The organism is Stenotrophomonas sp. CFBP 13725, from assembly GCF_014841935.1.
Taxonomy (GTDB): domain Bacteria; phylum Pseudomonadota; class Gammaproteobacteria; order Xanthomonadales; family Xanthomonadaceae; genus Stenotrophomonas.
The window spans coordinates 287,537-402,879 of sequence record NZ_JACYUV010000004.1 but is presented as its reverse complement, the minus strand read 5'-3'; the positions used below and the strand labels follow the sequence as shown (position 1 = coordinate 402,879).

Here is a 115,343-nt window from a genome sequence, read left to right as displayed (position 1 = left end):
GCCTTCGCTGGCCAGGATATCGGCAAGTTCCGGGTCGGTTACATGAAGACGCCGGTCGGCCTGGATGCGGTGACCAGCTCGCGTGCCGGCAGCTTCATGGAGTACGCGATGCCGGTGCAGGCGTTCTACGCCGGCCGTCGTACCGGTCTCGACTGGGTGCTGGAACGTCCCGCCTACCTGCTGCAGGCAGGCGTGTACGGTGGCAAGGATCTGCAGGGCGACAACCCCGGCACGATGCAGGCCGTGCGTGCGGTGTGGACGCCGGTGAAGGCCGAAGCCAACGTGTTGCACCTCGGCTTGGCGCTGTCGCAGGAAAACCCGCGCGGCTGGCGTGATGGCCGTGATGTGCACCATGAGGCCACCGCCCGTTTCCGCGCGCGTCCCGAGGCGGGCCTGACCGATCTGCGCCTGGTGGATTCCGGTGCGCTGGTCACGGCGGACAAGGTCAATCGTGCAGGCCTGGAAGGCATCTGGATCCGCGGACCGTTCTCGGTGCAGGCCGAGGCGCTGCAGGCCACGATCACCCGCGAGGGCAAGCCGGATTACACCGGCAACGGCCAGTACGTGATGGGCAGCTGGGTGCTGACCGGCGAGTCGCGCCCGTACAGTGCCGGCAGCGTGTCCAACATCAAGCCGGCGCGCGAATACGGCGCGGTTGAACTGCTGGCGCGTTACAGCCGACTGGACCTGGACGATGCCGACGTGCTGGGTGGCCGTGAACACAACTGGACCATCGGTGCGAACTGGTACCTCACCAGCCACTTCAAGTTCCAGGCCAACTACGTGAAGGCCGATGCCAGCCGCCGTGGCGTGCACACCACCCCGGAGATCTTCGAAGTCCGCGCGCAGATGCATTTCTGATCCGATGCCGACGGGCAGGTCGGGTCAACGACCTGTCCTGCCCGTAGACTCGGCACATGTACCGGCTCACCCGCTACCGCAAGCTGGCCATGACCCTGCTGGTGCTGATCGGTGGGACTGTGCTGTGTGCGGTCTCCGCCGGCCATTTCGCAGGCCAGCGCGCGCTGGCGGGCGAAAGCGCGCAGGTACAGCGCCAGCTGCAGTTGTACGCCCAGGGCCTGCAGCAGCGGATCGATCGCTTCGGCACCCTGCCGCAGGTGATGGCGCTGGACCCGGATCTGCTGGACGCGCTGCGCCACGCGCCCGACGATGCAGACCGCCAACGGCTGAACCTCAAGCTCTCGCAGGCCAACCAGGTCACCCGCGCGTCGACGCTGACCCTGGTCGGCCGTGACGGCGTGGCGGTTGCAGCGAGCAACTGGGACCAGCCGTCCAGCAATGTCGGCGAAGACTACAGCTACCGGCCGTATTACCGGCAGGCCATGGCCACCGGACACGGCCGGTTCTACGGCATCGGCATGACCACCGGGGTGCCGGGCTACTTCCTGTCCCACGCCATCGACGATGCAGACGGCATCCGGCTGGGCGTGGTGGTGATCAAGATCGAACTGTCCGCGCTGGAACAGGAGTGGCTGACTACCTCCGATATCGTGCTCGCCAGCGACAACCATGATGTGGTGTTCCTCGCCAACCAGGACGCTTGGCGGTATCGCCTGCTGCGTGAGCTGGGGCGCGGTGAGCGCAGCGAAATGCTGGCCAGCCGACAATATGCCGACCGTGCGCTGCAGCCGTTGCGCGCGCGTACCGAGCGCGTGCTGGACGACGGCGGCCGCATCGTGCGCATGGCCGACCCGGCCATGCCGCGCTCGCTGCTGTGGCAGACCGTCGACCTGCCGGAAGAAGAGTGGCACCTGCACCTGCTGCATGACGCCAGTGCGGCCAGCGCCGTGGCCCGCAGTGCCGCGATAGGCGGCGGCGCGGCCTGGATGGCGCTGGGCTTCCTGGCGCTGTTCATCCAGCAGCGACGACGCCTGTCCGCGCACCGCCAACGCAGCCGCCGCGAACTGGAGACCCTGCTCAAGCAGCATGCGCAGGAGCTGCGCAGCGCGCAGGACGGGCTGCTGCAGGCGGCGCAGGATGCCGACCGCGGCTTGAGCCGCAGCCTCGAGCACTTGCCGCAGGGTGTGGTGATCATCGACCGTGAGCAGCGTCTGGTCGCCTGGAACTCGCGCTATCTGGAGCTGTTCCGCTTTCCCTCCGGGCTGATCCAGGTGGGTCGCCCCATTGAAGAAATATTCCGCTTCAACGCGCGTCGCGGCCTGCTGGGACCAGGCCCGATCGACGAAGCCATCGAACGCCGGCTCAACCACCTGCGCAGTGGGCGGCCGCATATGCGCGAGAGTGAAAAGGATGACGGCACCGTGCTGGAAATCCGCGGCAACCCGCTGCCCGACGGCGGCTTCGTCACCAGTTACGCCGACATCACCAGCTACAAGAACGCCGCACGCGAGCTGCGATCGCTGGCCGACGCCCTGGAGCATCGCATCGTCGAGCGCACGCACGACCTGGACGAGGCGCGCCGCGAGGCGGAACAGGCCAACCGCTACAAGACCCGCTTCGTGGCCTCCGCCGTGCATGACCTGCTGCAACCGCTGAACGCCGCGCGCATGTTCGTGTCGGTGCTGCGCGGGAAGCTGGCGGACGCCGAGCAACACCAGACCGTTGATCACATTGAAGCCGCGTTGTCGGCACAGGATGCGATCCTGGTCAGCCTGCTGGACATCTCCCGGCTGGAATCGGGAAGCCTGCAGACGCGGGTACGCTCCTTTGCGCTCAATCCCCTGCTGGAAACCATGGCACGCGAGTTCGGCATCGCCGCCGAAGGCCGCGGGCTGCAGCTGCACTGGGTGCCCACCCGCGCCGTAGTGGTCAGTGATGAAGACCTGCTGCGGCGCATCCTGCAGAATTTCCTGTCCAACGCCCTGCGCTATACACCGCGCGGCCGCGTGCTGCTGGGATGCCGCCGCGACGGCGCGCGGCTGTGGATCCAGGTGCATGACCAGGGCCCGGGCATTCCGGAGAGCCTGCACAAGGAGATCTTCGAGGAGTTTCGACGGCTGCATGACGGACAGGAGCGCGGCACCGGGCTGGGCCTGGCCATCGTGGAGCGCATCGGCCGCCTGCTGGGGCATCCGATCCGGCTGCGCTCGGCACTTGGCAGCGGCACGATGTTCGAAGTCGCGGTGCCGTTGGGCCACTCAGGCGATGCCGTGGAATCGGCGGTGACCCGCGCGCCGGTGGTGCTGGAAACCACCGCAGACAGTCCTCTGCGCGCACGTCGTGTGTGGGCCATCGATGACGATGCGCATGTCAGCGCCGCTACCCGCGCGCTGCTGGAGAAGTGGGGCTGTGAGGTGGAGCAGTCCGACGGACCGCAGGCGGCGCTGGAGGCTGCACGCGCGGGGCACGCGCCGGAACTGCTGCTGCTGGACGTGCGGATGGGCGAGTTTCATGGGCCGCACCTGTACGAAGCGCTGTGTGAGCGGTGGGGCAGCCGCCCCCCCGTGGTACTGGTCACCGCCGAGCGCGATGATGCGCTGAAGGCGCTGGCGTCGGCGAATGGCTGGGGGTTCCTGTCCAAGCCGGTGCGCCCCCCTGCGCTGCGCGCCCTGATGACCCAACTGCTGCTGCGGCACCAACGGTAGCGCCGCACCATCGTCGTCCCATTTCTGGCGCGGGAACGGACGGTTTCCGCCGAGCATGGCTCGGCGCTACCACGGCATCAGGCATCAGCTTCCCCGGTAGCGCCGAGCCATGCTCGGCGAGCGCGCAGCGCGGCGTCAGGCATCAGGCATCAGCTCGCCCGGTAGCGCCGAGCCACGCTCGGCGAGCGCGCAGCGCGGCGTGTGCCTGCACCCTGCACGCCCCTACACCAGGCTGGCGTCGCCTTCCGGCTCCAGCGCCTTCACCAGCACGGCAGCCTGCGTGCGGCTGTGGCACTCCAGCTTTCTCAGGATCGCGGTGACGTGTACCTTCACGGTGTTCTCGGCCAGACCCAGGGTGTAGGCGATCTGCTTGTTCAACAGGCCATCGGCCAGGCACAGCAGCACCCTGAACTGCTGCGGCGTCAGCTGGGCCAATCGGCTGGCCAGCAGTGCATCGGCATCGGAGCGCTCAGCGGCCATTGCCGGAAACCATAAGCCGCCATCCAGGACGGCCACTACCGCTTCGCTGATCGTTTCCGGCGGCACCGACTTGGGAATGAAGCCCGCTGCACCGAACTGCTGCGCCCGCCGGATCACCCGCGGATGATCGTTGGACGACAGGATGACCACCGGGATGTCGGGGTGCGAACCGCGTACATGCAGCAGCGCCGAGAAACCGTGCGCGCCCGGCATGGTCAGGTCCAGCAGCACCAGGTCAACGTCCGGCTGCTGATCCAGCGCCTGTTCCAGCGCCTCGGCACTGGCCACCTCGCGCACGTTGACGTGCGGCATCCCCTGCCGCAGCGAATGCACCACAGCGGCACGCAGCAGGGGGTGGTCATCGGCCACCAGCAGGTTCAGTTCGCTCATGCCGCCATTGTAGAGCCGACTTCAGTCGGCTGCCTCCACAGGCTGCCTGCAAAGGCTCCCTCCAAAGGCTGCAGTCAAGGACTGCCCCCAGCGCATCGTCTACCGCGCCGGACGCACGCTGCTGTTCCATGCATCCAGGAACTGCCGGCGCTTGAGCGCGTCCAGGTACACCAGCAGCCCGGGGCCGAGCTGGATCGGCCGCAGGCTGCGCTCCGGGCTTCCATTGCCGATGCCGCCGCCGCGCACGATGGGCATCAGCCGCGCCTCGCGGGACAGCACCTGCTGGCCGCGCGGCGACAGCAGATAGTCCAAAAAGCGGCCGGCCTCGGCGCTGTTGCGTGCGGTGCGCGGGATCAGCGCGGTGCGCAACATCACCAGGGTGTAGTCCTCCGGCTCGACAATGCCGAGCGGCTGGCCATCGTCGATGCGCGCCTGCGCGTAGGACCCCAGCACGTTGTAGACCAGCGACAGTTCGCCGCTGCTCACCTTGTCCAGCAACACACCGGTGCGTTCTTCCAGCACGACGCGGTTGTCACCCAGCGCACCCAGCAGCGCACCGGCGATGCTGCCGCGCTGGGCATCCTGCGTGGCCAGCAGATAGCCCACGCTGCTGCGGTTGATGTCATAGGTGCCTACCCGCCCGCGCAGTGGCGCATCCGGCGCGCGCAGCAGGTCCAGCAATTGCCGCCGCGTGCGCGGCACGCGCGATGCAGGCAGCGTGCGGGTGTTGTAGACGATCGCCACCGGCTCGTAGCTGATGCCGAAGGCTTCGTTGCGCCATTTCGACCACGCGGGAAGTGTGTCGGCCTGCGCCGAACGATGAACCAGCGCGTGGCCGTCGTTCACCAGCTTGGCCTGCAGGTCCATGCCACTGGAAATCAGCAGATCGGCGGACGGCGCGCGCGTGCGCTCACCCAGGTAACGCGCGTGCAGGTCCTGGGTGATGATGTCTTCGTAGATCACCTCCGTGCCCGGATGCAGGCGCTGGTAATCAGCGATCACCACGGCGAACACCTCGATGTCCGTGCTGCCATGGATGCGCAGGGCCGCCGTGGCAGGCCCGGTCGCCGGGAAGCGCTGCACGTCCCCCGGCTCGGCGTGCGCGGCAAGGGGGCTGAGCAGCAGCAACAGGGCAGCCAACAGACGGCTCATGCATGACTCCGGGGCAGGGTGATGGTGGCGACCAGCCCGCCTTCGCGGCGGTTGGCCAGGTCGATGTGGCCGCCATGGGCATCGACTACCCGCTTGACGATGGCCAGGCCCAGCCCGGCACCACCCGCGGCAGCGCCTTCCCCGCGGGCGAAGCGCTCGAAGACCCGCTTTGCATCGGCAGCGGCGATGCCGGGGCCATGGTCGGCGATCGTCAGCACAGCACTGTTGCCTTCGGTCGTCAGCGCCACCTGCAATGGCGCGGCCGCACTGTACTTGATGGCGTTGTCGATCAGGTTCTTGATCGCCTCGCGCAGCAGCAACGCATCGCCCTGCACCCACACCGGTCCAGCGGTGACCAGCAACTGCACCCGCGGAATCGGATCCACCTGTGGCACTGCCTCATGCAAAGCCTGGTGCACGGTCTCGGCGAGATCAACCGGCGCGTAACGCTGCAGGTTCGACCGGTGGATGACGCTGGCGTCACTCAGCAGCTGGTTGAGCAGGCGGCTCATGTGGCTGGCGTTGCGCTCGATGGCCTGCAGACTCCGACGCATGTCTTCCGGGTCGTCATCGTCCAGCGCCAACTGCGCCTGCGCGCGCAAGGCGGCCAGCGGCGTGCGCATCTGGTGGGCGGCCTCGGCCATGAAGGAGCGCAGCGTTTCGTTGCTGCTGGACAGGCGTTCCATGAAGCGATTCAGCGCCGCGACCATCTGGTCCATCTCGCGCGGCACGTGCGCATCCAACGGTCTCAGGTCGGAGGGCTCCCGGCGCGACAGTTCGCGCTCCACGCGCACCAGCGGACGGAATGCACGGTGTACGCCTACGCCGACCAGGGCCAGGGACAGCAGCGACAGCACACTGATGGCCAGCAAGGCACGGTTGACCATTTCCTGTGCCAGCGCTTCGCGCGCACGCCGCGTCTGCCCTACCTGCACGCGTACTTCTCCCTGCGCGGACGGCGAAGACAGGGTGCGTGCCACCACGGCGAAGCGCACGGTTTCGCCGCTATAGGGGGCATCGAACAGCTGCGGCGCCGGGCCTTCCCGCGTGGCACCGCGTGGCGCCGGTGGCAGGTCGCCGTAGCCGGTGATAAGGCTGCCGCGGCTGTCGGCCACCCGATAGAACACCCGGTCTTCCGGTGCCATGGCCAGCAGGTCCAGGGCGGCATAGGGCAGGTCGACCTGCCACTGGCCATCCACCAGCGCCACCGAATCGGCGATGGACAGCGCCGAGGACACCAGCAGGTGATCGTAGGATCGATTCGCTGCGCGTTGGCCGTAGTCACGTGCAGCAAACAACAGGGCCACGGCGAACACCCCCAGCAACACGCCCAGGTACAGCGTCAGCGTACGGCGCAGCGAAGGCGGCGCCGTACGCTCACGGCGCTTCATCGATGTCCCCGGTGGCGGACTGGGCTGCCTCGAGCATGTAGCCCACGCCGCGCACGGTGACGATCCGCAGCGGCGCGGCCGCCAGTTTGCGGCGCAGTCGTCCGATGTACAGTTCGATGGCGTTGGGTCCGGCTTCGTCGTCGAAACCGAACAACCCGTTGCCGATTTCGTCCTTGCCCACCACTTGGCCCCTGCGCCCGACCAGGATCTCCAGCAGGCGGAACTCACGGTTGGGCAGTTCGATGAGCTCGCCGTCCAGGCTTACCCGGTGCGCGGCGTTGTCGAACTGGAAGCCGCCGATCTGCACCAGTTCGCTGGCCTGGCCGCGGCCCCGTCGCAGCAGGACGCGGCAGCGGGCCTCGAACTCGCGGAAATCGAACGGTTTGCCGAGGTAGTCATCGGCGCCCACATCCAGTGCCTGCACGCGGTCTTCGATGCCATCGCGTGCGGTCAGCATCAGCACGGGCGTGCTGTCGCCGCGTTCTCGCATGCCCGCCAGCACGCGCAGTCCGTCCAGCTTGGGCAGGCCGATATCCAGCACCACCAGGTCGAAGGCCTGGTAGCGCAGGACGCTGGCCGCGGCCAGGCCGTCAGCCTGCCAATCCACGGCGTGCCCGTTGCGGCGCATGCGGCGGATGATGGCATCGGCGAGGTCCGGGTTGTCTTCGACCAGCAGCAGGCGCATGCGGTTGTCGGGTGCGGGGGAGTTGAGATGCTAACGCACGGGGAGTGGGTCGAACGGGTGAGACCCCCTCGCGGCTGCCCTGAAGCTGGACTACGGGTTGGCGACGGGCGGGGTGGCTATGCGGGGCACGCGCAAGTACGTCCATGTAGCTCTTCGCGGCTCCTGCCGCTCAAGGCCCCGCATACCCACCCCGCCCGTCGCCCTGACGGTTTCCCGGTTGCTGCCGGCCGCGTATGAAGAAATGAAGAAAAGCGGTAGCGCCGAGCCGTGCTCGGCGGCGCGAATGCGGGGAGTTCGCTGCACTGCACAAACCGCTGACAGGCGCATGACAGCTTGCGGGGAAGAGACTGCGGCCTTGCACCTGTTTCGGGTGCCCACGTTGGCCGCGCGCCGGGCGCGCACCTGGGAGGGTTTGTGGAAGAGTTTTCTGTTCGTTGGGCGGGCTTCGGTTGTCGTGCGCTGGTCGGGGCGGCGTGCTTGTCCGCTGCTGCACCGGTGTTTGCTGCGGATGATGAGCGCCCGGTCACCGCTGGGATCGGTGGCCGTCTGCACCTGGATTTCGCCACGTTCGACAACGATGGGCGCGGCACGCCGAACAAGGACGACACCGAAGTGCGGCGCGCGTGGATTGACGTGTCCGGCAAGTTCTTCGTCGTCGATTACAAGATGGAAGCCGACTTCTCCGGCGACCGTGTCGAAGCCAAGGATGTCTACGTGAGCCGCGGCTTCGGCGATGCCGGCCGGCTCACCGTCGGTCAGTTCAAGCAGTACTTCTCGCTCGATGACCGCACCGGCTCCAACTACGGCAGCTTCCTGGAGCGCGGCAACGCGGGCACCTCGCTGGCGCCGTTGTATCGCCTGGGCGCGTCTTGGCAGGCCAATCCGGGTGACTTCACCTGGGCGGCCAGCCTGTACAGCCTGGAGAGCATCGACGCGTGGCAGGTCAAGGGTCGCGCCGCCGGCGGCCGTGCCACGTGGGCGCCGAGTCCTGCGGCCGGCGACGTCCTGCACCTGGGTATTTCGCTGGCGCGTGAGCTGTACGACAACCCCGGTGCCAGCGGCGCCCCGGGGCTGCGCATCCGCCCACGCCCGGCAGGCCACCTGTCCGATGAAAGCCGGTTGACCCTGGTCGACTTCTCCGCCGGACGCGATACCGATGTGGACAAGTGGTCGCTGGAGTATGCGCAGGTGCGCGGTCCGTGGTCGTGGCAGGGCGAGTTCAGCGGGGCCACGTTCGACGACGGCCTGCAGCACGGCAAGGTGCTGGCCGGCTACGGGATGGTGAGCTGGTTCGTCACCGGTGAGTCGCGCGGCTACGACCGCAAGACCGGGCGCTTCGCGCGCATCCAGGATATCCGGCACAAGGCCGGCGCGTTCGAGCTGGCACTGCGCTATGACCAGATGCGGGGTGACCAGCATCTCATCGGCTTGCCCGACCTGCGCGATGGCAGCACCGAGGCATGGACGCTGGGCGGCAACTGGTACCTGCGCGACAACCTGCGCTTCATGCTCAACCTGATCGAGAGCCGCAACCGCGATCACCTGGCCGACGTCACCGTCGACCGTACGCGCGCGGTTACCGGGCGCCTGCAGTTCGACTTCTGACCCCTCCCCTTCCCTTCCCCTCCCGCCCTTTTCCGCAAGGAGTCCGCAGATGATGCTCAGCATCCTCGGCTTTGGCATGGTCATTACGTTCATGTACTTGATCATGAGCAAACGACTGTCGCCGCTGGTCGCCCTGATCACCGTCCCGATCATCTTCGCGTTGCTCGGTGGCTTCGGTGCCGGCATCGATGAAATGATGCTCGACGGCATCAAGAAAATCGCGCCCACCGGCGTCATGCTGATGTTCGCCATCCTGTACTTCGGGGTGATGATCGACGCCGGCCTGTTCGATCCGCTGGTCCGCATCATCCTCAACGTGGTGAAGGGTGATCCGCTGAAGATCGTCATGGGCACGGCCGTCCTGGCGATGCTGATCTCGCTCGATGGTGATGGCTCGACCACCTACATGATCACCGTCTCGGCGATGCTGCCGCTGTATCGGCGGTTGGGCATGAACGCATTGAACATGACCTGCGTGACCATCCTGGCGGGCGGCGTGATGAACCTCACCCCGTGGGGCGGCCCGACCGCACGCGCCGCCACCGCGCTGCATGTCGACCCGGCCGATGTGTTCGTCCCGCTGATCCCTTCGATGGTCATCGCCTGCGCCGGCATCCTGGTGCTGGCCTGGTACCTGGGCATGAAGGAGCGCCGCCGCCTTGGCGTGGTGTCGCTGCCGCAGGGCGGCTCATGGATGGATTCCAGCGTGTCCGATGATGGCGATGCGCTGCCCACTGTTGAAGACGCCGAAGACATCAAGCGGCCGAAGCTGTTGTGGGTGAACTTCGGTCTGACCGCCGCGCTGATGGCCGCCCTGATCATGGGCCTGCTGCCGATGCCGATCCTGTTCATGGTGGGCTTCGCCATCGCCCTGGTGATCAACTACCCGAACCTGGCCGAGCAGCGCCGCCGGGTGGTCAACCACGCAGGCAACGTGCTGTCGGTGGTGTCGCTGATCTTCGCGGCCGGCATCTTCACCGGCATCCTCAACAACACCGGCATGGTGGAAGCGATGTCACACAGCTTCCTGGCGATCATTCCGGAGAGCTGGGGGCCGTACCTGGCGGTGATCACCGCGCTGGCCTCGATGCCGTTCACATTCTTCATGTCCAACGATGCCTTCTACTTCGGCGTGCTGCCGATCCTGTCCGAGGCCGCCGGCAACTACGGCATCACGCCGGTCGAAATGGCCCGCGCTTCGCTGGCCGGCCAACCCGTACATCTGCTCAGCCCGCTGGTGCCCTCGACGTACCTGCTGGTGGGCCTGGCCAAGGTGGAGTTCGCCGACCATCAGAAGTTCACCCTGAAATGGGCGGTGTTGATTTCCCTGCTGCTGATGGCGGGTGGCCTGTTGTTCTCGCTGTATCCGCTGTCCGCCTGAGGCGGCCCGTATTCCGCAACCTGGAGAAACCAATGACGCTTCGCATCGCATACGTCACCAGCGGCATGGGCAGTGTCGGCACCGCGATCTGCCAGACCTTGGCACGCTCGGGCCACACGGTGGTCGCAGGCTGCGCGCCGAACTCGCCGCGCAAGGCCGGTTGGTTGCGTGAACAGCGCGACCTCGGCTTCGATTTCATCGCATCGGAAGGCAATGCCACCGACTGGGCCTCCACCGCTACTGCGTTCGACAAGGTGCGAGCCGATGTTGGCGCGGTGGACGTGCTGGTCAACAACTCGGGCGGCAGCCGCGATGTGCTGTTCCGGCAGATGAGTGCCGATGACTGGAACGCGGTCATCGCGTCCAACCTCAACTCGCTGTTCAACATCACCAAGCAGGTCGTCGACGGCATGACCACGCGCGGGTGGGGGCGCATCATCAACATCGGCTCGGTCAGCGCGCACAAGGGGCAGATCGGCCAGGTCAACTTCGCCACCGCCAAGGCCGCCATGCACGGCTTCAGCCGTGCACTCGCCGCAGAGACCGCAGCGCGCGGGGTCACGGTCAACACCATCTCGCCCGGCTATATCGCCAGCCAGGCGATCAGCAGCTTCCCGCCCGATGTGCTGGACCGGCTGGCGGCCTCGGTGCCGATCCGCCGCCTGGGCAAGCCGGAGGAAGTGGCGGCGTTGTGCGGCTGGCTGGCCTCGGACGACGCCGCGTACGTGACCGGGGCGGACTATCCGGTCAACGGCGGTCTGTACATGGGGTGATGCGTTTTGGGTAACAAGCAGGTGGGTGACGACGGGTGGTCGTCACGCCCTTGCCGCTGCGCTCACCGAGCATGGCGCGGCGCTACCCTTGGTGCCAGCGTGCGTTCCCGTTGCATAAAGCGAACAGCGTCGCAGTTACCACGAACGTTCGCTTTACCGTCAAAAAGCCGTCATTTCCGCTTTGCATAGTGGTCGGTGACCTGCAGCACGCAGGCCTTCCCCCATGCAACGGACCGACATGCAGACCCGACACCTGACGATTGCCGTGGCGATCGCGCTTTGCGCCGCCAACGCCCACGCCGCCGGCGAAACCCTCGCCGATACCGCCGTCACGGCGCAGACCCTGGACGCCGTTTCGGTGATCGGTCAAGGCGAAACCCGCCAGGTGCAGCGCATCACGGCCGTGGACAAGCAGGTACTGCCGCCCGGCACCAGCGGACAGAAGATCCTGGATCGCCTGCCCGGCGTGTCGGTGCAATCCAACGATGCGTTCGGGGCCAATGAGGAATCACAGACCATCAGCCTGCGCGGGTTCGACAAGAGCCGCCTCGGTTACACGCTGGACGGCATCCCGCTGGGCGACAACAGCTACGGCAACTACAACGGCCTGAGCATCGCCCGCGCACTGATCGCCGAGAATCTTGCCGGCGCCGAGCTCTCGCAGGGCATCGGCTCGCTGGGGGTCGCGTCCACCAGCAACCTGGGCGGCGCCATCCAGTATTTCTCGATGGACCCCTCCACCGAGTTCGGTGGTCGCGCCAGCATCACCGCCGGCGATGACAACCAGCGTCGCGGCTATCTGCGCGTGGACACCGGCGACCTCAACGGTTTTTCCGCCTATGTGTCCGGTGTGCACCAGGACGCCGACATGTGGGCCGCACCGTATCAGAACCAGACCACGCGCCAGTTCAACGCGAAAGCCGTATGGCAGGTCGGTGACAACCGTTTCGGTGCCTTCGCGGCGACCTCGCGCGCCAGCCAGGCGAACTATGCGTACCTGTCCAAGAGCATGCTGGAACGTGGCTTGGGCTATGACTGGAACATCTACGCACCGGACTGGGACCGCGCGGTTGCCGCCGCCTACTGCGCACCGGCCACGCGCGATCCGGCACGCTGCGCCTTCAGCGGCGGCGTCAACAGCATCGACGATGCGTACTACCAGAGCCGTGCGCTGCGCGACGACAACCTGTACGCGCTGGATGCCGACGTCAAACTGGGCGACGCGGCCGGGTTGAAGCTGCTGGCCTACCACCACGAGAACCGCGGCCAAGGCCATTGGTGGGCACCGGGCCAGCCCTCCCACCCCGGCACCGATCGCGCGCTGCCGATCTCGATCCGCAGTACCAATTACACCATCAACCGCCAAGGTCTCACTGCGGCGCTGACATGGCGCGTGGGTCTGCATGAGCTGGAGGCCGGCCTGTGGTACGAGAAGAACGACCACAACGTTGAACGCAACTTCTACTACATCGATGGCCCGTTCCTGGACGACACGTACCTCAACCATCCGGATCGCCGCCTGTTCGACCAGGACTTCGACATCCGCACGCGGCAGTTCTACGTGCAGGACCGCATGCGCTTCATGGACGATCGCATGACCGTCGATGTCGGCATCAAGAGTCCGAACACCCGGATGACTGCACGCGCCAAGCCGGGCACCGAATCGCTCTATGCCTCCGGCACGTTGACCGCAAAGGAATCGGTGCTGCCGCAGGCCGGCATCAGCTTCAAGCTGAGTCCCCAGCAGGAAGTGTTCGCCTCGTATGCAGAGAACATCGCAGCCTTCGTCGGCGGCGGCAGTGGCGGTCCCCTGCAGGTATCCCCGGAGTCCTTCGCTGCCAGCGTGGATGACCTGGAGCCGGAGAAGTCACGCACGTTCGAGGCAGGGTTCCGTCGCTTCGGCGAGAAGTACCAAGCGTCCCTGGCGGCCTACCACGTGATGTTCGACAACCGCCTGCTGTCGCTCAACCCGTGCACCAGCATCGAAGTCGGCACGCGGCCGGAATGCATCACGCGCTTCATCAACGTCGGCTCGGTCAAGAGCCAGGGCGCCGAGTTGACCTTGATCTTCAAGCCGATCGACGGCCTGCAGTGGTACAACGCGCTGTCCTGGAACAAGACCACTTACGAAGACGACTACACGTCCGGCGGCGCCATCGTGCCGGTGGCCGGCAAGATCACCGTCGACACCCCGCAGCGCATGGCCTCCAGCGAACTGAGCTGGAACCGCGACGGCTTCTTCGCCAGCGTACGTGCCAAGTACACCGGCAAGCGCTACTACACCTACACCAACGACCAGTCGGTGCCGGGCGTGACCACCTTCGATGCCGGACTGGGCTATTCCTTCGGACCGGGCATGGGCCTGCGCGACATCAAGGTATCGCTCAACGCGACCAACCTGACCAACAAGCGCTATGCCGGGCAGTTGAGCTCGTTCGCCCCGACCGATCCGAACGGCACCCGCTACGCGATCCACGCCAGCGCACCGCGCCAGGTGTTCATGACAGTGGGTGTGGATTTTTAACCTTCGGCGGGTGTTTGGTTTCGTGGGTTGAGGCGGGGCGAGGGAACCATGCAGGACACGCCGCAAGTACGTCCATGTAGGCTCCTTTCGCCCCGTCCGGGGGCTCAAGGGTCCTGCATGGCTCCCTCGCCCCGCCTCCGGACAGTGGGCCGCCCCCGCCGGGTTGGGGGAGAGAAGAGCAAAAGCAAAAGCCGCCGAGCATGGCTCGGCGCTACCGCTTTTCTTTCTTTTATTACGTGGGTGGCGGCCACCGGAACCTGTCAGAGGGCCGGGCGGGGAGGCTGTGCGGGGCCTTGAGCGGCAGGAGCCGCGAAGAGCTACATGGACGTACTTGCGCGTGCCCCGCATAGCCTCCCCGCCCGGCCCCACGGCTGCAGCTCTGAACCAGCCACCCGCGAGGGGGTCTCACCCGTTCGCCGCACTCACTCCGGCAACAGCTGATCCATCCGTATCCGATTGGCGAACAGGGAAAACGCCAGCATCCCCGCCAGCCCATTGGCCCGGCTCACCCACTGCGGCAACCAGCGCGGTGGCTGCAGGATGCCCGCCTCGAACAACGGTGCGAAGGTGATCGCATCGGTCAGCGTCATCTTGCCAGCGAACAACCACCGGCAGACCTGCAGGCGATCCTCAGCCAGCATGTGGCGGAAGAACGTGTGCACCGACACCAGCCCGCGCAGGTACACCGTGTCCTTGGTGAAGGCCATGCCACCGCTGGGCGGTACACCGCGGAACACCCGCTGCGCAGAGGCAAAGCTCTCTTCCGCGTTCTGCCCCGCCGCGCAGAAGTAACGGTAGACCTCGATGAAGTCCGCGCCCTCCCGTGCCATCGCAATGGCCTCCGTGCGCAGGCTGATGCGCTTCAGGCGCTGGATGTCGATGCTGCCGGTGATCTGCTCGGCAAAGGTCGCCAGGCCTTCCTGGGTGGCGGTGACGCGCGGCGAGGACAACGCCAGGCTGGGCAGCACAGATTGCTCACGCCCGTTGAGCGCGGTCAGTGAATGCACCAGCGCTTCATGGTGGAACAACTGCGCACGGTCGTAGGCACTGAAGCGCGCACTGGTACGCAGGCGGAGGCGGGTAGCACCGGCAGCGGCCTTGGAAACCAGCTGCGGATCCAGTTGCACCTGGATGATGCGCGACTCGAAGAAGGCATCCAGATCGCCCTGCAGCTGCAACTGCAGCGCCGTCGCCGAGACCGGCACCTGCTCTTCCGGCGCCAGCAGTTCGTGATCCAGTTCAGTGGCGATCTGGATGAAATGTCGGGCCGCGTCGCGGGTGCTCGGTCCGTTTCCCGGCAGCGGCTGCTCGGGCGATCCGAACAGCTGCACCGAGCAGGCATCGACCGCGGCCGTGCCCAACCCTTCCAGCAGCTGCGCGGCAACATCCCAGCTCTGCGCCGACTCGGCGACATAGCGACCCAGCGGATGATCGGCATCGCACTCGGCGGTCAGCGCGGCCAGCGTACGTCGCGCATCGCTGAAATCCAGCGTGGGATACTCCACGTGCGGCAACCGCGGCTGGCCACTGGCCATGCTCGCCAGGAACGGGGATTGCAGGGCGGCGGGCCAGCTGGTGAGGCTCAGCAGCCGGATGCCACCGACGGCCTCGACCAGCCGCGCATCAAGCGCAGCGTGGTGGGCCACTTCGCGATCCAGCGTCGTGCTCTGGTCCATGAGCAGACTATACGGCAGTGATGGCCGCTGGCCATCAACAGGAGGGGCTGACGGCCAGCGGCCGTCACCATCCCAACGGGCGTCAGCGCCGGCGTGGTTTGCCGGCGCCGCGGCGTGCGGCCGTACGTCGTTCCTGCGCCGTCTCCGCTTGGCGTACCGCCAGCTTGGCGGCGGCGGCAGCCACTTCGTCCTTCAGCTTGAAGTAGTTCAACACGCGGGTTTCTTCGATCGTGCCGTCCTCGATCGCCGCGCGTACCGCGCACCCGGGCTCCTGCTGGTGCAGGCAGTTGCGGAACCGGCACTGCTCGGCCAGGGCCTCGATATCGGCAAAGCCCCCTTCGGCCAGCGTCTCTTCGCCGGTCGGCTTGAGCTCGCGCATGCCAGGCGTATCGATCAGGCAGGCGCCCATCGGCAGCGGCATCAACGCGCGGTGCGTGGTGGTATGGCGGCCGCGCGAGTCATTGGAACGCACGCTGTTCGTCTTCATCCGCTGCTCGCCCAGAAGCGTGTTGGTCAACGTCGACTTGCCGGCCCCGGAGGACCCGACCAGCACCACCGTGTGGCCCGCGCCCAACCACGGATGCAGCGTGGCGACACTGTCCGCATCCAGTCCGTTCACCGCACGCAGGGCGATGCCCTGCGCTTTAAGTTCATCCAGTACCGCCAGCGCATCTTCGCTGTACTCGGTCTGGTCGGCCTTCGTCAGCACCACCACCGGCACGGCCCCGCCGCCACCGACCAGCAGCAGATACCGTTCGATACGGCGTGGATTGAAATCCGAATCCAGTCCGCAGACGATGAACACCGTATCGACGTTGGCGGCGATGACCTGCTGGTGATAATGCTCGCCTGCCGCGCCGCGCTTGATCGCGGTGCGACGCGGCAGCAGCGCGACGATGCGCACCCCCTCCAGCAGGACCCAGTCCCCAACGGCAGGCCGCTCATGGCTGGGGAAGCGCGGGCGCTGCCATTCGGGAAGCGATTCGGCCTTGATTGACGCATCGGGACCGTCTGCCACCACATAGTGCGTCCGGTGCTGCTCGATCACACGCGCCGGCCGCGCCTGCGGATGCGCCTCCATCGCGGTGTACCAGTCGGCCTGGTCGTCCGCCGTGGGTGCTCCCGGCCAGGGCCAGCCAATGGTCTGCAGGGCGTTGTAGTCAGGGGTCTCGGTCATCCTGCGCATTCTACCGGCAGCGGGGCATGCGGGCGCGGCGTCAGGCCCCACGCCCCCTTGCCATGCGCTGCAGCAATTCAGCTAGTATGGGCTTTCCATGCCCATTGACGGCCCGTCTGCCATGTCCACCCCCACGCCCAAGCCCCTGGCCATCCGTGAACGCCTTTCCGAAGTGCGCTACGAGATCCGAGGAGAGCTGGCGCGACGAGCGCGGGAACTGGAAGCGCAGGGCCGCACGCTGATCAAGTTGAACATCGGCAACCCGGGCAATTTCGGTTTCCGTGCACCGCAGCACCTGCAGCGCGCGATTGCCGATGACATGGGCCGCACCGACCCGTATACCCACCAGCAGGGGCTGCCTGTGGCCCGTGAGGCGATCGCCGCGGCCTACGCCCGCCGTGGTGCACCCGATGCCCACCCGGACCGCGTATTCGTCGGCAACGGCGTCAGCGAACTGATCGACCTGTCCCTGCGCGCCCTGCTCAACCCGGGCGATGAAGTGCTGGTGCCCTCGCCGGACTATCCGCTGTGGTCGGCCGCCACCATCCTCAACGACGGTCGCCCGGTGTATTACCGCTGCGCGCCGGAAAACGGCTTCCAGCCCGATCCGGACGAGATCGAAGCCCTGGTGTCTTCGCGCACCCGCGCCATCGTGCTGATCAACCCGAACAACCCCAGCGGCGCGAGCTATCCGCGTGAGCTGCTGGAGCGCATCGTCGCCATCGCGCGCAAGCACAACCTGCTGCTGATGGTCGATGAAATCTACGACCAGATCCTGTACGACGACGCGGTCTTCCAGCCGGTGGCCCCGCTCGCCGGCGACCTGCCCTGCCTCACCTTCAGCGGCCTGAGCAAGGTGCATCGCGCCTGCGGCTGGCGGGTGGGCTGGGCGATGCTGTCCGGCGAGGCGGAACGGCTGGGCGACTTCCGTGCGGCGATGGACCTGCTGAGCGCGTTGCGCCTGTGCGCGAACGTGCCGGGCCAGTATGCGATCGACGCGGCCGTGAACGGGCCCGATACGATCAGCCCGCTGTGCACGCCGGGCGGCCGCCTGTACGAAACCCGTCGCGCGGTGATCGACGCCTGTGCCGCCAGCGAGCATCTTTCGCTGGTCGCTCCCGCCGGCGCGCTGTATGCCTTCCCCGCCATCGTCGGTGATGCTGCGAAGGGTGTGGATGACCATGAATTCGCGCTCGACCTGATGAACAATGAAGGGGTGCTGGTGGTACCAGGCTCCAGCTTCAACGTGCCGTACCGCCATCATTTCCGGGTCACCCTGCTGCCGGAAGCGGCCGTGATGCGCGATGTATTCGCGCGAATTGATCGCGCCCTGGCGCGCCGTGCAGAGGCCAACCGCAAGGTCGTGCCGCTGAAGCCGCGTCGTTCGGCGGTCGCCTGACCGTCATGACGATGCGCTGGCTGGCCTTGGGTGATTCCTACACCATCGGTGAAGGCATACCGGTGGCCGGTCGGTGGCCGCAGCAACTGGCGGCGCTGCTGCGTGCCCGCGGGATTGCGCTGACCGATCCGCATACCATCGCCACCACCGGCTGGACGACCGACGAACTGGATGCCGGCATCGATGACGCTGCGCCCCGTGGTCCCTTCGACTTCGTCAGCCTGCTGATCGGCGTCAACAACCAGTACCGCGCGCGCGCCGTGGATGCGTACGCGGTGGAGTTCACCGCGCTGCTGCAGCGCGCGCTTGCCTTCGCCGGCGGCAACGCCGGGCGGGTGCTGGTGCTGTCGATCCCGGACTGGGGCGTCACCCCGTTTGCCGAGGGCCGCGACCGCGCGGCGATCGCACGGGCGCTGGATGACTACAATCGTGCGGCCGAGGAGATCTGCAACGCGCACGGCGTGGTTTTCGTGGATATCACCGACCTGTCCCGCCAGCACGGGGCCGAACCGGCCATGCTGGTCGACGATGGGCTGCATCCTTCCGCCGAGCTGTATGCGCTGTGGGCGCAGCGCGCCCTGCCGCTGGCCGAGCGCCTGCTCGCCCGCGACGCCTGATCGGGTGACCGGCGCGCCGTCCTCCGCAGCGCACCTGCCCTCGCCGTTGCCGCCGTCGCAGGCACGCATGATCGCCACCGCCTTTTTGCCCGACAGCCGCTGGGGCAACCGCAGCCGCTATTACTACGTGCAGGCCAAGCTGCGCAGCGACCCGCTGTATCACGGCGTACTGCAGGCCTTGCCGACCGATGCGTTGCCCGTACTCGACCTGGGCTGCGGTCTGGGCCTGCTGGGCCACGTGATGCGCCTGCAGGGTCATGCGCAGGGCTATGTCGGGCTGGATGTCGATGCGGGCAAGATCCACCACGCCCACCAGGCGCTGCAGCGTGCCGGACTGGTCGACGCCCGTGTCGATCCGCTGGACCTGCGACGCCCCCTGCCAGCGCACTGCGGGCACGTCGCCGTGCTGGATGTGCTGCACTACCTGGACGCGCCGTCGCAGACCCTCCTGCTGCGTGCGGCCGCCGCGCGGGTGGCCGCAGGCGGACGCCTGCTGCTGCGCACGCCGTTGGACACAGGCGATGGCCGTGACCGCACCACCCGGCTCACCGACCGGATTGGATGGCTGTCAGGCTGGATGCGCACCCGGCCGCGCCACTACCCCCGACCGGAGGTGTTGACCGAGGTACTGGTCGAGGCGGGTCTTGAGGTCGAGCGTCCGCGCTCCCTGCATGGGCGAACACCGTTCAACAGCTGGCTGCTGGTGGCCCAGCGCCCCGCCGGCTGACGGCCGGAAGGCGCTGTGGCGGGCGGGCCCATCATTCCGCAGGCAGACGGGCCTTCAGTCCACGCGCGTCCAGCGCCTGCAGCACGCCTTCGATGATCGTCAGGTTGTGCCCATGCGCACTGCCCTCGTGCAGCAGCACGATCGCCCCTGCCCGCAGATCAGGCGCCAGCCGCGCCAGCACCTGCGCCGGCGTGCAGGACACGCCGTCGAAACCGCGCGCGCTCCAGCCGACGCGGGTCAGGCCATGCTGCCGCAGCAACGGGGCGACGAACGGATTGGTCATGCCGACCACCGAGCGGTACCAGCGCGGCGGCTGCCCGGTCAGCGCCTGCAGGGCGTACTGGCACCGTCCCAGCTCGGCTGCCATGGCCGTCGCGCCCAGACGCCAGAAGCGCCGCTCCGGGTGCGTGTGGCTGTGGTTGCCCAGGTCGTGCCCGCGCGCCACGATCTCGCGTACCAGCTCCGGCTGGGCCAGTGCGCGCTCACCGACCAGGAAGAAGGTCGCCCGTGCCTGGTGCCGGTCCAGCAGGTCCAGCACGCGGCGCGTATCCGGTCCCGGTCCATCGTCGATGGTCAGCCAGACCGCGTCGACCGCAGCCGGCAGCCGGCTGACGACCGGGGCGTAGAAGCGGCTGTTCGGCAGGAATACCGGCAGCAGGAACAGCGCATGGCTGGCCAGCAGCAGGCATAGGCCCCAGGCCCAGCCAGCCCACAGCCACACCCCCAGCGCCAGCACCTGGGACACGGCGAACGCGGCCAGGGCATGCCATGGCCAGCGCGGGGGGCAATGCAGCGTTTCCACAGCGGTCATGCCCCATGATGCCACGGGGGGTAGAATCAGCGGTTCGATATCACCGGATTTCAACCGCCATGTCCCTCGATCCCGCCCTGCGCTCGCGCATCGACACCATTCTCGCCAACGACCGCGTCGTGCTGTTCATGAAGGGACAGCCGGCCATGCCGCAGTGTGGCTTCTCGGCCAAGGCCGTGGGCGCGCTGCAGGATCTGGGCGTGGAGTTCGGCCACGTCAACGTGCTCGCCGACCAGGACATCCGCGAAGGCATCAAGCAGTACGGCGACTGGCCGACCATCCCGCAGCTGTACATCGATGGCGAACTGGTCGGCGGCAGCGACATCATCCTGCAGATGGCCTCCAGCGGCGAGTTGAGCAGCGTGCTCGGCCTGGCCGCGCCGGATCGCACCCCGCCGTCGATCACCGTCACCCCGGCTGCCGTGGAGATGTTGAAGGGCGCACTGGCCGATTCGCCCGGCGCGTCGCTGCAGCTGGGCATCGATGCCCGCTTCCAGCCGAACTTCCAGCTGGCCCCGTTCGATGCCAATGCCATCGCTGCCGAATCCAACGGCCTGCGCGTGCAGTTCGACCTGGCCAGCGCGCGCCGCGCCGACGGCGTCACCATCGACTGGGTGGACGACATCCGCGGCAAGGGCCTTGCGATCGACAACCCGAACGCCCCGAAGGCGATCACCGAGCTGTCGGTGCGCGATGCCGATGACCTGGTGCGTGCCGGTACGGTCGTGCTGGTCGACGTGCGCCCGGCCGAAGAGCGTGCGATCGCTGCCGTCGGCGTGCCGTTCAAGGTGTTCGATGGCAACGGTCGTGCCGAGCTGGAAGCGTTGCCGAAGGACACCGCGCTGGCCTTCCTGTGCCACCACGGTGGACGCAGCGCGCAGGCCGCCGAACAGTTCCGCGCATTGGGTTTCAGCAAGGTGCACAACGTGACCGGCGGCATCGATGCGTGGTCCGACGACGTGGACAACGGCGTGCCGAAGTACTGAGCCCTCCCCGGCTGGCGGGTCGTTGTGCCCGCCTTTTCAAGGTAGCGCCGAGCCATGCTCGGCGAACCGGGCCACGGCATCGCGGTCGACGCGCCCCTCCTACCCGCTGAAACCGCCCTCTGCCAGATAGTCCAGCTCGTCCAGCGTCGGCATCCGGCCCAGCACCGCATTGCGGTGCGGGAAGCGCCCGAAGCGCTGGATCAGCTCACGATGCAGTTCGGCGAACTGCAGGTACTCCTTGTCACCCAGCACGTCGAACATCGACACCGACCGTTCCTGGTCCTGCGGGTCTTCGGAGTGCTCGAACGGCAAATAGATGAAAGCGCGCAGTTTCGGCACCAGCTGCAGGTCCAGTCCTTCCTCCACGGCCCGCATGGCGTAATGCCTTGCCAGTCCATCGGTGGCATACGAGTGGGCGGTGCCGCGGAAGCAGTTGCGCGGGAACTGGTCCAGCAGGAGCATCAGCGCCAGCGCGCCCTCCGCCGTGGACAGCCAGTACTCGCGCGCCCGTGATGCGGCAGCATGATGCTCCTCAAGGAAAAGACTACGGAAGTGGGCATCGAACGCATCATCGCGCGCGAACCACTTCGCCGGACCGGCTTCGGTCCAGAACGTCACGACCTGTGCTGCCATGTCCATGTCCTGCTCCACCGGTTGGAGGGGGAACTGCGTGCTCTTCATGGGGCGATTCTACGAGACACAACGGGCTGTGCGTGACCCTGCCCGCAGCACCGCGCTGGCGGCGCCAGGCCGAAGGTCACTTGGCAAGCGGCGGTCCACTCCGCTAGCGTCAGCGACCTGCACCACCATGCTTACGGGGACATCATGCACAACCTGCTGCGCGCCGGCATCGGCCTGGCGCTGCTGTCGCTGGCCGCTGCGCCGGCCACCGGCGCTTCGCGCTTCATCCAGGATCCGTATCCGAGCACGTACCAGCCGCGCAGCAGCGAAGCCGTGCTGATCCACAACGCCACCGTCCTTACCGGTACCGGGCAGCGCCTGGACGATGCGGACGTGCTGCTGCGTGATGGAAAAGTGGCGGAGGTCGGCCGCGGCCTGCAGGCCGGCACCGACGTCCGCCGCATCGACGCGCGCGGCCGCTGGGTGACGCCGGGCCTGATCGACGTGCATTCGCACCTGGGCGTCTACCCCAGCCCCGGCGTCAGCGCGCACAGCGATGGCAACGAGATGACCGCCCCCGTCACCGCCAATGTGTGGGCCGAACATTCCGTGTGGCCGCAGGACCCCGGTTTCGCCGAGGCACTCGCCGGCGGCGTGACCAGCATGCAGGTCCTGCCCGGTTCGGCCAATCTGGTGGGCGGGCGTGGCGTGGTGCTGAAGAACGTACCGACCACGACCTACCAGGCCATGAAATTCCCCGGCGCCCCCTGGGGACTGAAGATGGCCTGCGGCGAAAACCCCAAGCGCGTCTACGGCGGCAAGGGCACCGCGCCCGGTACGCGCATGGGCAATGTGGCGGGATACCGCGCCGCGTTCATCGATGCCAGCGAGTACATCGCCAAGAACACCAGCAAGCCGGCCAAGCCCAAGCGCTGGTTCGGTGGTGACAAGGAAGACAGCAGCGGCGACAGCGGCGGCAAGCGCGACCTCAAGCTGGATACGCTGGCGGGCGCCATCCAGGGCGACATCCGCGTGCACATCCACTGCTACCGCGCCGATGAAATGGCGACGATGCTGGATCTGGCCGACGAGTTCGGCTTCAAGATCGCTGCCTTCCACCATGGCGTGGAAGCCTACAAGCTGGCAGACCGGCTCGCCGCAGAGGGCGTCTGCGGCGCGCTGTGGGCGGACTGGTGGGGCTTCAAGATGGAGGCCTTCGACGGTATCCAGGAGAACATCGCGCTGGTGGATCGGCCCGCCAACAGCTGCGCCATCGTGCACTCGGATTCGCCCGAAGGCATCCAGCGCCTGAACCAGGAAGCGGCGAAGGTGATCGCGTCGGCCCGCCGGGCCAACATGCCGGTCATCGCGCCGGAACGGGCCATCACCTGGATGACCTACAACGCGGCCAAGGCGCTGGGTATCGAGCAGCACACCGGCACGCTGGAGGCCGGCAAGAACGCCGACGTGGTGGTGTGGAACGGCAATCCTTTCAGTTCGTATGCATTGGCCGACGAGGTGTTCATCGACGGCCACCGCTACTTCGACCGCGCCGATCCGGGCAGCAAGCCGGTGTCTGATTTCCGTCTTGGCCAGGAGGTGCGGTGATGGGTAGTCGTTCGACCATGGAGATCAAGCGCCAGCGGGCGTGGCTTGCCCCGGCGATGGCGTTCCTCGCCGCGGCCTCCGTGCTGCCGATGACGGTCACAGCGCAGGATCTGCTGATCCGCAATGCAACCGTGCATACGGTGGGTGCGCGCGGCAGCTTGGACAACGCCGATGTGCTGGTCCGTGCCGGGCTGATCCAGTCCATTGGTACGGGCCTGGCCGCACCGGCCGGGGTACCGGTGGTGGAAGCCAACGGCCGCCCCCTGACGCCGGCCCTGTTCGGTGGCATCACCGAGATCGGCATCGAAGAGGTGTCGGGCGAGGAGAGCACCGTGGACAGCACGCTGACTCTCGATTCGCAGCCGCTGCGGCCTGAGTTCGACGTCACCCTGGCCTACAACCCCGCCTCGATCCTGGTGCCGGTCGCCCGCGTGGAGGGCATCGGTTTCACTGCACTGGGTGCCCATACCGGTGGCGGCTTCGTGGCCGGCCAGGGCGGCGTGGTGCGACTGGACGGCAGCGCCGATCCGATCGGCCCCCGTGCGCTGTACCTGCGCCTGGGGTCGGCTGCCGCGGAGCTGACCGGCAAGTCGCGCGCCGCGCAGTGGATGCTGCTGCAGCAGATGATCGACGAAGCGCGTGGCCGGGTCGGCACCGATTCACCGCATGCCCTGCTCACCGCCGCGGGACGCCGCACGCTGGCCGATTACCTGGCGGGCAAGGGCCGCATCATCATCGAGGTGGACCGCGCATCGGACATCCGCCAGTTGCTGCGCTGGTCCGCACGCGAGAAGGTCAAGATCGCGATCGTGGGAGGCGCCGAAGCCTGGCAACTGGCCGCAGAACTCGCGCAGGCACGCGTGCCCGTGTTCGTCGACGGCCTGGGCAACCTGCCCACGACCTTCGACCAGATCGGCGCCACGCTTGAAAATGCCGCCCGCCTGCGCAAGGCCGGCGTGGAGGTCAGCTTCGCGCAGAGTGGCGATGCCTCGCACAACGCGCGCAAGATCCGCCAGTTGGCCGGCAACGCCGTAGCGCATGGCCTGCCGTGGGCGGACGGGCTGGCCGGTCTGACCCGCGTACCGGCCCAGGCACTCGGTGTCGGCGATCGCATCGGCAGCATCGAAGTGGGCAAGCTGGCGGACCTGGTGTTGTGGGAAGGCGATCCGCTGGATGTGGCCCACTATGCCGAACAGGTGTGGCTGGGCGGGCGAGCGATGCCCATGCGTTCGCGCCAGACCGAGCTGCGCGACCGCTACCTGCAGCGCACCGCACAGCCCTGACCCCGACGGAGACGATGCAATGGCGCTGCGCTGGTACTTCGATTTCGTCTCCCCGTACGCCTATCTGCACTGGCAGAAGCTGAAGACCCTGCCGCAGTTCCCGCGCATCCAGCCGGTCCCTATCGCCCTGGGGGCCGTGCTGCATCACCTGGGCAACCTGGGGCCGGCCGAGATCCCGGCAAAGCGGCGCTTCGCCTATCGGCAACTGCTGTGGACGGCGCAACAGGAAGGGGTGGCCCTGCGCTTTCCACCGGCCCATCCGTTCAATCCGCTGCCCGCCCTGCGCCTGTGCATCGCTGCCGGCTGCACCACGGCAGCCGTTGATGCGCTGTTCGACTGGATCTGGGCACAGGGCCGCGCTGCCGATGAGGCGGCTGCGCTTGCCCAGCTGGCGGAGGTGCTGGACGTGGAGGATGTCGCCAGCGCCATCGCCGCGGTAGAGGTGAAGGAGGCCTTGCGCCGGAATACCGATGCCGCGATCGCGGCCGGGGTGTTCGGCGTGCCGACGCTGTCGGTCGATGGCGAACTGTTCTGGGGCAACGATGCGCATCGGTTGATGGCAGCCGTGCTGGACGATCCGGGCCTGCTGATGCAGCCGGACTGGCAGGCCGTGCTGGACCTGCCCACCGCCGTGCACCGGAATCGCTGAACGTCCGGCACGCGCGCGGCCCTCCATTTTGCGATAGCGTTCACGCTTTCAAGCCAGCAAACGCGCCTGGAGGGGGCCTGCGAATGCGTATAGGAATCGTCGTCGACTCGGCCTGCGACCTGCCGCAGGATTTCATCACCCAGCACAGGATCGTCCTGCTGCCCATCACCGTGCGGATCGGTGAAGCCATCCTGGCCGACCACCGTGACGAGCAGGCTACCCTGAGTTTCCTGCATGCCCACGTTGCCGAGCATGGCGCCGAAGCGGAGACCATCCCCTTCAGCGTGCAGCAGATCCGTGACCTGTTCCTGCAGCGCCTGGTCATCGATTACGACCACGTGTTCTGCATGACCATCACCAAGACGCGCAGTCCGATCCACGACAACGCGATGCAGGCCAGCTTCGCCATCCTCAACGATTACAAACCCGTCCGGCAGGCGGCGGGCTTCAACTCGCCCTTCGCCCTGCGGGTGATCGACACGCAGAACCTGTTTGCCGCCCAGGCGGTGACCGCGATCGAGGCCGTGCGCCTGCGTGAAAGCGGCGCCAGCGTGCAGCAGATCCGCGAGCGGCTGGAAGAACTGGCCGGCAACGTGCACGGCTACATGATCACCCGCGACCTGTATTACATGCGCGCGCGGGCCCGGCACAAGGGCGATCGCAGCGTCGGATTGCTCAGTGCGGCGCTGGGTAGCGCGCTGGACATCAAGCCGGTACTGCACGGGTATCGGGGCGAAACCGGCCCGGTGGCCAAGATCAAGGGCTTCGACAACGCCGTGACCAAGCTGTTCGATGTGGTCGGCCAGCGCGTACGTGCCGGGCTGATGACCCCGACCGTGTGCCTGAGCTATGGCGGCGAACTGGACGAACTGCGTGCCCTGCCTGGCTACGCGTCGCTGCGCCAGGTCTGTGGGGACCATGGCGTGGAGGTGTATGAAACGGTGATGAGCCTGACCGGCATGGTCAACGTCGGCAAAGGGGCGCTGACCGTCGGCTTCGCGGATGGTCCGCATCGTTTCGAATGATGAGGCCAGAGCACTCTGCACACGGTTTGCACTTCGCCCCTGCAACGCTTGGCACATTGAACGGAGATCCCGATGACCACGTACTACATCAGCCTGCCTGACCCGGCCAAAGCCCGCGGCAACGACACCGCCCTGTCCTTTCATTCGCAGGGCGCGCAGGGATTTGCTGAAGAACTGCAGGCCGCGTTGACTTCCACGGCACTGTTCGACAAATGGAAGGCAAAGCAGAACGACCCCGATGCCGTCCCCGCGCAGTGGGGCGTGACCGATCCGGGCGCCACCGTGAGCGGCACCCAGGATGACCTGCGGATCAACCTGCAGGTGACCACCAGCATCAACGGCGACGTCTTCCGCCAGCGCATGGGCCTGCTCGCCGGCCACCACTGGGAACTGCGCGAAGTCCGCTGAAACAAAAGGGGACGGAGGGGATTAAGTCGTTTTCGGCCATGCCGCCTGCGCCTTGATCCCCTCCGTCCCCTTTTTGCGGCGGGTGGCCGCAGCGGCGGGAAGGTGCGAAAATCCCCCTCTTTCTGGCCAGCCATTGGCGTCGGCCGCCCCACCGAGGTTCCGTGAAGACCCCCCCAGGCTTGCAGTCGCTGATCGACGACGGCGTTATCGATGAAGTGCTGCGTCCGCTGAAAAGTGGCAAGGAAGCGGCTGTGTACGTGGTACGCAGCGGCGACGACGTGCGCTGCGCCAAGGTCTACAAAGACATGGCCCAGCGCAGTTTCCAGCAGCGCGTGCAGTACCAGGAAGGCCGCAAGGTCCGTGGCAGCCGCGAATCCCGCGCGGTGGGCAAGGCTAGCAAATACGGCCGCAAGCAGCAGGAAACCGCGTGGAAGAACACCGAAGTGGACGCGCTGTACCAGTTGCGCGACGCCGGCGTACGTGTGCCCGAGCCCCACGGTTACTTCCATGGCGTGCTGGTGATGGAGCTGGTGACCGATGCGGACGGCTTCTCGGCGCCCCGGTTGGGCGAAGTCGAACTGGAACCGGACCAGGCCCGTGAGTTCCATCAGGTACTGGTCCGCCAGGTCGTGCGCATGCTCTGCTGCGGCCTGATCCACGGCGATCTGTCGCCCTACAACGTACTGGTCGGCCCCGATGGACCGGTGGTGATCGACTTTCCGCAGGTGGTCAGCGCGGGCGGCAACAATGCAGCCCGGACGATGCTGCTGCGCGATGTGAACAATCTCACCGCCTACCTCGGCCGCTTCGCCCCGGAGCTGCTGGACAGCTGGTATGGCGAAGAGATGTGGGCCCTGTTCGAGGCCGGCGATCTGCTGCCGGACAGCCCGCTGACCGGCATCTTCGTCCATGACGAATCCACCATCGACCTGGACAGCGTGCGCCACGCCATCAACGATGCCCGCGAAGAAGCCCTGATCCGCCAGCAGGGCCGCGAAGCCGCCGAAGAAGACGACGACTGAAGAATGCAAAAAAGGGGACGGAGGGGATTAAGTCGTTTCTGGCCGTCAGGCCGGAAACGACTTAATCCCCTCCGTCCCCTTTTTTTCAGCGGGCGTGGTGGGCGATGTGCTCGCCGATGAAGGTGGCGATGAAATAGTAGCTGTGGTCGTAGCCGGGCTGCATGCGCAGCTGCAGCGGGTGGCCCGCGGCTTCGCAGGCGGCCTGCAGGCGCTGGGGTTGCAGTTGTGCACCCAGGAACTCGTCTGCGTCGCCTTGGTCGATCAGCAACGGCAGCCGCTCGCTGGCGGTCGCGACCAGTTCACTGGCATCCCACTGTGCCCAGCTGCTGCGGTCTTCGCCGAGGTAGGCAGTGAACGCTTTCTCGCCCCACGGCACCTGGCTGGGCGCGACGATGGGAGAAAACGCAGACACGCTGCGGTAGCGGCCCGGGTTGCGCAGTGCCAGCACCAGCGCGCCATGTCCGCCCATCGAATGGCCGCTGATGCCCCGTTGGTCGGTTGCCGGGAAATGGGCTTCGATCAGCGCCGGCAGTTCCTCCACGATGTAGTCGTGCATCCGGTAGTGCGCCGCCCACGGATCCTGGGTGGCATTGAGGTAGAAACCCGCGCCCTTGCCAAGGTCGTAGCTTTCCGCATCGGCCACGTCATCGCCACGTGGACTGGTGTCCGGCGCGACCAGGATGATGCCGTGCTCGGCCGCGTAGCGCTGCGCGCCGGCCTTGGTGATGAAGTTCTGCTCGTTGCAGGTCAGTCCGCTCAGCCAATACAGCACCGGCAGCTTGCGCGTCACCGCCTGCGGGGGCAGGTACACCGCGAACTTCATGTCGCAGCCCAGCACCTCGGATCGATGCTGGTATACGTCCTGCCAACCGCCCGCGCAGGCGCGGTGTTCAATGCGTTCCATCAGGGTGTCTCCAATTGTCCAGGAGGCGCCGGCGCCAGGCCGGCGCGCGCTTCAGAAATGCACGACCGAGCGGATCGATTTGCCTTCATGCATCAGCTCGAAGGCGTCGTTGATCTGCTCAAGATCCATGGTGTGGGTAACGAACGGTGCCAGCTCGATGTCACCCTTCATCGCATCCTCGACCATGCCCGGCAGCTGGCTGCGGCCCTTGACGCCACCGAAGGCACTGCCCTTCCAGCTGCGTCCCGTCACCAGCTGGAACGGACGCGTGGAGATTTCCTTGCCGGCACCGGCGACGCCGATCACCACCGACTGTCCCCAGCCGCGGTGTGCGCATTCCAGCGCCGCGCGCATCACGTTGACGTTGCCGATGCACTCGAAGCTGTGATCAACGCCCCAACCGGTCATTTCCACCACGACCTGTTGGATCGGCGCTTCATGATCATTCGGGTTCACACAATCGGTGGCACCGAACTCGCGTGCCAACTCGAACTTGGACGGGTTGGTGTCGATGGCGATGATGCGGCCGGCCTTGGCCTGGCGCGCGCCCTGGATCACGGCCAGCCCGATGCCGCCCAGGCCGAACACCGCCACGCTGTCGCCTTCCTGCACCTTCGCGGTGTTGTGGACGGCACCGATGCCGGTGGTGACGCCGCAGCCCAGCAGGCAGACCTGCTCCGGGTTGGCGTCCGGGTTGATCTTGGCCAGCGATACCTCGGCCACCACGGTGTACTCGCTGAAGGTCGAGCAGCCCATGTAGTGGTAGATCGGTTCACCGTTGTAGCTGAAGCGGGTGGTGCCATCGGGCATCACGCCCTTGCCCTGGGTGGCACGCACGGCGACGCAGAGATTGGTCTTGCCGCTTTTGCAGAACAGGCACTCGCCGCACTCGGCGGTGTACAGCGGAATCACGTGATCGCCCGGCTGCACGCTGGTCACGCCCTCGCCGACCTCCACCACGATGCCGGCGCCTTCGTGGCCCAGCACGGCGGGGAACAGGCCTTCCGGATCATCCCCGGACAGCGTGAAAGCATCGGTATGGCAGACGCCGGTATGGGTGATCTTGACCAGCACCTCGCCCTTCTTCGGCGGGGCGACGTCGATCTCGACGATCTTCAGCGGCTGGCCGGGGCCAAATGCAACAGCGGCGCGGGACTTCATGGTGGATTCTCCAGAGGACAGGCAAGGACAAGGGTAGGCAGGTGCGCGTTTCGCGCTTGTTTACGAGGGCCCGCGCGGCGGGCCAGGTTCATTTCAGATAGGAACGGATCAGCGCGCTCATGTCGCGCACGCGCTCGGCGCGCTGTGCATCGGACGCTGCCGGCTGACCGAACTCTTCGCGCAGATGCGCTTCCATCACTTCGGACATCAGCCCGTTGACCGCGCCACGGATGGCGGCGATCTGCTGCAGCACGGGCGCACACTCGGCGCCGGCCTCCAGTGCGCGATCCAGGGCATCGCACTGGCCGCGGATCCGGCGCACGCGAGCCAGCACTTTCTTCTTCTCTTCGAGGGAATGCGGCATCGGGGATCCAGACTGATGAACTATACTGGGGGATAGTATACACAGCGACGTGGATTCGGCGCAAAGGCACTCCCGGCGCGCCGAGTCGTCACACCCTTGTCCCCCTGCGTATGCAACAAGTGAAGACATTCCGCGGTCATCGTTGCCGCTATCAGGATCTTCCATGCTTCAGGTCCTGCGCGTTCTCGCTCGCTGGTCACGCCAGCGCCGACGTCTCTGGCGCCGCTTGCGCCAAGCCACCGTCAGAACGCCGATTCAAGTAGAAGAGCCCCTCCGCGCGTCGTTGTTCAACGTTGAGCAGATGGAACGCCACGGCCATGCCCTGGCCCGCTCGCACGCCGTGCACTCGCGCCCCAGCCAGGAACGCCTGCTGGGCCGACTTGCAGAGAACGAAAGCCTGCTGTCCGATGCCTTCAACCTGCTCACTGCCATGGTGCAGGAGGAGATGCGCATCACGCCTGCGGGCGAGTGGTTGCTGGACAACTACTATCTGGTTGAAGAGCAGATCCACACGGCGCGCCGACACCTTCCCACCGGCTACAGCCGCCAGCTGCCTTCGCTCACCCAAGGCCCGTCGGCCGGGTTGCCGCGCGTGTACGCGCTGTCCCTGGAAGCCATCGCGCACGGTGATGGGCGTATCGATGGTGAAACGCTCAGCCGCTTCATCGCGGCGTACCAGACGATCGCGCCGTTGAAGCTGGGCGAGCTGTGGGCGATCCCGATCATGCTGCGCCTGGCCCTGATCGACAACCTGCGCCGGATGGCCGTGCGCGTGGTGCACGACGGTGCCGACCGCAGGCTGGCCAATTCCTGGGCCGCACGGCTGAATCAGGTCGCCGCGACCAGCCCGAAGGACGTGGTGCTGGTGATTGCCGATCTGGCGCGCTCGCGTCCGCCGCTCTCTGGCGCGTTCGTGTCCGAGCTTTCACGGGGGCTGCAGGGCCGCGGCGGCGTGTTCGCGATGCCCATCACCTGGCTGGAGCAATGGGCCGCCGCCGAGGGCCATCGTACTGAAGAGCTGGTCCACCTGGAGAGCCAGCAGCAGGCGGCGGACCAGGTGTCCATCAGCAACAGCATCGGCAGCCTTCGCTTTCTGGCCACGATGGACTGGCGCGACTTCGTGGAAAGCATGAGCGTGGTCGAACGCGGGCTGCGCCAGGATCCCGCAGGCACCTACCCGCTGATGGACTTCAGCACGCGCGACAGCTATCGCCACGTTGTCGAACGGATCGCGCGGCGGGGGCGCATCGACGAGCGCCTCGTCGCCGATTGCGCGGTGGAACTGGCCCGTGCCGCGGCGCAGACGACGCCAGGCGACTTCCGTTCCCATGTCGGCTTCTATCTCGTTGACGATGGAATGCCGCAACTCAAAGCGCGGCTCTCGCAGACCCGGTCGGGGTCCACGCGTCTTCGCATGCGACCGCAGCGGATCCCGCTGGCCGTCTACCTGCTGCCGATCTCCACCATCGTCGGCCTGCTGACCTGGGGCCTGCTGGCCACCGCACTGCCGTTGCACGGCGCGTTGCTGGCCTTGGTGGCCACGCTCGCCGTGCTCGCCTTCAGTGAGCTCGGCATCGTGCTGGTCAACTGGGCCGCCACCGTACTGGCGTCTCCACAGCGGCTGCCCCGCATGGACTACTCGACGGGAATATCGCCGCAGGCGCGCACGCTCGTCGTGGTGCCGAGCATGCTGGGGAGCCTCCAGGAGGTGGACAGCCTCGTCGAAGCACTGGAAGTCCGCTTCCTCGCCAACCGCGATCGCTACCTGCATTTCGCACTGTTGACCGACTTCCTCGACGCCGACCAGGCCAGCCTGCCGTCGGACGCGGCGCTGCTTGAGCGCGCCGCGCACCAGATAGATCAACTCAACCAGCGCTACGTGGCAACCCAAGCCCATGGCGATGAAGACGACCTGTTTTTCCTGCTGCACCGCCCCCGCCAGTGGAATGCCAGCGAACAGCGCTGGATGGGCTACGAACGCAAGCGCGGCAAACTGGCCGCACTGAACCGGCTGCTCCGCGAGGGCGCCACGGAGGACTTCCTGCAGGTCACCGGCAGGATCGCGGTGCTGGCCGACGTGCGCTATGTGATCACGCTGGATACCGACACCCGCCTGCCACGCGATGCCGCGCGGGAACTGATCGCCACCCTGGCGCATCCGCTCAACCAGGCCCAGTTCGACCCGACCCGGCGCCGCGTGGTGCGGGGCTACGGCATCCTGCAACCAAGCGTGGGCACCAGCCTGGGCGGGCGGCGCAGCTCGCGCTATGCCCGCATGTTCGGCAGCGAGGGCGGCATCGATCCGTACACGCGCACCGTGTCGGACGTCTACCAGGATCTCTTCGGCGAGGGCTCGTTCGTCGGCAAGGGCATCTACGATGTCGATGCGTTCGAGCTCGCTCTGGCAAACCGGTTCCCGGACAATCGCATCCTCAGCCACGATCTGCTGGAAGGCTGCTACGCACGGGCAGGGTTGATCAGCGACGTGCGCTTGTACGAGGACTACCCGACCCGTTACGCCGCCGACGTCAAGCGTCGGCACCGCTGGATCCGCGGTGATTGGCAGCTGTTGCCGTGGTTGCTGCCGTGGGTACCGCGCAAGGACGGCAGCTACGAACGCAATCCCCTGTCGTGGTTGTCACGGGGAAAGCTGCTGGACAACCTGCGCCGCAGCCTTGTGCCGATCGCCATGACGGTCCTGCTGGTACTGGGCTGGTTCATCGCACCGGCGCCGCTGGCATGGACGGCATGGCTGATCAGCCTGTGGCTGCTGCCAGTGCTGATTCCTGCACTGCGTGACCTGTTCCTGATGCCCGTGGACATGCCCATGGAGGCCCATCTGGTCCGCCTCGGCCAGGCCACGTCGCAGCAACTGCTGCGCGCGGCGGTCAACCTGGCCTGCCTGCCTTACGAAGCGCTCTTCAGCCTGACGGCCATCGGCCGCACACTGTGGCGAAGCCTGGTCAGCCGTCGCCATCTGCTGCAGTGGAATCCCTCAAGCGAGGTGGAGCGAAGCCTGGGCAATGGCATGCAGGCCGAGCTGCGCAGCATGGGACCGGTTGCCTTGGCATCGCTGGGCCTGGCCGCGGTCATCGCCGCACGGCAGCCTGCCGCGCTGTGGGTCGCCCTGCCCTTCCTTATCCTGTGGGCCGGTGCGCCGCTGATCATGGCGCGTCTCGGTCGACCGGCGTTGCACCGCGACGCGAACCTGTCCACGCTGCAGGTCGCGTTCCTGGGCAGGCTCGCACGGCGTACGTGGGCATTCTTCGAAACCTACGTCCGTGCAGAAGACAACTGGCTACCACCTGACAATGTGCGTGAGCACCCCACCCACGTGGTGGCCCGACGTACGTCACCGACCAACATCGGCCTCTCGTTGCTGGCCAACCTGTCGGCGCACGACTTCGGCTATGTGCAGGCCAGGACGGTGCTGGAGCGGACCCAGCGGGTGTTCTCCACGCTGGACGCGTTGCCACGCCATCGCGGGCATTTCTACAACTGGTACACCACCGACACCCTGCAGCCGCTTCCTCCCGCGTACATCTCCACCGTCGACAGCGGCAACCTTGCCGGCCACCTGCTGACCCTGCGCCAGGGCCTGCTGGCGCTGGCGGATGCGCCGGTGCTCGCGCCTGCGACCTTCGCGGGGCTGGCCGATACGCTCGGCGTGCTGGAGGAAGACCGGCTTTCCGGCCACGCGGACAATGCCGCCCTGTCCACTGCGGTCGGCACGTTCCGTGCGCTGCTCACGCAGGTCCAGCAGCAGCCTCCCGGCACACTGGGCACGGCAGCCGACAGCCTGGCGTCGTTGGCGCGGCACGCCGAGGCGATTGCGGAGGCGTGGCCTGCTGCGGCTCCCGCCGACGTCCCGGTTCCGCATTGGCCCACGGCGCTGGCCAACGCCTGCACCGACGCGTTGGCCGAACTCCAGTACTTTGTCGGCACGGCGATGCCCGCAGACGCGGCACTGCCCAGCCTGCGCGACCTTGCCGCGCAGGTGCTCGACCCGGCCGCCGCCACACGTGCGCGCGAGACCATCCGCGAGATGGAACGACTGGCGCATGTCGCGGGTCAGTTCTCCCTGATGGAACAGGCCTTCCTGTACGACCGGTCACGGCATCTGCTGTCGATCGGCTACAACGTCGACGAACGCCGCCTGGACAGTGGCTGCTACGACCTGCTCGCCTCTGAAGCACGCCTGTGCAGTTTCGTGGCCATCTCGCAGGGGCAGGTCCCCCAGGAAAACTGGTTCGCGCTCGGCCGCCTGCTGACCGAGGTCAATGGCAACGCCACGCTGCTGTCGTGGAGCGGCTCGATGTTCGAGTACCTGATGCCGCAACTGGTGATGCCGAGCTATCCGGATACGCTGCTGGACCAGACGGCACTGCATGCCGTCCAGGCGCAGATCGCCTACGGCGCACAGCACAACGTGCCCTGGGGTATTTCCGAGTCCGGCTACAACACCGTCGATACACGGATGAACTACCAGTACCGTGCCTTCGGCGTACCCGGCCTGGGACTGAAGCGTGGGCTCGGCAAGGACCTGGTGATCGCCCCGTACGCAAGCATGATGGCCCTGATGGTCGCCCCGGAGGCTGCCTGCCTCAACCTGCAGCAGATGGCCGCGCTGGGCTTCAGCAGCGATTTCGGTTTCTACGAGGCCATTGATTACACCCCGGCACGCGTACCGCACGGGCAGGACCATGCCGTGATCCGCGCGTTCATGGCACACCACCAGGGCATGGGGCTGCTGTCGCTGGTGTATCTGCTGAGACAGCAACCCATGCAGCAGCGCTTCGTTGCCGACGCGGAGTTCCAGGCCTCGCTGCTGCTGCTGCAGGAGCGCGTACCACGCAGCGGCATCTTCCACCCGCACCAGGCGGAGGGTGTCGGCGAGCCAGCCATGAACGCGGAAACCGAAACGCACCTTCGCATCTTCCACAACCCCGGCACGTCCAGGCCGGCCGTGCAATTGCTGTCCAATGGCCGTTTCCACAGCCTGGTAACCAGTGCCGGTGGCGGCTACAGCCGGCAGCGCGACCTGTCCATCACCCGCTGGCGCGAAGATGGCACCCGCGATCATTGGGGCACCTTCTGCTATCTGCGCGATGTACAGAGCGGTGATTTCTGGTCGACCTCGCTGCAACCCACCTGCGCGCCGGTAGACCAGTACGAAGCCATCTTCTCCGATGCGAAGGTGGAGTTCCGTGGACGCCGGCAGCGCTACGAAAGCCATCTCGAGATCGCCATTTCGGCAGAGGACGACATCGAGCTGCGCCGACTGCGCCTGAGCAACCGCAGCCGGAACACCCGCACCATCGAGATCACCACCTATGCCGAAGTCGTGCTGGCACCGGCGGCGGCGGATGAGCAGCATCCTGCCTTCAGCAATCTGTTCGTGCAGACCGAGATCGTGCGCGACAAGCAGGCGCTGCTGTGCACGCGGCGGCCGCGCTCGCATGATGAAGTCCCACCGTGGATGTTCCACCTCGTGGCAGTGCACGATGCCGACATCGGCGCGATCTCGTACGAGACCGACCGTGCGCGCTTCCTGGGACGGGGCAACACGCCGCGTGCTCCGCACGCGCTGCTGGCCGTTGACGCGCTGTCGGACAGCGAAGGCTCGGTGCTGGATCCCATCGTGGCGATCCGCTGCCGGATCGAGCTGGCCCCTGGGCAGACGGTGATGGTCGACATGGTGCAGGGCGTTGGCTCCGATCGTGATGCGTGCATGGCGCTGGTCGACAAGTACCGGGATCGGCGCTTGGCTGACCGCGTCTTCGATCTCGCCTGGACCCACAGCCAAGTGGTCCGCCGCCAGATCAATGCCTCGCAGACGGATGCCCAGTTGTACGAGCGGCTGGCGGGGCTGATCGTGCATGCCAACCCGTTGCTGCGTGCCGACCCCGCCGTCCTGCTACAGAACCAGCGTGGTCAGTCGGGGCTGTGGGGGCACGGGATATCCGGCGACCTGCCGATCGCCCTGCTGCAGATCGCGGACGCCGACAACATCGAACTGGTGCGGCAGATGGTGCAGGCGCATGCGTATTGGCGCCTGAAAGGACTGCGTGCGGATCTGGTGATCTGGAACGAGAGCCAGCCGGGCTATCGCCAGCTGCTGCAGGACCAGATCCTGGGCATGATTTCGGCGGATCCAGAAGCCAATGTGCTGGATCGTCCCGGCGGCATCTTCGTGCGGCCGGGTCACCAGATGTCGGCGGAGGATCGCGTGCTGCTGCAATCGGTGGCGCGGGTCATCATCAGTGACCAGCGTGGCACGCTGGCCACCCAGGTCGGCCGTCACGAGCCCGCTGACCGACTGCCGCCTGATCTCGTCATCGACGCGCCGACAAAGACGGCCGACGAGGTGACCGGATGGGTGGATCCGGGCAACACCGCGTCTTACCCTGAGACGGTCATCGGCACGGCGCCGAGCCCCTTCCGCGACGTCGCTGAGGGGCGGCTGCAGGACAACGGCATCGGTGCCTTCTCGGCCGACGGCCGCGAATACATCATCACCCTTCGCGAAGGAGCGCCGACGCCGGCCCCCTGGTCCAATGTCCTGGCCAACGAGAAGCTGGGCACCGTGGTCAGCGAAAGCGCGCCGGGGTACACCTGGTACGAGAACGCGCACGAGTTCCGCCTGACGCCATGGCACAACGATCCGGTGTCGGACAGCGGCGGTGAGGCGTTCTACCTGCGCGACGAAGAAACGGGACATGTCTGGTCGCCCATGCCGCTGCCCTGCCGTGGTCGCGGTGACTACCGTGTGCGCCACGGGTTCGGCTACAGCGTGTACGAGCACACCGAAGACGGCATCGCCTCGGCCCTGTGGATCTATGTCGCCGTGAACGACGCGGTCAAGTATTCGGTGCTGAAGCTGCGCAACGTGTCCGGTCGTGCACGCCGCCTGTCCGCAACGGGGTACGTGGAGTGGGTGCTGGCAGACCTCCGCGGGAAATCACAGATGCACATCGTGTGCGAGCAGGACGCCGAGACCGGCGCACTGACTGCACGCAATCCCTACAACACCGACTTCAGCGGTCGGGTCGCGTTCTTCGACACCGATGCCCGCGACGGCAGCCACACGGCCAGCCGCACCGAGTTCCTCGGCCGCAATGGCAGCGTGGCCTACCCTGCCGCGTTGCGGCGCGAGCGCCTGTCCGATCGCCTTGGCGTTGGACTGGATCCGTGCGCGGCGCTGCAGGCACCGGTGGTGCTGGACGATGGCCAGGAACAGGAAATCATCTTCCGCCTGGGCATGGGCAAGGACCGCGAGGAAGCGCTGCAGCTTGCACGCGCGGTGCAGGGCAGCCGCAGCGCCCACGATGCACTGGACGCGCTGCACACCCACTGGGAGGGATTGCTGGGTGCGGTGCAGGTTGAAACGCCCGACCCCAGCGTGGACGTGCTGGTGAATGGCTGGCTGATGTACCAGACGCTGGGCTGCCGCTATGTCGCACGCAGCGGCTACTACCAGTCCGGTGGTGCATTCGGCTTCCGAGACCAGCTGCAGGACACCATGGCCACCGTGCATGCCGATCCTGCATTGAGCCGCGCCCATCTGCTGCTGTGCGCTGCCCAGCAGTTCCCGCAGGGCGACGTGCTGCACTGGTGGCATCCACCGCAGAACCGCGGTGTGCGCACGCGCTGCTCGGACGACTACCTCTGGCTGCCGTTTGCCGCCTGCCGCTACGTGCAGGTCACCGGCGATCAGAGTGTGCTTGATGAGGTCGTCGGCTTCATCGAAGGGCGTCCGGTCAATGCAGACGAAGAGTCTTATTACGATACGCCGCTGATTTCGCCGCTTCGGCAGCCGTTCTACCAGCACTGTGTGCTCGCCCTGCGCCGCGGTTGCGAGCTCGTTGGCGAACGCGGACTGCCGCTGATGGGAACGGGCGACTGGAACGATGGCATGAACCGCGTAGGCGATGCAGGGCGCGGCGAAAGCGTGTGGCTGGGCTTCTTCCTGTTCGACACGCTGCAGCGCTTCGTCGGCCTCGCCCATGCCCGCGGTGATCAAGCCTTCGCGGACTACTGCAGCACGCAGGCACAGCGCCTGCACGATGCCCTGCAGGCCCATGCATGGGATGGCCAGTGGTACCGCCGTGCGTGGTTTGACGATGGCACGCCACTGGGTTCTACACAGAGCGATGAATGTCGGATCGATTCCATTTCGCAGAGCTGGTCAGTGCTGTCCGGTGCGGCGGATCCGCAGCGTGCCGACACCGCGATGGCCTCCTTGGCGGAACATCTGGTGGATCGCGATGCCGCCCTGGTGAAGCTGCTGGATCCCCCCTTCGACAGGACATCCACCGATCCGGGCTACATCCGCGGCTACGTGCCCGGCGTGCGCGAAAATGGCGGCCAGTACACCCATGCCGCGGTGTGGGCGGCCATGGCCTTCGCGCAGCAGGGCAACGCACGGATGGCCTGGTCGTTGGCCGACATGATCAATCCCATCCACCATGCCGTGGATGCCGAGGCGCTGGCGATCTACAAAGTGGAGCCCTACGTCCTGGCGGCCGATGTCTACGCGGTTGCCCCGCATACGGGCCGCGGCGGCTGGACCTGGTACACCGGCTCGGCCGGCTGGATGTACCGGCTGCTGACCGAGTCACTGCTCGGCATGCAGCGCGAAGGAAATCAGTTGCTGCTGGCGCCCTGCCTGCCTGCGGCATGGACGCACTACACCCTGCGCTATCGCTTTGGCGGCAGCCTGTATGTGATTCGGATTGAACAAAGCGAAGATGCGACCACGCAGCTCCTGCTTGACGGCATCATGCAGTCCGACCTGCGCATCGAGCTGCTTGATGATGGCGCTGTGCATGACGCCACGCTGCATTGGTGGCGCCCCGCTGCGGATGTTGGGTGAGCCCGCAACTGCAGCGGAGCGGATTGCATATCACCACGGCTGGCCCATCGTGATGATCTGACAGGGACCGGCACTGTAGTGGGTGACGTTGCCCGTGACGCTGCCGGTGATGGTGGTGCTGCCGTTGGCGGATGTGCTTGTGATCACGGTCCTTTCACCGGACGTGTTACCCATCACGACGGTGTTTCTGGACGTGTTGCTGACGCGTACCTGCACACGCTGCGCAAGGGCCTGCAGAGTCATCTCCAGCGGGGATGCTGGAGGTGGCTGTGGGCCAGGTTGCAGCGCCGCGTGCGGTGGATGCGGCGTGCTGTAAACGATCCGGCTGGCACCGCGGATCGGCCCGGTATGAGCGGTGGTGTGCACGAACAGGTCTACCGGCGCGTCAAACACCAGGCCCCCTTCGACGCGCGCATGCGGCCCGATGACAATACGCGGCAGGCGGCACGACGCGCTCGTCGTCCGGTGCAGGTGAATGCCGCCGTTCACTTGTGAGTCCGCCGCCACCGTCAGGTCAGACGACACCGCATGGATATCTCCCTCCACCTTCGTGGCATGCAGCACGATATCGCCACTGACGGATTTCACATCGCCTTTTATGCGGCAGCCGTGATCTGTCTTGATCGTGCCACTGGTGGACTTGACCCCGTCTTCCACCTCGACATCGAGGCCGAGCGTGATATTGCCACTCACGGTTTCCGCACCACGCACCCAGGCCCTGTTGCCCACCACCAGATCACCACTGATGCTGCCGACCGGCCCCACCGCTGCCTCTTCGTGTACATGGATATCGCCGCTGGTCGTGGTGGCGCCGCCCACTATGGCCCGGGCCGCAATCCTGACGTCGCCACTTACCGATACCAGCTGGCCGTAGCGTCGCCCGGGCTGGGTGCGAAGGTCATCGCTGACGCTGCGCATGGAGTGTGCTGGCGCGTCTAGCGGGGCCAATCCGCGGGTGCGCCCGGCGGTCGCTGCAACAGAATGGGATGCATACATGCGCGTGCTCCTGAAGCGGATGACAGGGTGCCGCTGCGGCGAGCGCGGCAGCAACTAAACTCCACCTTAGCGGCGCCCACGCAGTCTGCCTGCCAGGAATGTGGCATCACCGGCACGTCGTCTGCCGTCCGCTAGCCGCGCACGATATCCACGAACGCGCGCAGCGCCGATGTCATCTGCCGCTGCCGTGGGTAATACAGCACGAACCCCGGAAAGGGCGGACTCCAGTCTTCGAGCATGCTCACCAGCTGTCCCGAGTCCAGCCACGGCCGCGCAGCGTCTTCCAACACGTAGGCGATGCCCAACCCATCCAGCACCGCGCGCACGATGGTGGTCTGCTCACTCAAGGTCAGTCGGCCCTGCACGTCGATCTCGAACGTCTCTGCGCCCTGCTCGAACTGCCACTTGTAGAGGTGCCCACTGGCGAAGCGGAATCGCACGCACTGGTGCTGCAGCAGATCGCGCGGGTGCAGGGGCGCGCCGTGCAGAGCCAGATAGGCGGGCGACGCGACGATCATGCCGCGCAGCGGCGGCCCCAGGGGCACGGCCACCATGTCTTCCGGCACGAACTCGTGCAGGCGGACGCCCGCATCGAAGCCCTGCGCCACGATATCCACCAGACCGTCGTTTTCGGTCACCTCGATGCGCACATCCGGGTGCGCCTGCAGGAAACGGCTGAGGCGTGGACTGAGCTGTGTCGGCACGGCGGCACGTGCGGCATTGATGCGCAGCAGGCCGGCCGGGGTGGCGCGGAACTGGTTCATTTCCTCCAGCGCGTCACTCACCTGCCCCAAGGCGGGCTGCAGGCGCTCCATCAACCGCTGCCCGGCTTCGGTGAGCGATACGCTGCGGGTGGTGCGGTGGAACAGGCCTACGCCCAGCCGCTCTTCCAGCGCGCGGATGGCATAGCTGACCGCCGACGTAGACAGCGCCAGTTCGGCCCCGGCACGGCGGAAGCTGCAGTGCCGGGCCACGGCGGCGAAGGCCGCGAGGTGGGTCAGGTTATCGGTTGCCATTGTGCAGTGCGCCTTGATGAATCATCCCGATCAACGGCCTATGTCGCCCGCCCGAGCCGGCGTATTGTAAAGCGCCTTTCCATAAACCCTGCCAAGGATCCCCCATGTCCCTCGCCAAGTCCTACGCCGTGCATTCCAACACCGCGCCGCTGGTGCCGTTCTCCTTCGAGCGCCGCGCCGTCGCCGCCGGTGATGTGCGCATCGAGATCCTGTACAGCGGCATCTGCCATTCCGACCTCCACCAGGCCCGCGATGACTGGGGTGGCGCAAAGTACCCGATGGTCCCCGGCCACGAGATCATCGGCAAGGTGGTGGAAGTCGGTGCCGACGTCACCACGCTGAAGGTCGGCGACTTCGCCGGCGTCGGCTGCATGGTCGATTCCTGCCGCCACTGCGACGCCTGCAACCACGATCTGGAGCAGTACTGCGCCGAGGGAGCGACCTTCACCTACAACGGTACCGACCGTAAGACCGGCGAAGCCACCCAGGGCGGCTACTCCGACCACATCGTGGTCGAACAGCGCTTCGTGGTGAAGGTATCGGAGAAGCTGGACCTGAAGGCCGCTGCCCCCCTGCTGTGCGCCGGTATCACCACCTATTCGCCGCTGCGCCATTTCAAAGTGGGCCCGGGCCAGAAGGTTGGCGTGATCGGTCTGGGTGGCCTCGGCCACATGGGCGTGAAGTTCGCCAAGGCACTGGGCGCACGCGTGGTGATGATCACCACCACCCCGGAAAAGGGCGCCGATGCCACGCGCCTGGGCGCTGATGAGGTACTGGTGTCGCGCGATCCGGAGCAGATGAAGGCGCATGCCGGCAGCTTCGATTTCCTGCTCAACACCATTCCGGTCGGCCATGACACCAACCCGTACATGGGCCTGCTCAAGCGCGATGCCACCATGTGCCTGGTTGGCGTGCTGACCGAACTGGACCCGCCGCTGACCGGCGTGAGCGTGATCTTCGGTCGCAAACACCTGACCGGTTCGGCGATCGGCGGCATGGCCGAAACGCAGGAGATGATGGATTTCTGCGCCGAGCACGGCATCGTCAGCGACGTCGAAGTGATCAACATCCAGGACGTCAACGAAGCATGGGAGCGGATGGCGAAGAACGATGTGCGCTACCGCTTCGTGATCGACATGGCCTCGATCAAGGGCTGATCGTTGCAGCGAACGGCTGAGCCCCTCGTGGTGGGAGGTGTAGTTGTACGGGTATTGGGCCGGGCGATGAGCTTGGTCGGGGGACGGCAACAGCCGCATCCTGCGGGCCTCGTTTCGCGCCATCCTTGGCGCTCAACGCCCCCGCCCAACCCCACCGCCCGGCCCCCGACAGGTTCCGTGGCCGCCCGCCACGTATGAAAAAAGAAGGAAAGCGGTAGCGCCGACCCATGGTCGGCGAGCGCAGCGGGCCGTTGGCGCAACCATTCCGCCGACCATGGGTCGGCGCTACCGCAGGCACCGTTGACCCGTCGGGTGGAGGGAGCCCCTGAGTCAGGGGCGGACGCGAAGCGGCGGGGTGTGGATGCTGGTGAGACGGGGCCCGCGGTTTGCGAAGCAAAGCGTGGGCGCGGCAGCGCGAATGCGATGACGTTGCCCGTTCGCAGCAATCAGTACGCGAACTCGCGGAACACGTGGTCCACATCCCCGTTCCAGCGGCCATGGAACAGCGCCAGCTTGCGTTCGGCCGGCGTCAAGCCGGACTCGACGATTTCCTGCAGCACATCCAGGTAATGGCTTTCGTCCATGCCGTCGGCGTTCAACGCCGCACGACGCTTCAGGCCACCCACCGCAATCTTGACCGCTTCGCGCGACAGGTCGCGCACGGTGCCGTTGCGGAACGGCAGGTTCATCGCATGCCGGGGCACACCGTCGCGCAGTGCATGGCGCTCCACCAGCGTGAAGTCACGCACCAGATCCCATGCGGCATCCAGTGCTTCATCGTCATACAGCAGGCCTACCCAGAACGCAGGCAGCGCACACAGGCGGCTCCAAGGACCACCGTCCGCGCCGCGCATCTCCAGATACTTCTTCAACCGCACTTCCGGGAACGCGGTGGTCATGTGGTCCGCCCAGTCGGTCAGCGTCGGCAGCTGGCCCGGCAGCACCGGCAGCTTGCCGGCCATGAAGTCACGGAAGCTCTGGCCGCTGGCATCGTGGTACACGCCATCGCGGTAAGAGAAGTACATCGGCACATCGAGCAGGTAATCGACGTAGCGCTCGTAACCGAACCCGTCGTCGAACACGAAATCCAGCATGCCGGTGCGGTCCGCATCGGTATCGGTCCAGATCTGCGAGCGGTAGCTGAGGAAGCCGTTGGGCTTGCCCTCGGTGAACGGCGAATCGGCAAACAGCGCAGTGGCGATCGGCTGTAGGGCCAGCGACACACGGAACTTTTTCACCATGTCCGCTTCAGTGGCGTAATCCAGGTTGACCTGCACCGTGCAGGTGCGCGTCATCATGTCCAGGCCGAGCGAACCGACCTTGGGCATGTAGTTCTTCATGATCTGGTAGCGGCCTTTGGGCATCCACGGCATTTCGTCGCGTGCCCACTTCGGCTGGAATCCCATGCCGAGGAAACCCAGCTGCAGTTCACCGGCGACCTGGGCCACCTCGTTCAGATGGGTGCCGGTTTCCACGCAGGTGTGGTGGATGGTTTCCACCGCGGCGCCGGACAGTTCCAGCTGGCCAGCGGGCTCCAGCGTCACCGATGCGCCATCGCGCAGCAGGGCGATGGTGCGGCCCTGTTCCTGCACGGCTTCCCAGCCGAATCGCTGCAGACCCTGCAGCAGCGCCTCGATGCCGCGCTCGCCATCGAAGGTCGGTGCACGCAGGTCGTCCAGGCGGAAGCCGAACTTTTCATGCTCGGTGCCGATGCGCCAGGCGCTGCGCGGCTTTTCTCCCGAGGCAATCACTTCCACCAGCTGCGAACGATCGGTAATGGGCGTCTGCGCGACGTGGCTGGGGCTCGACAAGGGACAGGACTCGCTGGTGGGGTGGCCGATGGAATGGGGCTGCCGCCCCTTCATCACAAGGGCGCACTATAGCGTGCGGCCTGCCCGCGTCACGCCTCCGTGACGGACTTCAGCATCCCACCCGCGGGGGCTTGACCCTCGTACACTGGGCCAATGACACCCGCGCTTGCCGACCTTGTCGACCTTGCCGATTGCGACAGCAGCGACGTGCTGGCCGACATGGCCAGCCTGGCCGACTGCGCCCGCGCGGAGGGCTACGCCTGCATCACCGCCCTGCGCGAACACGGTGCACGGTCGGTGGAGATCCCCGCGCCGCAGTTCGCGATCCTGCTGGAGGGCGAAAAGCGCGTCCGCACCGCCAGCCAGTCACTGCGCTTCGTGCCGGGCGACATCTTCCTGATCACCCGTCGTTGCCGGATCGATGTGGTCAACGTGCCCGATGCCCGCAGCGGCCGCTATGTCAGTGCGATCGTGCCGTTCTGCGATGAGGCCCTGACGGCTGCACGCACGTTGTGGAATGAGCCGCTGCCTGCCGCAGGCGAGGTACTGGTCCGCTTGCCGTTGCAGGAACACCGCACGCTGCTGCGACGCTGGCGTCAGTCGCTGCAGGATGGCCACTACAGCGATGCGCGGCTGGCCTTGGCGACGTTCGCGATGGCGCTCACGCGGCAGGGCCACGGCAGCCTGCTGCTGCCCCCGCAGCCGTCGCTGGCCGAACAGGTGCGCGACCGCATCGCCGCCGAGCCCGCGCGTGACTGGCCATCGCATGAGGTGGAAGCAGCCCTCGGCCTGAGCGGCGCCACCCTGCGCCGACGGTTGGCGGCCGATGGCACCAGCCTGCGCCAGCTGCTGATCGAGGCCCGCCTGGCCCACGCCATGGGGCTGCTGTACACCACCCGCTTGCCGTTGAAGTCGGTGGCAGCGCGCGTCGGCTACCGCTCGCTGCCCAGCTTCAGCAGACGCTTCGTCGAGCGTTACGGCCTGCAGCCGGCGGACATCGGCCGCGCTTGACGTTGCCGCGAGCGTTGCACGCACCAGCTTGAGCGCATCGCGCACACGACGCACGCCACGATGACGGCATGCGGCCATCGCCGCGCCATCGAGAACGCCCCATGCCCGTCTTCCCTTTATCCCGTGCCGTCCTGCTCGCACTGGCCTCGCTGCCGTTCAGCGCGCTGGCCGCCCCCCACTCCCCTGCCCCGAACGAACAGGTCGCCGGCGTCTACCACCAACGCATCGGCCAGTTGCAGGTCACGGCCCTGTTCGACGGTGTGGTGGCCCTGGGCCGCCAGGAACTCACCGGCATTGATCCCGCCACGGTGACCCGGGCACTGGAGGGGCGCTTCGTACCCGAAAGCACGAAGGGCCTGCAGACCGCGGTCAACGCCTTCCTGATCCGCGACGGTGGCCGCCTGACGCTGGTGGATGCGGGTACCGCCGACTGCTTCGGGCCCGGCCTGGGGCAGGTGCTCGGCAACCTCCGCGCGGCCGGTGTGGATCCGTCCGATGTGGACGATGTACTGCTCACCCACGCCCATCCTGACCACCTGTGCGGGATTCTCGATGCACAGGGCAAGGTCGCCTATCCGAACGCAACGGTGTGGCTGTCACAGGCTGATGCGGATTACTGGTTGGACCCCGCCAGCGAAGCCACCGCACCCCAAGGCGTGCGCTTCGCCTTCGCGCTGGCACGCAAGGCAGCGGCACCCTACCAGGCCAGCAAGCACCTGCGCACGTTCGTGCCGGGACAGCCGCTGCCGGGGCACGCCGTCGCGCTGGATACGCACGGCCATACGCCGGGCCACGTGTCCTACCGGTTCGACAGCGAGGGCGAGTCCCTGCTGGTGTGGGGCGATGTGCTGCATTACCACGCCGTCCAGTTCGCCTATCCACAGGCGTCTTTCGAAGCAGACAACGACCGCCAGGCGGCCGTCGACAGCAGGCGCGCCATGCTGCAACAGGCCGCGGATGGAAAATGGTGGGTCGCGGGCGCCCACCTGCCCTTCCCGGGCCTGGGTCACGTTCGCAGCGAGCGCGGGGCATACGCGTGGGTGCCCGCGGAGTTCTCGCCGCTCTGACCGGGGCGAGGGCCGCGGGCCCGGTGGGCATCGCGCGGTAGTGCCGACTTCAGTCGGCACCGGGTTTCCACAGCCGACTGAAGTCGGCTCTACCCCGTCATTGCCGTCGGCTTACAGGCCCAGCCAGCCGCCGATGATGCCGCGCGCTTCATCCACGCCCAGGCGGCTTTCGCCGGAGAACACCTGCACGCCGACGGTATCGCCGAAGGCCTCGTGCAGCTCTTTCTTGACCTTGTTCAGCGAGATCATCTGCTGGCTGCGGCTGAGCTTGTCCGCCTTGGTCAGCAGCGCGTGCGCCGGCAGGCCTCGCTGTACGGCATAGGTCAGCATCTGCCGGTCGTATTCCTTCAGCGGGTGACGGATGTCCATCACCACCACCAGCCCGCGCAGCGCCTGGCGGGTGCGGAAGTACTGGTCGATGAAGGCCTGCCAGTGCGCCTGCAGGTCCAGCGGCACCTTGGCATAGCCATAACCGGGAAGATCGACCAGATGGGCGGCAGGGGTGACCTGGAAGAACACCAGCTGCTGGGTCCGGCCGGGGGTTTTGGACACCCGGGCCAGCGCGTTCTGGCGGGTAAGGGCGTTCAGGGCGCTGGATTTACCGGCGTTTGAGCGGCCGGCAAAGGCCACTTCGGCCCCCTCGTCAGGCGGCAATTGCCGCATGTTGTGGGCCGAAACGAAGTAATGCGCGCGTTCGATGAGAAGAGACATGCCCATAGGATCGCATGTTGCGACGCCGCGCGCCCGGGGAGCGATTGACCGTAGCGTGAAGCGGCGCTGATAATCAGGTGTATCCGGGCGGAGGGCCTGGCCGGACCAAAACGGAGCTTTAGCATGCGCCACGCTCGCGTTCTTGCCGTTTCCGTACTTGCTGTCTCCGTTCTGGCCGCCGCCGCTTGGGCGCAGACCAGCATCACACCGCTGCCCGACAACGGGCCGATTCAGACCGCGTCGCTGGAAATCGACTTCAGCAAGACCACGTGGGGCGACGCCAAAGCGGGACAGGGAAAGGCGGCTGCCTGCGCGGCCTGCCATGGCGTTGACGGCAACGCCAGCATCGAGATGTATCCCAGCATCGCGGGCCAGAGCGAGCGCTACAGCGCCCAGCAGATGGCCCTGATCGCCACCGGCCAGCGCACCTCCGGTGCCTCGGTGGCGATGGTGCCCTTCGTCAAGGACCTGACCGCGCAGGACATGCGCGATATCGGCGCCTACTTCGCTACGCAGAAGGCGGGTGCCGGCATCGCCGACGACGGCGCGGTCGCCGAGGGCCCCTACAAGGGGCTGAAGTTCTATGAGATCGGCCAGCCACTGTATCGCGGCGGCGATGTCGCGCGCGGACTGCCGGCGTGCATGGCCTGCCACGGCCCGACCGGCGCGGGCAATCCCGGCCCGGCCTATCCGCATATCGGCGGCCAGCACGCCAGCTATGTCGCGCGGCGCCTGCAGGAATACCAGGCTGGGCGCACCGGCGAGACCGACAAGGCCCACTTCCAGATCATGGCAACCATCGCTGCCAAGCTGACCGAGCAGGAGATCCAGGCCTTGGGCAGCTACCTGCAGGGCCTGCATGACCGGGCCGACGATGTGGCCGCGCAGGGTGCACCGCTCGCCGCTCCCTGATGACCGCCTGGCCGCTGCGGTATCCCCCGCGGCGGCCGCCTGAGGTATGTTCATCTCCGCGCCGGCACACCGCTGGCGATCGTTCCTTTGGAGATGTGTGTCGATGAGGTTGATTCCCCGTCTGTTGCTGTCCCTGCTGGCGCTGGCGCCGCTGGCCCTGTCCGCCGCGCCCGCCGCCACCGCTGCGACCGACCTGCAGGAAGGTCGCGATTACGAGCTCATCGCCCAGCCCGGCCCCTTCCAGCCGCTGGCCGGCAAGATCGAAGTGGCCGAAGTGTTCGGCTATACCTGTTCGCATTGCGCGCATTTCGAACCGCAGCTGGTCGCCTGGGTCGCCAAACTGCCCAAGGACGTCCGGTTCACCCCGGTCCCGGCTGCGTTCGGTGGCCCGTGGGACACCTGGGCGGCTGCGTACTACGCCGCTGACCAGCTGGGCGTCGCCAAGCGCAGCCACAGCGCCGTGTTCAAGGCGCTGCACGAAGACCGCAGCCTGCCGATGCAGAACGTATCGCCGGAAGAGCTGGCCACCTTCTACGCGCAGTACGGCGTGAAAGAACCCGCCTACGTGGCGGCGCTGAAGAGCGATGCGGTGCAGGCGAAGGTCAAGGCCGCGCGCGAGTTCGCCCTGCGCACCAAGACCCCCGGTACGCCGACGCTGATCATCAACGGCCAATACCTGGTCAAGGGCACCAGCGCCGCCGACCAGCTGCGCATCGCCTCGGCACTGATCGCCCGGGCACGCAACGGCAAGGCCCGCTGAACCACACACCACCCACACGCGGAGGCAATGCCCCTGCGTGTCATCATTCGTTCCTGGCCGACGCACGCCGTCGGCTTCAACCATGGCTGGAGAAGCTTTGATGAAGACCCGTTTCGCCCTGACCCTGCTGGCCCTGCTGCCCCTCCTTGCCGCCTGCAAGGCGGACGATGGCTCGGCCAACGTGACCGCGCCGACCGAGACCGCCGCCACCGCCACACCGGCTGCCGATACCGCCGCAGCAGCCAACAGCGAACAGGCTGCAGGCACCGAGCAGGCCGCTGGCAGCGAGGCAGCCCCTGTGGCGGCCGATGCGCCCATGCGCCTGACCGGACCGGAGCCGGTCGCAGGCACCGATTACATCGTGATCGAGAATGGCCAGCCCTTCCAGCCGGTCGCAGGGAAGGTTGAAGTGGTGGAGATCTTCGGCTTCGTCTGCCCCGCCTGCGCTGCGTTCCAGCCGCTGGTCGGGCCGTGGAAAGCCGGTCTGCCGGGTGATGTGAACTTCGTCTACGTGCCGGCGATGTTCGGTGGCACCTGGGACGACTACGCGCGTGCGTTCTATGCAGCGCAGACGCTGGGCGTGGAAGAGAAGACCCATGACGCACTGTATTCCGCCATCCACGCCGAGCAGACCCTGAAGGGTGAGCGCGGCCGTGATTCGGTCGAGGACATTGCCGGTTTCTACGCCAAGCACGGCGTTGATGCCAAGCAGTTCACCGCCGCCATGAGCAGCTTCGCGGTCAATGCCAAGACCAATGCCGCCAAGCAGTTCGCCCAGCGCAGCAAGATCTCTGGCACCCCGTCGCTCATCATCAACGGCAAGTATCTGGTGAAGGGCAACTCCTTCCAGGATTACCTGCGCATCGCCGACCATCTGATCGCGCGCGAGCGTGCGGCCAAGGCCGGCAACTGATCCCGGCACAGCGCATCCCGACGTGAACTCCCCCCACGCACGTACCCTGCGTCTGTTGACGGCCAACATCCAGGCCGGCTCCAGCACCCGCCGCTACAGTGACTATGTGACCCGCAGCTGGTCGCATGCACTGCCGGCCGGGCGCAAGCGGAGCAGCCTGGATGCCATCGCCACGCTGGCGCGTGGGCACGACATCGTCGGCCTGCAGGAAGCGGACCCGGGCAGCCTGCGCTCGGGCTTCACCAACCAGACGCATTACCTCGCCCAGCAGGCCGGCTTCAATTACTGGAGCCACCAGCCGAACCGGCGCATGGGCGGGGTGGCGTCGTCGGCCAACGGGCTGCTCAGCAGGCTGGAGCCGGTAGAAGTGCAGGACCACGCCCTGCCCGGCCGGATAGGCGGGCGCGGCGTGCTGCTGGCGAAGTTCGGCGACGGGGCCGAGGGGCTGGCCGTGGCAGTGGCACACCTGTCGCTGGGTGCCGGCTCGCGTCTGGCGCAACTCTCGTTCATCGCCGACATGCTGTCCGACCACCCCAACGCCGTGCTGATGGGCGACTTCAACTGCCTGGCCGAGCGGCCGGAAATGCAGGTGCTGTACCAGAAGACCACCCTGCAGCCCCCTGGCTGCGTGGTGCCGACCTTCCCCAGCTGGCGCCCCGACCGCGCCATCGACCACATCCTGGTCAGCAGCAACCTGCAGCAGCGCAGTGTCGAAGCGGTACCCGCCGCGTTCTCCGATCACCTGGCCCTGGCCATGGAGATCGAAGTCCCCGCCAGCGCCCTCCGCTGAAAAAAGGGGACGGAGGGGATTAAGTCGTTTTTGGCATGCGGGCAGGCCAAAAACGACTTAATCCCCTCCGTCCCCTTTTTTATCTATTGATGATGCGAATCACTCCCATTATCATGGCGCATCGTGACCGCGCAGGACCGTGCGGGACTGCGACAGCTCGCCCCCCCACTCTCCGCTCCGCCCGGCCACCAGGGATTCCCGGCCAGGCGCTTGTAGCGACCTGCCTGGTTGAAGCCGATGACCCGTTCTGCCCCCCTCACCCTGCATCGCCTGCCGCAGGCGCTGCTGGCCGCCCTGTGCACCCTCGCTGCCGCACCTGCGTTTGCCCAGCAGGGTGTCGCACCCGACGGCGCCAGCCCCTCGGCGACCACCCTCGACGGCGTGGTGGTCAAGGGCGAGCGGGCCGAAGGTTATTCGGTGCGCCGCACGTCGGCCGGCACCCGCTTCTCGCTGGCGCCGCGCGAGATTCCGCAGTCGATCAGCATCATCAGCCACCAGCGCATCGAAGATCAGAACCTGGATGACATCCTCGACGTGCTGGCCAACACCACCGGCGTCAGCAGCACCCAGTCCGATACCGAGCGCACCGAGTTCTACGCGCGCGGCTTCTACATCGACAGCTACCAGTTCGACGGCCTGCCCACGCAGATGGTGCAGAACTGGAGCTATGGCGATTCCGGCCTGGACCTGGCCCTGTACGACCGTGTCGAAGTGGTGCGCGGCGCGACCGGCCTGCTGACCGGCGCCGGCAATCCGTCGGCCTCGGTGAACCTGATCCGCAAGCATGCCGACAGCGCCGAGCTGGCCGGCAGCGTGTCGGTCAACGTCGGCAGCTGGGGCCGCACCCGCACCACGGTGGACGTGGGCAGTGCGTTGAATGCCAGCGGCACGGTGCGCGGTCGTGTGATCGGCAGCTACCTGGATACCGAATCGCAGATGGACCGCTACAACCAGCACAAGACGCTGGGCTACGCCGTCATCGATGCCGACCTGACCCCGGACACCCTGCTCAGCGTGGGCTACGACTACCAGCAGAAGCGTGCCAACGGCGCGACCTGGGGTGGCTTCCCGATGCTGTTCTCCGACGGCAGCCCGACGCCGTTCGACGAATCGTTCAGCGCCAACCCGGGCTGGACCTATTGGGACACCACCAGCAAGCGTCTGTTCGCGACCCTGGAACATGCGTTCGCCAACGACTGGAAGGTCAAGCTCGGCGCTACGCATGACACCACCAAGGCCGACGACAAGCTGTTCTACCCCGCCTACAACGACTGGACCACGGGCGCCTCGCTGCTGGACAAGAATACCGGTGCCGGCGTCACGCCCTCGGCCGGTTTCTACAACACCGAGCGCAAGGTCAACGCGGTGGACGGCTTCGTGGAAGGTCCGTTCCAGCTGTTCGGTCGCGAGCACCAGTTCATGGCCGGCCTGAGCTACAACAAGCGCGAGTTCGCCAACTACGGCGACTACCAGGTCGGCTGGGCGCCGCTGGACAACTACCTGGCCGGCGTGGGCAATTTCCCGGAACCCAACTGGGCTGCCACCCTGCCGTTGCAGAGCGAAGGCACCATTACCCAGAAAGCCGGCTACGCGGCTACCCGCCTGTCGCTTGCTGATCCGCTGAAGCTGATCCTCGGCGCGCGCTACACCGACTGGGAGAGCACGGGCGAAGGGGCCGACCGCTCGCACAAGGTCACCACCCCGTACGCGGGCCTGGTGTTCGACATCAACGATACCTACTCCACGTACGCCAGCTACACCGAAATCTTCCAGCCGCAGACCGCACGCGACCGCAGCGGCAGCTACCTGGATCCGGTGGACGGCAAGAGCTATGAGATCGGCGTCAAGGGCGCGTGGTTCGACAACCGCCTGAACGCCTCGGTCGCGACCTTCCGTATCGAGCAGGACAACGTGGCACAGGTCACCAGCGAGCTGATCCCGAGCCGCCCAGGCGAGTTTGCCTACATCGCTGCACGCGGTACGGTCAGCCGTGGCTTCGAGCTGGAGCTCAACGGCGAACTGACTCCGGGCTGGAATGCCACCTTCGGTGCGTCGCGCTACGTGGCCAAGGACATCAACGACGCCGACATCAACACCAACCTGCCGCAGACCACGATCAAGCTGTTCACCAGCTACACCCCGCAGTCGCTGAGCGCGCTGACGGTCGGCGGCGGTGCCAACTGGCAGAACCGCATCTACTATCCGGTGCCCGCCTACGGTCGTATCGAGCAGGAGGGCTATGCGCTGGTCAGCGCGTTCGTACGCTACCGCATCTCGCCGGAGTTCAGCGTGCAGGCCAACCTCAACAACCTGCTGGACAAGAAGTACCTGTCGCAGATCAACGGCTACGGTGCGTTCGGTGACGGTCGCAATGGCTCGCTGACGTTTACCTACAACTTCTGAGTTTCGTTGACTGAAATCGGGGTCAGAGTGCTTTCGCAAAGCGAACGGACTCTGACCCCTTTCTGCATCAGAACCGCAGATCCGCCCTCGCATACCAGAAGCGGCCACGCGGGATGTCATACGTGGACGCGTCATAACCGTTCAACGAGCACGACAGGCAGATCGGTGGATCCTTGTCGAACACGTTGTTCAACCCCAGGCTCAGCTGCAGCCCCTTCATCCAGTCGACCTTGTAGCCCACCTGCATGTCATGGAAGGTGGTCGCCGACAGCTCATTCGTGCCCTCGGCCTGGTTGCCGCAGATGGGGAACGCCACGGCATCGCCACACTGTTCGGTCAGCTTGCTGATATGGCGCACCGTCCATGAAGCGTTCCAGTTGTCCAGCGCCCACGACACGCTGGCGTTGCTGGTCCATTCCGGAATCGAACTATCGGCGACTTCCACGCCCGGTTCCTGCGGCTGCCGCTGCCCGGCTGCACCCAGTGCCTCGTAGCGTCCGACGAAGGTGTTCTGCCAACCCAGCTTGAACTGCCCCATGTCGGTCTGCGGCAGGGTGTAGAACAGGTCCACATCCCAGCCATCGGTCTTGATCGAACCGAGGTTGGTCAGCCGGTTGTTGAAGCTGCTGATCGCACCGGTATTGGCACGCGTGATGCCACTGCAGTACAGCGGGTCCAGCGAATCCACGCACAGGTCCAGCTGGGTCTGCGCGTTGATGGCTTGAATCGCGCCTTCGATCGTGTGGCGATAGAACGTCACCTCCACATCGAAGCGCTCCGACCATTCAGTGTTGTTGGCGAACCAGGGGCTCCACACGAAGCCGGCGCTGAAGCTGCGCGAATGCTCCGGGTCCAGCTCGATGTTGCCGCCGGTGGTGACCGAAATCTGCGAGTTCGCTGACTGGAAGCCGGTCGGCACGCCCAACGCCGCGCAGTTGGCAGCACTACCGCGCGGTGCATCGCCGCCCAGCCCGATGGAGCACGGATCGAAGATTTCCAGATCGCCGCGTGCCGCCGAACCGTACAGCTCGCCGATGGACGGTGCACGGAAGCCTTCGGCATAACTGGTGCGCAGCACGAAGTCATCGGTCACCTGCCAGCGCAGGCCGTATTTCGGCGTGAACTCGCCGCCGAAGGTGGAGTAGTCCGAGTAACGTCCGGCCAGGCTCAGATCCAGCTTCTCGCCCAGCGCGCTCTTGGCGAAGATCGGGATGCTCAGCTCCAGGTAGGCTTCGTTGACGTCGTAGGAACCGGATGTCGGCAGAGACGGAACACCGTTGTAATGGCCGATCACGGTCAGCGGATCAGGTTGGTAGGAGCCCTCGTACTTGCGGTACTCGTAGCCTGTCGCGAAGGCCACCGGACCGGCAGGCAAGGTGAAGAGCTCGCTGGACAGGTTGGCGGTGAACAGGCTCAGCTCATTCTGGCTGCGGTCACGCACCACCGGCTGGATCCACTGCAGCATGGCCGGGGTAATGCTTCCTTCACCACTGAAAATATCCAGTGGTACGCAACCCGGAGTCGCCGCGCAGATTGCCGGATCGCCGAGCGCGAGATTAACGTTGTAGATGTTGTAGCTGCCGTAGTTGGTCTGCTCGGCCTTGTTCTTGCTGTACATGCCGTTCACGTCCCAGAACCAGCTCCGATCAGCCGCCTCGAAGTCGCCAACCAATCCCGTTGCTACGTAGCGGGTGTTGACCTCCTGTTCGAACACACGCGCGCCACCTTCCACCGGACGACGGCCGATGAACTGCATGTTTCCCGAGGAAATCAGATCGAAGCCGAACGGGTTGAAGGGATTCAGCGCCGACACGGTGATGTTGTCCGCCAGTGGATTTCCCGTGCCTGCGTTCGGTCCCAGACCCAGAGGTTCGGGCGCCGCCTGGTTCGTGGACTCGCGGCGATTTCCCAGTGCCTTGACGTACCACTGTACGTTGTCACTGATGTCAAACCGGAACTGCCCGAACACGCCCTTTCGCTCTGAGGGGGTCAACAGCAGGTTGTACTCGGCATAGTTGAAACGGTCCGAACTGCTGAAGCAATGGTAGTCGTCTGCACGGCTGCACCCTGCGCTGCCGTCATAGCGGGGTGCACCGGCGCCGACGTTGGGGACCAGATCCTGCACGGCGCCCGTGTTGGGATCGACGAACTGAAATCGCCCTTGGGGAATGCTCCCACTCCCGAACGAGAGTCCGGTGCCCGGCTTGGGCAAGCGCGACTGCTCCCGCGTATTGGCATACACCGGATCCTGCTTCGTATAACTCGCCCCCAGGAACAGGCTGTAGCGGTCCCCCTGCGTACCCCAGGCCAGGTCCACGCCCTTCTGCGCGCCATCGCCTTTGCTGTACTCACCGTAGTTCATCGTCACCTGCGCGCCATCGAAATTGCGGCGGGTGATGATGTTGACCACGCCGGCAATGGCGTCGGATCCGTACAACGACGAGGCACCGTCTTCCAGCACCTCGATGCGTTCCACAATGGCCAGCGGAATGGTGTTCAGGTCGGTTGCAGAGCCCACGCCGGAGGCCGACGATTCGTTGACCCAGCGGATGCCATCGACCAGCACCAGCACGCGCTTGGCGCCCAGATGACGCAGATCCACCTGCGCCGAGCCCGCCCCCACCCCGCTGCCATCCGGCGGGAAACCGAAATTGCCGGACGAATTGAACTTCGCGTTGAGCGCCGACCCGGAACCGGTCAGCTGCTGCAGCACCTCGCCGATGGAGGTCAGGCCGGTGCGTTCGATTTCAGTGCGCGTGAGGGTCTGGATAGGCAGGTGGCCCTCCACTTCGGCCCGCTTGATGCGCGAGCCGGTGACCTCGACACGATCCAGGTCGGTGGCGACCCGCGGCGTCTCCTGTGCCATGACCATGGCCGATGACATCAATCCTACGCACAGCGATACAGCGGCCGCCAAGGGGCGGCAATGCAGATTGTTCATTCGCTTCTCTCTCTCCAGATGGGCGGGCAAATCAACTGCTGGGATCACACAGCGTCCTAGTTGTAAACAAGTTGTAAAACGGGTGAAGTGATCCACGCCTCGCTTTCACTTGGATTGCACAAAGCCGAATGCGCATGAGCGGTCGCTGCAAACGCCCGTTGAAGTGCCTGCATGCAGCGTGTGCGAAACTGAATTCAGCCTTCCACCGCTATGCTGGGACCATGACTCGACATCCTTGCCCTGCCCTGTCCCTGCTCGCCGTGGCCACCTTGCTGTGTGCCGTTGTACCGAGCGCTTCCGCCCAATCCAGCGACGCCCAGCGCGCCCAACTGAAGGCGGCCATCGCCGATGCCGAGCGCGGCCAGTTCAACGCGGCCCAAGCCGGCACGCTCAGCCGCAACCCGGCGTATGGGTGGCTGGAGTACGCGAACCTGCGGCGCAACATCGAAACGGTCAGCAACGACCAGGCGCAGTCGTTCCTCAAACGCTATGACGGCCAAGCCGTGGCCACGACCTTCCGCGGCGTATGGCTGCCCGCTGTAGCGCGCCGCCAGGACTGGGCGACCCTGCTCGCCAACTGGGCGCCCACCGAGAACACCGGGCTGCGCTGTGCGCAGCTGAGCGCCCGCCAAGCCACCGGCAAGATCGACGCACAGTGGACCAGTGAAGCGCAGGAACTGTGGCGCAAGAACGGCAAGGCGCTGCCCGATGGCTGCGATGCCGTGTTCACCGCGCTGCAGGCACAGGGCGGGCTGAGCGATGCACTGCGCTGGGAACGGATCGATGCGGCGGCCGATGCCCAGCAGCCGGCGGTAATGCGCAGTGCGGCCCGTGGCCTGCCCGCGGCCGATCTGGCGCTGGCTACCGACTACGCCGCGTTCGTCGATTCCCCCAATGCGAAGGCACTGAACTGGCCACGCAACGAGCGCAGCAAACGCATCGCCACCGATGGCCTGGAAAAGCTGGCGAAAGCCAACCCGGACGCCACCGAGCAACAGTTGCCGCAGTATGCACAGGCGCTGGGGCTGAGTGCGGAGCAGCAGGCGCAGGTGCGGTACCAGATCGCCCTGTGGACGGTGGCGTCGTACCTGCCCGATTCGGCGCGTCGCCTCAATGCGGTGCCCGATTCGGCCTATGACGAACGGCTGCACGAATGGCGCGTACGTGAAGCGATGTCACGCGGTGACTGGCCGGCGACGTTGGCCGCCATCCGCAAGATGGGCCCGACCCAGCGTGCGGACTCGCGCTGGACCTACTTCGAAGCACGCATGCTGGAGAAAACGGGACAGGCCGCGCAGGCCAAGGCCGTGTTCGCGCGTGCCGCCAGCTCGCCGACCTTCCATGGCTTCCTGGCCGCCGACAAGCTGCAGCAGCCCTACATGCTGTGCCCCTGGAAGCCCAACGACAGTGCCTCGGCGCGTGCCGCCGTGTCGCGCGACCCGGCCATCGTGCGGGCCATGGAGCTGTACCGCATCGACCGCGCCAGTTGGGCAACGGCCGAATGGAACAGTGCGCTGGCCAAATTCGATGACACCCAGCGCCGACTGGCGGTGGAAGTGGCACAGGAAAACGGATGGTTCGACCGGGCCGTGTTCTCGCTGGGCAAGCAGCCCGACGAGCAGCGCCTGTATCACCTGCGCTTCCCGCTGCACCACGATGGCAGCATCCGCCGCGAGGCATCGCGCAACGCAATCGATCCCGCCTGGGTGGCGGCCGAGATCCGCGCCGAGAGCATCTTCAGCCCGAACGCACGCTCTCCCGCCAATGCGATGGGCCTGATGCAGGTGCTGCCCGCCACCGGCGCAGCGGTCGCCAAGAGCATCGGCCTGACCAATTACGGCGGCGCGTCGAGCCTGTACGACCCGGACACCAACATCGCCATCGGCACTGCGTACCTGCGCCAGCTGATGAACAAGTACGACGGCCTGCCCTACGTCACGATCGCCGCCTACAACGCAGGCCCCACGCCCACCGCGCGTTGGCAGGGCCAGCGGCCCGGCTTCGATCCTGACCTGTGGATCGAGACCATCAGCTACAAGGAAACCCGCGAGTACGTCGCCCGCGTGCTGGCCTTCAGCGTGATCTACGACTGGCGTCTCAATGGCGATGCGCTGCCGCTCAGTGATCGATTGATGGGCAAGCTGGTGGACACCCGCAAGAAGTTCACCTGCACCGCTGCAGCGGGTTCCAAGGCGGATTGATCGCGCCGCACGCCGCGATGACCGGTAGCGCCGAGCCCTGCTCGGCGAGCGCAGCGGGAGCACCCACAGCGGAAGCGTAACGGCCAGCAGCGGTTACTACCTTCGCCGAACCCGCCGTATCATGGGGTCATGAAGATCTATCTCGTCGGCGGCGCGGTGCGCGACCGCCTGCTGCAACGTCCCGCCGGTGACCGGGACTGGGTGGTCGTCGGTGCCACGCCGGCCGACATGCAGGCCCAGGGCTACCGTGCCGTGGGCCGCGACTTCCCCGTATTCCTGCACCCTGACAGTGCGGAGGAGTACGCGCTCGCCCGCACCGAGCGCAAATCCGGGCGCGGCTACCGCGGCTTCGTGGTCGATGCCGATCCATCGGTGACGCTGGAAGAAGACCTGCTACGCCGCGATTTCACCATCAACGCGATCGCCAGCGATGAAGACAGCGGCACGCTGGTCGACCCCTATGGCGGTGTGCGTGACATCGAGCAGCGCGTGCTCCGCCACGTTGGCCCGGCCTTCGTCGAAGATCCGCTGCGCGTGCTGCGTGCCGCGCGCTTCATGGCGCGCTTCGCCCCCCTGGGCTTCAGCGTGGCGGAAGAGACCATGGCGCTGATGCGCGAGGTCGCAGCCAGTGGGGAACTGGATGCCCTCGTGCCGGAACGCGTATGGCAGGAACTACGTCGTGCGCTGGCGTGCGAGCGCCCTTCCGCGTTCCTGCGCACCCTGCACGATGCCCATGCGCTGGGCCCGATCCTGCCCGAGCTGGAGGCCCTGTACGGTGTCCCGCAGCGCGCGGAATACCATCCTGAAGTAGACACCGGAGTGCATCAGGAAATGGTCAGCGACATGGCCGCCCGGTTGGCACCCGGCGATGACCTGGTCGGTTTCGCGGCGCTGACCCATGACCTGGGAAAAGGCCTGACGCCACCGGAAGAATGGCCGCGCCACATCATGCACGAACAGCGCGGCGTCAAGCCGCTGAAGGCCCTGTGTGCACGCCTGAAGATCCCCGCCGAGCACCAGCAACTGGCCGAAGCGGTGTGCCGCGAGCACCTCAATGTGCACCGCATCGACGAGCTGCGCGATGCCACGGTACTGGAGCTGCTGGGTCGCTGCGATACGCTGCGGCGGCCCGAACGCATCGCCCGCATCGCGCTGTGCTGCGAAGCGGACAAACGCGGGCGACTGGGCTTCGAGGACAGCGATTACCCCCAAGGGGAGACGCTGAAGCGGCTTCACCGTGCCGCGCTGTCGGTGCAGGCCCGCGACCTCGACACCACCGACCTGCAGGGCCCCGCCATCGGCCAGGCCCTTGCCAGGGCGCGCATCACCGCGATCGCGGCGGCGCGCCGGCGCTGACTCAGCGCGCCTCGCCGCGGGTGAACGCGTCGGCGCGCTGCTTCAACTGGGTGACCGCATCGGGGATCATCTCCATGCCGATGTCGTAGCCCGGGTTCAGCACGATGCCCACGCCATCGGAGATAGCGCTCAGCAACCAGCGCATTTCCACCTGCAGCGCATTCTCGAACTGCGGCAACTGCTCACTCCAGGCGCTGGCACGTTCGACGGCGGAGAAGATCGCGAACATCGGCTCATCGCCTTCACTGGTCAGCACCAGCGGGTTGATCGACTCATCCCAGTCGGCGTCCGGGCCGACCGGCTTGTCCAGCAGCACGAAGACCTGGTCCGCCAGCAGGCTGTCCAGGAATTCCGGGGCCTGCAGCGTTCCGTCCTGGGCCTGCAGCAGTCGCACTTCCAGCTCGTTCAGTGGTTCAAAGGGGGCTTCGGCTTCCACGGTTACTCCTGCTTGCGTGCGGTCACGCGTGATCGTTGCCGCAACTTTAGCAGGCCGTGACGTTGTCATCCTGTGGAACAGCGCAGCCACCACCCCGGGCGTGGGGATCTGGCCGTGGGGATCTGGCCGTGTGGACTTGGTCGCGGGGATCTGGCCGTGGGGTTCTGGTAGAGCCGACTTCAGTCGGCTGCTGTTGCGATGCGTGCAGGCCCAGCCGACTGAAGTCGGCTCTACCGGATAGGCGCGGGGATCGGGCCGTGGGGATCTGGTCGCGGGGATCGGGCCGTGGGGATCTGGTCGCGGGGATCTGGCCGTGGGGTTCTGGTAGAGCCGACTTCAGTCGGCTGCTGTTGCGATGCGCGCAGGCGCAGCCGACTGAAGTCGGCTCTACCGGATATTCCGTGGGCAGGAATCCGCCCTACCAGTCAAACCGCAGGCCGATGTTGCCCTCCACGCTCTTCCTTTCGCGGTTGCGGTCTTCCAGGTCGCGGGTGTAATCCGCGACCGCATACGCGCTCACGTTGCGGTTGAAGCGCCCGACCACACCCACACCGACGTCCCATGCGCTGGTCTGCTGCCCGGACACGATGCGGTTGCTGCCGAAGTCGACGCGGTCATCGCCGTCCAGGGTCTTCCAGTAATTGAGCTTGAAATACGGCTGCCAGCCGTTGTCCGCCAGTCCGTAATCGCCGGCAATACGCAGGCCGATGCGGCCGGTCCATGCGGTGTCCGCACCGAAACCAATCGCCGCCACCGCATCCGCTGCGTCGTCCAGCGATTGCCGCTGCCAGATCACCTGCAGTTGCGGCTCCAGCCACCAGGCTGATTGACCGAACCGCAGCAGCGGCTTGCCGGCCTCAAGCGAGGCACTGGTACCGTCGCCGCGTACGTCGATGCCCAGCCCGCGCGTGGACCACGCCTCACCGCGGTAGCGGCTCTGCATGACCACCGCGTCCAGATAGCCGCCGGCAGATCCCACACCGGTCCAGCTCAGCCCAACGTGCTTGTCGTCCAACCGCGTCTGGCCAACCTGGACGTTCTCCCACCCGAGCGCGAGTCCGGTGATGCGGCCCGTGGCGCGGGTGCGCCCGACGAACACGCCCCACTGGCCGCGGAAGGTTTCGTCGCCACTGGCATACAGATCGATACCCGCCTGCAGGCCCTGCAGGTCACCGTCAAAGCCGGTCAGCGCGTCGCCGTTCCAGTGCTGCTCTTCGCTGCTGCCGATCAACCGGCCCCATGCGCCACGCGCCGCACCCTGACCCACCAGCAACCGCTGCTCACCCTGCCGCTCGTGGAAGGTACCCAGCGAGGCCTGGGAGACCGTGCGCAGCAGCGACGGCACCACCGCGTAGGCCGGCGTCTCAAGCCTGTAGATGGGCGTGACGGCAGCCTGCGAAGGGCGCGCGCCTGGCGTAGGCGGCAAGGCCAGCGGACCGGGAACCACGGCCACCTCATCCGGCACCACCGGCGGCGTCTCCAGAACCGGAGGCGGTACCGGCGCGGGCTCTGCGGGTGCCGGTGGCGGCGCAGGTTCCGGCGCGACCGGATCCGGATCCGGCGTGACCGGATCCACCGGGACATCCGGCGGCGGTGGCGGTGCGGGCGGCAACACCGGTGGCGGTGTACCGATCGGTTCCGGCGGCGGCGGCTCGGGCAGCGGGGGCGTCACCGGCGGCGGCGCAGGTGCGGGATCTGCACTCGCCACGATGGTGGATCGCAGGTACCAGTTCTCACCTGTCCCGGCATTCACCCCGCCCTTGAACAGGAAGTACTCATACGCGCCGACAGACAACGGGCTGAACAGCGCGAAGGCATCGGCCGTGGTCGTTGCGCCATTGCTTGCCTGCACCAGCAGGATGCCATCGGACACGGTCGCCGCGCCACCACCACCGGCATTGAATACGCCGATGCCGGTCGTGCCGCTGGCGGTGCCACCGGACACCACCAGGCGGTCGCTGGCCGAACTGTCATCGCCCAGCACCGTATTGAGATACAGGCCGCCGCCGTTCCCGGTGTAATTGCCGTTGACGGTGAACACATCACCGGCGACGTCATTGCTGCTCATGTCGAGGCGTCCGGCGTTGATCACAGTCGCCAGTGCTCCCGCCGTGAAGGCAGAAATGCCGTTCGCACCGCTACCGAACAACGCACTGGTCGGATCGATATCCAGCGTACCGGTTGTCGTGCCGATGTCCCCCAGCACCAGCGTGCCATCGAAGGTCAGCTGGCTGTCGTTGCGCAGCGCGATGCTCTCCCAACCGGCGTAGCGCGCCACGGCGGTGCTCTTGACGTTGTCCATCACCAGCGCATCCACGCCGACGCCGCCCTCAAGACGCGGGACCGCACCGAGGTGGGATTCGTTGAGGTTCGCCAAGCGCGCGGTGTCATTGCCCTCGCCCATGTCGATCAGGTCATGCACCACCCCGCCACCGCTCCAGTCCAGCGTATCGTTGCCCACGCTCATGCGGATCTCGCCGCGCACGGTGCCACCGGTGAGGGTCACGCTGTCATCGCCACCACTGACGCTGATGTTGCCGCCGATATAGCCGTCGGACAGGATGATCGTGTCGCGTCCAAAGCCGGTCACCAGGTTGCCGTCGATGGTGCCGCCGGACATGTCGAAGACGTTGTTGTCGAGCTTCATGTTGACCCGTCCGATGCGCCCACCGGTCATCTCGGCGTAGTCGCCGTCCTCGAACGCACCGATGCGTAGTCGCCGTCCTCGAACGCACCGATGATGCGGCCGCCGGTCATGCGGAAGGAGTCGTAGTTGTCACCCTGCAGCAAGGCGCCGAGGGTGCCGTCGGTCATCAGGAAGTTGTCGGTGCCGTTGCCCTGCTGCACCGTCCCGGTGACGCTGCCACCGCTGATCTGCAGGCTGTCCACACCGTCGCCCTGGTCCAGCGAGGCCAGCGTGCCCGCGCTCAGCACTGCGGTGTCTTCGCCCGCGCCCTGCGTAGTAGCACCATTGACCACGCCACCTTGCACCTCCAGCCGATCGTTGCCGGCGCCCTGTGCAAGGGCCCCGGTGAGGGTCCCGCCGGCACGCAGAATCGCCGTATCGTTGCCCGCACCCTGGTCCACGCTGCCGTCGATGCGCCCGGACAGATCCAGCAGGTCATCGCCGGCACCGAGCACGACATTGCCGGTTACCAGGCCTGCATTGATGAAGTCCAGCGCGCCCCCGCCGGTAGCCGCTATCGCGGTGCCGTCGGCCTGGATGACACCGGTGCCGGTGTTGACTACACGGTTGCGTCCGGTGCTGTTGTTGAACCCGATCGCCGCCGCGTTGGTGGCGGTGAGGGAGCCGCTGTTGCTCAGCACATTACCCACGCCGGCGAAGCTGACCGCGCTGGCATTGCCGACCACGACGCCTGCCCCCGATTGCACCTCCACCGTGCGGCCGTCGTCGGGCCCGCCATCGCCGCTGCCCACCGTCGAGGTCCATGGATTCGGCACAGTGGCATCGCAGACCGTGGTGGTACCCGTCGTCACGCAGTTGGCACCTGCAGGAAGCGCTGCCACCAGCAACGCCGTACCGGCGAACGCGCGCCGTGTCAGCAGAGAAGCTATGCACGGGAAGAGGGGCGATCGCGCGGAACGTTGCATAGGACGTCTCCAACGGGGGAATGAACGAGCTACGAGGAACGTGGCAGTGCCGATGAATCTGAGTTCACATACGTGGACCCTACGTGTCAGGGCCCTGCGGCCGTCGATGACCGCTCGGTACCTTTACGGACCTTAAACTGGGACCTGTTATGCATGGACACTGTGAAAACCGTCAACGCTCACGCGCCGCGCACACGCGTGAATCACTTCATATCTTGACGTAGATGTGTCGACGATCCAGCCACCACGCCACGACCCACCACGCCCCCACGAAACCACACGCGACGAGCAGCGAGGCCAACGCGGGCTGCGTGGGCAACGCATCACGCATCAGTTGCCATGCACGTGCCCAAGCACCCGTAGCGCCCAATACGACCGACAGCACGGATGCCCCCAGATACACCGTGATCGCGTTCACGCCGAACCGCCGTCCCACGGCCGGCCAGCCTCGCCGGTCCACCAGCATGTGGGCGATCAGCAACAGCAGCGTCGCGAGCCCACCGCTCCACAGAACGTAGGTCGGCGTCCACAACGCTTTGTTGAAGGGCAGTGCGCCCGCTCCGGCGACGCCCAGCGCCGCGCTGGCCAACCCCACTGCCAGCAAGGCACCGTGGCGACCCGATCGCAACAGGCCACCGGCGATCACGCCCAGCAAGGTAGTCGCCAACGCACCCATGCTGCTCAGCAGCCCCTCCGGATCGTGGCCCCGCCCGCTGTCGGGATGCCACTGGTACACCCATGGTGCGAACAGCGCAGTATCGAGTCGGCTGGCCGGATCCAGCAGGGGCTGCAGCGTATCCGCGGCAAGCAGCAGCGCCGCATACACCGCCAGCAGCAGCACCAGCGCGATCCACTGCACGGTCGGCCGCGCGAACACCACCAGCACCCCCACCAGCGCGGAGCACAGGGCGATCCGCTGCAGCACGCCCCACAGGCGGTAATGCGGCAGGTCCAGCAGCCACCACGCCAGCGCATGCAGCAAGGCACCGGCGAGCAGGATGCGCGCTGCACGTTGCAGCACGCCACGCACCAACGCGGGACGCGCCGCCGGCAGCGCCGCACGTGGCACCACGCTGAAGGCCATCGACACGCCGACGAGGAAAAGGAAGAACGGGAAGATCAGATCGGTGGGCGTGCACCCGTCCCACTGCGCATGCAGCAGCGGCGCATAGACGTGGTCCCAGCTGCCCGGATTGTTGACCACCAGCATCGCCGCCACGGTGAGGCCCCGCAGCGCGTCGATGGACGCAAGGCGCAGGCCCGCGCCGGTGCTCATGCGGCCTCGTACTGCCCGGCGATCCAGGTCCCACGCACCTGCAGCGCATCATCCAGCACCACCAGGTCGGCCTGGAATCCTTCCGCGATATGCCCCATCCGATCATCCACGTTGAGGAACTGCGCCGGATAGGTGGATGCCATGCGGGCCGCTTCGGCCAATGGCTGGCCCAGCAGTTGCACCGTATTGCGCACGGCCGTCGCCATGTCCAGCGCAGACCCCGCAAGCGAGCCCGCCGCATTGCGGACGACACCCTCGATGGCGGTGATGGTTTCGCCGTACAGAACGTAACTGGGGTCGGCCGCGCCCACCGGCGGCATGGCATCGGTGACCAGCAGCAGGCGCCCACGTGGCTTCGCAGCCAGCGCCACACGCAGGCTGCCCGGGTGCACGTGCACCCCGTCGACGATGATGCCGACCCAACTGTCGCGGTCTTCCAGTGCCGCCCCGACCGCACCGGGTTCGCGCCCCTGCAGCGGTGACATCGCGTTGTACAGATGGGTGAAGCCGCGGATGCCGGCATCCAGCCCGGCACGCACTTCTTCGTAGCTGGCGGCGGTATGCCCGGCGGCGACGATCACCCCGCGCTCCACCAGCGCGCGGATGGTCTCCAGCGGCACCCTCTCCGGGGCGAGCGTCAGCAGGGTCACGCCATTGTCCAGCGAGGCGGCCAAGGCGATTTCATCGGCATCGGGCACGCGGAACTTGCTGGCGTCATGGGTGCCCTTGCGCGCCGGTGCGATGTACGGGCCTTCCAGGTGGATGCCGAGTACGCCTGGCACCGCCTGCGCAATGGCGTCATGCGTGGCCGCGATCGCTGCACGCATCACCTCCAGGTCATCGCTGATCAGCGTGGGCAGCATCGCGGTGGTGCCGAAACGCCGGTGGGCTGCGGCAATCGTGCGCAGTGTCGCCACGTCCGGCGTGTTGTTGAACAACGCGCCGCCACCGCCGTTGACCTGCACGTCGATGAAACCGGGCAGCAGCCAGCCCCCTTGCAGGTCCACCTGCTCGCCGGCATGGCCAAGCGACGGTGCCGCGTCGGGCAACACGGCGGTGATGCGGCCCGCTTCCAGCACGAGGGCAAGGTCATCGCGGAACTCATCGCCCACCAGCATGCGGGCATTGCGCAGCACCTGTTTCATCAGACGGTCTCCGTGACCTTGTTCAGATGCGGCGGCAGGTCCGGGTTGTGCCCGCGGCGCAGCGCCAGTGCGTTGATCGCGCGGTAGAAACTCTGCACCGTGAGCAGCGGGGCGCACAGGGGATGCGGTGCTGCCGCGACTGGCAACTCGCCGCCGGCACCGGCCAACCAGACCTGCGCGCCACGCGCGGCGAACTCATCGGCCACCGCACGCGTACCGGCGCCGGTCTCGTCAGGCTGGGCAAAGGCCAACACCGGGAAGCCAGGGCCGACCAACGCCATCGGGCCATGCTTGACCTCGGCCGAGCTGTAGGCCTCTGCATGCAGCCCGCAGGTCTCCTTGAACTTCAACGCCGCTTCCTGCGCCGCGCCCAGGCCCAGGCCGCGCCCCAACACGAACAGATTGCTGGCTTCCACCAGGCCATCGGTCACCGCACTCCAGTCCGCCTGCCAGGCGCTGCGCAGTGCATCCGGCAATGCCTGCAGCGCTGCCCGCAGCGCGCTGTCCTGCTTCCAGTACGCCGCCAGCTGCAGCAGTGCGGCCAGCGAGGCCAGATAGCTCTTGGTGGCCGCAACACTGCGCTCGGCGCCGGCATGCAGCGGAATCACCGTATCGGCCAGCTGCGCCAGCGGTGAATCCTCCACGTTGACCAGCGCCACCACCCGCGCGCCTGCGGCCTTGGCCGCTTCCGCGTTGCGCAGCAGGTCCGGACTCTTGCCGGACTGCGAGATCACGATGAACAGTGCGCCACGCAGCTGCAACGGCGCAGCGTACACCGACCCGACCGACGGCGAGGCAGAGGCCACCACCACCCCCAGCTGGGTTTCCAGCAGGTACTTGCCGTAGGTAGCCGCATGATCCGAGCTTCCGCGCGCGCAGGTCACCACGAATGGCGGAGGCGACTGGCGCAGGCTGGCAGCCAGCGACTCCATCACGCCATGGTTGCGCGCGAACTGGGCGGCGATGACTTCCGCCGCTTCAGCGGCTTCACGGTACATCAGGGTGTCGGCAGGTGCGGGCAGCGTCATGACGGTACTCAGGGAGGATCGGAAGGAAGGGTGCGTGTTGCCGACGGACGCATCGGCGCAGTGGATCCGCGCACCACCAGCTGCGGCACGAAGCCCTGGTTGTGCAGCGGTGACGGCGTGTCGTCGTAGGCGTCGCTGCGCAGTTGCGCGATCAACAGGCGCGCGGCGTGGCGGGCGATGTCCTCGGTTGCCTGTTTGGCCGTGGTCAGCGGCGGCCACGACTGCCGCGAGAACGGACTGTCTTCGAATCCGGCGATCGACAGGTCGTAAGGCACGTTCATGCCAGCCGACTTTGCAGCGGCAAGCACGCCGGCCGCGATTTCGTCGTTGGAGCCGAAGATCGCCGTCGGCGGTTCACGCAGCGCCAGCAGCCGCCGTGCACCGCGGAATCCGTCGTCGAAGGTGTAATCGCCCTGCACCACCAGATGCTTGTCCACGGTCATGCCGTAGTCCTTCAGTGCGGCTTCGTAGCCGGCGTGCCGCTCCACCGAGGACCGGTGCGAACTGCCACCCCAAAGGAAGCCGATGCGCTGGTGGCCCAGCTGGATCAGGTGCTCGGTCACCTCATAGGCCGCTTCGCGGTCGTCGACGAACACGCATGCACCATCGGCCGGGTCTTCGGTGGCCGCGATGATGCGCACCAGCTTGATGCCACGCGCGGTCAGTGCCTGCACCAGGTCGCGGCGCTCGGACATCGGGGCAGTCAGCACCAGTCCGGCCAGCCGCGAACGCGCCACCCAGTCCGCCAGCTCCTCGGCAAGCATCGGCGAGCTGGAGTCGCAGGGATGGATCTGCAGGCCGAAGCCGGTTTCCCGGCACGCCGCCAGCACGCCGTTCTGTACGCCGATGATGTGGTACGGATTGGGGTTGTCGTAGACCAGCCCGACCACGAAGGTCGTGCCGCTGCGCAGGTTGCGTGCCGACGGATCGGGCTCGTAGTCCAGTTCCGCCACGGCGCGCAGCACGCGCGCACGGGTGGCCTGCATCACCGATGGTTCGTTGTTGATGACACGCGATACGGTCTTCAGCGAAACCTTCGCCTTTTCGGCGACGTCCTTGATGGTCGCTCTGCGCATTGCCGTTCCCCGCGGTTGGTCTGGTGCGTCCATGATCGCCGATCAGGCCGCATCGCGCGGCAGGCCGGCGCGATGGCCGATCACCGAGTAGAACAGGATGTACAGGTAGCACGGCACCATCAGCAGCAGGAACACCAGCTGGAAGTCCGCATGCTGCTTCAGCACCGCGAATGCCTGCGGGATGATCGCGCCGCCGGCGATACCCATCACCAGCAGCGCCGATCCGGTTTCCGTGAAGCGTCCCAGCCCACGGATGGCGAGCGGGAAGATGGCCGGCCACATCATGGCGTTGGCGAACCCGAGCAGGGCCACGAAGGCCACCGAGGCATAGCCGTGGGTGAAGTAGGCCCCCAGGCAGAACAGCACGCCCAGGCAGGCGGAGATGCTCAGGTAACGCGACTGCGAGACCACCTTGGGAATCAGCAGCAGGCCAACCACATAGCCCACCAGCATCGCGCCCAGGGTGAGCGAGGTGAACATCTTGGTCTGGTCCAGCGGCAGGTCGAAGCTGTGGCCGTAGGTGCCGATGGCATCACCGGCCATCACCTCCACGCCCACGTAGACGAACAGGCACAGCACGCCCAGCCACAGGTGCGGGAACTGGAAAATGCTGCTGCGCTCCACGCCGCCCTTGCCGGCGGGACTGGCATTGGCTTCAGCGGTCTTCAGCTCGGGCAGCGGCGAGAACAGCACGGCCACCGCCAGCACCACCAGCAGCGCCGCCATGCCCAGGTAAGGCGCATGGATCTTCGCAGCGAACTCGTTGAGCAAGGTCGCCCGGGTCGCTGCGTCCGCCTGTTCCACCGCAGTGGACAGATCCCCTATCCCATGCAGCACCAAAGTGCCGATCAGCAACGGGGCCAGCATGCCCGCGATCTTGTTGCAGATGCCCATCATCGCGATGCGTCGCGCGGCCGTTTCGATCGGCCCGAGGATGCTGATGTAGGGATTGATCGCAGTCTGCAGCAGCGCCAGGCCACTGCCGATCACGAACAGGCCGCCCAGCGCACCGGGATACCAGCGCTGCGTGGCGAACTCGCCGAACAAGGCGGCGCCGGCCGCCATCACCAGCAGGCTCAGGCTCAGTCCCTTCTTCATGCCGGTGCGGCGCAGGATCCACGACGACGGCAGGGCGAGGAAGAAGTACGACAGATAGAACACCATCAGCACCAGGAACGCGCCGACTTCGTCCAGCTCGAAGGCCAGCTTGACGAAGGTGATCAGCGGCCCGTTGAGCCAGGTGAAGAAACCGATCAGGAAGAACAGGACGCCGACGATGGCGATGGAGGTCGTGACGCTGGTACGTGCAGGTGCAGCGGGGACAGCGGACATCGGCAAGGCTCCTGCTGCGACGCCGCGGTCTGCGTCGTCGAAGAATGGCTGGGAACAACGTTGTCACATTCTTTCGACGAGCGCGGGGGATTTGTCAACTTGCTCGCGCTGCTGTCACCCCGGATGCTGCAGCGCCACATGCGACACAGGATTTCGATCTGAATACGTAGAAGGCCCTGTGCCACTGATGTGGAAGGCGCTTCTCCCGCCGCTGCTTGCCAGCAATGTAATCGTTTCCGGTCAAAACAATCTCTTGCAGCGCAGCAACGAAATATTCACAGGTTCGTTGACATCGTTGTCAACAGAGCGCCATATTCCGCTTCAACCGCGGGTCATTCTCGATCCGCACCCTGCAGGAGCCCGCGTGACCGCTGCCAGCCATCCCGCCCCCGCCCACGTGCTGTCCAGCGCTGCGCCGAGCTTCCTGGCCGCAGATGTCGGCGGAACCCATGTACGGGTGGCCCGCGTGCAGGCCAGCGGCGATGACGCCCATCCGGTCCGTCTGCTGGATTACCGCAAGTACCGCAACGTCGACCATCCGGGACTGGCTGCCATTCTTTCGGATTTCCTCGGCGACAGCGCCCGCCCCGCTCATTGCGTTGTGGCCACTGCGGGTTACGCCCGCGAAGACGGCACGGTGATCACCGCCAATGTGCCGTGGCCGCTGTCGGCCCGCCAGCTCGAGACCGATACCGGCGTGCAGCACGTGCATATCGTTAACGATTTCGAGGCGGTCGCCCATGCCGCCGCTCAGGTGGATGCCAGTGGCGTGCTTCACCTGTGTGGACCCGAAAGCGCGCCGCGCGGACCGACCCTGGTGGTCGGGCCCGGCACCGGGCTGGGTGCGGCACTCTGGATCCCCACCGCCCATGGTCCGGTGGTCCTGGCCACTGAAGCCGGACAGGCCAGCCTTGCCACCAGCGATGAACTGGAAATGGCGATCCTGCGCCACATGCTGCGCGCACGGTCGCATGTGTCGGTGGAACACGCCCTGTCAGGTCCCGGCCTGATCAACCTCTATACCGCGGTGTGCGCCGTGGAAGGCCAGCCCGCCACACTGCGCACGCCCGACGCAGTGACTGCCGCTGCGGTGGCGGGCACCGATGCGCAGGCACGCAGGGCGCTCGAAGTCTTCTGTGGACTGCTCGGCAGCACCATCGGTGACATGGCCCTGCTGTATGGCGCCCACGGCGGGGTTTACCTCGCCGGCGGCATCCTGCCGCAGATCCGCGATTTCCTGCGCGCCAGCACCTTCGTCGCGCGCTATCTCAACAAGGGTCCGATGAGCGAAGCGCTGCAACGGATCCCGGTCAAGGTGGTGGAGCACGGCCAGCTGGGCGTGATCGGCGCCGCCAGCTGGTACCTGGGCCAGCAATCCCGCTGACCGCTGCAGCGCGCGCAGGCGCGTGCAGGCAGCACCGAACATGCAGCACCGGAACACGCCGTACGCACCACCCGGACTACCCGATCACGCCGGCCGCGGCGCGATCGCACGACAGCAGCAACCACGCGCCGACGAGGCGAACATCGAGTGATGAGGAGAGACATCATGAATACCCGCAAGTCCGTACTTTCGGCCGCCGTCGTCAGTTGCCTGGCCTTCGCCGCCCATGCCCAGCAGACCCCGCAGGACCTCGACACGATCACCGTGGTCGGCATCCGTGCCAGCCTGGAGAAATCGCTCGACACCAAGCGCAACAACGTAGGCATCTCCGAAGCGATCACCGCCGAGGACATCGGCAAGTTCCCCAGCACGAACGTCGCTGAAGCGCTGTCGCAGATCCCGGGCGTGACCCTGGACCGCCGCTTCGGCCAGGGCGAGCGGGTCAGCATCGATGGCACCGATCCCAGCCTCAACCTGTCCTTCCTGGATGGCCACCCCGTCGCGCAGGCAATCTGGCTGTACGGCGAGCAGCCCAATCGCGGCTTCGATTACACCCTGTTGTCGCCGCAGATCCTCGGCCGTGCGGAGATCATCAAATCGTCCGAAGCACGCCTGACCGAAGGCAGCCTGGGCGGCACCGTGTTGATGCACACGCGCCAGCCGCTGGACCTGAAGAAGAATGAAGTCGCCGCTTCGGTGGGCTACAGCTACAGCCAGCAGGCCAGCGAGGGCAAGCCGAACGCGGCAGCACTCTACAGCTGGAAGACCGATGACGAGACCTTCGGCATCGCGGTATCCGCGCAGCACTATGAAGAAGCCGTCGACCGCCAGGGCACCGAAGTGTTCGGCTACGCCAAGGCCAGCAGCTTCCCCAACGCCACCGGTGTGGCGCCGGACGTGGACGTGCCCAACTCCATCAACGCGGCGTGGTTCCAGCAGGAACGCAAGCGCGACAGTGCCGTGGTGAACCTGCAGTTCAAGCCGAACGAAGACCTGGAGTTCAACCTCAGCGGTCTGTACATCAAGGAGAACTTCGACAACTACAACCAGTCGATGTACTCCTTCCTGACCTGGAACGATGGCACGCGCAACGCGGTCGATACGCTGGGCGGCGTGCGCAACGGGGTCGCCACCACGGGCCATTCCGGGGCCAACAGCGATCTCACCAGCGGCACGGTCATCTATGACAACAACGTGCGCGAATCCGAAGTCACCACCAAGGGCCTGGACCTGCGCGGTGCCTGGAAAGGCGAGACCTGGGGTGTCAGCGGCCAGGCGGGACAGAGCAAGTCCGAGAACAAGAACCTGGCGCAGTACTTCATCGAGCCCGTCTACAACGGGGCCTACGGCTGGAGCCTGGACAAGGGGCTGAGCTTCGATGATCCCGCCGCTGCACGCGATCCGGCCAACTGGGGCGCACCCGGCGGCTGGCTCGGCAACAACGGCGTGTTCGCCACCGAAAGCAAGGACACCTACGCGCAGCTGGACTTCAATGTGCAGTTCGACAGCATCTTCAACCAGCTGCAGTTCGGCGTACGCCACGGCAAGCATGAAGAGAACTTCGAGCTCAACGTGTATGGCGGCGTGCGTACCGGCAACCTGGTCGACGTCGGCACGATCGGCCTGACCGACATCCAGGGCTTCGGTGATGACCAGGCTCGCCACATCCAGGTCGGCCGTGACAACGTGCTCGCCTGGGTCAAGGGCAGCCCGCTGGACTTCGCCAATCCGGATCCGTCCAGCTACCTCAACAACAGCTGGGCCCTGGAGCAGACCAACAACGCGGCCTACGCACAGCTGAACTTCTCCAACGGTCCGATGCGCGGCAACGTCGGCGTGCGCTACGTCGACTCCAAGACCCAGGGCAGCGGCTTCGTCTACGGCGGCACCCCCACGCTGACCGACCTGGACAGCAAGTGGCAGACGCAGACGAAGAAGGAAGACTTCGTCCTGCCCTCGCTGAGCGTGGCCTGGGATACCGACAGCGACTGGGTGTTCCGCTTCTCCGCCGCGAAGGTGATCGCCTGGGCGCCGTACAACCAGATGGTCAACAACACCTTCCTCAACGACACCCAGCTGACCGGCTCCGGCGGCAATGCTGCACTGTCGCCGTACGAATCCTGGAACTTCAACGTATCGGCGGAGTACTACTACGCGCCGCAGGCGGTCGCTGCGTGGTCGGTGTTCTACAAGAAGATCGACAACTACATCGACACCTCCGCCACCATCGAGCGCCAGTACAACTCGATCCGCGATACCTCGCCCACCACCTGGGCCAGCGTGGTTGGCACCAACGGATGCACCGTGGATGGCTACTGCGATTACAGCATCCAGCGTCCGCGCAATGCCGGCAGCGGCCACGTCAAGGGCTTCAACCTCAGCCTGCAGCAGCCGTTCGGCGACAGCGGCTTCGGCCTGACCGCCAACTACACCTATGCCAACGGCGAGAACAACAGCGGCGATCCGCTGCCCTACCAGTCGCGCAACTCGATTGCCTTCAGCCCGTACTTCGAGAAAGGCCCGCTCAACGCACGCCTGACCTACAACTGGCGTGACAGCTACCTGGCCGGTGGCTACGTCGCGGGTGCGGCACCGGCAAGCGTGGACGACTACGCCGAACTGGGCGCCAGCATCGGCTATACGTTCAACGACAACTGGTCGCTCAACGTGGACGCGCAGAACCTGCTGGACGAGACCTACTTCCAGTACCTCGGCGACAAGGAGCACCTGGCGGGCAAGTACAAGAGCGGCCGCCGCTACATGGCGACCGTGCACTTCAAGTTCTAAGCTGACGTTGTTCCCTCGCAACGGGCCCGGTCATCCGGGCCCGTTGCATGAGGGGGTCTGGAAAAACGGCGACGCCCCGCAGGTCGCCCTTCACAGGAGTCTGTTCTGATGCGTCTGGTATCCCTGGCACCGCTGCTGCTGAGCATGGCGTTCGCGCCACTGGCACTGGCCAACGACCCACCCGCGATCGACAACGCACCCGGCCCGCAACTGCGCAGCGGCAGCGTGATGGTCATCCCCGCCCCGGCGCAGGTGCACCGCACCACCGGCGAGGGCTTCACGATCACCGCCGCGACGTCCCTGCAGGCCGAGGGAACCGCCGCACGGCGCGTGGCCGCGCAGTTCGCTGATCTGCTTGCACGCAGTGGTGGCCCCACGCTGGTGCCGGGCAAGGTCACCGCCCAGGGCGGCGTGCGCTTTGTGCTGGACCGCAGCGCCCCGGCCACGCGTCTGCCGGCGACACCGGATGAGCGCTATGTACTGGAATCCACGGCCCGCGGCATCACCGTGCGGGCGACCAGCGAAGCCGGCCTGTTCTATGGCGCCACTACGCTCGCGCAGCTCGCCACCGGTGGCAGCAACGGGTTGGTGCCACCGGTGCGTATCGAGGATGCCCCCCGTTTCACCTGGCGTGGCTTGATGCTCGATTCGGCGCGCCATTTCCAGAGCCTGGACGAGATCAAGCAGGTGCTTGATGCAATGGCCGCGCACAAGCTCAACACCTTCCACTGGCATCTCACCGATGACCAGGGCTGGCGCATGGAGATCAAGCGCTACCCGAAGCTGACCGAAGTCGGCAGCTGCCGGATTCCGGCCGGCGACGGCGGACGCGATGCGGTCACCGGCGCCCCCCGTCCTTACTGCGGCTTCTATACCCAGCAGCAGATCCGCGAGGTCATCGCCTACGCCGCGGCGCTGCACATCCAGGTGATCCCGGAGATCGACGTGCCGGGGCATGCGACGGCCGCCATCGCCGCGTATCCGGAACTGGGCGTACTGGACACCCCGCTGCAGCCGTTGAGCGAATGGGGCGTGTTCCCGAATCTGTTCAACACCGAGGAGAGCACCTTCGTCTTCCTGGAAAACGTGCTGGAGGAAGTGATCGATCTCTTCCCGGCGGCCTATGTGCACGTCGGCGGCGATGAGGCCGTAAAGGATCAATGGATCGCTTCGGCACGCGTCCAGCAGCGCATGAAGGAACTGGGGGCGACCGATGAAATGCAGATGCAGAGCCATCTGATCAAACGCCTGGAGACCTTCCTGGAACAGCACGACCGCCGATTGATCGGCTGGGATGAGATTCTCGAAGGCGGGCTGCCGCCGCAGGCCACGGTGATGTCCTGGCGTGGCACCGAAGGGGGATTGAAGGCGGCCAGCGAAGGCCACGATGTGGTGATGTCGCCGGTCACCGACATGTACATGGACTACCTGCAGACGGCATCGCCCAACGAACCACCGGGTCGGCCCCTGCTGACCACGCTGGCACGCACCTACGCTTTCGAACCGGTCCCGGCCACGCTGGCGGCGGACAAGCAGCACCATATCCTGGGCCTGCAGGCCAACATGTTCACCGAGCACACGCGCACCCATGCGCGCCTGCAGCACAACCTGTTCCCGCGCCTGGCCGCCGTTGCCGAAACCGGCTGGAGCCCGGTGCAGCAACGTGATTTCCGCGACTTCCTGGCCCGTCTGCCCGCACAGCTGCAGCGCTACCGCGCGTGGGGGCTGGCCTATGCGCAGACGCCCTTCGAGGTGGCGGTGGACCACCAGGACGACCGCCGTACCGGCAGCGTGCAGGTCCGCCTGGCAAATCCACTGGGCTACGAGGTGCGCTATCGCACCGATGGCCAGCCGGTCACCGCCGACGCGACGCTGTACACATCGCCGCTGCAGGCCACCGTACCGGTCACCGTGCAGGCGGCTGCTTTCTTCAACGGCCAGCCGCTCGCGGCTGCACCGACCCAGGCGGCCTACACCGCCCGATCGCTGCTGACCCGCCGCGATGATGAACTGCTGACCTGCCCGGGCCCCGGACAGCTGCTGCTGCGGCTGGAAGATGATGGTCCGGCCGATGGCCCGCGCGCCGTGTTCAACGTCAACATCTTCAATCCATGCTGGCGCTGGGCCGATGCAGACCTCACCGGTATCCGCACGCTGAAGGTCCGCGCCGGCCGCATCCCGTACTACTTCCAACTGGCCCACGACGAACCGCAGCGAAAGTTCGAGGCGGCCACGCGCCCACACGGCGAGATGAAGATCCGTCGCGGCGACTGCAGCGGGCCGGCGCTTGCCGAAGTCCCGTTGCCCGCCAATCTGGGCGCCGATGGATTCATCACCCTGGAAGCCGCGTTGCCCAAGCGACTCACCGGCAAGGGCGATCTGTGCATCAACTTCACCGGCGACACCCGTCCGGCGATGTGGGTGCTGGACGAAGTAACTCTGGCCGAATGACGGCAAGCCAGTAGCGCTGCGGCGTAGCTTGATCGCTACGCCACAATGGCACTTTCGGCCTGCGCATTCGCGGCAAGCGCTGACAGATGATGCAGTCCACTTCATCCAGGCTGTTGGAGCGGCATTTCCGCCGCTCCAACACGCTGGAAAAGACAATGAACAAGACCATCCTCGGCACGCTGCTGCTTGCCTGTGTATCCACGTTCAGTGCGGTGGGCAGCGCTGAGGCAGCAGAGACCAGAATGCTGTACGGCACCGCCTACGGTCCGTATCTCCATTACTACGACGTCGTCAACCAGGCCAAGCTGCAGGCCTGGGCAGAATGCGATTCCTTGTCCGGCACAACGACCGACTTCTTCACGATCGAAGATGCCGTCCGCGATGGCGAGAATGTCACCATCACCATTTCCCAAGGCTGCGTGATCTGAGCCAGCAACGGGAGGAGGCGGACGCTGCCAGCGTCCGCCTCAGCCGCGCAGGCGCAGCAGCAGGTCGCGCCACGGTGTCAACGCCGTGGCCACGCCGGCCAGTACGCCGATCGTGTTGGCCAGCGCATCGGCCGGATCGGCCATGCGGGTCTGGGTCAACGCGCCTTGAGCAATCTCGATAGCCACGCCCATCAGCACCAGGGCCGCGCCTACCCACGTCAGTGCACGTCCCCGCTGAAACAGCTGCACCGCGCTGCCCGCCAGCAGGAAATACGCCAGGAAGTGCTCCACCTTGTCACTGCCCTGCGGCAGCGCCAGCGGAGGCGGCGGAATCAGGCAGACCACGATCACCGTCAGCACGGCGGCCAACCAGGCAGCCAGCCAGAAACGGGGATGGCGCAGCGGCTTGAGCCACGGCTTGCTCACAGCCGCCAGCTCAGGTCACCCAGTTCAAAGGCGGGTTCGAAGTCGATGTCCCGTTGCAGGCCGATGACCTGGAAACGTTCGCCCATCCCGCTCGGCAAGGTGAGCTTTTTCACTTCCTCGCGCAGCTGCACGCGCCCCACTTCGTCGGTACGTTCGTCGGCCAGGGTCAGCACCTGATCCAACCCATTGCCGAGCAGAAAACTGGCCTGGCTGCAGTAACCGGCGAGATCGAAACCCGCATGCAGGCCCGCCTCGGCCATGGCGGTGAAGTCCACCGACGCGGTGATGTCCTGCAGCCCGGGCCACAGGTAGACATCGTTGTGCACATGGTGGCGGTAGAAGGCGCGCACCGTTCCATCGTCCCGCTCGGGCAGGTAATACTCACGCCGGGTGTAGCCATAATCCACGAACAACATCGCGCCGCGTTGCAAGCCGCCGGCCACCGCCTGCAGCCAGTAGGGCAGCTGCGGTAACAGTTCGGACCGGTAGCCTTCGGCGAAGGGGGCATCGAGGTAGCGCTCCAGGTGCCGCACGGCACCGCTGAGCAGCATGTCGGCCGGTTGCGCGCCGCGTATGAACTGCCCGTCCGCATCCAGCTGCACCGTTTCCTCATGCACCTCGCCATCGCGGATCAGGAAGCGCGGTGTGGGCAGCGCATCGATGACTTCGTTGGCGAACACCACGCCTTCCCAGTCGTCATCGAAGGGGCGGTCCAGCCATTCCACCCGGCTACCGATGTCCGCTGGGAGATTCTGTTGCAGGCGCTCACGCTGGCGCTGGCGCAGGTCTGCACTGGGTTCCAGGATGGCGTAGCGCGCCGGTAATGCCTGCAGCTCCGCCAGCCGCAGCAGCACGGCTTCGGCAAACGCGCCGCTGCCGCCACCGAGTTCGAGCAGGCGTGCCTGCGGGCCCAACTGACCCAGCACCGGGGCCAGCGCATTGGCGACCGTGGCGGCGAACAGCCCGCCCATTTCGGCGGCCGTGGTGAAGTCGCCACTGGCGCCGAATTTGCTGGCACCGGCGCTGTAGTACCCCCAGCCCGGTGCATACAGGCACAGCTCCATGAAACGCGAGAAGGGCATCGCCCCGCCCTGCGCGCGGATCTCTTCGCGCAGCGCGGCGGCCAGTTGTTCGCTGTGGGCCAGGGCATCGGCTTCGGGCAGGGGGATCGTGGACTGCATGGCGTCTTCAATTGCGGTGACAATGGTGCACAGGATAGCCGAGCCGTGGAGTACCCGATGACCGACACCGCCCCCGTTGCCCTGATCACCGGCAGCGCACGCCGCATTGGTGCGGCCATTGCCAGTCACCTGCACCAGTCGGGGTATCGGGTGGTCCTGCATGCGCATCGTTCCAGTGACGAACTGCAGCAGCTGGCGTTCGCGTTCGAACTGGCGCGTCCGGGCAGCGTGCTGGCGCTGCAGGCCGACCTGCGCGATGCCGAGGCGTTGCCGGATCTGGTGGAGCAGGCCGTGGCCCATTTCGGGCGGCTCGACGCGCTGGTCAACAATGCCTCCACGTTCTTCCCGACCCCGCTGGGGCAGATCACAGCGGAGGCCATCGACGAACTGTACGCAGTGAACGCACGGGCACCGCTGCTGCTCGGCCAGGCGGCTGCGCCACACCTGCGCCGCAGCCTGGGCTGCATCGTCAACCTGACCGACCTGCACGCCACCGATCCGATGCGCGACCATCCGGCCTACAGCATGGCAAAGGCCGCGCTGGAGATGGCCACGCGCTCGCTGGCGCTGGAGCTGGCGCCGAAGGTGCGGGTCAACGCCGTGGCGCCTGGCGCGATCCTGTGGCCGGAGAGCGGCAAGGATGATTTTGCCCGTGAAGCCCTGCTGGCGCGCACGCCCCTGGCCCGGATCGGCACGGTTGCAGAAATCGCCGAAGCCGTTCGCTGGCTGATTGCCGATGCGGGTTTCGTCACCGGGCACACGCTGCGGCTGGATGGCGGGCGCACCCTATCCTGAGTCACCGCTGTCGGTAGCGCCGAGCCGTGCTCGGCGAGCGCACAGCGCGGCCTGGGTCAGGCATCGCGATGACGGATGGCATCCGCCGAGCGTGGCTCGGCGCTACAGCGAGCGCGCAGCGCGGCCTGGGTCAGGCATCGCGGTGACGGATGGCATCCGCCGAGCGTGGCTCGGCGCTACAGCGAGCGCACAGCGCGGCCTCGGTCAGGCATCGCGGTGGCGGACGGCATCCGCCGAGCGTGGCTCGGCGCTACAGCGAGCGCGCAGCAGCGCGCAGCGCGGCCTGGGTCAGGCATCGCGGTGGCGGATGGCATCCGCCGAGCGTGGCTCGGCGCTACAGCGAGCGCGCAGCGCGGCCTGGGTCCGCCCCCGCGGTGACGGACGGGAGCCCGTCGAGCGCAGCATCACCCTTCGGCGTCGGAACCCAGTTCCACGACATCAAACGCTTCGTCGTATTGCCGGTGGGCACGCCACAGGGCGGCCAGGGTCAGGCCACTGACCGGGTCAACGAAGGTCGGCGCGATATCGGCCAGCGGCTTCATCACGAAGGCATGCTTGAGTTCAGGCCGCGGAATGCGCAGATGGCCCGGGCCCTCGACGATCAGGTCGCCGTAGAACACCACATCGATGTCCAGCGTCCGGTCGGAAAACCGCGGTCCGCTGCGATCACGCCCGTGTTCGTCTTCCAGCGCATGGGCCCATGCATCCAGCGCATCCAGGTCCAGGTCGGTATCGATCGCCACCGCATTGTTGATGAAAGCAGGCCCATCAAAGCCCACGGCCGCCATCCGGTAGGCGGGCGACACGGTAATGTTGCCGAAACGTGCGGCCAGGGCCGCGACAGCGGCATGCAGGTGGCGGCGGGGCTGGATGTTGCTGCCCAGGCTCAGTAGCACGGTGGTCATGCGATCCATCAGAGGGAGGGGGGGAGATAATGCCGTCGTAACGGCAGTACCCTTACCATTGGACCGCACTTGATGGGGCGATGCCAATGACTTATTGCGTCGGAATCGAGGTGGACGAGGGCCTGGTCTTCGCCGCCGACACGCGTACCAACGCATCGGTTGACGATGTCCGCATACATCGCAAGCTGCATGTCTTCGACTATCCGGGCCAAGCGGTTTTCGTGCTGATGGCTGCCGGCAACCTCGCCACCACGCAGTTGCTGGTGTCGCGCCTGCAACGGGATGTGGAGGAACAGCGCGAGCCCAACCTGCGCAGCCTGCGCCACCTGTTCGAAGTCGCCGAGTACGTCGGCGCCCTGCTGGTGGACAGCCAGGTGAAGTGCCGCGACGTGGAGCATGGGCACGATGGGGTCAATACCCAGGCGACGCTGATCCTTGGCGGGCAGATCGCCGGCGAGGGACCAGGCCTGTACATGGTGTATCCCTTGGGAAATGCGATATCGGCTTCGCCTGAAACGCCCTACCTGCAGATCGGCGAATCCAAGTACGGCAAACCGATCCTGGACCGCATCATCCGGCCTCATACCCGGCTGGATGACGCAGCGCGGACAGCCGTGGTTTCCCTGGATTCCACCATCCGTTCCAATCTTTCGGTCGGCCTGCCCCTGGACCTGGCGCTGATCCGCCGCGATGAACTGCACATCGGCGGGCAGTTGCGTCTGAGCGGCGACTCGCCCTTGTATGCGGACATCCATCACAACTGGGCGCACCGACTGGAGCAGGCGGTCGCCGCCTTGCCGCGGTTCCCCTGGGAACAGCAGATGTAGCGACGCGGCGGTGCGCGCCGGACGTGCTTGGCGCTACGTCGTCAATGCCGTTGCCACGGAGTGGAAGACCTGCTGCATGTCCAGCGGCTTGCGCAGCACGTGCACGTCAACGCCCTCGGCAACGGGCAATTCGGCGTCATCGCCTTCATCAAGCATCAGCAGCGCCGTGCCCTGGAATCCCTGCGCGGCGAGTTCGGCCAGCAGTGCATGGGCAGGCAGCAACGCAGCGCCCCCATCCAGGATGGCCAGCGCCGGCATCGCATTGGCCTGCAGCATCCGCAGCGCAGCGGCGCCATCGGAAGCGAGGTGCAACAGATAGCCTTGGCTGGACAACGCATTCCCCAACAAAGACAAGCGGGTCGCCTCGCCATCCACCACCAGGACGGCGGGGCCAGTACCGCGCACTGCGGGCGGATGGGACACCTGATCCGCTTCGGACGGATCACTGAGGGGCAGGTGCAGGTCAAAGCGAGTGCCCTGCCCCGCCACGCTGGTGACCTCGATACGCCCTCCGCAGCTTTCGATGATCCGCTTGCACGACGTTAGCCCCAGGCCGGTACCGTCGGGCTTGGTGGTGAAGAAAGGACTGAACAACTGGGCGAGCGTCCCGGCATCCATGCCGATGCCTTCGTCGGTGACCGTAATGCACAACCAGAAGCGGCCCTCATGGCGCCCCGTGCGCTCGGCGCGAAGCCCCAGCCGTCCCCCGTGCGGCATGGCCTGCAGCGCATTCAACGCGAGGTTGAGCAGCACCTGCTGCAGTTCGGTGAAGTTGCCCTCCACCGTCAGGTCGAGGTCGTCCTGCCGCACCTCCAGTGATACGGCCGCAGGCAGGCTGCCTCGCAGCAGCAGTTGCACCGCCTCGAACAAGTGACCCACCGGTACCCGCTCGCTGGGCTTGCGTGACCCCCGCACGAACGACAGCATCGATTCGGCCATTTCGTGGCCACGGCGCCCGCACTCGGCGATGACATCGGCCATGTGTCGCAGTTGCGGATCGTCGGTGCGGGCCTTCAGCAGCTCCGGCATGATCAGCAGGGGCTGCAGGATGTTGCGCAGGTCGTGGCTGAGCCCTGCCGCCAGCAGCGAAAGACTCTCCAGGCGCTGCGCGCGCATCAACTCGCCTTCCACCCGCACCCGGTCGCTTTCGGTACGCGCATCGCGCACGGCGCGCGACACTGCCGCCGGCAAGCGAGCAGGCTGGTGCTTGAGAATGTAGTCGTTGGCCCCCCGTTGCAGTGCAGCCACCGCCGCCTCTTCGCCGGTGGTGCTGGTCAGGAACAGGAACGGCAAGGCAGGCTGGACCTGTCGCACCACGTCCAAGGCACGGAAGCCTGAAAAACCGGCCATGGTCAGCTCCGCGAGCACGATATCGGGCTGGAAGTCCTGCAGCGCGCCCAGCAACTGCGCTTCTTCCTCCACCCGCTGGAAGCTGGCCCGCATGCCGGCGGCGAGGATCTGTGCAATGACGCGGTCCGCATCCTCAGGCATGTCTTCGACCAGCAGGATGCGCAGATCGCCTGTTTCAGCCGCTTTTACTGCCATGGTGTCACCTGGCCTCCCTAGGCCGATCCCCTATCCCACTCCACGTCGCCGCCCCTCGCGTGCCCGCCGCCCCACCCGGCGGTTCGCGTGAAGCCACTATAGTCCAGGGTGACGGCGTCCGTGCAAGACCTACCCGGGTCAGCCGTGCGACTTGCGCAGGGTCTGGTCAGCTTGCCGCCAGCTGAGTGCGGCGCGCGATGAGGGTGTGGCTTGGGGGCTGCCTGCAGCCTGCGGTCCGGACATGTTGAAAATGGAACTGCCGAAGGTCCAATAGGCCATCGAACCCAGTGCGGCCAGTGTGGTCACCGCGACAAGTGCCCGCCGCCAGTTGACGCGGCTGGCTCCGTTCACCGGGACGGTTGCGCTGGGCATCGCCAGCGGGGCGTTGCCAGCATCCACCAGCAGCAGCCGATGCTCCGTCGGTTGAGTGCGCGACACCGACGGCGGCGCACTGTTCGCCGAGCCAACTGCCGACCCTGTGGAAACGACAAGCTTCATCACGACGTCCAATCAGCGAAACAGCCGATCATTTGACCAAGCGTCGGCTGGCCCGGCCAGCGTCAACAACGACAAAGGCGCCTTGAAGGCGCCTTTGTCATGAAGCAGGTTCAGCCACTCGGGAGACGGCTTACTTCATCGGGGTTGCAGCAACTTTCAGCTGCGCCGCATCCACGCGGGTCACGCCCTTGATGTTCTTGGCGGTGGCCACGGCCTTGTCGTGCTCGGCCTTGTTGGCCACGTTGCCGCTCAGGCTCACCACACCATTGACGGTGGTGACGCTGATATCGGTAGCCGGTACGTTGCTGCTGACCGCCAGATCACCCTTCACCTTGGTGGTGATCCAGGTATCGGTTACCGGCTCGTTGGAGTCATGGCGATCCGCATGGGTCTTGTCGTGGCCGGCATGCATGTCCTTCTTGTCCTGATCATTGGCCATCGCCAGCGGCGCTGCCAGCAGCATGCCCAGGCCGATGGTCGCGGTGAGCAGTTTCGAGTTCGTCTTCATGGTGCGGTCCTCCTCGTTGGTGGGTGAAGTGTCCCGTAATGGGCGTCCAGCCCGTGTGCGGGCGCCGTCATGCCGGGGTGAACCACCGCGCCGCCAGCGACAACCGTTCATGTTTCATCCTCGGCGCCGGGGCCGTTACGCTGGGCATCCCCCCCCATGAAGGAACCGCCATGGCGATCGACCTCCAGCTTGCTTTGATCGGCTACGGCCTCGCCGGACGGGTGTTCCATGCCCCGTTGATCCAGCACACACCGGGGTTGGCGCTGCACAGCGTGGTCAGCTCGCGACGCGATGAGCTGCGGCGACACTTCACCGACGTGCACGTGCGTGCGCAACCGTCCGATGTGTTCGACGATCCCGCCGTGGATGCGGTGGTGATCGCCACGCCCAATGACCAGCATGCCCCGCTGGCCATCGCCGCCCTGCGCGCCGGCAAGCACGTTCTGGTGGACAAGCCCTTCGCGCTGGATGTGGCGCAGGCCGAGGCCGTACTGCGCGCGGCAGAGGAGGCGGAGCGCTGTGTCACCGTGTTCCAGAACCGTCGCTTCGACGCGGATTTTCTGACGCTGAAGGCGGTGCTGGACAGTGGCCAGCTGGGCGACGTCGCCGAATGTCATTCGCATTTCGATCGCTTCCGGCCGCAGGTACGTGACCGCTGGCGCGAGCGCGATCTCCCTGGCGGTGGCCTATGGTATGACCTGGGTCCGCACCTGTTGGATCAGGTGGTGCAGCTGTTCGGCTGGCCACAGGCCATTACCGCGGACCTGGACTGCCAGCGCGCGGCTGGCAGCATCGACTACCTGCATGCCGTGCTGCACTACCCGCGCATGCGCGCCATCGTGCATGCCGGCTCGCTGGTCAGCGTCCCCTCGCCGCGCTTCACCGTGCATGGCAGCGCAGGCAGCTGGATCAAGCACGGGCTGGACGTGCAGGAAGCGCAACTGGCTGCGGGAAAGGCGCCCGGGGCGCCGGGCTGGGGGCTGGATCCCCACCATGGCGAGCACAGCTGGGTGGATGGCGAAGGCAACCTGCAGCACCGTACCGTGGACAACCTGCCCGGTGACTACCGCCGGATCTACGCCGCCTTTGCGGCAGCGGTCCGCGGTGATGCAACGGCCGACGTCACCCCACGGCAGGCGCTGCAGCTGATGCAACTATTGGATGCGGGCAGGCGCAGCGCCGCCGAGGGCCGCACCATCCGGCTGGAACCTGCAGGGTAGCGCCGAGCCACGCTCGGCGGCCTTTCGGGGTGCGCCGAGGAGCCGCCGCGCAGGGCGCGGCGCTACCTCGCGGATCAGCTTTTCTTGATGGCGTGCCCGCCGAACTCGTTGCGCATCGCCGACAACAGACGGTCACTGAAACTGTTCGACTGCCGCGAACGCAGGCGCTCGAGCAGGGCCAGGGTGATGACCGGCGCGGGCACGTCCAGCGCGATGGCCTCGGCGACCGTCCAGCGTCCTTCGCCGGAGTCTTCAACGTAGGGAGCGATACCGTCCAACGACGGATTTGCCTGCAGGGCCTTCGCGCTCAGATCCAGCAGCCACGAGCGCACCACGCTGCCATGGCGCCACACCTCGGCCACCTGGGCCAGGTCCAGCTCCAACGCTTCCTTGCGCTCCATCAAGGCGAAGCCCTCCGCATAGGCCTGCATCATTCCGTACTCGATGCCGTTGTGGATCATCTTGGTGTAATGCCCCGCCCCGCTGGGCCCCACGCGTGCCCAGCCCTTGTCGGCGGCGGGTGCCAACGTCTGGAAGATCGGCGCCAACGTTTCTGCTGTTGCGGCATCGCCGCCGATCATCAGGCTGTAGCCTTCCTGCAATCCCCACACGCCGCCGCTGGTGCCGCAGTCCAGATAGAAGATGTCATCGTCGGCCAGCGAACGGGCACGGCGGATGGAATCCTGATAGTTGGAATTGCCCCCGTCGATCACCACGTCGCCCTCGGCAAGGTGAGGCACCAACTGCGCCAACGTCTGGTCCACGGTATCGCCGGCCGGCACCATCAGCCACACCACGCGCGGTACCGGCAACGCCGCCACGGCCGCGGCCAGCGAATCGAACACCGCCATGCCCGTTTCCGCTGCGCGCGCACGTGCCGCTTCCATCGGATCGTGGCCGACGACGCGGTGGCCACCCTGCTGGAGACGCTGGGCCATGTTGGCCCCCATCCGGCCCAGGCCGATCATTGCAATATCCATCTGTTTCACCTTTGCGTTGGGGGACCGGGGCGGGGTGCGCCCTGCGATCCGGAATCAGAAGTCAGGCTGCCTGGCATGCCGGTCACCGCGCAGTGGCGCAACTGCGCCTGCTGCCAGCGCCGATACAGCGAGGTGTGCAGTGTGTGCATCGTCAGCTCCACGGTGAACGGCGTCCGCGGATTACGGTCCAGCAGGCGCGCGATATGGAAGCCGATGGGTTTTATACCGCGCGGGTGGACGAAGATCAGGAACTGCCGGTAGAACGGATCGTCCAGCAGGGCGTCCATGCGCGCTACCAGCGCGGCTTCGTCCACGGTCAGCGACGCGCGCAGCGACGGATCGCGCTCCGCCAGCAGGCGCTCGAAGAAGCGCACGCCGCGTCGGGGTATCTGCCCGGACAGCGCCCACAGCGCCTGGTTGCGCTCGTCATACCAGCCCAGTCCGCCGTGCACACGCAGCGCCTCGGCGGCCTCGGCACCCACGTCCACCACGATGAAGTTCTCGGCCTGGTTGTTGAGGTCATCCAGCGTGTCGCGGCCGAAGGCATGGGTGATGTAGCCCGGCGCGCCCATGAACGCCTGTCGCCCCATCGCCGCGGTCCGCACCGCTTTGCCATCCGCGAACGGTTCAGTGGCCTGGCGGCCGAGCAGGATGCTGTCGGTGTCGTGCAGGCCAACGAAGGTGCCAATGCTCACCTCGCCCGCAGTGAACGCCTGATCGAAGCCTGCATCGCCATGCAGTTCGCGCTGTGTCGCCAGCTGGGCCACCTGGCGGCCAACCCCGCATTCGCTGCGTACCGCACCGTGGTAGAAGGCGTCCATTGCCGCGCTGTTGCGGGCAACAGGCTGGTAGCCACGGCCGAAGCTGCGCGTGCGCTCCCACCCCTGGTCAGCCGCCCCCCGCAGACCGAAACCGATCCAGCCCAGTTGGAGGCCGGAGAACCGGTAGCCTTCATTGTCTTCAAGCGCGTGGGCCGCCTGCCGCGCGGCGTCACCCACGCGCATCGCATAGGCGCACAGCGTGGCGGGATCGTCCAGAAGCTGTTGCATGAGGGCCGTCCGCGAGGGCGGGTCCAACTGCAGGGGCAGGACCACTTGGAGGTCACCGTGGGCGCGTGCGTCCTGCAGGTCAGCACGTGTGCAGACCGGCCCGCCCTGTACGACAGGCGTGCTGATCGACGCATCCGTGAAGCGCCATCCCAGCCGCTCCAGCAGCCCCTGCATGCAGTCCGCAGGCACGGGCGCAGCGATCGCCGGCATGGCCAGCAACACGCCCAGCAGGCTCGCTACTGCGCGCATGCTCAGCGCAGTCCGTCGTCCACCGTGTCGGCCGGCGGCGACGGCGTGGCGGCCGCAGGTGCGGTCACCGGCAGGTACTGCTGCAGGCGCTGGAAGAAACGACCGTAGAAATCGCCATCCTGCACCGTACTGCTGGCTACTTTGACCAGCGAATCATCATTGCTGCCGAAAGGCAGCGACACCGAGCCCAAGGCACCCACGCCCACGCTGGCCGAGGTCGGGCTTTTCTTGAGTGCATAGCGATCCTGCACCGCGCTGACGAAGACCAGTGCCTGGTCGGCACGCGGCGCGCAGGATATCCGCAGGACCAGCTGCTCGTGGTCATCATCGCGCGGTTGGAAGTTCTTGCTGCCTTCCACGGCAGTGTTGTCGGCACGCGCGATCGCATACCCCTGGCTGAGCAACGTGCGGCGCGCCGCTTCGCAGGCTTCGCCGGGGGATCCATCGACGGTACGGGAGTACATGTCGCCGGAATCGAACGACTCGCGCAGCAGCATGCTGTCAGCCGCACGACCGCCACCGCAGGCGCTGAGCGTCAGCGTAGTGAGGGCAGCGAGGAACGGAAGGCAGGGGCGCATGGGAACTCCGGGCAGATCCATCGGCATGAGGGTAGCCGGGTGCCTGTTGGCGTGAGGTCAGGGATGCCGGGGGAAAGGCCCTTTCGCGGTGGCGAAAGGGCCCCTGGTTCACTACTCAGTCTGCCCAGCGGCCAGCACCGGTGGACTGCGGCAGCACCTGGGCCGACAGCGGGCGGTCCACTTCCAGCAGATTCACGGCATCGGCCAGGATCGAAGCAGACTCGCGCAGCAGCGGGTCCGGGCGCTTCTCGGCGGCCTTTTCGCGTGCGGCATCCTTGACGATGTCGCGCTCGTTGCCGGTCAGGCCGTCATCGTTGCTGTCATCGGCCAGCGGATCCAGATCCAGCCCGAGCTCCTTGCGTACCGCCTGGCGGTCCGTGCGCTGCTTGTCCTGGCGTTCACGCTCGGTGCGACGCTCCGCTTCGTTCAGCGAGATGTACTTCTTCGCCTTCTCCGCACGGAACTGCTCGACATCTTCGTTCCACCACTGGAATTCCTTGTCGGCCGCGATGCGCGTGTCATGGCGGGTTTCCAGCTTCGGCAGCAACGGACCGAAATTGCCGTACTGGGTATGCGGCACGGCGGCGATGCGGGTCCACGGCAACGCGTTGTCGTAGGTGCTTTCGCCGTACTCGCTGGCATCCACGCTGGCCGGGAAAGCCAGATCCGGCACCACGCCCTTGTGCTGCGTGCTGCTGCCGCTGACGCGGAAGAACTGGGCGATGGTCAGTTTCACCTGGCCGAAGCGCTGGCTGTCGCCACTCGGCCAACGATCCAGGTCGACGATGTTCTGCACCGTGCCCTTGCCGAAGGTTGTTTCACCGATCACCAGCCCGCGGCCGTAATCCTGGATGGCGCCGGCGAAGATCTCCGACGCCGAGGCCGAGCCGCGGTTGATCAACACCGCCAGCGGGCCGTCCCACGCCACCACTTCACTGCGGTCGCTGTTGACGGTGACGCGGCCACCCGACTCACGCACCTGCACCACCGGGCCCTGTTCAATGAACAGACCGGTGAGCTCGATCGCTTCGTCCAGCGAACCACCGCCGTTGTTGCGCAGGTCCAGCACCACACCATCCAGCTTGTCGGTCTTGAAGCCGGCCAGCAGCTTGGCGACGTCGCGGGTGGCGGAGGCGTAGTCGGTCGCGTTGCGACGGCGTCCTTCGAAATCCTGATAGAACGTGGGCAGCTTGATGACGCCGACCTTGCGCGCGGGCTCGCCGTCCTTGCCCGGGATCGTCAGGGTTTCGCCCTTGGCAGCCTGTTCGGCCAGGCGCACCTTCTGGCGCGTCAGCACCAGCGTGTGGTGCTTGCCGTCCACGCCTTCTTCGGCCGGGATGAACTCCAACCGCACCTGGGTGTCCTTGCTGCCGCGGATCTTGGCGACCACGTCGTCGATACGCCAGCCGATCACATCTTCGATCGGACCCGAGGTGCCCTGGCCGACGCCGACGATCCGGTCACCGGGCTTGAGCTTGCCATTCACTGCAGCCGGGCCGCCGGCAATGATCTCGCGGATCACCACCATGTCGTCCTGGCGCTGCAGCTGCGCGCCGATGCCTTCCAGCGACAGCGACATCGCCTGGTTGAAGTTCTCGGCCGTGCGCGGGGTGAAGTAATCGGTATGCGGGTCGACGGCACTGGTATAGGCGTTGAGGAAGAACTGGAACACGTCCTCGCCCTTCAGCTCGCCCACCGACTTTTCCAGCGTGGCGTAACGCTTGTCCAGCGTGGTGCGGATCTCATCCGGCTTCTTGCCGGCCAGCTTCAGTCGCAGCCAGTCATTCTTGACCGACTTGCGCCACAGCTCGTCCAGCTCGGCGTCACTGGCCGCCCACGGCACATCCTTGCGGTCGTACTCGAACCGCTCGTCGGTGCTGAAATCAGGCTCGCGCTTGAGCAGGCTGCGGGCATAGCCCACGCGCTGCGCAACGCGCTGCTTGTACACCGCGAACACCTGGAAAGCCGGCTCCAGCTCGCCGCCCCGGATGGCCGTGGCGATGCCCGCCTCGAACGGGGCGAATTTCGCCACGTCCGCCTGGGTGAAGAACTGCTTGCCGCCATCCAGCGACTCCAGGTAGCGCTTGAATACGTCCTTGGACGTGGCTTCGTCGAGCGCACGCGGCCGATAAGCGTACCGGCTGTCGGAGAGCAGCCCATACACAAGCTTGGAGGTGGTCGCCTGATCGGCCGTGGCCGCCGACGGCAGCGCGGGGGCATCCGCCTGCGCGGCCAGCGACAACGGGGCAGTCAGTGCCAGGGCAATCAGGAATACGGGGGCTTTGAATTTCATGGAGTTGCTCAGGGCACCTTGCCGAAAGGAAGACTGCGTGCATTTCAGACACCACGACAGTGCCGAAAGTTGCGCGCTTTGTCACCCGCGTTCATGCAACGCGGATTTCCAGCGTAGACCGGTGCCTGTAGCAAATTGTGAACGAGCGGCTTTTCCGCGAACGGCCCGCTGCGCACGCCGCCCAGGGGTCGCTGAGCTCCGGTAACGCCGACCCACGGTCGGCGAGCAATCCCTGGTAGCGCCGACCCATGGTCGGCGAGCGCAGCGGCGCAGAGCGTCAGGCGACGCCAGCGCCCCTGGCCTGCACGTCGGCGTGGTACGACGAGCGCACCATCGGGCCGGACGCCACATGGCTGAATCCCAGCGCGTAGCCGTAGTCTTCCAGCGCCTTGTAGTCTTCCGGCGTCCAGTACTTCAGCACCGGATGGTGGTGGGCGGTCGGCTGCAGGTACTGGCCGATGGTGATCATGTCCACGTCGTGCGCACGCAGGTCGCGCATTGTGGCCTTGATCTGCTCGAACTCTTCGCCCAGCCCCAGCATGATGCCGCTCTTGGTCGGCACGCCCGGATGCTGCGCCTTGAAGTTCTTCAGCAGGGTCAGCGACCACTGGTAGTCCGCACCCGGCCGCACGTTGCGGTACAGGTCCGGCACCGTCTCGATGTTGTGGTTGAACACGTCCGGCGGATTCTGCGCCAGGATCTCCAGCGCGCGCTCCATGCGGCCCTTGCCCCGGAAGTCCGGGGTCAGCACTTCGATACGGGTGCCCGGGGATTTCGCACGGATGGCGGTGATGCAATCCACAAAGTGCTGGGCACCACCGTCGCGCAGGTCATCGCGATCAACGCTGGTCACCACTACATACTTCAACCCCATGTCGGCCACGGTCTGGCCCAGGGTCGCCGGTTCACTGGCATCGGGCGGCTTCGGCCGGCCATGCGCCACGTCGCAGAACGAGCAGCGTCGGGTGCAGACCTCGCCCAGGATCATGAACGTGGCCGTGCCATGGCTGAAGCACTCGTGGATGTTCGGGCAGCTGGCCTCTTCGCAGACCGTCACCAGACGGTTCTCACGCAGCTTGGCCTTCAGGTTCTGCACGGCATTGCCCGAAGGAATGCGCACACGGATCCACGACGGCTTGCGCAGCACCGGGGCATCGGCGAACTGCACCGGCGAGCGGTTGATCTTGTCGCCGCCCAGCTGTTTGACGCCTGCCTGCAGGGGCGCGGCGGCGGGAGCGGGTTCGCCCTGCAGCATCTGCAGGGGAATGGAGCGGGCAGTCTGTTCGGTCATGATGTTCCCGGCGGCAACGCGGCCGCATGGTGTCAGTTCAAGTCAAGCGGACAAATCGGGCAGGTCCGGCGTCGGCTGCAGCAGCAGGCCGAACTGGCGGGCCAGCTGGTCCAGCAGCACCGGCGTGACGGCGGCCAGGCCGGACGGACCCCCCAAGTCTACCATCGTGGTCACCCGCAGCCCTTCGTAGCCACAGGGGTTGATGCGGTGGAACGGCTCCAGATCCATGGCGACATTGAAGGCCAGGCCATGGAACGTGCAGCCACGCCGCACGCGGATACCCAGCGCAGCGACCTTCGCCCCGCCAACGTACACACCGGGGGCGCCGTCCCGGCGCTCGGCGCCGATGTTCCACTCGCCCAGCGTATCGATGATGGCCTGTTCGATCCGGCACACATAGTCGCGCACGCCGATGCCCAGCCGCGGCAGTCGCAACAGCGGGTAGACCACGATCTGGCCGGGGCCGTGATAGGTCACCTGCCCGCCGCGGTCCACCTGCACTACCGGGATGTCGCCGGGGGCCAGCACATGTTCGGGTTTGCCGGCCTGGCCGAGGGTGAACACCGGATCGTGCTCGACCACCCACAGCTCATCCAGGGTGTCGTCGCTTCGTTCGTCGGTGAAACGCTGCATTGCGCGCCACACCGGCTCGTACGCTTGGCGGCCGAGATCACGGACGATGGCAGGCTGCGGCTGACGGCCAGCGGCCGTCACTACCGCCGTTGGCGCTAGATCGTCCACTTTACTTCCGGGTGCTCGCGCAGCACCTCGTGGGCCAGGTCGTACTGGGCGCGGTCGCGGGCGGCGAACGCCATGCGCACGGACACGTACTTGCCGTTGGACGAGTGTTTCCAGCTGATCTGTTCGGTCAGCACCTCGATGCCGGCCGCAAGCAACAGCCTGGGGAGTTCCACTTCAAGACCGGAGTTGGCCGGGCCCATGGCGCTGAGCTCGAACGTGCCGGGAAACTGGAAGCCGTGTTCGGGATTGTCGGATTTGATTTCCATCCGCCCATTATCGGGCTGGTGAAGATCAAACCCAAGGGGGGCGATGAACCCCGCTGCGTTCGCCGGGCGAGGCGCGGCGCTACCGATATCCTGGGTAGCGCCGACCCAAGGTCGGCGAGCGCAGCGGGCGTTCGGCAGGTGACTGCCCTTACTTGGCCAGCTGCATCAAGGTCGAATTGACCCACCCCTTGTTGCCCATTTCATCTTCCACTTCCCACATGGTGCCTTCCTTGACGCCGGTCGGGTACAGCAGCATGCCCGGCTCCAGGTCGCGTACCGACGCGCCGGTGCCCTTCGCATTGGCCAGCAGACGACCGGCTTTCAGCATGGTCACCGCCTGGCTGCTGTTGGCGGCGGACGCGTTCTCCGGCAGGCCACCCAGCTCGGCCACCATGTTGGTGTACGCCTGCAGGTAGGCCAAGGTGATCACCTGACCGAGCTCCGTGTTGGCATAACCGCCCACGCCCATCGCGCCGATGCCGCCGCCGCCGAACAGGCCGCCACTGGCGCCCCAGCCGAGGTCGGTCTTCTTGGAATTGCCCTCGACGATGGCGACCTGCTCGGACGAACGCACATCGGTCAGGGTCAGGGTGACGTCGGCCGTCTTGCTACGGAAGTTCAGCCCACCCACCACCGCGCCCGCCTTGCCGCCGATCAGCCCACCCAGCAGGCCGCCGATGGCGTTGCCGCTGGCATTGTTGTTCTGCGAGATCAGGTCCGGCACCAGGACATAGTCGGCAGCGCGGATCTGGCCCTTGCCGATGTTCGAGCGGCCACGCAGCTCGCCTTCCGACGCCAGCGCGCGTTCGGCCTGTGCGGCGGCCATGCCCACGCCGCGGTCCACCAGGGTGAAGCACTTGGACTTGTTGACGAATACTTTGATCAGCTTGGACGGCGCCGGCAGCTGCTGGCCGGTCCACCAGTTCACCGTGTCCTCCGGTTCGATCACCGAGATCGAGCCGAGCGGTTTGCTGCAGACCGGAATCTGCGCCTGTCCCTGCTTGCCCTGTTCCTGGGCGGAGGTGCGGCTGGACGCGAAGCTGTCCCGCAGACCGGCAGACGCCGGGGCACTGACAGCCATCAGGCCGACGCCCAGCACGGCGGTGACCACGAGGGTGGCGAACGAATTCTGTTGGGTCATTTCTGTTGTCCAGCGCTCTGGCCCGTTGCGGGCAAAGCGCAATCCATTGGGTTGAGAGAGGCCGGTGGCGGCAGGCCAGGATCCTTGAAAGCGCCGGGGCGCCGGCGCAGAGGATAAGACACCGCCTGCCCAACGGCAACCTCAGCTGAACGCCGGCCCGAGGGGGTCGGGGCACAGAACAGAGCAATGCATGTGACGTCATCGACCTGCCTTCACATAGGCGATACCGTGAATGCGCGAGAAACGACAAAAATCCATCTTGGAATCCCATGCACCCTACGCGCATTGCAGCAGCTATCGGACTGACCGGCCTGCTGGCCGTGGCCCTCCCCCTCCACGCCGCCGAACAGTGCAGCCAGAGCGCGTTGGCTGACCATCCCCCGCAGATCAACTTCCGCGTGGACAACGACCTGCTCGGCGGTGCCGACCAGGATCAGGGATATACCAACGGGGCGCAGATCACCTTTGTCTCGCCGAATCTGGTCGACTTCACCAACGACCCGTGCCTGCCGCGCATGGCGCGCTGGGTGAACCGCCATCTGGAGGCCCTGCACCCGGGCGAGTTCGAACAGCAGAACATGATCTTCAGCGTCGCCCAGGGCATTTTCACCCCGACCGACTTCACCCGCCGCGACGTGATCGAAGATGACCGCCCGTATGCCGGCGTGTTGGTCGGCAGCTTCGGCTACAACGCCCGCAGCGGGAACTACCTGCAGACCACCCAGTTGACCTTCGGCGTGGTCGGGCCCTGGGCGCAGGGCAAGGAAGTACAGGACGCCGTGCATGACCTGCTGGAAGACGACAAATTCCAGGGCTGGGACAACCAACTGCACAACGAACCCGTGCTGATGCTCACCCACGAGCGGATGAACCGCTGGCCGCGCGATGCCACGGACAATGCCAGCGGCTGGGGCTGGGACGCGATCAGCCATTACGGCGGCGCCGTCGGCAACCTGGCCACCCACCTGAACGCGGGCGGCGAAGTGCGCTTCGGCTGGAAGCTGCCCGATGACTTCGGCAGCACCCCGCTACGCCCGGCCGGTGAAAACACCTCACCGTCGCGTGGCGGCCGGCCGAGTGGCTGGTCATGGCATCTGTTCGCCACCACTGACGCGGCGTGGGTGATCCGCGATATCACCTTGGACGGCAACACCTTCCGCAACAGCCACAGCGTCGACAAGAAGCACGTGGTCGCACAGGGCGGCTACGGCGTGGCCGTGATGCGGGGCCGCTGGAAATTCGCCGTGGCGCGTTACCACAGCACCAAAGAATTCGACGGCCAGCGGCAGTCGCCGATCTTCGGCAGCTTCACCATCAGCCGCAGCTTGTAACCGGCGCCGATCCACGCCGATCCACGATCCGCCGACCACGGCTCGGCGCCACGTGCCGCCCCACCGGTAGCGCCGAGCCATGCTCGGCGAGCGCAGCAGCGAGGCGGCGCTCAGTCGCGGCGTGACAGCCGACGCAACGGCCTGCGCCGCAGCGAGCGCCGACGACGGCGTGCAGTGAACTCCTCGGCAAACACCAACGTGAAGCGGCAGACGAACTGAAGTACGGGTGTGATCCTGTTCATGACCTGATCGTTGCAATCAGCCCAGCAAGCGCCCATCAGACCGGTCGTCTTTGCTTGGCGGCGCCGCCGCACTCACCTGCGATCTCTTGATCGCAGGTGAGCCGGCATGCTGCGGTCTTACCAGCCGAAACCCGCACCGAAGCCGACCGACGCATCGTCTCCGCTCAAGGCACCGCCCAGCGTCACCGTCGCACGATCACTCAGCGCACGCTGGTAACCCACCGACAGCGCCGATTCACCTCCCTGGAAGCCCACACCCACGCCGACCCGATTGTCGGTGCGCACGCCGGCGGCGCTGGTGGCCATGTTGAGCATGGCCGCGCTCATCGCACCCTGTCGATCAATGCGACGGTCCATGTTGCGCAGGCGGCCATCCACTTCACCGCGCAGCCCTTCAAAGCTGTCGTTGAGCGCACCCACTTTTCCATCGGTGTAACTATTGGCCGAGGCCACGCCGCGGTCCAGTTGGCCCTTGTTGACCCCATCGGTGTCTGCGGTACCCTCGGCCACATGGGTCAACTGACGCTCGTTGCCAGCGCTGCCCACCGATACCGAGTTTGGCCGGTCAGCCACCGAGCCCTTGCCCAAGGCGACTGAATTGTCCGCAGTGGCCACCGCGCCATCGCCCAAGGTCACCGCCCTGGTGCCGATCACTGCAGAGGGCGTCGGCGTGGCAGAAGCAGACGCTGCCACTTCTGCTGCCGATGCCGCCGCGGACGGTGTGCGTGCCGCTGACGACCCCGCTGACGATGCCGCATCCAGCGTGCCGACACGCGCCGGTCCGGCACCCGCCACGCGCTGATCGATCTCGCTGACCTTGCGGTCCAGCGCACCCAATGCGTCGCCCACGTTGTGATAGGCGCTGTTCTGGATCGAATAGGTTGGTGCGACGAACGCACCCTGCAGGCCCACGCTCGCGCCACCGCCGAGCAGGCTGGCAGTATTGCTCAGTGCCTGGAACAGCTGCCCACCGTTGATCGCCTGCATGCTGCCGGCAGCGACTTGACCATCGGCTAGATTGTTGATGATGGTGCCACGGGTGCCACCCAAGCGCGCGCTCGCCAGGCTGGTGTCGTCGTAGGTCACCGCACTGAGAAGCGTGCCGCTGGCCGGGTCCAGCACGCCTGCTGCCTTCAGCTGGGCGATGGTGACCGCCTCGTCATCCTGTAGGCCATTGGCCAACCCGCCAAGACGGCGCCTGCCTGCCGTGCCGGCAATGTTGACCCGGTCACCGCCCTTGGCCGTGGCAACATCCACACTACCGCGCGCGGCGTCGAAGGACACCAGGCCGAAATCACCGTTTTCCAGTTTGCCTACCCGCTCGTTGGTAGCGAACAGCTGCGAACCATTCACTGCATCGGTGCTGCCCGATGACAACGTACCGGCGGCCAGGTTGACGATGCGGCGCTGAAGACCGGTCCCGGCGTTGCCCACAGATACGGTGTTGGCCTGATCGGCCAGACTGGATGCGCCCAGTGCCACACTGTTGGTGGCCAACTGGGTCGACACCGTGGCACCGGTGCCCAGGGCGAGCGATCCATCAGCAGTGACAGAGCTGTCGCGACCGATAGCGACCGCGCCATTGGGGGTAATCCTGCCGAAGCCGGCCCTTGCGCCCTCACCGATCGCGATGCCACCGGCATAGGTCACCAGGCTGTTGGCGCCGATGGCCACCGCGCCCCTGGCGTTGTACGCGGTACCGGCGTTGGCGCCGTCGCCGATCGCCACGCCGCCGGCGGCGAACGCCGTGTGTGCGCCCACCGGCGCCACGCCGTTGATCGGCGCACCGAAGGCAATGTATTCAGAACCGGTTGCGGTGCTCACTGCGGCGTTGAGCTGCCGCAGGTTAACCGCATCGGTGGCGGCAGCGCCGTCGGCCAGTCCGCTGATCCGGTGGTTGGTGAAATTGGCCGCTGAATTGAACGTGGCCGGCCCTTCGATAGCGACGCCCGCGTTGCCGCGCAGCAGCAACCGCCCGTCAGTGAATCCCTGTACGAGAGAACTGGACTGGAAGGAGCCGTTGGATCCGATGGCACCGGAGCCGTTGGCCAGCGCGAAGGAAAAGTACCCACCACAGGCCGAGGCGCTGTTGGTGCCGGCATGCGTCCATAGCCGGCCGCTGCCACCCAGGGCCCCGTTGGGGCACAGCGACAGCGTGCCGCCCGTGGGGATCACCTGCGCCGATGCAGCACCGGGAACAAGAGCCGCCAATGGCGGCAGCGCCAACACCACACTGATGGCCAGCCGACGCTGTACACGGGACAGCTGCCAGTGCGCGCGCGATGCAGCACGGATGCTGCGGGAGGGGGAATGTTCGATCAAGGGGCAGCCTCTAGGCGCCAGCGCACTGTCGATGGACGGCGCGCTGAGGGAAAATGGAGAGGGATGAGTATCGGGCGGTGAATTTCCGGCCCCCATCGGACGGGTCCCACACTGTTGTAGAACAAAAAAAATGGCCCGCGATCCAAGGATCGCGGGCCATCACGTCACAGCAGCATCAAGCCTGCCGTGCGGTCATCGCACTTGCTTACCAGCTGAAACCGGCACCGGCCGACACGCTCTGGTCGCTGCCACTGAAGGCACCACCCAGCGAGACCGAGACGTTCTTCTTCTCGCCCAGGATGCGCTGGTAACCCACGGCCAGTGCACTGCGGCCGTTCTGCGAGCCGATACCGGCACCGACGCGGTTGTCACCGTTCAGGCCTGCGGTATTGATGGCCATACCGGCGTATGCAGCGCTGATTGCGCCCATGCGGTCGATACGCTTGTCAACGGCCTGGAAGCGGCTGTTGCTCCAGTCACGCTCGGCAGCGAAGCGGTCATCCATCTGCTTCAGGTTGACCGCATCGGTCGGACGCGTACCAGCGGCCACGTTGCCGATGACGCGCTCTGCACCCGGGGCACCGACAGACACTTCGCGCTCACGGTCAGCGATGGAGCCGCTACCAATGGCCACCGAGTCCTTGCCGGCCGCCGAGGAACCGCCGCCGATGGCGACTGCACCGTCGCCGCCCGCTGCACCGGCACCACCCGGGGTACCGTCGCCGATCACGATCGAACCTGCACCCTCACCGGCACCGATCATGCCTTCACCCGGGGCCGGACCCGGACCCGCACCCTGGCCCGGACCGCCGATCGAACCGTCGCCCACGCCACGTTCGATGGTGCCCACGCGGCCATCCAGTGCAGACCACTTCGATTCCCAATCGGCATTCATCTGGAACAGCTGGCCACCGTTGATGGCTTCCATGCTGCCCGCGCCGATCAGACCATTGCCGACATTGCCGAGCACCGTACCTCTGCTGCCGCCCAAGGTGGCACGAGCCAGGCTCATGTCGTCGTACACCACCGCACCCAGTGCTTCGCCATCCCGATCAACCAGGCCAGAGGCCCTCAGCTGTGCGATGGTCGCCGCGTCGGTGTCGGCCATGCCATTTTCCACACCGCTCAGACGACGCGGCCCTGCAGCGCCACCCACTTTGACCACCGTACCGCCGGTGCCCGCCGCGATGCTGACATCGCCGTTGGGCGAATCCTGCTTCACCAGGCCCGCGGTGCCGTTGGACAGGTCCTGCACGACGGTGTTGAGGTTGGTGATATCACCTTCGTTGGTGGTAACGCGACCATCCAGGTTGGTGATGTCGTTCTCGTTGACAGCCACACGGTCATTGGTCGCCTTCAGCTGCGAACCGTTCACCGCATCGGAGCTGGTGTCGGTCAGGTCGCCAGCGGCCACGCCGGTCAGCTTGCGGTCACCGCTGCTGCCGGCGAAGTTGACCGCAGCACCACCGGTGGACTTGCCTACGGTCAGTTCTGCATCCGTACCGGCCTGCTGCACCAGACCCACGGTGCCATCGGCCAGCCCGTCCAGACGGGTGTTGATGGTGGTGATGTTGCCTTCGTTGGTCGTGGTGCGGCCATCGATGTTGGTGAGGGCATCACCGACGTTGTTGTACTCAGTGCCAGCAGCGCCAATCCTGTAGGTCGGGCCGGTGATGGTGCCGTCCGGGTTGACGGTTGCATTGCCACCCAGGCCAGCCGTCACATCCTTCAGCTGGGCGATGTTGGCCGCATCGTTTTCGGCCATGCCGCGGGCCACGCCGCTCAGCGTGCGATCCACATCATTGCCGGCGAAGTTCACCTTGGTGCCATCCTTGCCGGTGGCCACGTTGACCGTGCCGGTGGAATCGTCGTAGGTCACCAGACCTTCGGTGCCGCCGATCAGGCCGTCCATGCGCTTGTCCACCGCCTTGAAGCCTTCACCCACGCCGGTGTAGTCCCTGCCACCGATGTTGTAGACCGGCTTGGTGATGGTGCCATCTGTGCCGACTGCGGAATTGCCACCCAGGCTATCAGCCACGCTCTGGGCGGTGCCGTACAGCTGCGAACCGTTGATTGCTTCGTTGCTGGCGGCACCTACCGTGCCGGCGGCAACACCGATCAGCTTGCGGTCATCGCTGGTGCCGGCGAAGTTGACGGCAGCGCCACCGGTGTCCTTGCCCACGGTCAGTTCTGCATCCGCATCGACCTGCTGCACCAGACCGGCCGTGCCGTTGTTGAGCTTGCTGATGGCGGTCGTGTTGCCGTCAATACTGGTCGTGTTGTTAGTGGTGCGGCCATCAATGTTGGTGAGGGCATCGCCGACGTTGTTGTAAACGTTGCTGCCCACGCTGTAGCTCGGCGCGGTCACCACACCAGTGATGGGATCGATGGCCGCACTGCCGCCCAGTGCAGCTGCGACGCCGCTGCTGATCGCACCCACGCGCGCGGTCTGGGTGGTGATGCGGCCGTTGGTGGTGTTCAACTGCGAGCCGTTGATGGCCTGCGTGCTGCCTGCGGCCACACTGCCGTTGGCCACACCCGAGACGACGCGTGATGCCCCGCCCTGACCGGCGAAGCTGACCGAACCGCCGCTGATGTCCTTTGCGACCTGCACCGTCTCGCTGTCCACGTCGTAGCTGACCAAGCCGACGCCGGCGGCCATGCCGCTGACACGCGTATCCAGATCACCCAGCGCACCGCCGACATTGTTGTAGATCGTGCCGTCCTTGAAGGCATAGTTCGGGCCGGTGACAACGCCGGCGGCGTTGATATTCGCGCCGCCGCCAAGACCGGCAATGACCGGGGTCAGCTGGCTGACGTTGACGGCATCGGTCGCAGCGGTGCCGGCGCCCATGTTGACGATCTTGCGCTGCGCGGCTGCAGTGCCTACCGAGACGGTGTTGGCGACGTCTGCCAGTGAGCCTGCACCCAATGCCACGGCACCCGCTGCGGTGGCCGAGCTGGCGCTACCGATCGCGACGCCGTTCGTTGCGTTCTGCACGCTGCCGAGAATAGCGACTGCGTTGGCGGAGTTCAGGACCGGAGTTGCATACGCACTAGCAGTACCGCCTTGCGGCGTAACAACAAAAGCACCGCTGCTACCGGCATCGACCTCTACGAAATTGTTACCCAGCAGGATTGAGCTGGCGCCTGCATTCCGGAGCTGGGACCCGATTGCGATAGCGTCAGCCGCACTTGCTGTCGAGGCATCGCCGATCGCAATGGCGTCATTCAAACTCGCGTTGGCCCCATTGCCGATACCAATGGCGCGATCCCCCCCAGCGGAGGCTGCGAGGCCCATCGCTACGGAATTCAGGCCTGCTGCGGAGGCGGTGACACCGGCTGCAGTAGAGCCGTCACCCGTAGCGAGGGCGGAAAAACCTAGTGCGGTTGAACTGACGGCAGTTGCTTGACTGTTGCGGCCGAGAGCAACGGAATTGGCCCCCGATGCCGAGGGAGCGGTGGAACCGTTGACGCGGGGATCGCCGAAGGCCAGATTGTCCTCAAGTGTCCCAAGCTGCTGGGTGCCGATGCCGCCTGACATGGTTGTCGTCGAAGACGATCCCTCGCAACGCAGGCCGTCGGCCGAGACCGCTTCGTTCACCGCGCACTGCAGCGCAGTCGGCGAGTCGGCAGCCAGTGCGGCACCGGCCGGCATCACCAGGGCAACGGCCATGGCGGCGGCAAGGCGGGTGCGGCTCTTCTTGCCGCGCGATGAGGTCAGCTCGGAGGCCGCGGCCCACGTCCCGGTAGAAAGATTGAAGATCAGTTTGTAGACAGCATTCATGAGGGTTTTCCCGATGAGTGCGCGACGGGATCCGTCGTGCTGGTGACTGCGATGGCGTTATCTGAGTTCCGGGTTTCCGGAATTACGCCATCGTTCTCTTTCGGGTGTTTTGACCCCATCGGTCCGGTCCTAGAACGCCGCCACGCTCCCGTTCCCTACGGATTCGTATGGGTTTCCAGCAGCAGCGGGGCTGGGACTCATACGCCCATGGTGGGGGCGTGTAGCGCGCTGGCAGCCGAATCCGCCAGACAGCGCGCAGCGTGCAGCAGACCGTCGATCTCACACGCACCCAGTTGCTGATCAAGCTCGGCTTCGCTGGCGGTCAGCTGAGCGGCGTGCAGCAGGCGCAGCACGCTGGCCAGGCCGTGCAGGCAGCGGCTGGCGCTGGCCATATCGTTGCAGCGGCCCGCGTTTAATCGACGCTCCATCCAGGGTGATCCGTTGGCGCAGCGGTCCGGTTTCATTTCCTGCAGATGGGACAGCAGCGCCGGCTGGGGGGCTGGTGCTGCGGCCTCGGCCAGCTTGTCGGCGATGCGCTGGATGTGGGCCGGCGATAGCGTGTTGGCGGCGTCGCCGATCAGTGCGTGCAAGCGTGCGTTGGCGGACTGGCGTTCAAGCATGCAGGGATACCTCGCAGTGCGTGCGGGCCACCTGCCGGAATGCAAGGTGGCGGACGGTGCGGGTTGGCATACCGGTGAGCGTGTCGCCACAGAAAGACATACCGGCGGGATCCCGGGATCCCCCACGCACCGTCCGCCGCAGACGCGGAAGTCGGTGCATTCTGCTCAATGCTTTGCGTGCATCGAGTCTGTGACAACAAAACGCTCTTACAGGATGCCAATCCCGGCTGGTGCGGTTGCAACCAGCCTGCACAGCGTGCGGGTGCTTGGACGAAAGCGTCTATCAGGCAACCTGTAAAGAGTGCGGTAGCGCCGCGCCGTGCTCGGCGGAATTCATCCGCCAACCGCCCGCTGCGCTCGCCGACCATGGGTCGGCGCTACCGGTTACCGGGCGCCATGGCTTGNTGAAGTGGGCTCTACCCTGGGTTGGCGCCATGGTCGGCGCCGCGGCTTGACGGCCAGCGGCCGTCGCTACCGGATTATTCGGATTCCCACCACATCCAGAAGCTGTCCCACAGGCGCTTGAAGAAGCCAGCTTCTTCAACAGCAGCGATCGCAACCAGCGGCGCCTGCGCGACGACCTTGCCATCCAGGGTCACCTTCAGCGTGCCGATCTGCTGGCCGGCAGTGAACGGCGCCGTCAGGCTCTTGGGCACGTCGATGCTCGGCTTCAGATCGTTGTAGCGACCACGCGGCAGGCTGACCAGCATCGGCTGCGCAACACCCAACTGCACGTTGTCGACCTTGCCCTTCCACACCTTGTGCTCGGCCACGACCTTGCCCGGTTCATACAGGCGGTGAGTCTCGAAGAAGCGGAAGCCCCAGTTGAGCAGGGCCAGGCTGTCATCGGCACGCTGCTTTTCCGACGCGCCGCCCAGCACCACTGCGATCAGGCGCTGGTCACCGCGCTGCGCTGAACTCATCAGGCAGTAACCGGCCGCCGAGGTATGGCCGGTCTTGATGCCATCCACCGTGCCGTCGCGCCACAGCAGCAGGTTGCGGTTGGGCTGCTTGATGTTGCCCACGGTGAATTCCTTCACCTTGTTGTAGGCATACGTTTCCGGGTAGTCGCGCACGAAAGCGCGGCCCAGCAGGGCCAGATCGTGTGCGGTGCTGTGATGACCTTCGGCGGTCAGGCCGTGCGCATTGACGAAGTGCGAGTTCTTCATGCCGATCTTGGCGGCATAGCTGTTCATCAGCGAGGCGAAGGCTTCTTCGCTGCCGGCCACGTGTTCGGCCAGGGCGATCGCGGCATCGTTGCCGGACTGGATCGCCATGCCCTTTTCCATGTCTTCCAGACGCGCCGTCTGGTTGACCGGGAAGCCGCTGTAGCTGCCATCCGTGCCCGCGCCGCCTTCGCGCCAGGCGCGCTCGCTCATCATCACCTGATCGTCCGGCTTGACCTTGCCGTTCTTCACCTCGGCCGCGACGACATAGCTGGTCATCACCTTGGTGATGCTGGCCGGCGCCAACTGGGCGTCGACGTTCTCACCGGCGAGGATCTGGCCGGAGGCGTAATCCATCAGGATCCAGGCCTTGGACACGCTGGGCACCGGTGCGGGCGGCGTGGCGACGGTAGTCGGCGCAGTGGCCGCTGCCGGGGCAGCCGGCGTCGGCAGCGCGGTCTGGGCATGGGCCAGACCGACCACCAGGGTGGCGGCCAGCGCGGTGGCAGCGAAACGGAATTTCATGGGACTGCAGACTCCTGGAGCGGCCGGAATACGGCTGGATAGGCGAGATGGTGAACGCGAACGCCATTGTAGGCGGTCACGGCGCGGGCGCGGCAGGCGGCGGTCGCCTGCCGCTGCCGATCATTCCTTGACGATCTGCGGTGCGCCGAACCCCATACCGGCGATGCGGCCAGCGAGTTCCGTGGCATTGGCGTGATCGTTGGCGGGTACGCGCAGGCGCCAGAGCGTGCGGCCCCCGGCGGCGATATCGCTGATGGTCGCGCCGACGATGCCGGCAGCGGTGAGCTGGCCCTGGGCGCGGGTGGCGTTGTCACGGCTGGCGAAACTGGCGACCTGCAGCAGCACGTTGCCCAGCACCTGCTGGGACAGCGTGGCGGTCGAGGTTGACTTGGCGGCGACGGCGGGGCCCGGTTGACGGGGGGCTGCCGTCACTGCCGCTGCGGGGGACTTATCAGGTTGACGGCCGGCGATCGTCGCTACCGGGGTAGTCGGCTTGCCGGTGGCGACGCGCACGTTGTTGTCGCGCATCCAGCGGTCGAAATTGTCGGCCGATCCGGGCTTCGCACTGTCGGCAACGCGGTAGCGGTAGGCCTCCGGGCCGGTCGGCGGCTTGCCCGCGACGGCAGCGGTGCGCGGTGCGGGCGCTGCGATGGCGGCGGCGGCAACAGGGGCCGACGCCGGTGGCAGACGGTTGACCAGGCTGTCGATGGCCGACGGTGCTGCATCAGCGGCAGCGACCATCGTGGTAGCGCGGCGCTCGGCACGGGTGGGCTTGGCGCTGGCCAACAGATTGCCCTCACCCGGCTGCAGCGCACTGACTTCCACATTGCCCGTGCCGCGCTGGGTGATGCCCAATCGCACGGCTGCGGCGTAACTCAGGTCGATCACCCGGCCGTCGTGGAAGGGGCCGCGGTCGTTCACCCGCACGATCACCGACTCGCCGTTGTCCAGGTTCGTCACGCGCGCGAAGCTGGGCAGCGGCAACGTCTTGTGGGCGGCGGTGAACTGGTACATGTCATAGACCTCCCGGTTGGAGGTCAGGCGGCCATGGAACTTGGCACCGTAGTAAGAAGCCGTGCCTTTTTCCGCATAGCCCTTGGTGCTGTCCATCACCTTGTACTGCTTGCCCAGCACTTCATACGGCGTCTTGTTGCCGATCGGCGAGCGCGCCAGATCCTGCACTTCCGGCTCCGGGATGCACGCTACGTTGGGAATGTACGTCGGGGTGGTGTCTTTCACCCCCGGCTTGTACAGACCGCCGGCGGTGTAGTTTCCGCGCGTGGCCAGATCCTCCGCCGCCGCTGCATACGGCGAGCCATCAGGGCAGTGGGCCGGTCGGGTGCTGCCCTTGCCCTGCACGACGGTGCCGGGTGGCTTGCCCGGACCGATGGCGGTTCCGCCGGGTTTCTTGGGCGCGCTGCTGCATGCGGCCAGCGCAAGGATCAACGCTCCGGGGACCCACCATCTGATGTTCATGCCGGCGGCAACTCCTGTCCTGCGATGGCCTGCGACAGCTGGAATACCGCCATCGCGTACATTTTGGAGATGTTGTAACGGGTGATGGCGTAATAGTTCTGGAAGCCCAGCCAGTACTGCTTGCCGGTGCTGCCTTCAAGCGTGATCGGCGTGGCGGTCGCGCCCGGCTGCACCGCGCCGACCGGCTGATAACCGCGTGCGGCCAGATCCTGCAGCGACCAGGTGGGCTTCCATTCGGTCGGATTGAACTCTTCGCGGCCGGTGGCCAGCGTAGCCGGCACCGCTACTTGCCCGCCGCGCACCCAGCCGCCCTTCTTGACGAAGTAATTGGCGATGGACGAGAACACGTCGTCGTAGCTGTTGAACAGGTCACGGCGACCATCGCCGTTGCCGTCCACTGCGTAATCCAGATAGCTGGACGGCATGAACTGGCCCATGCCCATGGCACCGGCATAACTGCCTTTCAGCGTCGTGATGTCGAGCTTTTCATCACGTGCGAGAACGAACGCCTTGGCCAATTCGTCGCGGAAGAACAGCTCGCGCCGCACCTCGCGTTCGAGCTTCGCGGGATCGCCGCTGCGCGGGTAATAGAAGGCCAGTGTGTAGAGCGCATCGAGCACCCGGTGGTTGCCGGTGTTGCCGCCATAGCTGGTTTCCACGCCGATGATGGCCACGATCACCTCGGCCGGCACGCCCGTGCGCTGCTGCACGCGCATCAGCTCATCCCGATGTTCGGCCAGGAACTTCTTTCCGCCGTCGATGCGTGCCTGGCTGATGAAGATCGGCCGGTACTCGTTCCACGGCTTGACCCGTTCTGCCGGACGCGACATCGCCGCGATGATCGGCGGACGCACCTGCGCCTGGTCGAGCACGCTGGCGATATAGGCAGGATCAAGTTTGTGCGCGGCAGCGGTATCGCGGATGAAATTGGTGCGCGCGACGTCGAACGGGACGGGCGTCAGGTCAACCGGCGGTGCGGTAGCCGCAGCGGCCTCGGGCGCGGCTTCCGCCGGTCCCTTGGTGTGTCCGCTGGCCGGTTCATGCGGCGCAACGGTGGCCTGCGAAGGCGATGGAGGACTCGACGGCTGAGTCGCGCAAGCGACCAGGCCGAGGGTGAGCATGCAGGCCAGAGTACGTCGGATCATCGCCGCAGGTTAGCAGGTCATGGATGAAATAAAACCCCTAAGACCATGAATAGCAAAGGATTGATTAAGTGAGTCAACCTTTGTAAATCCTGCGTGAAAAAAAGCAGTGACAACAAACCGGTTGCGCCCCCATCCCCTACGGGCGCAACCGGCCTGCCGGACCATGCGATTGGGCCGCCTGCATCTCCCCAGAGCAGGTGGCTAACGTGCGGTCTTGCTGCTCCTGTCCGCAGGTCGGCGCTAGATGAACGCGCCCTGCATGACAGGCCGCCATTGTGCAGGGGGTTTGCGACAAATCCATTGATCAAAATCAAAAATTCGTTAAGAAGTGTGATCTAGAGCACATTTGATGTGTGAAATCTTCACGACGCCTTGCTGGGGTAGAGCTGACTTCAGTCGGCTGCACTTCCGCGCCCGGTCCGGCAAGCCGACTGAAGTCGGCTCTACCTCGGATGCCCTTCAACGCTCGGCCTGGTAGAGCCGACTTCAGTCGGCTGGGCTTCACGCGCCTATCCTGGTAGAGCCGACTTCAGTCGGCTGGGCTTCACGCGCGTGGTGAGGGAAGCCGACTGAAGTCGGCTCTACCGTGGCTGCGCTTCACGCGCGTGGTGGGGCAAGCCGACTGAAGTCGGCTCTACCGCGTCGGCTCTACCGATACCCGCCGTGGACCGGGTTGTGGCTGCGTACGGCCATCACCAGACCGAAGCCTGCCAGCAAGGATACCGCCGAGGTGCCGCCGTAGCTGATCAGGGGCATGGGTACGCCCACCACGGGCAACAGGCCGGAAATCATGCCGCCGTTGACCAGCACGTAGACGAAGAAGGCCAGGCCGGTGGCGCCGGCCAGCAGGCGCGAGTAGGAATCCCGCGACTGTCCGGCGATCCACAGGCAACGCCCGATCACCACCAGATACAGCGCCAGCACCAGCGCGACGCCCGCCCAGCCGAACTCTTCGCTCAGCACCGAAAATGCGAAGTCCGTCGTCTGCTCCGGGATGAAGTTCAGGTGCGACTGCGAGCCCTGGCCCCAGCCCTTGCCCTCCAGGCCACCCGATCCAATGGCGATCTTCGACTGGATGATGTTCCAGCCCGCGCCCAGCGCATCCATCTCCGGGTCGAGGAACATCATGATGCGGTCTTTCTGGTACGGCATCAGCAGCCAGAACCAGGCGACCGGTGCGACCGCGGCGATGCCGCCCACGCCCAGCCCGACCCACCACCACGGCAGGCCGGCCAGCAGCAGCACGAACACGCCGCTGGCGGCGATCAGCACGGCGGTGCCGAAGTCCGGCTGCAGCATCACCGCCGCCGTCGGTGCGCCGATGATCAGCAGGCTGACCAGCACCGTCGTGAAACGGGGCGGCAACGGCATGCGGTGCAGGTACCAGGCGACCATCATCGGCAGGCTGACTTTCAGCAGTTCGGCCGGTTGCAGGTAGAACAGCTTGAGGTCCAGCCATTGCCGGCCGTACTTGCCGGTGCCGATCGCGAACACCGCCAGCAGCGGGATCATCGAAATGGCGTAGATCATGGGGGTCACCGAGCGGATGCGCAGGATCGGCACGCGTGATATGCCCCACATGGCCGCCAGGCCAACGGCGAAGCGTGCGCCCTGGGCGAAGACCAGCCCGTCGCCACCCGCGCTTTTCAGCGTGGCGAGACCGATCAGCATCAGTGCGCCCAAGGCGGCACACAGCATCCAGTCCAGCGTGCTGAAGAAGCGCACCAGCATGTCGCCGGCCCAGCGCAGGAAATCCTTCATCGGGCGGGCTCCGAGGGGGGTATCCGCCGAGCATGGCTCGGCGCTACCGGGGTGGCGGGCTCCGAGGGGGGCGTCCGCCGAGCATGGCTCGGCGCTACCGGGGTGGCAGGCTCCGAGGGGGCTGCTCGCCGAGCAGGGTTCGGCGCTACCGGGGCGGGTTCCGTCGGTGGCGCCGCGCCCTGCCCGGCGGGCACTGCCTGCGGGGACGGCAGACCGACCTGCACCGGCAGATCACCGGCCGCCAACGCCGCGGCTTCTCCGTTCGCGCGCGCTGCGTTGTCTTCGTTATCGAACACGGTGCCGCCGAACGCCACGCTGCCACGCTCTACATCCAGCGGCAGCACGCCCTCCGGCATCTTGCCCAGCAGCCACGCATCAAAGACCTTGCGCGCGATCGGGGCCGCCGCCGACCCGCCGTAGCCGCCGCCTTCCACCGCCACGGCGATGGCGATCACCGGATTGTCGGCCGGCGCGAAGCCGACGAACAAAGAGCGGTGGCGCAGGTGCAGCGGCAAGCTGCGCGGATCCACCGCGGCGGTGCCCTTGCGGCTGATCACCTGCGCGGTGCCGGTTTTTCCCGCCATCACATACGACGCCCCGGCCGCCATGCGCGCGCCACTGCCACCTGGCTGCATGGTGGCCATCATGCCTTCGCGCACGGCCTGCACGTTGTTCGGATTCGGGCTGATCGGTTTGGTTTCGCTGGGCGGCGTGATGGTCCAGTCACTATCGAATCCATCGCGCTGCTGCATCACCAGGTGCGGCGTGCGCAGCTGGCCGCTGGCGATGCCACTTACCCCGTGCGCCAGTTGCAGCGGCGTCACCTTCCAGTCGCCCTGGCCGATGCTGACGTTCACCGTGTCGCCGGGGTACCAGCGCTCTTTGCGCGATTTCATCTTGTACGCCGGCGACGGCAAAATGCCGCCGATCTCGCCGGTCAGGTCGATGCCGGTCGGTGCCCCGAAGCCGTAATAGCCCATGTAGTGGTCGAAGCGCTCGATGCCGAGGTCCAGCGCCAAGCGGTAGTAGTAGGTGTTGACCGACTGTGCGATGGACTTGCGCAGATCGGTCCAGCCATGGCCACCGCGGTTGGCGTCGCCCCAGCCGCGACTGGTGCCGGGCAGGTAGAACATGCCCGTCGACAGCACTTTGTCTTCCGGCCGGCGCACGCCAGCATCCAGCCCGGCCAGTGCGATCAACGGCTTCAGCGTGGAGCCCGGTGCCACACCGCCCAGCACCAGCCGGTTGAACTGCGGGCGTGAGGGATTGTCGTTGAGCGCGCGGAAGTCGGCGTGCGATATCCCGTTGACGAACAGATTGGCGTCATACGAAGGCAGGCTGACCATCGCCAGCACTTCGCCGGTACGCGGGTCCATCGCCACCGCCGCGCCTTCCTGCACGCCGAAGGCGGCCACCATGGCCCGTTGCAGGTCGGCATCGATGGACAGCCGCAGGTCGGTGCCCGACTGGGCGGCCACGCGGCCGACCGTACGGATCGCCCGCCCCTGCACATTGGTTTCCACCTGTTCGTAGCCGACCTTGCCGCGCAGCTGCTGTTCGTAATAACGCTCCAGCCCGGACTTGCCGATATGGGTCAGCGCGGCATTGCCCTCGCCCAGCATTTCCAGGTCTTTGTCATCCACCCGGCCCACGTAGCCGATCACATGCGCGAACAGGTCGCCAAAGGGATAGCGGCGGGTCAGGTAGGGCTCCAGCTCGACCCCGGGGAAGCGCCAGCGGTCCACCGCGAAGCGCGCCATTTCTTCTTCGCTGACGCGCAGCTTCAGGGTTACCGGCAGGAAGCTGCGACGCGCCTTGCGCGAACGGTTGAAGGCCTCGATTTCCTCCTCGCTCAGCGGGAAGATTTTCGCCAGCCCGGCCAGGGTGGCGTCCATGTCCTTGACCTTGTCCGGGGTGACGTCCAGACGGAAGGCCGGCACGTTCTCGGCCAGCAGGCGGCCGTTGCGGTCGTAGATCATCCCGCGACCGGGCACCACCGGACGGGGCTTGATGCGGTTGGCATCCGAGCGCGTGGTGTATATCTCGTGGTCCAGCACCTGCAGCTTGAAGTACCACGCGCCCAGCCCGCCCAGGCACAGCACCACGGCCAGGAAACCGAGCACCGCGCGACGGCGGAACTGCTCGGCCTCGGCGTGCGGATTCTTCACCGGGCGGCGGGTGCTCATATTGGCATGCCCATGTCAGCGACCGCGCCGTCCGAAACGCACCGCGTCCAGCAGCACAAACACCAGCGGCCATAACGCCATGCCCAGCAATGGGGCCCACCAATAGGCCCACGGCAGGGTCGGCTCGCCGACCACGATGTGCACCGCGGCGCTGACGATGCGGTCGTTGAACAGCAGGCCGCCGATGGCGAGGATCTGCTGCGACATCGGGAAGAACCGGATGCGCGCACGGAAGCGTTGCAGGATGAAAGCCAGGATCACCAGGCGCAGCGCCTGCTCGCCCAGCACGCCGCCATAGAGGAAATCGGCGACGACGCCGCTGGCGAAGGCCACGCCCAGCCCGACCCGTTCAGGCGCTTCAATGACCCAGTAAGCCAGCACCAGGGCCAGCCAGTAAGGGCGCAATGGCTGCAGGAACGGTGGCAACGGCAGCAAGCCCAGCATCAGCGCGGCGATCACGCTGACCGGCAGCACCCAGCGGTTGTCGCGCAGGCGGCTCACGGGCGTGTCTCCGTCGTGGGGGCGGTCGGCGGTGACGATGCGTTGCCTGGTAGTGACGGCCGCTGGCCGTCAGCCGTCGTGCCTGCGTCGGTGGGTGCCCGCCGAGCAGGGCTCGGCGCTACCGGGGTGACGGACTCCGAGGGGGGCGTCCGCCGAGCATCGCTCGGCGCTACGGAAGCCGCATCCGTATTGACCGGGGGCGTCGGCGGGATGCGGATCGGCGAACCGGGCCGCAGCAGCAGCACGTCGCGGCCGCGATCCAGCGCGGCGGCCGGCTTCAGTTCGCCCACCAGGAAGGCGTGGGTGTCGTCCGGGCGCAGCGCCGCGATGGTGCCGACCGGGAAGCCCACCGGGAACCGTCCGCCCAGTCCAGAGGTGACGATCTCATCGCCTACTTCCACCCCGGCACTCAGCGGAATGTCACGCAGCTCCAGCGTGTCGCCACGGCCATAGACGATCAGCCGCACGCCGTTGCGCGCCACCGTCACCGGCACCGCGTGGTCCGGGTCGGTCAGCAGCAGCACGGTGGAGGTGCTGCCGGTCACGCTGATCACCTGCCCCATCAGGCCGCCGGCATCGATCACCGCCTGACCTACGTGCACGCCCTCACGGGTGCCAGCCGCCAGTACCAGGCGCTGTTTCACCGGGTCCAGGTCGATATCCAGGATCGGCGCCAGCTGCACATCCAACCCGCTGCGCTCGGCGACGTTCAACAGTTCGCGCAACTGCGCGTTGTCCAGCGCAGCGGTCTGCAGCCGGGTCAGCCGCGCATTCGCCACCAGCAGGCTGTTGCGCAGCTGCCGGTTCTCCGCCACCAGCTGGCCATGGCTGGCCGCGTTGTCGCGCACCTGGTTGCCCAGCCGCCCGGGCAGGCCCGCCAGGTTCCACGCCGGCTGCACCAGCACATTGGCCTGCTCGCGCAGGCGCGCCAGCCAGCCCGCCTGGTCGTCCAGCACGATCAGGGTGATCGCCAGCACCAGGTAGGTGAGCAGCCGCAGCGGGCTCGCGGCATCGCCGGAGCGGGAAGCAATGGGGGGTCCGGCGTAGGGCGGCACGATGCAGCTTCAGCTGAAAAGAATCGGGAAGGAAACACGACGGCGCCCCGCCGGTGCCGGCCTGCCATGCAGGCAGGCCGCACGCCGGAAGGGCGCGGCGCTCACGACAAGCCGGCCGGGCTTACTCCGGCGCAAAGAACTCGTTGCCGTGCATGTCCACCAGCTCCAGCGCGCGGCCGCCACCGCGGGCCACGCAGGTCAGCGGATCATCGGCCACCTGCACGTGCAGGCCGGTTTCTTCGGAGATCAGGCGATCCATGTCGCGCAGCAACGCGCCACCACCGGTGAGCACGATGCCGCGCTCGGCGACGTCGGCGCACAGCTCCGGCGGCGTCTGCTCCAGCGCCAGCTTGACTGCGCTGACGATGCCCGACAGCGGCTCGTGCAGCGCTTCAAGCACTTCGTTGGAGGTGATCTTGATCATCTTCGGCACGCCCTCGGCGAGGTTGCGGCCGGAGATTTCCATCTCGATCACTTCCGCCTGCGGGTAGGCGCAACCCAGCTCGACCTTGATGCGCTCGGCGGTGGCTTCACCGATCAGCATGCCGTGGTTACGGCGCACGTAATTGGTGATGGACTCATCGAAGCGGTCGCCGCCGATACGGACAGAGGCCGAGTACACGATGCCGTTCAGCGAGATCACGGCGACTTCGGTGGTGCCGCCGCCGATGTCGATGACCATCGAACCCCGCGCTTCGGTCACCGGCATGCCGGCGCCGATCGCGGCCGCCATCGGCTCCTCGATCAGGAACACATCACGCGCACCGGCCTCTTCGGCCGATTCCTTGATGGCGCGACGCTCCACCTGGGTGGAGCCGGCCGGCACGCACACCAGCACGCGCGGGCTCGGGCGCAGGAAGCGCGACTTGTGCACCTTCTTGATGAAGTGCTTGAGCATCGCCTCGGTGTAGGTGAAATCGGCGATGACGCCGTCCTTCATCGGGCGGATGGTGGTGATGTGGCCCGGCGTACGGCCCAGCATCTGCTTGGCCTCGGTGCCCACTGCGGCCACCGATCGGGTGCCTCCGATGGCACGGTCCTGGCGCACGGCGACCACGGACGGCTCGTTCAGCACGATTCCCTGCCCGCGCACGTAGATGAGGGTATTCGCCGTGCCCAGATCGATGGACAGGTCATTGGAGAACATGCCGCGGAGTTTCTTGAACATCGAGGAAGTGATCCTGAGGAGGTGCGCTGCCTCTGCCTGGAGTGGCGGAATATGGGCAGAAATCGAGACGTGCAAGCCTAGCAACCCGCCCCCCTGCGAGCAAGGACATATCCAGCTGAACCCGCGTATTCAGAGGCTTTCGGCTGGATTGGTACAGGTTTGACGACCATCGTACTCCTCGCCGCTGCCGCGTGGTGCCACAGCGGACGACAGCGCGCCCCGCACCGTCCGGCGCTACCCTTACGCGGCTCCAGCCGGTAACCTTTGCGCCGTCGGGCGCCCACGGGCGCCGTTTGCCTGCCCGCCCTGCGGCACGCACTCCACCCATTCCCGCATAGGCTTACATCGATGTCCGCTTTGATCTGTGGTTCTCTTGCCTTCGACACCATCATGGTGTTCCCGGACCAGTTCAAGAATCACATCCTGCCGGACAAGGTGCACATCCTGAATGTGTCGTTCCTGGTGCCGCGCATGCGCCGCGAGTTCGGCGGCTGCGCCGGCAACATCGCCTACAACCTGCACCTGCTGGGCGGCGACCCGATCCCGATGGGCACGGTGGGCACCGATTTCGGCCCCTATCGTGAACATTTCGATGCACTGGGCATCGACCTGTCCCGGGTACGCGTGATCGACGAGCTGTTCACCCCGCAGGCCTTCATCACCACCGACCACGACAACAACCAGATCACCGCCTTCCATCCCGGCGCGATGATGCGTTCGTATGAGAACCACGTGCGCGACGTGCCGGGCGTCAGCCTGGGCCTGGTCGGCCCGGATGGCCGCGAAGGCATGATCCAGAACGCGCTGGAGTTCCACGAAGACGGCGTGCCCTTCATCTTCGATCCCGGCCAGGCCATGCCGCTGTTCAACGGCCCGGAGCTGCGCACGTTCATCGAGCAGGCGGATTACGTGGTGGTCAACGATTACGAGTCGAACCTGCTGCAGGAACGCACCGGCTGGGACGAGAAGGAAATCGTCAGCCGCGTACAGGCCTACATCACCACGCGCGGCCCCAAGGGTGCGGTCATCCACACCCCTGAAAAGAGCTACGACATCCCGCCGGCGCACGAACGCCGCGTAGTGGACCCGACCGGTTGCGGCGACGCCTTCCGTGCCGGCCTGATCTACGGCATCCAGAAGGGCTTCGACTGGCTGACCATCGGCCGCATGGGCAACCTGATGGGCGCGCTGAAGGTGGAGCACCCGGGCACGCAGAACCAGCGTTTCACCTTCGACGAGTTCAACGAGCAGTTCAAGCAGCAGTTCGGTTACGCACTGAACGTCTGAAGCCGAGGGACGCTGCGCCGCATTCGCCTGGTAGCGCCGAGCCATGCTCGGCGAGCGCAGCGGCAGCCACCGTTTCCCGGGTAGAGCCGACTTCAGTCGGCTGGCAGTGATCGCGAACCCCCAAGGTAGAGCCGACTTCAGTCGGCTGGCAGTGGTCATGCCCCGCAGCCGACTGAAGTCGGCTCTACCTTCACGCGTTACCGCCTTATGTGTGCTGCCGCCACGCCGACTGCAGCGCCGCGCAATCCGCGAAACGCCAGTCTGCCATCCCAGGCCATGGGTCACCCGGTGTATTGACCAGCACCGTCTGCGTGCCCGCAGCACGTCCCGCCGCGAGGTCCATGCGGTGATCCCCCACCATCGCCACCTGTGCCGCTTCGACACCCCAGCGCTGCAGGTGGTACACGATGCCGGCCGGCGACGGCTTGGGTTCGGCCTCATCGCGGCCGATGATGTGATCATCGGCGAACAGATCGGCCACCCCGATCGCCTCCAAGGTCAGCTTGGCCACCGCATGATCATTGCGAGTGAGGATTCCGAGCTCGCAGCCACTCCCGTGCATCGCGCGCAGTAACGCCACCGCGCCGATGGCGGCCTGCGCGCCCAGCGCCAGCTCACGCTCATGATCGAAAAGCCAGGCGCGCTTGGCCCGCTCATCCTCGTCGGGCAGTGCAACCAGATGCTCGATGATGTCTTCATGCGCGGCTATGTCCAGCGCGCGCTTGATGGCGGCGAAATCGTGCACGGCCACGGTCAGCGTGCCGTCCAGGTCGAATATCCAATGACGCACGCCCGAAAGAACGGCATGGCCGGCCGGCGGCATCGGCTGCATCATTTCCACGGCATCTGGCTCGCATCCAGGCCGCCGGTTTCAAAGACGGCCGTGCGCGTACCGCCGGCCTTCACCGGGAACTCGATGCTGATTGCCTTGGCCTGACGCGCCAGCTTCCACAGCGCGGCGTTGTCGGTGATGAACATGGCGATCGCCTCATCGGTATCCGGACGCCACGCGGCCATCGCGCGCGGGGTTCCACCGTCCACGCTGACCTGCACCTTGCAGCCGCCGGGGCAACGGAAATCACCAGCCTGCAGCACCAGGTACGCATGCCGTTTCCACTCGGGATGATCGCGGAAGACCAACTGCACCGGCTTGGGGCCACTTCCGTCGACGTCGACGCGCTCCTTGCCGTAGATCGACGCGGACCGCTGCGTTCCCTTGGTGCCAACGGGAATCTGGTTGTACTGCCACAGCGCCTGCATCCGGCGCAGATCGCGCGCTTCGTCGGCCTTGGCCTTCACGTCAGCGAATCCCGCTTCGATGCGAGCAGCCGCGGCCGTTCCTTTGTAGACATCCAGCAATGACCCGCCGTGGATGCGGGCCCGCTCCCATTCCTGCGCTGCCACGGCGGTGTCGTACTGCTTGGCCACCTCGTCGGCCTTGGTTTCCTTCTGCGCCTGGGCGGCGGCGGCCGCCGCCTGCTGCGCCTGGCGCTCGGCCTCCGGGTCGCTACAGGCGACCAGCGCCAGCGCGCAGGTGGCAACGAGAATCAGGTGTTTCATGCAGGCTCCGCGTGTGGTCGTTGAACCCCTACTGTAGAGCCGACTTCAGTCGGCTGCATCTCCTGCCTCGGTAGAGCCGACTTCAGTCGGCTGCATCTCCCGCCCCGGTAGAGCCGACTTCAGTCGGCTGCATCTCCCGCCCCGGTAGAGCCGACTTCAGTCGGCTGCATCTCCCGCCTCGGTAGAGCCGACTTCAGTCGGCTGCATCTCCTGCCCTGGTAGAGCCGACTTCAGTCGGCTGCAGGCAAGCCGACTGAAGTCGGCTCTACCGGTCGAACGATCCAACGATCCAACGATCCACCGATCCACCGTCGAACGATCCACCGTCCACCCGTCCAACCGTGCACCGTTCGACCGATCCCCCGTCCACCATCCACCATCCACCGGCCGCCGATCCACCCGTCCACCCGTCGAACGATCCACCGTCCACCGATCCACCGGCCGCGGATCCAACGATC

The 115,343-nt window shown here is 66.3% G+C and carries 87 protein-coding genes and 1 pseudogene (1 of these 88 cut by a window edge); 36 read left to right on the top strand and 52 right to left on the bottom strand.

From position 1 onward, the window contains the following. Both IFT65_RS09860 and IFT65_RS09855 read left to right on the top strand, forming a co-directional pair. Window positions 1-861: the 3' portion of a porin gene (locus tag IFT65_RS09860; protein ID WP_188326220.1), read on the top strand. The gene continues 300 nt to the left of window position 1, outside the view; 861 of the gene's 1,161 nt are visible here — the last part of the coding sequence; the start codon falls outside the window, past its left edge; its stop codon occupies window positions 859-861. 56 nt (window positions 862-917) lie between these two features. Continuing rightward, window positions 918-3,566 (top strand): PAS-domain containing protein, encoded by a 2,649-nt coding sequence (locus tag IFT65_RS09855; protein ID WP_192081293.1) that lies wholly within the window; start codon window positions 918-920, stop codon window positions 3,564-3,566. Window positions 3,567-3,788: 222 nt separating this feature from the next. On the opposite strand, the gene IFT65_RS09850 is transcribed toward IFT65_RS09855, so the two are convergent. The 4 genes from IFT65_RS09850 to IFT65_RS09835 form a co-directional block, all read right to left on the bottom strand. Further along, on the bottom strand, window positions 3,789-4,436 hold the full coding sequence (locus tag IFT65_RS09850; protein ID WP_192081292.1) for a response regulator transcription factor: 648 nt from the start codon (window positions 4,434-4,436) through the stop codon (window positions 3,789-3,791). Between the two features lie 99 nt (window positions 4,437-4,535). Continuing rightward, window positions 4,536-5,588 carry an ABC transporter substrate-binding protein gene (locus IFT65_RS09845; protein ID WP_192081291.1) on the bottom strand — a complete coding sequence of 351 codons (1,053 nt, stop codon included), beginning with the start codon at window positions 5,586-5,588 and terminating at the stop codon, window positions 4,536-4,538. Beyond that, a complete protein-coding gene (locus IFT65_RS09840) occupies window positions 5,585-6,979 on the bottom strand; it encodes a sensor histidine kinase (protein ID WP_192081290.1) in 1,395 nt (464 codons plus the stop codon). Before IFT65_RS09840 ends, IFT65_RS09845 begins: the two co-directional genes overlap by 4 nt. Further along, the gene (locus tag IFT65_RS09835; RefSeq protein WP_192081289.1) at window positions 6,966-7,664 is read right to left on the bottom strand and encodes a response regulator transcription factor; all 699 of its coding nucleotides are present in this window, start codon (window positions 7,662-7,664) and stop codon (window positions 6,966-6,968) included. Before IFT65_RS09835 ends, IFT65_RS09840 begins: the two co-directional genes overlap by 14 nt. Before the next feature lie 459 nt (window positions 7,665-8,123). On the opposite strand from IFT65_RS09835, the gene IFT65_RS09830 reads away from it, so the two are divergent. From IFT65_RS09830 to IFT65_RS09815, 4 genes are all read left to right on the top strand, one after another. Further along, window positions 8,124-9,269: a porin gene (locus tag IFT65_RS09830; protein WP_192081358.1), complete on the top strand. Its 1,146-nt coding sequence runs from the start codon at window positions 8,124-8,126 to the stop codon at window positions 9,267-9,269. Window positions 9,270-9,321: 52 nt separating this feature from the next. Continuing rightward, window positions 9,322-10,650, top strand: a complete 1,329-nt coding sequence (locus tag IFT65_RS09825) for a CitMHS family transporter (RefSeq protein ID WP_188327188.1) — start codon at window positions 9,322-9,324, stop codon at window positions 10,648-10,650. 32 nt (window positions 10,651-10,682) lie between these two features. After that, on the top strand, window positions 10,683-11,423 hold the full coding sequence (gene phbB, locus IFT65_RS09820) for an acetoacetyl-CoA reductase (protein ID WP_188326214.1): 741 nt from the start codon (window positions 10,683-10,685) through the stop codon (window positions 11,421-11,423). A 238-nt stretch (window positions 11,424-11,661) separates the two neighbouring features. Then, entirely contained in the window at window positions 11,662-13,947 is a 2,286-nt protein-coding gene (locus tag IFT65_RS09815) for a TonB-dependent receptor (protein ID WP_192081288.1), read from the top strand. A gap of 422 nt (window positions 13,948-14,369) precedes the next feature. Here IFT65_RS09815 and IFT65_RS09810 read toward each other — a convergent pair whose 3' ends face one another. Further along, on the bottom strand, window positions 14,370-15,623 hold the full coding sequence (locus IFT65_RS09810; RefSeq protein WP_192081287.1) for a flavohemoglobin expression-modulating QEGLA motif protein: 1,254 nt from the start codon (window positions 15,621-15,623) through the stop codon (window positions 14,370-14,372). An 82-nt stretch (window positions 15,624-15,705) separates the two neighbouring features. Continuing rightward, window positions 15,706-16,800: a ribosome small subunit-dependent GTPase A gene (gene rsgA / locus IFT65_RS09805; protein ID WP_192081286.1), complete on the bottom strand. Its 1,095-nt coding sequence runs from the start codon at window positions 16,798-16,800 to the stop codon at window positions 15,706-15,708. A gap of 121 nt (window positions 16,801-16,921) precedes the next feature. Between rsgA and IFT65_RS09800 the strand changes: the two genes are divergently transcribed. The 3 genes from IFT65_RS09800 to IFT65_RS09790 all read left to right on the top strand — a co-directional run bounded on the left by IFT65_RS09800 (window position 16,922) and on the right by IFT65_RS09790 (window position 19,543). After that, window positions 16,922-18,199 (top strand): pyridoxal phosphate-dependent aminotransferase, encoded by a 1,278-nt coding sequence (locus tag IFT65_RS09800; protein ID WP_188326210.1) that lies wholly within the window; start codon window positions 16,922-16,924, stop codon window positions 18,197-18,199. A 5-nt stretch (window positions 18,200-18,204) separates the two neighbouring features. Continuing rightward, on the top strand, window positions 18,205-18,816 hold the full coding sequence (locus IFT65_RS09795; RefSeq protein WP_192081285.1) for an SGNH/GDSL hydrolase family protein: 612 nt from the start codon (window positions 18,205-18,207) through the stop codon (window positions 18,814-18,816). Between the two features lie 67 nt (window positions 18,817-18,883). After that, a complete protein-coding gene (locus IFT65_RS09790; RefSeq protein WP_192081284.1) occupies window positions 18,884-19,543 on the top strand; it encodes a methyltransferase domain-containing protein in 660 nt (219 codons plus the stop codon). Between the two features lie 31 nt (window positions 19,544-19,574). On the opposite strand, the gene IFT65_RS09785 is transcribed toward IFT65_RS09790, so the two are convergent. Beyond that, window positions 19,575-20,354: a polysaccharide deacetylase family protein gene (locus tag IFT65_RS09785; RefSeq protein WP_188326207.1), complete on the bottom strand. Its 780-nt coding sequence runs from the start codon at window positions 20,352-20,354 to the stop codon at window positions 19,575-19,577. A 59-nt stretch (window positions 20,355-20,413) separates the two neighbouring features. On the opposite strand from IFT65_RS09785, the gene grxD reads away from it, so the two are divergent. Next, entirely contained in the window at window positions 20,414-21,340 is a 927-nt protein-coding gene (grxD, locus tag IFT65_RS09780; RefSeq protein WP_188326206.1) for a Grx4 family monothiol glutaredoxin, read from the top strand. A 99-nt stretch (window positions 21,341-21,439) separates the two neighbouring features. Here the strand turns inward: grxD and IFT65_RS09775 are convergent, their stop codons facing one another. After that, window positions 21,440-21,979, bottom strand: a complete 540-nt coding sequence (locus IFT65_RS09775; protein ID WP_192081357.1) for a DUF924 family protein — start codon at window positions 21,977-21,979, stop codon at window positions 21,440-21,442. Between the two features lie 186 nt (window positions 21,980-22,165). On the opposite strand from IFT65_RS09775, the gene IFT65_RS09770 reads away from it, so the two are divergent. The 6 genes and pseudogenes from IFT65_RS09770 to IFT65_RS09745 all read left to right on the top strand — a co-directional run bounded on the left by IFT65_RS09770 (window position 22,166) and on the right by IFT65_RS09745 (window position 27,956). After that, window positions 22,166-23,569 carry an amidohydrolase gene (locus tag IFT65_RS09770; RefSeq protein ID WP_192081283.1) on the top strand — a complete coding sequence of 468 codons (1,404 nt, stop codon included), beginning with the start codon at window positions 22,166-22,168 and terminating at the stop codon, window positions 23,567-23,569. Between the two features lie 104 nt (window positions 23,570-23,673). Next, window positions 23,674-24,852, top strand: a pseudogene (locus tag IFT65_RS09765) (amidohydrolase family protein); the annotation flags it as partial. Window positions 24,853-24,871: 19 nt separating this feature from the next. Then, on the top strand, window positions 24,872-25,501 hold the full coding sequence (locus tag IFT65_RS09760; RefSeq protein WP_188326203.1) for a DsbA family protein: 630 nt from the start codon (window positions 24,872-24,874) through the stop codon (window positions 25,499-25,501). An 83-nt stretch (window positions 25,502-25,584) separates the two neighbouring features. Further along, window positions 25,585-26,526, top strand: coding sequence for a DegV family protein (locus IFT65_RS09755; protein WP_188326202.1), 942 nt, complete (start codon window positions 25,585-25,587; stop codon window positions 26,524-26,526). 72 nt (window positions 26,527-26,598) lie between these two features. Continuing rightward, a complete protein-coding gene (locus tag IFT65_RS09750) occupies window positions 26,599-26,934 on the top strand; it encodes a hypothetical protein (protein ID WP_188326201.1) in 336 nt (111 codons plus the stop codon). A gap of 161 nt (window positions 26,935-27,095) precedes the next feature. Further along, window positions 27,096-27,956, top strand: a complete 861-nt coding sequence (locus IFT65_RS09745; RefSeq protein WP_188326200.1) for a PA4780 family RIO1-like protein kinase — start codon at window positions 27,096-27,098, stop codon at window positions 27,954-27,956. An 85-nt stretch (window positions 27,957-28,041) separates the two neighbouring features. Here IFT65_RS09745 and fghA read toward each other — a convergent pair whose 3' ends face one another. The 3 genes from fghA to IFT65_RS09730 form a co-directional block, all read right to left on the bottom strand. Continuing rightward, window positions 28,042-28,860: an S-formylglutathione hydrolase gene (gene fghA / locus IFT65_RS09740; protein ID WP_192081281.1), complete on the bottom strand. Its 819-nt coding sequence runs from the start codon at window positions 28,858-28,860 to the stop codon at window positions 28,042-28,044. Window positions 28,861-28,911: 51 nt separating this feature from the next. Then, window positions 28,912-30,021, bottom strand: coding sequence for an S-(hydroxymethyl)glutathione dehydrogenase/class III alcohol dehydrogenase (locus tag IFT65_RS09735; protein ID WP_188326198.1), 1,110 nt, complete (start codon window positions 30,019-30,021; stop codon window positions 28,912-28,914). A gap of 88 nt (window positions 30,022-30,109) precedes the next feature. After that, complete coding sequence (locus tag IFT65_RS09730; protein ID WP_192081280.1) at window positions 30,110-30,385, bottom strand: metal/formaldehyde-sensitive transcriptional repressor; 276 nt, start codon at window positions 30,383-30,385, stop codon at window positions 30,110-30,112. A gap of 301 nt (window positions 30,386-30,686) precedes the next feature. Between IFT65_RS09730 and IFT65_RS09725 the strand changes: the two genes are divergently transcribed. Further along, the gene (locus IFT65_RS09725; protein ID WP_249405112.1) at window positions 30,687-39,260 is read left to right on the top strand and encodes a glucoamylase family protein; all 8,574 of its coding nucleotides are present in this window, start codon (window positions 30,687-30,689) and stop codon (window positions 39,258-39,260) included. Between the two features lie 30 nt (window positions 39,261-39,290). Here IFT65_RS09725 and IFT65_RS09720 read toward each other — a convergent pair whose 3' ends face one another. Continuing rightward, entirely contained in the window at window positions 39,291-40,178 is an 888-nt protein-coding gene (locus IFT65_RS09720) for a DUF4097 family beta strand repeat-containing protein (protein ID WP_192081278.1), read from the bottom strand. Between the two features lie 209 nt (window positions 40,179-40,387). Continuing rightward, on the bottom strand, window positions 40,388-41,272 hold the full coding sequence (locus IFT65_RS09715) for a LysR family transcriptional regulator (protein ID WP_192081277.1): 885 nt from the start codon (window positions 41,270-41,272) through the stop codon (window positions 40,388-40,390). Between the two features lie 104 nt (window positions 41,273-41,376). On the opposite strand from IFT65_RS09715, the gene IFT65_RS09710 reads away from it, so the two are divergent. Continuing rightward, window positions 41,377-42,429, top strand: coding sequence for an NAD(P)-dependent alcohol dehydrogenase (locus IFT65_RS09710; protein ID WP_188326193.1), 1,053 nt, complete (start codon window positions 41,377-41,379; stop codon window positions 42,427-42,429). 446 nt (window positions 42,430-42,875) lie between these two features. Here IFT65_RS09710 and IFT65_RS09705 read toward each other — a convergent pair whose 3' ends face one another. Continuing rightward, on the bottom strand, window positions 42,876-44,240 hold the full coding sequence (locus IFT65_RS09705; RefSeq protein ID WP_188326192.1) for a glutamate--cysteine ligase: 1,365 nt from the start codon (window positions 44,238-44,240) through the stop codon (window positions 42,876-42,878). Window positions 44,241-44,393: 153 nt separating this feature from the next. Here IFT65_RS09705 and IFT65_RS09700 point away from each other — a divergent pair, with 153 nt between their 5' ends. Further along, on the top strand, window positions 44,394-45,251 hold the full coding sequence (locus IFT65_RS09700) for an AraC family transcriptional regulator (protein WP_192081276.1): 858 nt from the start codon (window positions 44,394-44,396) through the stop codon (window positions 45,249-45,251). A 101-nt stretch (window positions 45,252-45,352) separates the two neighbouring features. Further along, on the top strand, window positions 45,353-46,318 hold the full coding sequence (locus IFT65_RS09695; RefSeq protein ID WP_192081275.1) for an MBL fold metallo-hydrolase: 966 nt from the start codon (window positions 45,353-45,355) through the stop codon (window positions 46,316-46,318). Window positions 46,319-46,429: 111 nt separating this feature from the next. Here the strand turns inward: IFT65_RS09695 and yihA are convergent, their stop codons facing one another. Continuing rightward, on the bottom strand, window positions 46,430-47,029 hold the full coding sequence (gene yihA / locus IFT65_RS09690) for a ribosome biogenesis GTP-binding protein YihA/YsxC (protein ID WP_188326189.1): 600 nt from the start codon (window positions 47,027-47,029) through the stop codon (window positions 46,430-46,432). A gap of 123 nt (window positions 47,030-47,152) precedes the next feature. Between yihA and IFT65_RS09685 the strand changes: the two genes are divergently transcribed. The 5 genes from IFT65_RS09685 (at window position 47,153) to fhuE (ending at window position 52,807) form a co-directional block, all read left to right on the top strand. After that, the gene (locus IFT65_RS09685) at window positions 47,153-47,941 is read left to right on the top strand and encodes a c-type cytochrome (RefSeq protein WP_192081274.1); all 789 of its coding nucleotides are present in this window, start codon (window positions 47,153-47,155) and stop codon (window positions 47,939-47,941) included. 103 nt (window positions 47,942-48,044) lie between these two features. Continuing rightward, entirely contained in the window at window positions 48,045-48,701 is a 657-nt protein-coding gene (locus tag IFT65_RS09680; RefSeq protein WP_192081273.1) for a thiol:disulfide interchange protein DsbA/DsbL, read from the top strand. Between the two features lie 100 nt (window positions 48,702-48,801). After that, window positions 48,802-49,614 (top strand): thiol:disulfide interchange protein DsbA/DsbL, encoded by an 813-nt coding sequence (locus IFT65_RS09675; protein ID WP_192081272.1) that lies wholly within the window; start codon window positions 48,802-48,804, stop codon window positions 49,612-49,614. 52 nt (window positions 49,615-49,666) lie between these two features. After that, window positions 49,667-50,404 (top strand): endonuclease/exonuclease/phosphatase family protein, encoded by a 738-nt coding sequence (locus tag IFT65_RS09670; RefSeq protein ID WP_192081356.1) that lies wholly within the window; start codon window positions 49,667-49,669, stop codon window positions 50,402-50,404. Window positions 50,405-50,641: 237 nt separating this feature from the next. Continuing rightward, window positions 50,642-52,807 carry a ferric-rhodotorulic acid/ferric-coprogen receptor FhuE gene (gene fhuE, locus IFT65_RS09665; RefSeq protein WP_192081271.1) on the top strand — a complete coding sequence of 722 codons (2,166 nt, stop codon included), beginning with the start codon at window positions 50,642-50,644 and terminating at the stop codon, window positions 52,805-52,807. Window positions 52,808-52,874: 67 nt separating this feature from the next. Here the strand turns inward: fhuE and IFT65_RS09660 are convergent, their stop codons facing one another. Beyond that, window positions 52,875-55,748 carry a TonB-dependent receptor gene (locus IFT65_RS09660; protein WP_192081270.1) on the bottom strand — a complete coding sequence of 958 codons (2,874 nt, stop codon included), beginning with the start codon at window positions 55,746-55,748 and terminating at the stop codon, window positions 52,875-52,877. A 221-nt stretch (window positions 55,749-55,969) separates the two neighbouring features. Between IFT65_RS09660 and IFT65_RS09655 the strand changes: the two genes are divergently transcribed. Together IFT65_RS09655 and IFT65_RS09650 are read left to right on the top strand one after the other, a co-directional pair. Beyond that, window positions 55,970-57,949, top strand: a complete 1,980-nt coding sequence (locus IFT65_RS09655) for a transglycosylase SLT domain-containing protein (RefSeq protein ID WP_192081269.1) — start codon at window positions 55,970-55,972, stop codon at window positions 57,947-57,949. Window positions 57,950-58,078: 129 nt separating this feature from the next. Then, window positions 58,079-59,305 (top strand): multifunctional CCA addition/repair protein, encoded by a 1,227-nt coding sequence (locus IFT65_RS09650; protein ID WP_192081268.1) that lies wholly within the window; start codon window positions 58,079-58,081, stop codon window positions 59,303-59,305. Window position 59,306: 1 nt separating this feature from the next. On the opposite strand, the gene IFT65_RS09645 is transcribed toward IFT65_RS09650, so the two are convergent. The 8 genes from IFT65_RS09645 to IFT65_RS09610 form a co-directional block, all read right to left on the bottom strand. Continuing rightward, complete coding sequence (locus tag IFT65_RS09645; protein WP_188326181.1) at window positions 59,307-59,741, bottom strand: SseB family protein; 435 nt, start codon at window positions 59,739-59,741, stop codon at window positions 59,307-59,309. Between the two features lie 418 nt (window positions 59,742-60,159). Next, window positions 60,160-62,388 (bottom strand): autotransporter outer membrane beta-barrel domain-containing protein, encoded by a 2,229-nt coding sequence (locus tag IFT65_RS09640; RefSeq protein WP_249405111.1) that lies wholly within the window; start codon window positions 62,386-62,388, stop codon window positions 60,160-60,162. A gap of 26 nt (window positions 62,389-62,414) precedes the next feature. After that, a complete protein-coding gene (locus IFT65_RS09635; protein WP_192081266.1) occupies window positions 62,415-63,239 on the bottom strand; it encodes a hypothetical protein in 825 nt (274 codons plus the stop codon). A gap of 322 nt (window positions 63,240-63,561) precedes the next feature. After that, window positions 63,562-64,629: a heparan-alpha-glucosaminide N-acetyltransferase domain-containing protein gene (locus IFT65_RS09630; protein ID WP_192081265.1), complete on the bottom strand. Its 1,068-nt coding sequence runs from the start codon at window positions 64,627-64,629 to the stop codon at window positions 63,562-63,564. Beyond that, entirely contained in the window at window positions 64,626-65,774 is a 1,149-nt protein-coding gene (nagA, locus tag IFT65_RS09625) for an N-acetylglucosamine-6-phosphate deacetylase (protein ID WP_192081264.1), read from the bottom strand. The genes IFT65_RS09630 and nagA overlap by 4 nt, the downstream gene beginning before the upstream one ends. Next, on the bottom strand, window positions 65,774-66,802 hold the full coding sequence (locus IFT65_RS09620; RefSeq protein ID WP_192081263.1) for an SIS domain-containing protein: 1,029 nt from the start codon (window positions 66,800-66,802) through the stop codon (window positions 65,774-65,776). The genes nagA and IFT65_RS09620 overlap by 1 nt, the downstream gene beginning before the upstream one ends. Window positions 66,803-66,810: 8 nt before the next feature. Beyond that, on the bottom strand, window positions 66,811-67,878 hold the full coding sequence (locus tag IFT65_RS09615) for a LacI family DNA-binding transcriptional regulator (RefSeq protein ID WP_188326176.1): 1,068 nt from the start codon (window positions 67,876-67,878) through the stop codon (window positions 66,811-66,813). Between the two features lie 42 nt (window positions 67,879-67,920). Beyond that, window positions 67,921-69,210: a sugar MFS transporter gene (locus tag IFT65_RS09610; RefSeq protein ID WP_188326175.1), complete on the bottom strand. Its 1,290-nt coding sequence runs from the start codon at window positions 69,208-69,210 to the stop codon at window positions 67,921-67,923. Window positions 69,211-69,574: 364 nt separating this feature from the next. On the opposite strand from IFT65_RS09610, the gene IFT65_RS09605 reads away from it, so the two are divergent. From IFT65_RS09605 to IFT65_RS09590, 4 genes are all read left to right on the top strand, one after another. Further along, window positions 69,575-70,594, top strand: a complete 1,020-nt coding sequence (locus IFT65_RS09605) for a glucokinase (protein ID WP_192081262.1) — start codon at window positions 69,575-69,577, stop codon at window positions 70,592-70,594. A gap of 165 nt (window positions 70,595-70,759) precedes the next feature. Further along, a complete protein-coding gene (locus IFT65_RS09600) occupies window positions 70,760-73,381 on the top strand; it encodes a TonB-dependent receptor (protein ID WP_192081261.1) in 2,622 nt (873 codons plus the stop codon). A 108-nt stretch (window positions 73,382-73,489) separates the two neighbouring features. Further along, the gene (locus tag IFT65_RS09595; RefSeq protein WP_192081260.1) at window positions 73,490-75,832 is read left to right on the top strand and encodes a family 20 glycosylhydrolase; all 2,343 of its coding nucleotides are present in this window, start codon (window positions 73,490-73,492) and stop codon (window positions 75,830-75,832) included. A gap of 155 nt (window positions 75,833-75,987) precedes the next feature. After that, the gene (locus IFT65_RS09590; protein ID WP_188326171.1) at window positions 75,988-76,260 is read left to right on the top strand and encodes a hypothetical protein; all 273 of its coding nucleotides are present in this window, start codon (window positions 75,988-75,990) and stop codon (window positions 76,258-76,260) included. Window positions 76,261-76,299: 39 nt separating this feature from the next. Here the strand turns inward: IFT65_RS09590 and IFT65_RS09585 are convergent, their stop codons facing one another. Together IFT65_RS09585 and IFT65_RS09580 are read right to left on the bottom strand one after the other, a co-directional pair. Next, on the bottom strand, window positions 76,300-76,695 hold the full coding sequence (locus tag IFT65_RS09585) for a VanZ family protein (RefSeq protein WP_192081355.1): 396 nt from the start codon (window positions 76,693-76,695) through the stop codon (window positions 76,300-76,302). Next, window positions 76,683-77,867 carry an SAM-dependent methyltransferase gene (locus IFT65_RS09580; protein ID WP_192081259.1) on the bottom strand — a complete coding sequence of 395 codons (1,185 nt, stop codon included), beginning with the start codon at window positions 77,865-77,867 and terminating at the stop codon, window positions 76,683-76,685. Before IFT65_RS09580 ends, IFT65_RS09585 begins: the two co-directional genes overlap by 13 nt. 57 nt (window positions 77,868-77,924) lie before the next feature. Here IFT65_RS09580 and IFT65_RS09575 point away from each other — a divergent pair, with 57 nt between their 5' ends. Further along, on the top strand, window positions 77,925-78,662 hold the full coding sequence (locus tag IFT65_RS09575; protein ID WP_192081258.1) for a pteridine reductase: 738 nt from the start codon (window positions 77,925-77,927) through the stop codon (window positions 78,660-78,662). Between the two features lie 404 nt (window positions 78,663-79,066). Here IFT65_RS09575 and folK read toward each other — a convergent pair whose 3' ends face one another. Further along, complete coding sequence (gene folK / locus IFT65_RS09570; RefSeq protein ID WP_192081257.1) at window positions 79,067-79,567, bottom strand: 2-amino-4-hydroxy-6-hydroxymethyldihydropteridine diphosphokinase; 501 nt, start codon at window positions 79,565-79,567, stop codon at window positions 79,067-79,069. 86 nt (window positions 79,568-79,653) lie between these two features. On the opposite strand from folK, the gene IFT65_RS09565 reads away from it, so the two are divergent. Beyond that, entirely contained in the window at window positions 79,654-80,394 is a 741-nt protein-coding gene (locus IFT65_RS09565) for a 20S proteasome subunit A/B (protein ID WP_192081354.1), read from the top strand. 33 nt (window positions 80,395-80,427) lie between these two features. Here the strand turns inward: IFT65_RS09565 and IFT65_RS09560 are convergent, their stop codons facing one another. From IFT65_RS09560 to IFT65_RS09550, 3 genes are all read right to left on the bottom strand, one after another. Further along, window positions 80,428-81,939 carry an ATP-binding protein gene (locus tag IFT65_RS09560; RefSeq protein ID WP_192081256.1) on the bottom strand — a complete coding sequence of 504 codons (1,512 nt, stop codon included), beginning with the start codon at window positions 81,937-81,939 and terminating at the stop codon, window positions 80,428-80,430. Window positions 81,940-82,077: 138 nt separating this feature from the next. Further along, window positions 82,078-82,437, bottom strand: a complete 360-nt coding sequence (locus IFT65_RS09555; protein WP_192081255.1) for a hypothetical protein — start codon at window positions 82,435-82,437, stop codon at window positions 82,078-82,080. A 130-nt stretch (window positions 82,438-82,567) separates the two neighbouring features. Then, window positions 82,568-82,945 carry a BON domain-containing protein gene (locus IFT65_RS09550; RefSeq protein ID WP_188326163.1) on the bottom strand — a complete coding sequence of 126 codons (378 nt, stop codon included), beginning with the start codon at window positions 82,943-82,945 and terminating at the stop codon, window positions 82,568-82,570. A gap of 170 nt (window positions 82,946-83,115) precedes the next feature. Between IFT65_RS09550 and IFT65_RS09545 the strand changes: the two genes are divergently transcribed. Further along, complete coding sequence (locus IFT65_RS09545; protein ID WP_192081254.1) at window positions 83,116-84,165, top strand: oxidoreductase; 1,050 nt, start codon at window positions 83,116-83,118, stop codon at window positions 84,163-84,165. A gap of 74 nt (window positions 84,166-84,239) precedes the next feature. Here the strand turns inward: IFT65_RS09545 and gnd are convergent, their stop codons facing one another. The 8 genes from gnd to IFT65_RS09505 form a co-directional block, all read right to left on the bottom strand. Next, window positions 84,240-85,145 (bottom strand): phosphogluconate dehydrogenase (NAD(+)-dependent, decarboxylating), encoded by a 906-nt coding sequence (gene gnd, locus IFT65_RS09540; RefSeq protein ID WP_188326161.1) that lies wholly within the window; start codon window positions 85,143-85,145, stop codon window positions 84,240-84,242. Window positions 85,146-85,150: 5 nt separating this feature from the next. Continuing rightward, a complete protein-coding gene (locus tag IFT65_RS09535) occupies window positions 85,151-86,443 on the bottom strand; it encodes a hypothetical protein (RefSeq protein ID WP_192081253.1) in 1,293 nt (430 codons plus the stop codon). A 2-nt stretch (window positions 86,444-86,445) separates the two neighbouring features. Continuing rightward, the gene (locus IFT65_RS09530; RefSeq protein ID WP_192081252.1) at window positions 86,446-87,021 is read right to left on the bottom strand and encodes a DUF2242 domain-containing protein; all 576 of its coding nucleotides are present in this window, start codon (window positions 87,019-87,021) and stop codon (window positions 86,446-86,448) included. Between the two features lie 115 nt (window positions 87,022-87,136). Beyond that, window positions 87,137-89,314, bottom strand: coding sequence for a carboxy terminal-processing peptidase (locus tag IFT65_RS09525; RefSeq protein WP_192081251.1), 2,178 nt, complete (start codon window positions 89,312-89,314; stop codon window positions 87,137-87,139). A 277-nt stretch (window positions 89,315-89,591) separates the two neighbouring features. Beyond that, window positions 89,592-90,605, bottom strand: coding sequence for a lipoyl synthase (gene lipA, locus IFT65_RS09520; RefSeq protein ID WP_192081250.1), 1,014 nt, complete (start codon window positions 90,603-90,605; stop codon window positions 89,592-89,594). A 42-nt stretch (window positions 90,606-90,647) separates the two neighbouring features. After that, entirely contained in the window at window positions 90,648-91,319 is a 672-nt protein-coding gene (gene lipB, locus IFT65_RS09515) for a lipoyl(octanoyl) transferase LipB (RefSeq protein WP_188327185.1), read from the bottom strand. Window positions 91,320-91,333: 14 nt separating this feature from the next. After that, complete coding sequence (locus IFT65_RS09510) at window positions 91,334-91,612, bottom strand: DUF493 family protein (RefSeq protein ID WP_192081249.1); 279 nt, start codon at window positions 91,610-91,612, stop codon at window positions 91,334-91,336. A 148-nt stretch (window positions 91,613-91,760) separates the two neighbouring features. After that, entirely contained in the window at window positions 91,761-92,753 is a 993-nt protein-coding gene (locus IFT65_RS09505) for a CsgG/HfaB family protein (RefSeq protein WP_188326155.1), read from the bottom strand. A gap of 269 nt (window positions 92,754-93,022) precedes the next feature. Between IFT65_RS09505 and IFT65_RS09500 the strand changes: the two genes are divergently transcribed. Further along, window positions 93,023-94,084, top strand: coding sequence for a lipid A deacylase LpxR family protein (locus tag IFT65_RS09500; protein WP_192081248.1), 1,062 nt, complete (start codon window positions 93,023-93,025; stop codon window positions 94,082-94,084). Window positions 94,085-94,194: 110 nt separating this feature from the next. Here the strand turns inward: IFT65_RS09500 and IFT65_RS18865 are convergent, their stop codons facing one another. From IFT65_RS18865 to IFT65_RS09445, 12 genes are all read right to left on the bottom strand, one after another. After that, entirely contained in the window at window positions 94,195-94,326 is a 132-nt protein-coding gene (locus IFT65_RS18865; RefSeq protein ID WP_274602800.1) for a hypothetical protein, read from the bottom strand. A 117-nt stretch (window positions 94,327-94,443) separates the two neighbouring features. Then, the gene (locus IFT65_RS09495) at window positions 94,444-96,648 is read right to left on the bottom strand and encodes a YadA-like family protein (RefSeq protein ID WP_192081247.1); all 2,205 of its coding nucleotides are present in this window, start codon (window positions 96,646-96,648) and stop codon (window positions 94,444-94,446) included. A gap of 205 nt (window positions 96,649-96,853) precedes the next feature. Further along, on the bottom strand, window positions 96,854-100,435 hold the full coding sequence (locus IFT65_RS09490) for an ESPR-type extended signal peptide-containing protein (RefSeq protein ID WP_192081246.1): 3,582 nt from the start codon (window positions 100,433-100,435) through the stop codon (window positions 96,854-96,856). A gap of 197 nt (window positions 100,436-100,632) precedes the next feature. Further along, on the bottom strand, window positions 100,633-101,055 hold the full coding sequence (locus IFT65_RS09485) for a hypothetical protein (protein ID WP_192081245.1): 423 nt from the start codon (window positions 101,053-101,055) through the stop codon (window positions 100,633-100,635). Window positions 101,056-101,534: 479 nt separating this feature from the next. Continuing rightward, complete coding sequence (locus IFT65_RS09480; protein ID WP_188326150.1) at window positions 101,535-102,746, bottom strand: D-alanyl-D-alanine carboxypeptidase family protein; 1,212 nt, start codon at window positions 102,744-102,746, stop codon at window positions 101,535-101,537. Window positions 102,747-102,866: 120 nt separating this feature from the next. After that, window positions 102,867-104,222 carry a septal ring lytic transglycosylase RlpA family protein gene (locus IFT65_RS09475; RefSeq protein ID WP_192081244.1) on the bottom strand — a complete coding sequence of 452 codons (1,356 nt, stop codon included), beginning with the start codon at window positions 104,220-104,222 and terminating at the stop codon, window positions 102,867-102,869. Beyond that, on the bottom strand, window positions 104,219-105,367 hold the full coding sequence (gene mltB, locus IFT65_RS09470; protein ID WP_192081243.1) for a lytic murein transglycosylase B: 1,149 nt from the start codon (window positions 105,365-105,367) through the stop codon (window positions 104,219-104,221). Before mltB ends, IFT65_RS09475 begins: the two co-directional genes overlap by 4 nt. A gap of 648 nt (window positions 105,368-106,015) precedes the next feature. Next, on the bottom strand, window positions 106,016-107,128 hold the full coding sequence (gene rodA / locus IFT65_RS09465) for a rod shape-determining protein RodA (RefSeq protein ID WP_192081242.1): 1,113 nt from the start codon (window positions 107,126-107,128) through the stop codon (window positions 106,016-106,018). Beyond that, window positions 107,125-109,314, bottom strand: a complete 2,190-nt coding sequence (gene mrdA / locus IFT65_RS09460) for a penicillin-binding protein 2 (protein WP_192081241.1) — start codon at window positions 109,312-109,314, stop codon at window positions 107,125-107,127. The genes rodA and mrdA overlap by 4 nt, the downstream gene beginning before the upstream one ends. A 15-nt stretch (window positions 109,315-109,329) precedes the next feature. Next, on the bottom strand, window positions 109,330-109,815 hold the full coding sequence (mreD, locus tag IFT65_RS09455) for a rod shape-determining protein MreD (protein ID WP_192081240.1): 486 nt from the start codon (window positions 109,813-109,815) through the stop codon (window positions 109,330-109,332). Then, complete coding sequence (gene mreC / locus IFT65_RS09450; RefSeq protein WP_192081239.1) at window positions 109,812-110,870, bottom strand: rod shape-determining protein MreC; 1,059 nt, start codon at window positions 110,868-110,870, stop codon at window positions 109,812-109,814. Before mreC ends, mreD begins: the two co-directional genes overlap by 4 nt. A gap of 121 nt (window positions 110,871-110,991) precedes the next feature. Further along, the gene (locus tag IFT65_RS09445) at window positions 110,992-112,038 is read right to left on the bottom strand and encodes a rod shape-determining protein (protein ID WP_188326144.1); all 1,047 of its coding nucleotides are present in this window, start codon (window positions 112,036-112,038) and stop codon (window positions 110,992-110,994) included. 348 nt (window positions 112,039-112,386) lie between these two features. On the opposite strand from IFT65_RS09445, the gene IFT65_RS09440 reads away from it, so the two are divergent. Then, a complete protein-coding gene (locus tag IFT65_RS09440; RefSeq protein ID WP_192081238.1) occupies window positions 112,387-113,325 on the top strand; it encodes a carbohydrate kinase family protein in 939 nt (312 codons plus the stop codon). Window positions 113,326-113,530: 205 nt separating this feature from the next. On the opposite strand, the gene IFT65_RS09435 is transcribed toward IFT65_RS09440, so the two are convergent. Together IFT65_RS09435 and IFT65_RS09430 are read right to left on the bottom strand one after the other, a co-directional pair. Beyond that, window positions 113,531-114,160: an HAD family hydrolase gene (locus tag IFT65_RS09435; protein WP_249405110.1), complete on the bottom strand. Its 630-nt coding sequence runs from the start codon at window positions 114,158-114,160 to the stop codon at window positions 113,531-113,533. After that, a complete protein-coding gene (locus IFT65_RS09430) occupies window positions 114,157-114,885 on the bottom strand; it encodes a hypothetical protein (RefSeq protein WP_188326142.1) in 729 nt (242 codons plus the stop codon). The genes IFT65_RS09435 and IFT65_RS09430 overlap by 4 nt, the downstream gene beginning before the upstream one ends. Window positions 114,886-115,343 lie beyond the last annotated feature (458 nt).

Bases quoted from the DNA above. Each gene is read 5' to 3' on its own strand.
- IFT65_RS09855 (WP_192081293.1), top strand. From the start codon at position 918: ATGTACCGGCTCACCCGCTACCGCAAGCTGGCCATGACCCTGCTGGTG.
- IFT65_RS09850 (WP_192081292.1), bottom strand. From the start codon at position 4,436: ATGAGCGAACTGAACCTGCTGGTGGCCGATGACCACCCCCTGCTGCGT.
- IFT65_RS09845 (WP_192081291.1), bottom strand. From the start codon at position 5,588: ATGAGCCGTCTGTTGGCTGCCCTGTTGCTGCTGCTCAGCCCCCTTGCC.
- IFT65_RS09840 (WP_192081290.1), bottom strand. From the start codon at position 6,979: ATGAAGCGCCGTGAGCGTACGGCGCCGCCTTCGCTGCGCCGTACGCTG.
- IFT65_RS09835 (WP_192081289.1), bottom strand. From the start codon at position 7,664: ATGCGCCTGCTGCTGGTCGAAGACAACCCGGACCTCGCCGATGCCATC.
- IFT65_RS09825 (WP_188327188.1), top strand. From the start codon at position 9,322: ATGCTCAGCATCCTCGGCTTTGGCATGGTCATTACGTTCATGTACTTG.
- phbB (WP_188326214.1), top strand. From the start codon at position 10,683: ATGACGCTTCGCATCGCATACGTCACCAGCGGCATGGGCAGTGTCGGC.
- IFT65_RS09815 (WP_192081288.1), top strand. From the start codon at position 11,662: ATGCAGACCCGACACCTGACGATTGCCGTGGCGATCGCGCTTTGCGCC.
- IFT65_RS09810 (WP_192081287.1), bottom strand. From the start codon at position 15,623: ATGGACCAGAGCACGACGCTGGATCGCGAAGTGGCCCACCACGCTGCG.
- rsgA (WP_192081286.1), bottom strand. From the start codon at position 16,800: ATGACCGAGACCCCTGACTACAACGCCCTGCAGACCATTGGCTGGCCC.
- IFT65_RS09800 (WP_188326210.1), top strand. From the start codon at position 16,922: ATGTCCACCCCCACGCCCAAGCCCCTGGCCATCCGTGAACGCCTTTCC.
- IFT65_RS09795 (WP_192081285.1), top strand. From the start codon at position 18,205: ATGACGATGCGCTGGCTGGCCTTGGGTGATTCCTACACCATCGGTGAA.
- IFT65_RS09790 (WP_192081284.1), top strand. From the start codon at position 18,884: ATGATCGCCACCGCCTTTTTGCCCGACAGCCGCTGGGGCAACCGCAGC.
- IFT65_RS09785 (WP_188326207.1), bottom strand. From the start codon at position 20,354: ATGACCGCTGTGGAAACGCTGCATTGCCCCCCGCGCTGGCCATGGCAT.
- grxD (WP_188326206.1), top strand. From the start codon at position 20,414: ATGTCCCTCGATCCCGCCCTGCGCTCGCGCATCGACACCATTCTCGCC.
- IFT65_RS09775 (WP_192081357.1), bottom strand. From the start codon at position 21,979: ATGGACATGGCAGCACAGGTCGTGACGTTCTGGACCGAAGCCGGTCCG.
- IFT65_RS09770 (WP_192081283.1), top strand. From the start codon at position 22,166: ATGCACAACCTGCTGCGCGCCGGCATCGGCCTGGCGCTGCTGTCGCTG.
- IFT65_RS09760 (WP_188326203.1), top strand. From the start codon at position 24,872: ATGGCGCTGCGCTGGTACTTCGATTTCGTCTCCCCGTACGCCTATCTG.
- IFT65_RS09755 (WP_188326202.1), top strand. From the start codon at position 25,585: ATGCGTATAGGAATCGTCGTCGACTCGGCCTGCGACCTGCCGCAGGAT.
- IFT65_RS09750 (WP_188326201.1), top strand. From the start codon at position 26,599: ATGACCACGTACTACATCAGCCTGCCTGACCCGGCCAAAGCCCGCGGC.
- fghA (WP_192081281.1), bottom strand. From the start codon at position 28,860: ATGGAACGCATTGAACACCGCGCCTGCGCGGGCGGTTGGCAGGACGTA.
- IFT65_RS09735 (WP_188326198.1), bottom strand. From the start codon at position 30,021: ATGAAGTCCCGCGCCGCTGTTGCATTTGGCCCCGGCCAGCCGCTGAAG.
- IFT65_RS09730 (WP_192081280.1), bottom strand. From the start codon at position 30,385: ATGCCGCATTCCCTCGAAGAGAAGAAGAAAGTGCTGGCTCGCGTGCGC.
- IFT65_RS09725 (WP_249405112.1), top strand. From the start codon at position 30,687: ATGGAACGCCACGGCCATGCCCTGGCCCGCTCGCACGCCGTGCACTCG.
- IFT65_RS09720 (WP_192081278.1), bottom strand. From the start codon at position 40,178: ATGCGCAGCGTCAGCGATGACCTTCGCACCCAGCCCGGGCGACGCTAC.
- IFT65_RS09715 (WP_192081277.1), bottom strand. From the start codon at position 41,272: ATGGCAACCGATAACCTGACCCACCTCGCGGCCTTCGCCGCCGTGGCC.
- IFT65_RS09710 (WP_188326193.1), top strand. From the start codon at position 41,377: ATGTCCCTCGCCAAGTCCTACGCCGTGCATTCCAACACCGCGCCGCTG.
- IFT65_RS09700 (WP_192081276.1), top strand. From the start codon at position 44,394: ATGACACCCGCGCTTGCCGACCTTGTCGACCTTGCCGATTGCGACAGC.
- IFT65_RS09695 (WP_192081275.1), top strand. From the start codon at position 45,353: ATGCCCGTCTTCCCTTTATCCCGTGCCGTCCTGCTCGCACTGGCCTCG.
- yihA (WP_188326189.1), bottom strand. From the start codon at position 47,029: ATGTCTCTTCTCATCGAACGCGCGCATTACTTCGTTTCGGCCCACAAC.
- IFT65_RS09685 (WP_192081274.1), top strand. From the start codon at position 47,153: ATGCGCCACGCTCGCGTTCTTGCCGTTTCCGTACTTGCTGTCTCCGTT.
- IFT65_RS09680 (WP_192081273.1), top strand. From the start codon at position 48,045: ATGAGGTTGATTCCCCGTCTGTTGCTGTCCCTGCTGGCGCTGGCGCCG.
- IFT65_RS09675 (WP_192081272.1), top strand. From the start codon at position 48,802: ATGAAGACCCGTTTCGCCCTGACCCTGCTGGCCCTGCTGCCCCTCCTT.
- fhuE (WP_192081271.1), top strand. From the start codon at position 50,642: ATGACCCGTTCTGCCCCCCTCACCCTGCATCGCCTGCCGCAGGCGCTG.
- IFT65_RS09660 (WP_192081270.1), bottom strand. From the start codon at position 55,748: ATGAACAATCTGCATTGCCGCCCCTTGGCGGCCGCTGTATCGCTGTGC.
- IFT65_RS09655 (WP_192081269.1), top strand. From the start codon at position 55,970: ATGACTCGACATCCTTGCCCTGCCCTGTCCCTGCTCGCCGTGGCCACC.
- IFT65_RS09650 (WP_192081268.1), top strand. From the start codon at position 58,079: ATGAAGATCTATCTCGTCGGCGGCGCGGTGCGCGACCGCCTGCTGCAA.
- IFT65_RS09640 (WP_249405111.1), bottom strand. From the start codon at position 62,388: ATGAAGCTCGACAACAACGTCTTCGACATGTCCGGCGGCACCATCGAC.
- IFT65_RS09630 (WP_192081265.1), bottom strand. From the start codon at position 64,629: ATGAGCACCGGCGCGGGCCTGCGCCTTGCGTCCATCGACGCGCTGCGG.
- nagA (WP_192081264.1), bottom strand. From the start codon at position 65,774: ATGAAACAGGTGCTGCGCAATGCCCGCATGCTGGTGGGCGATGAGTTC.
- IFT65_RS09620 (WP_192081263.1), bottom strand. From the start codon at position 66,802: ATGACGCTGCCCGCACCTGCCGACACCCTGATGTACCGTGAAGCCGCT.
- IFT65_RS09615 (WP_188326176.1), bottom strand. From the start codon at position 67,878: ATGCGCAGAGCGACCATCAAGGACGTCGCCGAAAAGGCGAAGGTTTCG.
- IFT65_RS09610 (WP_188326175.1), bottom strand. From the start codon at position 69,210: ATGTCCGCTGTCCCCGCTGCACCTGCACGTACCAGCGTCACGACCTCC.
- IFT65_RS09600 (WP_192081261.1), top strand. From the start codon at position 70,760: ATGAATACCCGCAAGTCCGTACTTTCGGCCGCCGTCGTCAGTTGCCTG.
- IFT65_RS09595 (WP_192081260.1), top strand. From the start codon at position 73,490: ATGCGTCTGGTATCCCTGGCACCGCTGCTGCTGAGCATGGCGTTCGCG.
- IFT65_RS09590 (WP_188326171.1), top strand. From the start codon at position 75,988: ATGAACAAGACCATCCTCGGCACGCTGCTGCTTGCCTGTGTATCCACG.
- IFT65_RS09580 (WP_192081259.1), bottom strand. From the start codon at position 77,867: ATGCAGTCCACGATCCCCCTGCCCGAAGCCGATGCCCTGGCCCACAGC.
- IFT65_RS09575 (WP_192081258.1), top strand. From the start codon at position 77,925: ATGACCGACACCGCCCCCGTTGCCCTGATCACCGGCAGCGCACGCCGC.
- folK (WP_192081257.1), bottom strand. From the start codon at position 79,567: ATGACCACCGTGCTACTGAGCCTGGGCAGCAACATCCAGCCCCGCCGC.
- IFT65_RS09565 (WP_192081354.1), top strand. From the start codon at position 79,654: ATGACTTATTGCGTCGGAATCGAGGTGGACGAGGGCCTGGTCTTCGCC.
- IFT65_RS09560 (WP_192081256.1), bottom strand. From the start codon at position 81,939: ATGGCAGTAAAAGCGGCTGAAACAGGCGATCTGCGCATCCTGCTGGTC.
- IFT65_RS09555 (WP_192081255.1), bottom strand. From the start codon at position 82,437: ATGAAGCTTGTCGTTTCCACAGGGTCGGCAGTTGGCTCGGCGAACAGT.
- IFT65_RS09550 (WP_188326163.1), bottom strand. From the start codon at position 82,945: ATGAAGACGAACTCGAAACTGCTCACCGCGACCATCGGCCTGGGCATG.
- IFT65_RS09545 (WP_192081254.1), top strand. From the start codon at position 83,116: ATGGCGATCGACCTCCAGCTTGCTTTGATCGGCTACGGCCTCGCCGGA.
- gnd (WP_188326161.1), bottom strand. From the start codon at position 85,145: ATGGATATTGCAATGATCGGCCTGGGCCGGATGGGGGCCAACATGGCC.
- IFT65_RS09535 (WP_192081253.1), bottom strand. From the start codon at position 86,443: ATGCGCGCAGTAGCGAGCCTGCTGGGCGTGTTGCTGGCCATGCCGGCG.
- IFT65_RS09530 (WP_192081252.1), bottom strand. From the start codon at position 87,021: ATGCGCCCCTGCCTTCCGTTCCTCGCTGCCCTCACTACGCTGACGCTC.
- IFT65_RS09525 (WP_192081251.1), bottom strand. From the start codon at position 89,314: ATGAAATTCAAAGCCCCCGTATTCCTGATTGCCCTGGCACTGACTGCC.
- lipA (WP_192081250.1), bottom strand. From the start codon at position 90,605: ATGACCGAACAGACTGCCCGCTCCATTCCCCTGCAGATGCTGCAGGGC.
- IFT65_RS09510 (WP_192081249.1), bottom strand. From the start codon at position 91,612: ATGGAAATCAAATCCGACAATCCCGAACACGGCTTCCAGTTTCCCGGC.
- IFT65_RS09505 (WP_188326155.1), bottom strand. From the start codon at position 92,753: ATGACCCAACAGAATTCGTTCGCCACCCTCGTGGTCACCGCCGTGCTG.
- IFT65_RS09500 (WP_192081248.1), top strand. From the start codon at position 93,023: ATGCACCCTACGCGCATTGCAGCAGCTATCGGACTGACCGGCCTGCTG.
- IFT65_RS18865 (WP_274602800.1), bottom strand. From the start codon at position 94,326: ATGAACAGGATCACACCCGTACTTCAGTTCGTCTGCCGCTTCACGTTG.
- IFT65_RS09490 (WP_192081246.1), bottom strand. From the start codon at position 100,435: ATGAATGCTGTCTACAAACTGATCTTCAATCTTTCTACCGGGACGTGG.
- IFT65_RS09485 (WP_192081245.1), bottom strand. From the start codon at position 101,055: ATGCTTGAACGCCAGTCCGCCAACGCACGCTTGCACGCACTGATCGGC.
- IFT65_RS09480 (WP_188326150.1), bottom strand. From the start codon at position 102,746: ATGAAATTCCGTTTCGCTGCCACCGCGCTGGCCGCCACCCTGGTGGTC.
- IFT65_RS09475 (WP_192081244.1), bottom strand. From the start codon at position 104,222: ATGAACATCAGATGGTGGGTCCCCGGAGCGTTGATCCTTGCGCTGGCC.
- mltB (WP_192081243.1), bottom strand. From the start codon at position 105,367: ATGATCCGACGTACTCTGGCCTGCATGCTCACCCTCGGCCTGGTCGCT.
- rodA (WP_192081242.1), bottom strand. From the start codon at position 107,128: ATGAAGGATTTCCTGCGCTGGGCCGGCGACATGCTGGTGCGCTTCTTC.
- mrdA (WP_192081241.1), bottom strand. From the start codon at position 109,314: ATGAGCACCCGCCGCCCGGTGAAGAATCCGCACGCCGAGGCCGAGCAG.
- IFT65_RS09445 (WP_188326144.1), bottom strand. From the start codon at position 112,038: ATGTTCAAGAAACTCCGCGGCATGTTCTCCAATGACCTGTCCATCGAT.
- IFT65_RS09440 (WP_192081238.1), top strand. From the start codon at position 112,387: ATGTCCGCTTTGATCTGTGGTTCTCTTGCCTTCGACACCATCATGGTG.
- IFT65_RS09435 (WP_249405110.1), bottom strand. From the start codon at position 114,160: ATGATGCAGCCGATGCCGCCGGCCGGCCATGCCGTTCTTTCGGGCGTG.
- IFT65_RS09430 (WP_188326142.1), bottom strand. From the start codon at position 114,885: ATGAAACACCTGATTCTCGTTGCCACCTGCGCGCTGGCGCTGGTCGCC.